Here is a 115,343-nt window from a genome sequence, read left to right on the forward strand (position 1 = left end):
CAGCTCTTCTATCATGAGGGACAATTCCGTCCAGCGATCCATCGCTGTCTCAAGCTCTTCCGCTGTTTTTGCCTGCTCGGCCATCAGCTCTTGAATTTTCCCGAAATCACTGCCCGCCGCGGCGATATCCGCTTCGAGCTGTTCATGCTTTTCTTCAAGCTCGGCAATTTTATCTTCAATGCCGTCCCATTCAAGCTGATCTTTGTAAGAAAGCTTTTTCCGTTTTTTCTTCGGTTCCGCTTCAGCCGGTTTGATTTCTGTTGCGGGTTTTTCAGCCGTTTTTTTCGCTTTGGCCTGCTCCATATAGTCGCTGTAGGAGCCTTGGAACCGTGAAATCACGCCATTTCCTTCAAATACAATCAAACGGTCTACGACGCGGTCAAGGAAGTAGCGGTCATGGGATACGGTGATGACAACGCCAGGGAACTGTTCAATATAATCCTCAAGCACGCTTAACGTTTCTGTATCCAAGTCGTTCGTCGGCTCATCGAGAAACAGCACATTTGGCTCCTGCATCAGAACCTGAAGCAAGTATAAGCGCCGCTTTTCTCCGCCGGACAGCTTGCGGATATAGGTTTGCTGCATGGAGCGCGGGAAGAGAAAGCGCTCAAGCATTTGTTCAGCGGTGACGATATCGCCGTCCTCTGTTTTCACGACTTCCGCTGTTTCTTTCATGTATTCAATCACCTTCAGCTCACCGTTCATTTCACTGTGATCCTGGGTATAGTAGCCGATTCTTACTGTTTGGCCGATCGTAATATGCCCGCCGTCAGGAGTGATTCGTCCGGCAAGGCTGTTTAACAGTGTTGTTTTTCCAATGCCGTTCGGCCCGATGATCCCGATTCGTTCACCTGGTATAACCAGTTCATTGAATCGATCGACAAGCACGTTTCCTCCATAAGCGATCATCACGTTCTCCGCTTCGATTACTTGCTTTCCAAGACGGTGGGAGCCGATCGCAAAGTCGAGCGAGCCGGCTGACTGAGGGCCTTTCTGCTCCTTAAGCGACTCTACCCTGCCGATTCTCGCCTTTTGTTTTGTGGAGCGTGCTTTCGCTCCGCGTCTGAGCCAGGCCAGTTCACGGCGCAGCAGATTTTGCCGCTTTGTTTCTTTTTGCTCGGCCTGCGCTTCCCGTTCCGCGCGCTTTTCCAAAAAGACTTCATAGTTGCCTTTGTAGGTATAGAGACTGCCCCGTTCAAGCTCATAAATGCGGTTTGTCACGCGGTTTAAGAAGTACCTGTCGTGCGTCACCAGCATGACGGCACCTGGATATTGCGCCAAATACCCTTCAAGCCATTCAATCGTTTCATTATCCAAATGGTTCGTCGGCTCGTCTAAGATCAGGAGGTCGGCGGGCTGGATTAAGTTTTTCGCAATCGCCACCCGTTTTTTCTGTCCGCCTGAGAGCTCGTTGACAGGCTTTGTCACGTCAGTTACTCCCAGCTTCGATAACACCGTTTTCGCCAAGGTATTCGCATCCCACGCATTGTTTGCATCCATTTTCGCCTGCGCAGCCAGCAGGTGTTTCTGGCGTTTTTCATCTTCCGGGTCTTCTCCCAGTTCATAGAGCGCCTTTTCATATTCACGGAGCGTTCTCATGACAGCCGATTCACCGGAATAAATATGCTCCAGTACAGTTTGTCCAGCAGGCAGCTGCGGGTCCTGATGAAGAAATTCAACATGCACGCTGCCGGATTTGGCGATGTCGCCTTCTTCAACAGACTCCAAACCGGCAATCACTTTCAGCAGCGTTGATTTTCCGGTGCCGTTCGGCCCGATTAATCCGATTCTCTCATTCTCTTCAATATGAAAGGAGATATGGTCAAATAACGTCTTATCTCCGTATGTTTTGTAAAGGTTCTCCGCTTTTAGTATGCTCATGGTTCCTATCAATCCTCACGTAAGTTCATGTGTACATTTTAAATCAGCCGCTGGAATAAAACTAGTAAAAGAGCAGACAAATTTCATGGAAATACCGGACAGAAAAAAAGACCGGGGACTCTGTCCCCAGTCTCTTACTCTTCTTCAAGCGCTTTTTCTGCCATTTTAGCGAGATGCTGCGCACTGCCTGAGATCTCCTGCATCGTGGCGGAAATCTGTTCAACAGCCGCGGCTTGTCCGTCAGTATGCTGATTAATCGATTCAATCGATTCTTCTAGCCCTTTTAACAGGCTGTGGATTTTTTTCGTGATCTGATCGATCTGGCCGACATTTTCTTTCGAATGCGTCGCAAGCTTTCTGATTTCATCCGCTACGACAGAAAATCCTTTTCCGGACTCCCCTGCCCGTGCGGCTTCAATCGCAGCATTTAAACCGAGCAGATTGCTCTGGTCAGAAATGCCTTTCACGGTTACTGAAATATCAGCGATTTCTCCCGCGCTTTCGCTTACCTTTTTCGCTTGTGAGGAAATGCCCGACATTTGCGATGAGAATCCGTTAATTGATTCAGAAATATCGGAAATGGCCGCAGCCGTTTGTTCAACAACTGCCGATAAGCTTTCCGCTACATCATGAAGCTTAGAGGACTCCTCAAGACTCGTGCCGAGACCCACTCCCCCAATCACTCTTCCGTTCTGGTCATGAAGCGGGATGGCGCGTGCGATCAATGGAAAGCCGAACAATTCCTTCGGCACCATGCTCGTTTTTTTCTGATTGCTGCGGATCGCGTCTGTGATGATATCCCCTTCCTGCAGCGGATCTCCGGCTTTTACGTTAAGGGAAAAGGTTTTTGCCGGAATATTGACCAGCAATTTCTCCGTATCATAAATGCCGATTGTAATATCATCCTGAACCAGGCTGTTTAAATAAGGGGCTACTTTCACAAATGCGTCTAGAAGATCTGCTGTTTCATTTTCCGTTCTTATGCTCAATTCCAATCACTCCTTTTATTAGTAAGGGAAGCTTCGTTTTTCGTGCTGAACCGAAATCCATTTCAGCGTCGTAAATTCTTCAAGGCTCCATTCGCCATTTAATCGGCCGAGGCCAGATTGCTTTTCACCGCCGAAGGCCACATTCGGTTCATCATTAATCGTCGTGTCATTAACATGGATCATGCCTGTTTCAATCCGTTTCGCAAAAGCCACGCCGCGTTCAAGATTTGAGGTATGTACGGCTCCGCTTAAGCCAAATGGGGTATCATTCGCGATATCCACCGCTTCGTCTTCTGAATCAAACTTCATGAAGGAGACGACTGGCCCGAACAGCTCTTCCTTGGCAATGCTCATAAACGGTTTTACGTCTTTTAAGATGGTCGGCTCCACGATCGTCCCGTTAAATCCGCCAAGCTTCACTGGAACAGCCCCTTCTTCAATCGCTTTCTCAACAGATTTCATTAACCCGTCAGTCTGCCTGCTGTTGATTAAAGGCCCGATAATCGTATCAGGGTCCATCGGGTCGCCAACTTTCAGCGATTCCACTTTTGCCTGATACAGCTCAAGGAATTGATCATAAATTGATGAGTGAACCAGTACGCGATTGGCTGACATACAAATCTGGCCTTGATGGGTAAATCTGCTGAACACTGCCGCATTGACTGCATATTCGATATCCGCATCTTCAAGCACGATAAAGGCGCTGTTTCCGCCAAGCTCAAGAAGCGGCTTTTTAAAGTGCTTCATCGCGAGCTGGCCGATGTAGCTCCCCACTTTCGTAGATCCTGTAAATGAGATGATCCGCGGCACCGGATGTTCGACAAAGCTGTCACCGATTTCTGCAATGTCTGTGACAACAACATTCAGCAGTCCTTCCGGAACGCCCGCGCTTTCAAAAATCTTCGCAATCAGCGTACCGCCGCAAATCGGTGTTTCTTCGTGCGGCTTCAAAACGACGCCATTGCCTGCTCCGAGTGCCGGCGCTACTGATTTCATAGATAAAAAGAATGGGAAGTTAAAAGGACTGATGACACCGACAACACCTGCCGGCACGCGATATAATCTGTTTTCCTTGCCGTCTATTGTAGAAGGAAGAATTTTCCCTTCCATGCGGACAGGGAACGTCGCCGCTTCTTTCATGATATTTTTCACGAGTCCGATTTCAAAAGCTGCTTTCAGCCTTGTGCCGCCCAGCTCTTCCATAATCAAATAAATGATGGCTTCTTCATTCTCTTCGATATACGTTACGGCTTTTTCTAAGATTGCTCTTTTCTCGAATGGGTTGACCGCATCCCATTTTTTCTTCGCCAAAGCCGCTGCCCGGTACGCTTCATCTACATCATCAGCAGTCGCTTTTTGAAAGGATGTGATTGTTTTTTGAGTATAAGGATTTTTGTTTTCCAATACATTTGGGCTGCTGCCCTCCTGCCATTTTCCGCCAATAAATTGTTTGTTTAATTCTTCATATTGAAACATGGTCAGCATCTCCTTTTTAACAGCAAATCAAAATATGGCCAATCTATCATTTCTATCGGTTCACCATCAGCAAAATTCAATATCCTGTTTGTAAAAATTACTATATTATGATACGCCAACGCTTTTTAGCTTCTATCGTTTAAAGCAGAAAAATATATGATTGACGCCGTCAAATTTCGACAATATAATACAACGAGAAATGTATATAATGATTAGAATATTTTGAATTTTCCAGGAGGAACTTTTTATGAGTTCATTATTTAGAAAAAAATCGCTTGAAACATTAAATGCGCAGAGCCAGTCAAAAAGCCTCGCCCGTACTTTAAGCGCATTTGATTTAACACTTCTCGGTATCGGGTGTGTCATCGGCACTGGGATTTTCGTTATTACAGGAACTGTGGCCGCGACCGGTGCCGGTCCTGCCCTGATCTTATCGTTCATTTTAGCGGGTCTCGCCTGTGCGCTTGCCGCCTTCTGTTATGCTGAGTTTTCGTCTTCGATTCCGATTTCAGGAAGCGTGTACTCATACTCCTATATCACACTTGGAGAGCTGCTCGCCTTTTTAATCGGATGGGATCTCATGCTTGAATATGTCATTGCGCTGTCGGCGGTTGCCACGGGCTGGTCTTCATACTTTCAATCGCTGCTCGCCGGCTTTAACTTTCATATTCCGGCTGCTCTGACAGGAGCTCCGGGAAGCTCGCCGGGCGCCGTGTTTAACCTTCCGGCTGCGGTCATTATTCTCATCATCACTGCAATTGTCAGCAGAGGTGTCAAAGAAAGTACACGCTTCAACAACGTGATAGTGCTGATGAAAATCGGAATTATTTTATTGTTCATTATTGTCGGCTTCGGTTATGTCAAACCGGATAACTGGACTCCTTTTATGCCGTTTGGAATGAAAGGCGTCATTGTCAGCGCGGCAACGGTTTTCTTCGCGTATCTCGGATTTGACGCAGTTTCCAACGCTTCAGAAGAAGTGAAGCATCCGCAAAAAAATATGCCGATCGGCATCATTTCAGCTCTGGCCGTCTGCACCATTTTGTACATCACGGTATCGCTTGTTTTGACAGGCATGATGCCTTATGCCAAATTAAATGTCGGTGATCCGGTGTCCTTTGCGCTTAAATTCGTCGGCCAGGATGCGGTTGCGGGAATTATTTCTGTCGGCGCTATCATCGGAATCACAACAGTGATGCTCGCATTGCTGTACGCCCAGGTCCGTTTAACCTTTGCCATGAGCAGAGACGGTCTTTTGCCGGGATTGTTCGCAAAGATTCATCCGTCATTCAAAACGCCGTTCCGCAACACATGGCTGACAGGAATCGTCGCGGCGGGAATCGCAGGATTTATTAATCTCGGCACACTTGCGCACCTTGTGAACATGGGAACGCTTGCGGCATTTACAGTCATTTCGATCGCTGTTATTGTGTTAAGAAAGAAACACCCGGAAATCAAAGCTTCCTTCAGGGTGCCGTTCGTTCCGGTTGTGCCAATCATCAGCGCTGGAATATGCCTTTGGTTTATGTACAGCCTTCCAGGCATCACATGGCTTTCATTTGTTATCTGGATCGCCGTCGGTTCGCTCGTTTATTTCCTTTATGCAAAAAAACACAGCTTATTAAACAAATAATTGTAAGCCGTCGGTGCGGACATTTCAAACGTCCAATCCGCCGGCTTTTTTCGTTTTTGCGTGTGCTATACTTTGAGTATACATACAGAAAGGAAGACAAGCCTTGAAACCATACCGCACTTTATTATTTGATGTAGATAATACCATTTTGGATTTTACAGCGGCAGAAATATTAGCGCTGCGCCTGCTGTTTGAAGACCAGAACATTCCGCTTACCGATGAAATGGAATCCCGTTATCAAACAATTAATCAAGGCCTCTGGAGAGCCTTTGAAGGCGGAAACATGACTCGCGATGAAGTGATGACCACCCGCTTTTCCGCTTTGTTCAAGGAGTATGGCTATGAAGCAGACAGAGTGCTGCTAGACCAGAAATATCGCCGTTTTCTTGAAGAAGGGCACCAGCTTATGGACGGAGCTTTTGATCTCATCGCAAAACTGGAACAGCATTTTGATTTGTATATCGTGACAAACGGCGTTTCCAGTACTCAGTATAAGCGTCTCAGAGATTCAGGATTATTTCCGTTCTTCAAGGACATTTTCGTTTCTGAAGACACAGGTTTTCAAAAGCCGATGAAAGAGTACTTCGACTATGTGTTTGAACGGATTCCCCATTTTTCAGCGGAGCACACCTTAATCATCGGCGATTCGCTGACAGCGGACATCAAAGGCGGACAGCTCGCGGGAATTGATACGTGCTGGCTTAGCCCTGACATGAATCTCACTGAAACAGAGGTTGTGCCAACGTATCACATTCGTAAGCTTGAAGAGCTATATCATATTCTGAAAATCGAAAACACAATCATCAACTGTTAATGTTTTTTGGCCGGCGGGCGCTGCGTCTTTCCAGAAGGCGTCTTTTTTCCCTTGATAAATCCTTCACCTTATGAATAATATGGTGGTATGCACTGGTGATATATGTTAGGAGGAGAATCATTTGGCTATTGCCGCCCCGCTGAAGGAAAAACCTGTTCAAAAACCCGGCACCACCGTGTATCCGATTTTGTTTATCATCGGAATCTGCCACATGCTCAACGATTCGCTTCAGGCTGTGATTCCGGCCATGTTCCCGATTTTGGAACGCTCCATGAGTTTGACATTCACACAGCTTGGCATCATCGCTTTTACGTTAAACATGGTGTCATCCGTCATGCAGCCTGTCGTCGGCTGGTATACGGATAAACGGCCGCGGCCGTACGCCCTGCCGATCGGGCTGACTGCCAGCATGCTCGGCATATTGGGCCTTGCATTTGCCCCGTCATTTGTGACGATCTTGTGCTGTGTGTTTTTCATCGGATTAGGCTCCGCTATTTTTCATCCGGAAGGCTCCCGTGTGGCTTATATGGCCGCCGGCACAAAACGCGGGCTTGCCCAGTCCATTTATCAGGTCGGAGGAAACTCAGGCCAAGCGATGGCGCCCCTGATTACCGCGCTGATCCTTGTTCCGCTCGGACAATTCGGTGCTGTCTGGTTTACACTTGTAGCCGCGCTCGCCGTTATGTTTCTGCTTTATATTGCAAAATGGTACGCCGCTCGGCTCGGCAGTCTTGCACAGAAGCAGGGCACCCAAAAGAAAGCCGCTGAACAAAACTCGTCTGTCACCAAGTCCGTTATAACCGCTCTTATTATTATTATCTTTTTGATTTTCGCGCGTTCTTGGTATACGAGTGCGATTGGCAACTTTTACACGTTTTACGCGATGGATACATATCACGTAAGCATTCAGCAGGCTCAGAGCTATATTTTCGTCTTTTTGCTGTTTGGCGCTGTCGGAACCTTTCTCGGCGGCCCGCTCGCAGACCGTTTTGGAAAACGAGTTGTCATTCTCGGCTCGCTGCTGTGCTCAGCGCCGCTGGCGATTCTGCTTCCATTTGCCGGACCGGTTCTGGCCTATGGCGTACTCGCTTTGATCGGCTTGGTTCTCATGTCGAGCTTTTCCGTAACGGTTGTGTATGCACAGGAGCTTGTCCCCGGAAAGATCGGCACGATGTCCGGTTTAACCGTCGGCCTCGCCTTCGGTATGGGAGCAATCGGCGCTGTGGCGCTTGGCGCTCTCATTGATGCTGCGGGACTGACCCCGACCATGATTGCCATTGCGTTTCTCCCGATTCTTGGCATCCTTGCGTTTCTTTTGCCGAGTGATCAGAAACTGAGAGAATGGCATAGCTGAAAAAACCCCTGCCGCCTGGCAGGGGTTTTTTAATCAAGCTGTATAAAATGAGTGTCCGGCACCGCGTGCTTCGGGATAAAGCCGTCCGCAAAGTCCGGAAATGCCGCCTGTATTTCGTCAATCCATCTTTTCAGGTTTAACACATACGGCATATAAATCATTTCAATTGTCGCTTCGTCTTCAATGCGGTAATACCAGCAAAGATTAAATTCGTTCTCCGTCACCAATGTGAATCCGGAGAAATGATAGAAAATCAGCGGCGTTTCATCTAGATAAACGCGGCCGTCCTTTTGAGTCACCTTATAGTTTTCTATATTCCAAAGCGCCGTATTGGCTCCGGTTGATTTGACAACATGCACACCCTGATACTGCGCCGGCCACTTCTCCACATACCTTTGATCGCCGTACGTCTTTCTTTTCGTATTCATTTCCACCGTGCAATATTCAATGCAATCCTGTCTCCACTGCCACACCGCTTTATAGGCTTCTTCCGTATTCCGGGCGCCGACAAAGCCTGTGTTAAAACGCCCGGTCCGCTCATAATAAGACATGAACCGCGGCGAGTTGCGGTGATCGGTCAAATACAGTGAAGCCGCCGGATTTTCGGCAAAAATACGCGCTGGATCAGAAAAGAAAAACAGATCGGTATCCATATGGGCATAATATTCGGCGTCATCCCACTGGCTCATGACATGGAACAAAAATGCGGGCTTCAGTGTCCAGCAATACTCATGGAACGTTCTATTGCTTTTCGCTTCCAATAGCTCCGGATCTTCCATTTCATGAAGCTGCACAAAGGTGACATGCTCCCATGGCACGTGCTGTAGCAATTCATATGCCTTCTGATCAACACACAGCACATATAAATGAAAATCATCGCAATGCTCATGGAGGGAATGAATCATAGGCATCAGTTTAAAGATGTGCGTCCTTGACACTATTGTTGAAAAATGAAATTGACTCACCATACCACATCCATTTATCTAAGATCCACGTGCAGTAAATCATTGACAAGCGCATACAGTGCATTGGCAAAATCGTTCACGCCAAGCTTCTTCTTCGCTTTTGGCAGAAGCTTTTGAACGGCTTGCAAATCAAAGTTTTTCGCAGTCACCCGCGGTGTTTTTTTCTGCCAATCCGGGTCCAGATTGCGATCCTTCACGACATGGAGCAGCTCAAGAAACAGATGCAGCAGCATGTCGTATTTCTTCGAGTCCAGCAGCTTATGAATATCAGCCATAATCCTGTTGGTCATGTCCGGAGGGAATGGGCCGTTAAAGGCAAGATGAACGTCTAATGACTGAATGTTGTTATATTTGTCGCACATATAGGCAATGTTTGCTCTGATATCGTCTACTGACTGACAATTGCTCGGGTGCTCCTGATGAACGCTGACAATATCGCGGTGCAGCCTGAACGTGAGTCCGGCCTGATGGAGCCTGATCCCAAGATCATAATCCTCAAACCCGTACCGCACAATGCCTTCGTCAAACAAACCGAGATCAGCCACATGCTTTCGTTTTACTGATGAATTGTTTGTGATAAAAAAACGCCACGGCATATGGTAGCCCTTTAAGTCATCGCCGTATTCATCCAGTATCCGCTTCAGCACGTCAATAAAATCGGTATCAAGGTCAAAGCTTTGATCCAGAAAGCTTTCGTTTTTGATATCCGCTTCCGCCAGAAGCTTTTGTTTGTCTTTTTTTGGCATTTCATCATATAATTTTGCGAGCTGCTTCTTATGTTCATCTTCAAAGCGCTCATAATAATAGCTGTAGATCCTTTTCCAAAATAAACCGCACACGACAAGATTCTCTTCGTTTTCATGCGCTTTGATATGCTTTGCCACAAGATCCTTGGCAGCAAGCATATCGCTGTCATGGAATATCAGAATATCTCCTCTGGCATTGCGGACCGCCTGATTTCTTCCGTATGCAATGCCCCTGTTTTCTTTAATCCGTACAAAAATCAGCGGAAAGTCCGCTTGAAACGATTTGAGCATCGAGAGCGTCCCGTCCTCAGAGCCATTATCTGCTACGATGACCTCAAACTCTTCATCGCACTCCTGCTGGTTTAAAGACAGAAGGCTGTTATAGAGGCGCTCCTTTGAATTATATGCAGGAATAATAACGCTTGCTTTCACTTCATTTTCACTTCCTGTATTTAATCATTTATTTGTTATCATCTTTTGAAGCAAAACCGTTAAATTCAGGGTCAAGCGCTTTGATATGCTGAATGATATGCGGCAGGGTCTGCTGGTACAGCTCATGCACAAACGGCAGGTCTGTGCGTGTTGTTTCGTGAATCTGTTTGATTTCATTGATGCTGACGATTCGATATCCGCTGAAATGATAGAAGATCAGCGGGTTTCCATCTTCCAGCACAATTCGGCCATCCTTCCAGGAAAACGTATGCTGTCCGTAATTCCAATGGCCGATGTTCACACCTGGTGTCGTAATGTCACACACATTCGGAAACAGCTCAGACATATAATCCAAATAGCCCTGATCCCCGAATTTCCCTTCACCCGGCGCATTTTTACACTCCTCAAGACAGCGCTCCTTCCACCACTCCAGACAGTCCGTTCCTGCTTTATCATGTTTAAAGCTAATAAAGCCCGAGTTATATCTGCCTAACAGACGCTGCAGCATATCAATTTGCTCTCTCTCAAAGGAAGGGATGATAATATCGCCCCGGGAAAGCAGCACCGAGCAGTCCGGCTGGTTCGAAAATATCGGTGACGGGTCGGTGTAGAAAAATAAATCTCCGTCAATATACGTCACCCGTTCCAGTTCAGGATTGCTGTTCAGCACAGCTTGCAGAAAGATCGGCTTCATCGTCCAGCAGTATTCGCTTTGATCCCGTGTATCCTTCAGCTTCAGGAGCGTTTCATTTTCAAGCGCTGCCACCGGTACAAGTGTCAGCTGCTTCAGATTCAATTTCTGCAATACGCGGTGCGTGTCATCATCCATACAAAGCGTAAAAATGGGGCTTTCTTGATCGACTTGCGCTAAAGACTTAAATAAGGCGACTGCCTGATATAATCTTCCTTTTGATAAAACGGTGCAATAGGCGCTCGTCACGGTATGTTCACCTCATTTCGCGTTACTTTTTGAAGAATTCTGTGTACCACGCAATGGTTTTTTCAAGTCCTTCATCAATGGTGTAAGCAGGTGTCCAATTCAGCAGCTTTCTCGCTTTTTCCGCAGATAAATATTGGTGCTTGATTTCATTGCTTCCCTGATTCAGCACCTTCGGCTTTAGATTGCTGTTCATTTTCTTTAATATTTTCTCGACTAACTCAAGCACAGTCAGCTGAATCTCATTGCTGAAGTTAAAGGCTTCCCCGGCGAGGTTGTGTTCCTCCATTTTCTCCGCCAGAAGCAGATAAGCCTGAACGGCATCTTCAATATAGAAATAGTCGCGGACAAAGGTGCCGTCGCTGCGGATTTCGGGAGCTTCCCCGTTCAGCACAAGCTGAATTGTCTGCGGAATGATGCGGTTGAAGTTCAAATCCCCGCCGCCGTACAGATTTCCGCAGCGTGTGATACAGACCGGCAGGCCATAGGTGTGAAAATACGTATGGCTGATCAGATCCGCGCAGCTTTTCGATACGTCGTACGGATGCTTGCCTTGCAGCGGCATATCTTCATCGTACGGAAGGTTTTCTTGATCGCCGTATGCTTTATCGCTTGACGCGACAATGACACGCTTGATTAACGGATGCTTCCGGCAGGCCTCAAGAACATTCCACGTGCCGAGAATATTCGCTTCAAAGGTTGAAACCGGGTTGCGGTTCGCTACGCCGACAATCGCTTGTGCAGCGAGGTGAAACACCGTGTCGATTTCATACTCGCCAAGCGCGCGTTCAATCACAGGCAAGTCTTCAAGAGCGCCCTGCACGATGTTCATTTTCTTCACATGTTCTCCCTGATAAAGATTGGACTGAGGCACATGATCTCTGACAAGCCCCGTCACGTTTGCGCCCTGTTCGATCAGCTCTTTCACCAAATAGCTTCCTAAAAGACCTGTACAACCCGTGACAAATACGTTTTTATTTTTCCAGAAACTCAAATCAGTTCACCATACCTTCCATACATGTTGTCCTTGATCCCACAGCTTGTTGACTTCCAAAAGATTTTTATACGTATCGATTGCCGTCCAAAATCCGTAATGGCGATACACGGCAAGTTCACCGTCTTTCGCAAGGTTCTTCAGCGGTTCATCTTCGAACATGGCGTTTCCGTCCTCCGGCAAATAATCGAAAACCTTTGGATTGAGAACGAAAAATCCGCCATTGATGATGCCGTCACTCGATGTCTTTTCAGAAAATGTTTTCGCTATGCCATCCTCAACCGTTAAGGTGCCGAACTGCGAGACTTTATCAATGCCGGTGACAGTCGCGGCAGCCCCCTTTGTCTGATGATAGCTGATGAGATGAAAAAGATTGATATTGGCCAGCCCGTCCCCATAGGTGAGCATAAACGTTTCATCGCCGATGTAGTCCTTCGCCTGCAAGATTCTTCCGGCTGTCAGCGTGTCTTCCCCTGTCTCCAAAAATGTGATTTTCCACGTTTCAGGCTGTCCCAGCATCTGCACCTCTCCTGTAGAACTGTCGAGCGTGAGGCTGTTGTGCTTCCATTCGTAGTTCAGAAAATATTCTTTGATTTTTTCTCCTTTGTAGCCTAAAAGCAGAATAAACTCGTTCACTCCGTAGTACTGATAGATTTTCATAATATGCCATAGAATCGGTTTTCCGCCTATCATGGCGAGCGGTTTAGGAAGTTCATTCGTGACCTCACTCATTCTCGTTCCTTTTCCGCCGCAGAGAATGACCGCTTTCATCTCTACCCCTCATCTCTATGAATATTGAGTTCGAAACCTTGGTACCTCCTTACAATCTATCAAGGCATTTCCCCGATAATTTGTCCGATTCCAATACCGGTTTCAAAATCTACTGTAATGATATGAGAGAGAGGCGGCCTTGGTGACCAAATGGAATCTATTTTTTCAACTTGGTTATGTAACCACACAAAAAAAGAGCCCTGAGCGCGGCAATGCGCCCGCTCAAGGCTCTTCTTTGTCTTATTCGATATCTTTTTCCTTGCCGTAATGATAATCAGAAGGATCAACGGCTTTAAAGTCACTGAGTTTGTGGAATCTCAGCAAGTCTTTGTAAAGGACACTGTCTGAAAGCTTCAGCTGCTGTGTCACTCTCGTTTTCAGGTTCTTCGTATCTTCATTCGCTTTTACTTCTTTACCTGTCTTCGTATCATAGATAATATTGTCGACAGATGTGTACTTCGGCGTTACAAAGTCGCCGTTTCTAAACGCCACTGTGTCGTCGTGGTCTTTAGAGAATAAATCGGTACCGAAGTTGATATATTTCTCAGAATCAATACCTTGCAAGTGAAGAAGTGTCGGCATGACGTCAATTTCGCCGCCATACGTATGGTTCACTCCGCCTTTTTTGCCAGGAATGCGGATCATCAGAGGCACACGCTGGTTTTGTGCGTTTTGATAATCTGTGATCTCTTTTCCGAGAATTTCTTTCATCGCGCGGTTATGGTTTTCAGAAATCCCATTGTGGTCACCGTAAATCATGATGACTGAGTTGTCATACAGACCTGCTTCCTTCAGTTCCTTGAAGAATTGCTCAAGGGACTCGTCAAGGTAACGGGCAGTCTGGAAGTAGCTGTCGACTGTATTATCGCCAGTCGTCGCTTTCTTAATCGTCGCGTCTTTTTCATCCAAGTTAAACGGATAATGGTTTGTCAAGGTAATCAAATGCGCGTAAAACGGCTTTTTCAGAGATTCAAGTTTTGGAATCGATTCTGTAAAGAACGGCTTATCCTTGAGCCCCATATTAATGATGTTTTCTTCTGACATGTCGTACGTGCTTGCGTCGAAAAATTTGTCATAGCCGATATGTTTGTAAATCTGATCGCGGTTCCAGAACGATTTGTAGTCACCGTGCAGGACGGCGCTTGTATAGCCTTCCTTCTGATCCAAAATCGCAGGAAGCGACTGGTATGTGTTTTCGCCTTTTGTTACAAATGCGGAGCCTTCCGGAAGACCGAAGATCGAGTTATCCATTGTCAGCTCGGCATCAGATGTTTTACCCTGACCTGTCTGATGGAAGAAGTTATCGAAGTACGTGACGTCTTCGCCGCCGTGGGCCAGTTTATTTAAGAATGGCGTAACTTCTTCACCGTTCAGCTTGTAATCAATCAGGAACGACTGGAAGCTTTCCAGGTGAATCTTAATGATGTTTTTGCCTTTGGCAGAACCAAAGTACTCAGCGTTCGGCTTCGCGTAATGTGACGTCGTGTAATTCTCGACACTTGTCAGATCATCGCTGCTTGCATACGCTCTTTGCGTTTCTGTTTGAGCCGTCTGCACACCGTCATAAATGGTGTAATTGTAAAGACCTAAGTATTTTACGATATAATTGCGGTCAAATGTTCTTGTCAGCAGCTGCGGGCGGTCTTTTTCCGCAAAATGCAGGTTGATGAAAAACAGTGCGACCCCGGAAAGGATCACCAAAGACGCAAAACGTTTTTTCATTTTGAATCCTTTGAATTCAGGTCTCCAGATCAGTACCGCAATCAAGATGATAATATCTAAGAAATAGAAAATATCGTGACCGGCCATGATGCTGAAAATACCGTCTCCCATGTTTCCGACGTTGCCGGACTGTTTAATGTTCGGGAACGTTAAGAAATCATCAAAGAAACGATAGAATAAAATATTTGCATATAAAATGAACGTCATCACAAAATCAATAATCAGCATGATAATAGCCGATTTTCGCCCTTTCGCAAGCAAAGCCAGTCCTAAAAAGAAGACGGCGCTTGAGAACGGGTTAAACACCAAAAGGATTTCTTGGGTTGTGCCTTTTACCCCAAGGTTAAACTCTGTTTTGTAGGATAAATACGTTTTTGCCCAAAACAGTATAACAGCCAACACAAAAAAGCTAAGTTTGTAAGAAAAAAGTTTCTTCATGGCAACCTCTACTTTCTTAAACACTTTAAGTCTTTATTTACTTTTACCTTCTCTTTTATCCTGTCTTTCAATTCCTTCTTTCCAAACAAAATCAAGGCATCACACAACAAATAAATATACCGCGCTATACCGGGATATTTACGTTTTGCACCATACCATTTCTATTACACCTATTTCAAACCAAACACTGGACGAAAGAAGCCCTCAATTCGTTTCACTTTTTTTCTCGTAAATAAAAAAGGTTTCTTTTGTCATGCCCGCTTTTGGAAAAAAAGAAATAGATACCGAGTATAAGAATAACATAAACTAGCAAAAACGAGAAATAGGTCTTAAGGACAGCCCGCCCATCAGGCGGACTGTGGTTATTGTATGCACAGACGTTTAGCGAGATCACATTTTTTTAAAAAGGACATAACAAAAGGACTGGATCTTTCCAGTCCTTTGTAAAAACAATCAAATCCCTGACCAGACATCCTTTGCATACATGCCTGTTTCCTGCAGATGTTTGAGCCAGTTTTGCGCTTCTTCTTCACTGGTGCCATGAACAGACTGATATGCGTTTTGCAGCGCGGCCTCCACATCAGGCGCCATCCTGCTGCCGTCACCGCATACATAAAGCCGGCCGCCGCGGTCGAGGATCGAAATTAAGGTTTCCGCATGTTCCGCCATGAGGTGCTGAACGTACGTTTTCGGTATGCCTTCTTTACGGGAATAAGCCGTGTGCACAGTAACAATTCCGTCTTGTTCAAACTGCTTAAGCTCATCCCGGTAAATAAAATCGCGGTCATTTCTGCAGCCAAAATAAAGATGGGCTTCGCCGAGCGTTTTTCCCTCGCGTTTTAAAGCTGACCGGGCTTGCAGGAATCCGCGGAATGGCGCAACCCCTGTTCCCGGCCCCACCATGATGATTGGTGTTTCAGGGTCTTCCGGGAGCTGAAATCGGGATTCCGGTGTGCGGACAAACATCACGACATCATCTCCCGCCTTCCGCTCCGCCAAGTCATTCGATGCCACTCCGCGATATTCGCCGCGGCCGCTCCAAGCCGGCCCGCGCACAACGCCTACAGTTATCGAGGCTTGTTCCGGATTCACCCGCGGAGAGCTTGAAATCGAATAATACCGCGGTTTTAACGGGCGTAAAAGCTCTAAAAACCGTTCAAACGGCATTTCACATGCTTCATATTGTTCGAGCAGATCCAGCATGGAAATCCGTTTTTTCAAAATTTGTTCCTGATAAACGCCCTCTTCCGTCATATCTTCCAATTCACGTTTATGAGGCGGACAGACGGTAAATGCGGCCAGCTCGCGTATTTGCGCCCTTGTTGCCGCTTCCTGCACCTCGACGCTGTAGCTGAGCAGATCATGCAGGCTGACAGGCCGATCCAAAGGCAGATGCCCGGAGCTGCGCCCGCTTGCCGTCAGTGTAACTTGGTCAGTTCCTTTTAAGCCGAATCTGTGAAGAATCCGGCTGACATTTGTCCGGCTGTTCCTTGGCAGAACGCCAAGGTGATCGCCCTCCCGGTATTCGACGCCAGAAGGCAGCGCAATTTCAATATGGCGGGTGCTGCGCCCACTGTCTGCGGACTGGAGTTCACGATTTTCCGCAATGGATGCGTGAACCGCTTCATACGACCGGGCTAATGGGGATTCTCCCAGCCCCCTGACAAACTGAAGGCTCAGCGTGCTTCTCTCCTTATCAGCGTTTTTATTAAGCTCGAGTCCGAAGGCTTTGATGGCGTCCGACCACATGCTTTTTTTCCACTGGTCAAGCTGTCCTTCAAAATCACCGCTCACATCGCCCTCTCCGCGTGCAGAAAAACGGGTCGCCCCTTTTTCCGCTAGCTGCTCGTCAATGGTTCGGGGAACGTACTGATACGTGCTTGCCCAGTTATGATCTCCGCAGCCAAACACCGCATAATGGACACCCTCAAGCTCACCCGGCTGTATTTCTTCAAGCCACTGCACAAACTGCCCCGCATTGCTTGGCGGTTTTCCATTGTAGGAAGAGGTGACGATCACAACGGCTCCCTCTTTCGGCAGCTTTCCAATCTGATCGTTCAAGGGCGCAACCTCAGTCCTTACGCCGTGAAGACTGGCTGTATCTGCAAGCTCCCGGGCGACGCCTTCCGCAGTGCCGGTATCAGAGCCGTACAGTACGAGAAGCGGCCGGTTGTTGAGACCGATAACCGATGCACTTTTCGTTTCCTGTTTGCCCTTTTGTTCATCGTTGTGCTCCGCTTTTTCCTCAGACGGGACGCCGGCATGAATCGCTTCCTGATTTCGCGTTTGAACCCGGATGTGAAAATCACCGGGCTTAAGTGTCAGCGTTTGTTTGATATCAAGCTCATAATTCTCATGATCAATCAAAGTGAAATATTTTAAAATCATGCCCAGCACAAGTGTAGCCTCATGCAGGGCGAACTGCATGCCAATACAGGCTCTCTGTCCATTCCCGAACGGCTTGTAAGCATGATGAGGCACTTGGTCCTGATGTTCGAACCGTTCTGGACGGAATTCCTCAGCATCCTCTCCCCATGCGTCTTGATCGCGGTGAAGCTGCGGAATCAAGACAGAAATTCTGTCCTTGGTTGTGATCGGATATTTTCCGCCAATGACCGTATCTTCCTTCGGATAAAGGCTGAAAGCCGGAGCCGTCGGCCATAGACGCAATGATTCATTTAAAATCATCCGGATGTATTTCAGGTCAAGCACTTGTTTATAGGTCGGCGCTGCATCCGTCAGCACCCGGTCGACCTCTTCATACGCCTTTTTCAATTTGTCGGGATGCTTCAATAAAAAGTAGATCGCAAACGAAAGCAGACCGCTCGTTGTTTCATGGCCGGCAATTAAAAATGTAATGATCTGAAAACGAATGTTTTCATCATCAAGCTTTTCCCCGGTCTCCGGATCTTCCACCTTCAGCATCCGGGCGAGCAAGTCTTTTTCATCCTGGTCCCCATCCGCCTTGCGCTCTGCAATAATGCTGTCGACTAACGAAAACATCGTTTGAATATCGTGGTGGAATTGGCGCTTTGTTCTGACCATGAGTTTATCTTGAACATCAAGCCGCTGCATCTGGTGCATCGCTTCATCCAGCGCGCGCACCATGCTGTTGATAAACGGATGAGGCGTTTCTCTGTAGTAGCTGTTAAAACGATAGTTAAATCCGCATAACCCGATCGTGTCCAGCGTCAGCCGGGTCATATCCGCAGGGACGTCGACTGCTTCATTCGGATTGAGCCTGGCCCACTTTTGAATCAGCTGAACAGCGATATCGACCATTTTTTCATGATAATCCTTCATGGCCCGCTGGCTGAACGTCGGCATCAGAATGTTGTGCGCTTTTCTCCAGTTAGGCTCATGCGTCCAGCTTGTAAACAATCCGTCACCGGAAAACGCGCGAACTTTTTCCAAAGCGCCTTCAATGCTTTTATCGAAACGCTCTTCATCACAAACTTCTTTCACGAGTTCATGGCCGGACACCACAATTGTCGTGCCCGCCGGTGTGTGAATTTGAAAAATGGGGCCTTGCTCTTCTGCCAATTTGATCAGTGACAGGGTCGGTTTATCTTTATCAATTAAAGGAAGATTGCCGAGCGGTCCAAACGTCTTCGGCTGAGGAATCGGGCTTGTTTCCTTCATCGAACCATTCCTTTCCGTATGTAATGCTTTCTATCTGACTACATTTCCCTTTCATGGTGACGATTATTCCATTTCTCTGATTGACGCCTGATCATTGTTTTTTCTATACTTGAGAAGCTGTACAATACGCAAATAAGGTGAGTTCATATATGGATTTTGAAATTCGATTTTTATCCTTTTATGTCATACAGGTGGAGGGCAAGGATGAGCAGGCAAACAAGCAATTCAAGCACTTCCAGACCCTTAATACAGAGGAATTTGAAGAAAGCGAGCTGAAGGACTTTCTTGACGGAGAGCTGAAAAAAATCGTCAAACGGAAAGCGGATCGCCATCCCCAATCCGAGCAGGTGCCGACGAAAATCGGCCATTTTATCGTCGAACCCGGCCACGAGCTGGATTCCAACCCGAACTACAACATGTTCAACCGTGCGCGCCTGGCGGAAACAAAAGAGGACTTTAACGAGCTGAGCGAACAGTTCGTCCGCACGTACCTAGATACAAGCGCGGTCCGCGGCGGTGTGTTCTTAGTCGCTTCGGCTGTGCCGAGAAAGTACTTCGACGAGTCATTTGTCTTCATTATGAAATGTGATTTTGAGCCGAAGGTCGCCCGCATCTCAGACGCGTCTTCCCTCATTAAAAAAGTCGAAATGGCCATCACGACAAAAAACATGAAGAGCATCCAATACCCGTTCATGCCGGAGGAAGGAATGGTCGAGGAAGGCGAGCTGAAAATCCACCAAGCCTCGCACGCCCGCTATTTCGAGGATTTCCTGAAATTCGTTGAGTACGGCGAATCAATGCCGGAAATCATGAAAACCCAGGTCATGAACATGGTGCAGGAGCACGTCTATGAGACATTTGAGGACAACAGTGAAGAGCTCAAGCAGTTTGAACAAGACATCGAAATCTGGGAAGCGAGCGAAAAACGGGAAATCCAAGAACGCCTCGACACGCATCAAGTGATCGAAGCCTCCGCCCAGATCATCGAGCACACGCCGGAAGCCGAGCTGAAAATGAAAGTCGGAGAAACCGAGATTAAGGGATTGCTAGCTGATTTTGGCGAATCGATTCATCTTGCGAAGGTGAACGGGCGCTATGTCGCGCTGATTGAAGCCGAGACGATTTCGTTTGAGAAGGGCAGTTCGCCGGTGGAGTTTTATAAGCCTGAGGGGCTGCATGAGGTGATTGAGCGGATACAACAGAGGAACACAGAACAGCAATAATATAAATCTTTCAAATTATTTAAAGAAAACATAGTCTATTAGATTTATGTAATTTAAAAAAAGGTAGTTAATAATATTTAAAGTTAGAAATACTGAATATTTTAGAGTAACGCTGCCAGCAGTATAAATGCAGGCAGCGTTATAATTTATCGTTTGACTATAAAAGCTGGGGTTTTAATATTAAATTTTGCGCCAGAGGCTCTATTAGTAGCTATAAGTCTTACTCGGGCACTATTTTTCCCCTTTTTTAATGACTTCTGATTTTTCAACTTAAACACCTTTGCTGGTGTTGAGTGGCTAAAGGAACCCTTTTTCACTTCATTTACAACCCAATCATGACCATTCCACACTTCTACTCTCATTGAGTAATCAAATGTTGCAATTGAACCTCCACCATATGTTGCTACACAATCAATCGATGTTGCCCTCTCTGAATAAGAATCAGCATCTGTACAAATTTTCAACACATAATCTGAATAATAAGTATTACATGGCATACAAATTTCCCCTTCCTAAAGTTCAGTTCACAGCACTTAAAATGTTTAAAAAATACTGTGTTCATCTATAAGTGGCAAACGTATGACATTTCTAATAACCTTCTCTCAACACCGCATAGCACTCTCCAATCAGCTCTTCCGCTCCCGGCTCTCCTTTCAGCCCGCGGCGGACGATTTCTGAAGATAAGTCCTGCACTTTGAGCGCTCTTGGCGCTCTTCTTTCGAAGTATGCCTGAAATGCGGTTTTGATGCCGTCGTGGTTTTTGAGTTCTTCGGCGAGGACCATGGCATCCTCGATGGCCATTGCCGCTCCTTGTGCCAAGGTCGGCGCTCCGGCATGGGCGGCGTCTCCCCCGATGACGACGCGGCCTTTGTACCATGGCTCCTGTACTGCGACTTGCTCCAGTTTATTAAAAATGACGGGGTGTTCTTTTGACATATGCTTTGTGACAAAATCAAGCCCCGGGAAGCCTGAGAGGATCTCTTTGACTCTATCAAACCGGGTCTCTTCCTCATCCCAATAATCGCTCGCGCAAGGCTGAAGGACGAAAACATAGCCGGCGTGTTCCGCAAGCGGCACGACGCCGATTTGTGTCTCTCCGCTTCTAAACATCAATGTCGCGTCCTCAAAGGTATAATCGGGAAGTTCGATATAAAAGCGCCACGCCCCCATGCCGAGAAACTCTTTTTCTATTTCTTTTTGCAGCATGGCATCCCGCACAATGGAATGAATGCCGTCAAAGCCCGCCAGAATGTCGGCCTGCACCTTTTCTCCATCATCAAATACAGCGGTAACCGCTTCAGGCGTTTCTTCATAAGCCACAATCTTTTTCCCCCACAAAATCCTTGCGCCCGAAGCTTCGGCATGCTTGATGAGAATATCATTTAACATTTTTCGCAGGATATTATTGCGGCCCGGAAGCTTATCATCTAAGAAAGACTCACTGACTTTGAATAATAGATTCCCCTGCTTATCGAAGGTTTTAAACCATGCTGTTTGAAATCCATGCTCGCAGCACTCTTCAAATACGCCCAGCTCCTTTAACACCGCCAGTGCGTTTTGCGGCTGGAGAATCCCTGCGCCGGTCTTGCGGTTTTCTGCAGCCGCTTCACATAAGGTGACGGAAAAACCTGCTTTACTGAGAGAAATGGCTGCCGACAGCCCGCCGATTCCGCCCCCCGCAATCAGTATATGTTTCATGTTGATAACCACCTTTTCAGTTCTCTGTATGTAGTTAGGCACCTAACTATATTACCTTACTATGTGCGGCAAACAGCTGTCAATCATCTCCAACACGGGTTGCGTTCTGATTTTCCCTCCATTATAATCGTGTAACGACAAACGTACGGGAGCTTATTGTGATGGAATTAAAACATTTACCAAAATACAAGCATATAACAGAACATGCCGAGACATATTCCAATGTGGACGCCGGTTCTCTTGAATTATTTTTATCTTTGTTTGATATCTCGAAAAAAATGAATCATGTGATGGAGCATTATTTCGCCAGACGCGGACTGTCTGAAGGAAAATTTAAAATCCTGATGCTTTTGTTCGACGCAAAGGACCACACGTTAAGCCCGACGGAGCTCGCCAAGCAATCGAACGTCACGAAAGCTACGATTACCGGCCTGCTTGACGGACTGGCGAGGGACGGATTTGTCCGCCGCAGGCATCACACCGAGGATAAACGAAAAATGAGTATCGAGCTGACAAAGGAAGGCAAAGAACGGCTGGAGCAATTTCTGCCCGGCCATTTCAGCAGGATTTCCGAAGTAATGGAAAACTACAGCAATGAGGAAAAAGACATGTTCGTAAATATGCTGAGTGATATGTTTGAAAAGCTAAGCGTGTTTAAAGACTAAAAAACCCCGTCCGATCTGGACAGGCTACAGCACTTTTTCTTAAGGGACGGTGACAAATATGCCGCTGAACACAAACACAATGCCGATCAGAACAGATGTAAAAATGCCGGACACCTTTGTCAATCCACTGTACATAAAAAAACGCCAACCGTTACAAAAAGCGCCTATCTCAATGACAGGCGCTTTCTGATTAATCATCACTGCTTAAAATGCCAAAGAAGCGAAGCAGGTTGATGAACACGTTGATAAAGTCAAGGTACAGCGATAATGCCATAACCGGAATTAAGTCCTCCGTAATATCGCGGTGTTTGATTTGGTTCAAATCATACAAGATGTAAAGGGAAAAGACGATGGTTCCAATAACGGAATACGCCATCATCGCCGCGGAATTCAGCGGGCTGAAGATGCTGAAAATGCCAACCGCAATTAGTGCGATGAGCGCTACGAGCAGAAACGACGACAGGAACGATAAATCCTTCTTCATTTTTGCGCCGATTGTACCGAGCACAGCAAAAATTAAAAATGTAGATCCGAACGCTTCAAGTACCACATAGGCGCCGGCTATTGAAGCGTAGTGGCTGACAATCGGAAATAGGGTAATGCCGGAAACGAAGGCGAATGTATAAACAAACGCATACCCGACCGCTTTTCTTCTGCGCATCCAGAAGGCCAGAATAATCATCCCCACTTCAAGAATGGAAAGCGGCAGCATCAAAGCGACAGGAACAAATTGGCCGATATAAAGGCCGACAGTCGCGATCAGCAGTGTAAAGATAAACACTGTCAAAATGCGCTGCATGATCGAATGCTTACTCTCATGAACTGTAGCTTGCATGTCAAAAATCCTCCTAAGAAATGATCTTAAAGGTCTATTATATAAAAAATGGATGAAATATGTATATGTTTTAAGGAGAATTTAATGTCGAACAAAAACCTTTTAAACACCTCTTTTACTTCGATTCTTTGCTTTTCAGTGAGAAACGGTGCTTTTCGACCTTCTCAATCTGTGTGACCTGGGAATCGTGTACGGTGATTTGAACGGTGCCGAAATCCAGTGTTTCCAATGAGCTGATAATTTTTTCAATCACTTTCGGATCAACGGTTGTTTTTGAAACCAATGACCTTCCCCCCTGTTCGGTTTTAATTCATAGTATTCTTATAAGAATTATAATATTATGTTTTTTCCAATAAATCAATGGTGATTTCTATTCACATCAAAAAGGCATATGATCACCTCATCAAGGGGCGGTCATATGCCTAATCAGATTTCATCTTAGTTTTGTTCCAATTCCTCAACAATACAGCGGACGCCCATGTTTTCAAGCGCCTGCTTCAGCGTGCCGTATGTTTCATATTCACTGAAATCAAGCCCTAATTGAATGGATGTTTGGGCGACATCCGGCCGAATGCCTGAAAATACGGCTTTGACGCCAAGTAAGAAAAGTGTTTTTGACAGGTTGTACAATTGCTGCGCAACCATTGTATCCACAATCGGGACGCCGGAAAGATCGACAACAAGACTTGTGATTTTTCTCTCAATGCATCGGACCGGCACTGTCTCTAAAATCACCTGCGCACGTTTTGTGTCTACAGAGCCAATCAGCGGCAATATGCCGATTCCATCCGCAATGGAAATCACCGGACAGCCTAATTCACTGATCAATTCCTGCTGAGAAGTGAGCCTCATCAGCATAAATTTTTGATACTGCTCGGAAAACTCAATAATCAGCTTATCGAAAGACTGATTCACAATACGGTTCCAGCGGTCAGCATCCTCATTTGTGACGATATCCCGATGCTCTTTTATAAACGTAACGACAGCATCCCAGAATGCGATTCTTGAATTTGATATGGCTTCGACGACCTCATGCACCGGAACATCTTGCTCTACTCTTTTTTTCGCAACATTCAGCGCCCATTTTGCCATATTGTCTTGAAATTCGGTTTGTTCCTCCAGGAATGCACTTGCGATTGTTATATTCGTAAACGTATGCTGCTCTGTCAAAAGCTTTTTGGTTTCTTCACTTAAATGCTCGGCGGAATATAATTCGCCTTGCAGCTGACTTCGTAAACTGAACCATTTCTCAGTAATGTCAGCCGTATGGTCTATGATATATTGATATAGTTTTTGATCGATATTCACGGTCTGTCTCCTTTTTCATAATAGAAGCTCTTATATTATAAAATTATAAATCGGAATTGTGAATGGGACTAGGGAAAAATGGATTGATTCTGCACAATGAGCGCATGCCAATTCTATCCATAGGCAGATTCACTAATATAAGCCCACTCTCATATCCTGTCAAATGTACAGTTTACTATGAGAAAGGACGTTATGATATGTATTATGATCCATATATGTATGATGGGCCGATCTATGATCCATGGACTCCAGTAGAATATGATTACCGCTACCCAGTTGGATATCCAGGGCCTGGTATTGGCGGGGGGGCCGTGCCCAGTATTGGCGGGGGGGCCGTGCCTGGTTTCGGCGGAGGCGCTGGGCCTGGTATTGGCGGAGGCGGGGCGCCGCAAGGTCCTCCCCCGCATAAAAAGCCGGCAAAACCGACAAAGCCTCAGGGCTTGCATGGGGCAGCTTATTTAGTTGAACCCGTTCTCATTCAGCCTTGTCTCTTCCGTTTTACCTATGTTTGGTTAACCAACGGCAGCTCATTTTGGTTCTATCCAGTCATTCTTGGAAGAGAATCCGTCGGCGGCTTTTATTGGGATGCCTCACACCACCGCTGGTTTTATTACGCATTGGACACAAAACATATAGATGTCGTAAGCTGCTCATTTTAATGGTAAATCAGCCGGTTCTCCCGGCTGATTTTTCTGTGTTACTTCAGCTTTATAAAGGTTATGATATACATATCTATTGAATTGGAGGTTTCCCTATGATCAAACAAATCGGCACTGTGGCTGTATATGTTGAGGATCAGCAGAAAGCGAAGCAATTTTGGTCGGAGAAGGTGGGTTTTGACATTGTGGCGGACCATCCGATGGGGCCAAACGCAAGCTGGCTGGAGGTCGCGCCCACGGGGGCACAGACTCGTTTAGTCATTTATCCGAAAGCGATGATGAAAGGCGCCGAACACATGAAGGCTTCTATTGTCTTTGAGTGTGAAGACATCTTTGGTACATATGAAAGAATGAAGGCAAACGGCGTAGAATTTCTCAGTGAGCCGAACCAGATGGAGTGGGGCACCTTTGTTCAATTTCAGGACGAGGACGGCAATGAGTTTTTATTGAAAGCATAAGTGTGACGGCGGAGAAAATGCTCCGCCGTGCTCTTTTTTTTGACATTGAGAATGAATTTCATTTACAATAACGGATATATGAGCGTGATTGGAGAGAGATAAATGTTTGTTCAGTTAAGAAAAATGACGGTAAAAGAAGGCCATGCTGATAAAGTGATCGAACGTTTCAGCGCTGAAGGAATCATTGAAAAACAGGAAGGCTTAATTGATGTGACCGTGCTTGAGAAAAACGTCCGCCGCGGCGATGAGGAAGTCGTTGTCATGATCCGCTGGCAATCCGAGGATCACTGGAAACAGTGGGAAAAAAGCGATGCGCATATCGCCGGGCATAAGGCGAACAAAGGCAAGCCAAAGCCTGACTATATGATCAGCACTGAAGTGAGCATGTATCACGTGAGAGCTGTTAAACAAGGGACTCATCAATAACGAAATAGAGCTTGGGCTATGCCGCAAGCTCTTTTTTTCATGAGGATCTGCTTTCTTCAAATGTGATGGCGTACAGCGGTTTATTAGGATGCCATTCAGCAAATAATACATCCTCAGTCTTTTCAATTCCCTGCTTTTTCAGCGTTTGCTTCAGCCACTGTTCTTCTACCCCTGCTTCTCGCAGGTTGTCATACACAATCTCCCCATCAAGAATTAACGTGGTGGGCAAAGACACATTTTGCTGCGGAAGATTCATATCTTTTCTCGTCGGATTGCCAAAGTCGGATTTCTGAAGAACGCTGACCATCCCGTTTGTTTCTAATATGGCATATTCCACTTCCTGTATGGAAAAGCAGCCGGCCTGCCTTAAAAGGCTCTGCAGCTGATTAATGTCGAGCTTGTTTTTCTTCAGCATTTCATATTTGAGCTTTCCATTATGGATGACGATATTCGGTTCACCTTCCAGGAATTTTCTGGACCCTTTTACTTTTTGGGTAATGAATTCAATCATATAAATCAGCAGTCCCCACAGCAGCGAAGCGAAAATAATCTCTTTGATCTTAATTTCATGATCGTACACTGCATTTCCGACCAGTTCCCCTAAAATCAATGCAGAAATAAAGTCAAACGGCGTGATTTGAGAGAATTGGGTTTTTCCGAGAAACTTCAAAATGACAAATAAAATACCCAAACCGCAAACTAATTCTACCGCTACATTGAGATAATCTCCCATGTTGATAGCACCTACTTCTTAAGAGCTACTATCATTATGGTCAACTGCACGTTTTCTAAACGGTCACTGCTCCTATTATAATATCGGCTGGTGCTTTGAAAGCATGTCGTCAAAAAGCTGCTCCGCATCACGGCGGTCGAGCGTGACAAGCGGGTCATTGAGAAACGCTTGAAAAGCGAGGCCGCGGTCCTTTGTTAGCCCCGCTTCCGCCACTGCCTCCTGATTGGATACGTGTCGTGCCGCCAGCATTTCCACACCCTTCGGCAGCGCTCCGGAAACAATCGGCTGGACACGGTTGCGGGTAATGAATGCGTTTGTTTCCACGATCGCATCTAATGGGAGATGAGCGACCTGGCCTTGATTCGGCAGATTCACATTTGTTACAAGTTCGCCCAGTCCGAGGAGCGCCGCAATGATATTCACGCCCTCTTCTCCTGATGCTTTCCTCTCAACACCCTGTTTTTGCTGTGCCATGTGGTCCGTTTCTTTTTGTTTCCGGTCTCTGTCCTGTTTTCTGAAGGATATGGGTGTCAGGTGAAACTTCCATGTCTCAGGCTGTTTGAGATAACAACCGGGGAAAAACTCAGCCAGATGCCTGTCACCGGCAGCGGGGATGGCACCGTACGTTTCAAATAAATCGAATGCAATACGGTGAGCAGAGCGAAATACACTGTCCTTCCAGCTTTCCCCCTCCAGCTCATAGCCGGATTCGGCATAATGCGCACAGAAATCATGGAAAACTGGCAGCAGATCAATATGCCGGTAAGAAGCTGCTGTGACCCATGTAAAATGGTTAATGCCCAGCACATGAACATGGACGTCTTCACGCCGCTTTACCTCTAGTCCAAGCCTATCTGTAACCATCTCCGCCAGCAGTTTTTGCGTGCCGAATACTTCGTGGCAGCAGCCGAACGCTTTTATGCCCGGAAACACTTTATACAGCGTTCTCGTGCAAACAGACATTGGGTTTGTATAATTGATGACCCATGATTCGGGGGCGTAGTCTCTTATTGCCCGGGCAATTTCTGCAAACATCGGAACGGCCCGCAAACCTCTCATGATTCCCCCCGGTCCGACAGTATCACCAACTGATTGATAGATGCCGTATCGCTCAGGCAGATGAACGTCCGTTTCCATGTCATCCAGAGTGCCCGGCAAAATCGAAATAATCACGATATCCGCACCGGATAATACCTTTTTCAAAGTAGAAACCGCCTCGTACCGCCATCTGCCGTCTCCGCTGTTATTGCCGATGATTTCATTTTTCTGCGCCGCTTCAAAATTCAGATCATAGAGCGCCACCGTGCCTGACATTCGGTCATCAAGGGACAAATCGCTCATCAAGCTTCGGGCCCAGCCTTGGGAACCCCCGCCGATATAGGCGATTTTGATCTGATCTAACGTACTGATATGAAACACTCCCTTTCTCAGCCTTTCACAGAACCGATCAGCATTCCTTTGGCAAAATGTTTTTGTAAAAATGGATAAACCGCCAAAATCGGTATGGTCGCGATGACGATGACAGCAAGCTTAATCCCCTGCTCCGGCGGAATGGTATTTTGCATCGTATCGCCATTGGTCGCCGTTAAGTCCGATAAAATCGTGACCTGGCGGAGCACCATTTGCAGCGGCCATTTTGCACTGTCATTGATATATAAGAGAGCATGGAAGAAATCATTCCAAATTCCGACCGCATAAAACAGCGCAAAGGTGGCAATGACCGGCTTCGACAGCGGCAAAGCGATCCGCCAAAAAACACCGATTTCTGAACAGCCGTCAATTTTTGCTGATTCCTCAAGCTCCTGCGGCAGCTGCTGAAAGAAGTTTTTGATAATAATGAGGTTAAACGGATTGATCGCCATTGGCAGGATCAACGCCCAATAGGAATCCAGCAATCCAAGTGATTTGACAACAAGATACGTCGGAATCATCCCCCCGGAAAACAGCATCGAGAAAATCACAAGGTTTAAAAGCAGATTCCGTCCCTTCACATGCCGCTTCGCCAGCGGATACGCCATCGTAAAGGTGAAAAACAATTGCACGGCTGTCCCGACTACAGTGATGAAGATGGATACGCCCATACTTCTGATAAACGTCGGTGTCGAAAACACGTACCGATAAGCGTCAAGGGTAAAGGTTTTCGGGAAAATAAAGAAGCTGCGCTGAGCAAGCTCAGCTTCTGTCGCAAAGGAACCGGCGAGAATATACAAAAACGGCAAAATGGTAATCGCGCCGACGCCGCCAAGAAACAAAATGTTGCAGACGTCAAATACCCGTCCGGCTTTTGTGTTGTGCATCGTGTGAATGTCAGCCATACCTCTCCCTCCTTTAAAACAATCCTTCTTGATCGAACTTTTTCGCGATGTAATTAGCACCGAAAATTAAGACAATCCCGACAACCGATTTAAACAAACCGACAGCTGTGCTGTAGCTGTACGCGCCTTGGGTAATCCCCATCATGTAAACGTACGTGTCGAAGATGTCAGCCACGCTGCGGTTAAGCGAGTTTGTCATCAAATACACCTGTTCAAAACCGATATTTAAAAAGCTTCCGATCCTTAAAATCAAAAGAACAATGATGGTGCTTCTGATTGCCGGAAGCGTAATATGCCACATCCGCCTAAACCGGCCGGCCCCATCCATAATCGCCGCCTCATATTGCTCCTGATCCACCGTTGCCAAAGCGGCGAGAAATAAAATCGTTCCCCAGCCTGTCTCCTTCCAGATGCTTTGCATGACAATCATCGGTCGGAACCAGTCAGCGTCTGATAAGAAAGAAATCTGATTCCCTGTCAGGCTCATGACCATTTTGTTGATGACCCCTGTATCGACTGTAAAGAAAACAAAGGTGATGCTGACCACGATTGTCCATGAGACAAAATGGGGCACGTAAATAAGGGTCTGAATGCACCTTTTATACACAGCCTTCCTCAGCTCATTCAACAGCAAAGCCAAAATGAGCGGCGCGGGAAAGGCAAACAGCAGATCAAGGCTTGCCAGCATGAGCGTGTTGCGTAGCAACCGGAAAAAATCCGGATTCATAAAAAAATCTTTAAAATAATCAAGACCGACCCATTCGCTTTTCCAGAAGCCGAGATATGGCGAATAATCCTTAAACGCGATAAGCACGCCCCACATCGGCAGGTATTTGAAAATCAGAAAATAAAGCAGACCGGGAATAAGAAGAAGATAAAGCCATTTGTCTCTTTTGAGCGCAGCCATCCAGCTGATGCCTTTTCCAGCAGTGAGAACTGGTGCGTTTCCCTTCTTCGGCACCGTTTCCATATCTGTTCTCCTTTCGTGATACCGGTGCGCCCTGAACGGCAGGCGCATCGGTTTATTTTGACGATTGATACAATTTGTTTAAGTCCTTCATCAGTTCATTGCCGCCGCTGTTTTCCCAAAGCTTCACCGCATCCTTGAAGCCTTTTTCATCGATTTCTCCAATAATAAATTGCGTTCTCGCATCAAGAATGATGTTGTCAAGCTGGGCTCCTTTTTGGGTATATACATCGGATACAAGCGACTCAGCCGGGTTAAAGACGGCTATTTTTTCTCCTTCAGTGATGATGTCCTTGCGATGCTGGAAGAGCTTTGTTTTCTGATCTTCGATGTAGTACTCGCTTTTCGGGATGGACATGCTGAACTGAGCTAAGCCTTCATGCTCATACAGAAGGGATTTGTTGTTTTTTTCAAGAGAAGTGAATACGCCGTCCTTCAGCTCATAATTACGGCCCTCGACTCCGTTGTTGGTCAGAATCTGTGCTTCCTTATCGTTCAGCTTATCAAGGAAGGACAGCACCTCTTTCAGCTCTTTTTCCGTTTTCACACTTGATTTTGGTATCGCGATCATGCCTGAATATCCTGATGTCGGGAAAGTGCGCTTGCCTTTTGGTCCTTCTACTGTGCCGACGATATCAATGATATCCTTGTTCGACTCATCCGCTTCTTCCATGGCGCTTTGAATTTGCGACGCTCTGGAGCCTGTATCAACGATGACACCCGCTTTTCCTTTTACAACCGGGTCATTCCACTTCGCCGAATCCATAACAGCGAAATCCTTGTTGATCAAGCCTTCATCATACAGCTTCTTAAAGAAGGTGAGCGCCTCCATATATTCCTTCGTTGTAAAATCAGGCACCAGCTTCCCGTTTTCAACGCCGTAGCGATTCGGGGCGCCGAACCAGATTTGCAGAACATCCCACGGGCTTCCGTTGCCAAGCCCCATCCATTTCGGCACGACCATGCCGTACGTATCGTCCTTGCCGTTTCCGTCAGGATCTTTTTCCTTAAAGGCCTTCAGCACTTCATAAAAATCATCAAGCGTTTCCGGCATATCGAGCCCGACGTTTTTGAGCCAGTCGGTTCTGATGATCATACAGGCTCTGATCAAGTCTCTCGATCTGTAGACCCCATACACCTCGCCATTTACCGAGCTGTTCTTGAGTATCTTTTCATCAGCCTGGCTTACATTCTTGTAGTCTTTTAAATAAGGAGACAGCTCCCAAAAAGCACCCGCTTTGACAGACTTAATAAAGCCGGCTGACTTATCTTTAATCACAATCGCATGCGGCATCTCTCCAGAGGCCATGACGATGTTAAATTTATCGTTGTAGGAAGAATCAGGCACCCATGTGACCTTAATATCTTTGCCTGTGTATTTCTCTAACGCTTTTAATGACGGGCTTTTATCACTCGGGCTTTCCGGTGACAGCAGCGGCGCCATGATGTTGATCGTGTTTTTTGAATCGCTCGCTGAATTGGATGTTTCTGAATTGCTGCACCCGGCTATCATCATGGCAGCGAGCGGTAAAGCGAGCCATTTTTTTCGTATTCTTTTTTTCATGATGCGTAAGTCCCCCTTTTTCTCCTTTTTCATTTCTCCTTTGCCACCCCTAATATAAAGCGCTTACATAAATTCTTGCAATCTTCATTTTTTGCATCATTTCTCCTATGAATTGACGGCTGTTATCCTTTTTTGCCGGATGTATCTTTTTTTGCGGGGAGGTATTCACCAATTAATTCAAGTGCCGCAATGACATTTAAACACCATTGGGAGACAGTGTTTGTCGTTACCCACGGAAGCTCTTCAAGCTGAGTCCACGTCTCGATTTGCGCGGGGTTGATCGGAAGCGGCGTATGGCTCAGTTTATGGTCGAGCAAAAGATTCCACGCTTTTTCGGCGAGGTTATGGTCTTGTTTTTTTCTCGCAGCATAGGCTGTCATACCAGCCGCAAACATCGGCCAGTGAAAATGCCCGTCATGGAGCGCACCTCCGCTTTTTTTTCGTTTTTCTTCATCACTGAATGTGTAAAACTCGCCGAATTCACTCAGCATTTCCTCCCATTCACGGTCATCGAGAAGCTCTGCCAGCTCCATCCACACTTGCGGCGCGCCAAACGCAATGATCATATGATAGCCGCCCGCGATGCCGTCTCCCATGTGATGAAGCATAGATGTCGCCGGATCATATTCAAACGTCGGACCTGATAATAAGCGAAGGGGCAGGCGTTTCAGGCAGCTGATGCCAGTTTGGATTTTCCTGAGATATTCAGGATTCTCAGTCCGCTCCCATTCCGCCAGCCAGTTCGAGCAAAACGCCGCCCAATCCGGCCCCGTTCTGACGTGAGTCGGGCGCTCTCCTTTCTCGTAGAAAGCACGCATCGGATCGGTGTTCACTAGGGCGGCATCGGCGTCCTTCACTTCTGTCAAAAGATCTCCCGTGCGCTCATCGCCCGTCAGATAATAGTAGAATTTATAAAGACCGGCCATGCTGATTCTCGCTTCCTTGCAGCCGCATCCCCAGTGCACCACGTTATGCCGGGAGCCAAGCCCCGCATATTCTCCGAGATGAAAACAGTCGGTTTCACTTGTATGGCGGGTCATTGCTTCAGCCATTCGGAATAAGTCTTCTCTGCCGGAGCGGAAAAACGCCTGCCACAGCCACAAGGTCGGAACGAGCTCATTATTTTGCCACGCGTACCCGCCGAGATCATACCGCCACATATGCCGGACCGGGTCATACGTATGCATGACGTCCCCATAGTTCCAGAACCCGTACCATCTGCGCTGCTCCACTTCTTTTTGATAAAACAAGAAGGCGGCGTCCAGCTGTTCTTCCAGCTCTTTTTTGACCGGATCGGCCGTATCGATTACACTCCAAACGCCAAGCGCTTTTGACTCGTAATAAACGTCCGGCTCACAAATAAGCAATGGCGGCGCCTGCCATTTGTCCGCTAACGCATTCAGCACGTCATCAGACGGCATCTGAGAAAAGCATGACAGGCTGATGTCGTTTGTGTTGGCAATGCCTGTCGGATCAGAGCGCATCTCATCAAACCCTTCGTACGCGCTGACGACATGGGTGTTCCCTGTATAATGCCTGAAATCCATTGCTTCCGCGTCTGGCGGCCAGAGCCATACGGTCAAGTTCGGTTGATCACCGGCAAGACCTGTTATCTCAAGTGACGACGGATATTTTTCAAAAAAATACCGCAGACCGAGCGCTAAGCCTCCATTTTCGCCGCCCGCATAGCAAAGCCCTTTCGCCCGCGTACCATGCAGCATGTCAACCCACGAATATTCCTTGCCGGTCCGTTTTGCCAGTCGGTAATGATCGCTGGAGTCCTGAACGAGTTTCATATCATTCCAAACTGCGTTCTGTACGCCGTGTGCGAACCAATCCTTGTGCTCTTCACTTGGAGAAATCGGTTCCCCGTTGATGTGCCGCTGATAAAGAGGATGCCGTTCATTCCATTTGCGGGTGCCAAACAGCTGGGCGGGTTCTTTATAAACGCCTTTGTCCCCCGCAAAACGGAAATGGCGGTTGTACGGCTCTCCCTGTAAAGAGAGGTCAAACTGCATGCCAAGCCCTTTGATGAACTCTCGTTTGAAATTCCTGTCGATCAGCTGAGTGTGCATGATATTCATCTCTGAAAGCCCGGCATAAAATGTGAATCTGATGATAAAGGGCAGCCACTCTTCTTTTGTCTTTCGGAGTACATGAACCCCCTCCATCTTGATGACTGCTTTTACAGGACCTCTCTGTTCAATGACCGCACGTTTGATAAGACTGACCGATGTTTCATGAAAAAAAACCTTTTCTGCCGCCATCTCCTTTCTCGTTTCCTTTATTGCGGTCAGCCGTCCGCCTGCGGCGATCGGCTTTCCGTTCATCACCAGCGATTGAATGATGTCGGAGCCCGTTTTATTCACAGTGCAGACAAGCGCCCCGGTATCCACTTGGATTGCATCCTTGAACTCGTGGATCATGAGCTTTTTCGCTGGCAGCTGTTTTTCATCTTTTTGAAGGGTAAAGCTTGTATCGGTTTGTTCACTGAACACAGCCGCGTGCTTCGTCCATTTGATGCTCCCGTCCGGCCAATAGGCCGACGGATCGCTTTGCACATAGCGGCTTTCACCCTTTGCATTTACAAGCGCCAGACAGTCTCCCTTTTTCAATTCTCCTCTTTTCCAAGGCACACCCCACGTTACGCCGCTTGTCAGCTTAGGCTGTTCTGATAGCCATTTGATCTTTTTCATCGGTTCTCTCCTTCCATATAAAAAAGCTGATTCAATGCAAAGAATCAGCTGCGATTACCAAACTGAATCACACGGTATTCGTGTTGGCCGACTGACAGTCTCCCCGCTCCGACTGAACGGTTTGCCAAAAGATCGGTCCCCTCTTCCGGAAGCGTCACACTCCCGCCTTTTCCATTCATATTAACGATAACCCATACAAGGCCGTTTTCTCCTTTTCTCGGGGCAACAATCGTACCGGGGGTGACATCGGACCTGACAGAAACGGCTGCTTCCCCCGCATAGTGCCTGACGAGTGCTTCCAGCATTGCATCCCCTTTTTCGCCTGATGGAAGCGTGCCGAGCATGACCATTTTCCCTTCGCCGTGCTCTCGTTCTGACAGAAATGCATGGCCGGCACCTGGCCCGGATTCAACTGTGCCGAGAGTGTTTCCGCTCTCTATATCAAATACCGCGCTCCACAGCCCGAGCGGCGCCGTCATGCCAAACGCTTTTCCTGTATTGGCATCCTCGTTCATCGGGAACGTGAACAGTGTTTTGATTCCGGCTGTTTTCTCCAGTTCTCCAAGGCCATAATCGGTATGAACCGTATGCTCGCCCGTACGCCCTCCCGTCAGCGGCCCGGCAATCCATATGCCGCCCGCTTCAGCAAATGCGGAAGCTTTTTTGATAAAAGCAGAAGACAGATAAGGCACAAATGGCGTAAACAGCACACGATAGCCCTCCAGCGGAAAGCCTTCTGGAACGAGATCACGATGAATACCCGTGTTGAGGATGCGCTCGTAAAAGTGTGTGATAAGCGTTCGGTGTTGGAGCCCCCGGTGAGGCTCTGTTTTCAGAAACGCTTTCGCCCTGTCGGAATAGGTCATTGCAACCTCAGCCTGAACGGGCACAGTAGAAAGAATGATCGGTTCGATTTCCTTTCTTGCCCGCTCAACCGCCAAAACGTTTTGATAACCAATCGCCGGCTCTCCCCAGGCACTAAGGACGGAACCGTGTGAAATCTCGCTGCCTGAACGCTGCTGGCGCCACAGCCAGTAGCAAAATCCCTCGCTCCCCAAGGCGTAAGAAGACACGGCTTCAGCTTGTAAATACCCATCGGCGTGCGGCATGGCACAGCTTTCGAGCGAGGCTGCATATGACGGACTTGTTTCCAGAATCCAGAACGGGCGGTCTTTTTTGAAATGCCTCCAAATATCACAATTTAATAAAAATGCAGATGCATTTTCTTGGGAAGCGTACGTATCATAGGAAGCAAAATCGAGATTCTGAAACATCCGTTCATTGTCTGTGCTGAACATGACCGAGCCGTTATGAGTGATTGGCGCATCTGAATAACAGCGGATGATTTTCGCTTGTTCATCCGCAAATTGAGCGATCATCTCCATCGAAAACAGCTGATACATCGTGCGCAATGAAGCGTGATGCAAAAACGGGGCCGGACCCGGCTGCGGCACCTGCTCAAAGGTTTGATAGGTTTCACTCCACACATCGGTTCCCCACGCTTCATTTAACCGTTCAATCACACCGTAACGGTTTCTAAGCCAGTCATGCCATAAGCTTAAGCACGTCTCACACATGCATTCAGCCACATGGCATTTAAATTCATTATCGAGCTGCCAGCCGATCAGCCCCGGCAAGTGTCCCAGCTCTTTGGCGATGCTTGTGGTGATGGTGGCGGCTCTTTTTCGGAAATACGGGTTATTTGTACAAGCATGCTGACGGGAGCCATGTCCCATCACCTCTCTTTTTTCGTTGGTGTGCATTCGCTCAGGCCGGCCGTGCGACAGCCAAATAGGCGGTGTCGGTGTCGGTGTGCACATGATTGTTTCGATGCCGTTTTCATACATCCGGCTGATCATTTCCTTAAAAAAGCTCACGTCAATTTTTCCTTCTTCCGGCTCGATCACAGACCAGGCGAACTCACCAATTCGCACGACATTGATGCCGACCTCCCGCATCCTGTCAATGTCCTGCTGAATCGTCTTTTCATCCCATAGTTCCGGATAATAGCAAGCGCCGTGATATAATTTTCTCCCCAAGTCCTTCACCCTTCTTTGACGATAGATTCTGTTAGTGGCAGGCCCAGCTCTTTCATGCCTTTCGCTACGAGTTTTGCCATTTCATTTGCGCCTTTTTTTGTAAAGTGCGTGTAATCGTCAATCCCTTCTGAAACCATAAAATAGGTGTATACTTTTTCTTCGCCCTTCTCAGTAAAGAAAGCGAGGCTTTTTTCCATTAGATCAATGAGCTGGACATTCTCCTCAGCGGCTGTCTGCTTCATGGCAATGCAATAATCAGGAAAGTCGTTCAAAAACACGCCGTTTTCATAATGAAAGCGGGCTACTGGGGTAATGAGAAGCGGATGCGCGCCTTTTTCTCTAGCGCCTGCGATATACTGCTTTAAATATTGTTTATAGGTGGTATAGGGCTCGGTGTAGCGCTCCGGCTTATTTTTTGACGCGTCATTATGGCCCATCTGCACAAACAGCCAATCATCCGGCTCAATCACATCAAGGATCGCCTGAAGCCTGCCTTCCTCCACAAAGGTTTTTGAGCTTCTGCCGCCGATCGCTTTATTGATCACCTGAATATGCTCCGGCAGATGCGAACCGAGAAACTGCCCCCAGCCCCCTTGATTTGTACTTTCTCCATACGTTTGGACAGTCGAATCACCAGCAAGATAAATATGATGTGCCATGTCTCATTCCCCCTCGTTTTTTTCACTTAATATAAACTCAATGGCAGAAAGCTCCTCGTTTGAAAAGTCCGCTGATTGCAAGGCTTGAACGTTTTCCTCTATTTGTTGCGCCCGGCTTGCTCCAATTAAAACGGAGGTCATCCGGGCATCCTTCAAAAGCCATGAGAGCGCCATTTGCGGGAGCGATTGTCCCCGTTCTTTCGCAATATTATTCAGCCTTTGCGCCTTACTGACCGCCCTTTCGGTTATGTGCTCCGTCTGCAGGAATGGACTGTTCGCATCCTTTGCTCTTGAGGTTTCCGGGATGCCTGAAACGTACTTTGTCGTGAGAAGCCCTTGAGCGAGCGGCGCAAACGCGATGCAGCCGGCTCCCTTTTTGTCCAGCACATCAAGCAGCCCTTTTTCCGGATCTCGGTGAAACATCGAATATCGCGTCTGATGGATGGCGAGCCGGACTCCGAGCTGTTGTAAAAGATCGGCGGCGCGCTCTGTCTCTTCAGGGCTGTAGTTTGACAGTCCGACATACAAAGCTTTTCCTTGACGCACAAAGCCCGCCAGCGTCTCCATCGTTTCCTCAAGCGGCGTTTCAGGATCAGGACGGTGCGAATAGAAGAGATCCACATAATCAAGCCCCAGCCGCTTTAAACTTTGATTCAAGCTGGCAGTCAAATGTTTTTTCGAGCCGCCATTGCCATACGGCCCCTTCCACATGTCATAGCCGGCTTTAGTGCTGATGACGAGTTCATCACGGTAAGGCGCAAAATCCGTTTTCAGCATGCGCCCGAACATCTCCTCAGCGGAGCCGGGCGGCGGGCCGTAATTGTTGGCCAGATCAAAATGGACGATGCCTGCATCAAATGCGGCTCTCAGCATGGACCGCGCGTTCTCCGGAGAATAGGCAGCGCCGAACTGATGCCAGAGGCCGAGAGAAATAGCGGGAAGCCTTAATCCGGTTCGCCCGGCTTTGTGATAGGTCATTTTGTCATAGCGTTCAGTCTTTGCTTCGTATCCCATACATTCCTCCTAAAGCGGCGTCTCCGCTTTGTTTCCCGCTATGTACAGAGCGGGCTTCGGCGGTTTTTTCATTCCTGTTCCGAGATAAAAGCTTGTGTGCGGCGGCTGGTTGTACGCGGTGTTCTGCCAAGCGATTCCAAGCCTGTAAACCGGATCGTGCATCAGTGTGTAAAAACGATGGCGGGTAAGGTGTGTCGTTGTATAGATACGGAGCGCACTGCTGTCTTCGGTTCTCCAAATGACCTCTTCCCGCCAGTCTCCGAACAGGTTGGCCTGAAGAACCGGGTTTCCTTTTGTCCCGTTGTTGGACAGCACACCTTCCGGCTGAAAAATCGTATTTAAACAGCGGTTTTCAGCATCCCACTTTTCAATCTTTGGTTTGCCGATCGTTCCATTCCATTCATGATCCAACAGCTCCCTGACCAAGTCCCCGTCCCACCAAATGGAGAAATTGGCGGAAGCAGGCGCTTTGTCGCTGATTTTTTCTCCTTTGCTCGTATAGAGCCCATATGACATTCCTTCATTGCCCGGCGGATCGATTCCCCAAACGAGTGATCCCTTGTACCGAGGGTCAATGTGAGCCGCCATTCCTCTGCCGACATCTGTTCCGGCATGGACGCCCCATAACACCTCGCCTGTTCCGGCATCACGCAGCGACAACCCATACGGCTTGCTTGCGTCCTCATGAACCTGAAACACTTCAAGCCCTTTGCGTGACGGATCTAGATCGCCGACGTGCATGGCGTCTCCGTGTCCGAGTTCCGTCGTGTACAGACCGGTTCCGTCATGATCAACCGCCATGGCGCCGTAAATAATTTCATCCTTTCCATCTCCATCAACATCGGCAACGCTCAAGCTGTGGTTGCCCTGTCCCGCGTATGCTTCATGCCCCGGCTGATTGGAATCAAACGTCCAGCGTTTCTTCAGCCTGCCATTCCGGAAATCATAAGCGACGAGTACTGTTCTCGTATAATAGCCCCGTGCCATCACCAGGCTCGGCCGCTCTCCATCCAAATAAGCGATTCCGGCGAGAAAACGGTCCATGCGGTTTCCGTAGCCATCTCCCCAATCCTCCAGTTTTCCCCGAGGCGGTTCATAATCGACAGTCGTGAGCGCTTCACCGGTTTCCCCTTTAAACACTGTCAAATATTCCGGACCTGACAGAATACGGCCCTGCTCATTCCTGAAATCGGCATGCGCTTCACCGATGATGTTTCCTTTGCCGTCTATTGTGCCGTCGGCTGTTTTCATAGCGATTTCTGCTTTTCCGTCACCGTCTAAGTCATAGACCATAAACTGCGTGTAATGGGCGCCTGCTCTGATATTTCTGCCGAGGTTGATCCGCCACAGAAAAGTGCCATTCAGTTTATAGGCGTCAATGAGGACGTCTCCGGTATATCCGTCGTGGGCGTTATCTTTTGAGTTGGACGGGTCCCATTTCAGGATGATTTCATATTCTCCGTCCCCATCCACATCTCCGACGCTCGCATCATTGGCGCTGTAGGTATACGGTTTTCCGTCCGGCGTCACGCCGCCTTCGGGTTTGTTAAGCGGGAGCTCGAGAACGTTTTCCCGCCAAACGGGAGCTTCTTTCGAAAGCCTTTCTTCCCGGCCTTTATAGACAGCCGCCACTTGATAGAGAGAGTCCTCCGTTCCCTTTTCATCCAGAAAATTGGTGCTATCCGAAATCGGTTTGCCAGTGATCCGATCTCCGTTCCGATAAATGTGAAAAGTAACAGTCTCATGATCGGTTCCGAGAAAACGCCAGCTCACAAATACGCCTTGCTCCGTTTTGACCGCGATTAGGCCTCTGGTCAGGTATTCCATTTGCCTCTTTTTCGGTTTCATTTTAAATGGGAACGGGCCAAGCGTGCGGCCCGTTCCTTCCCCCCTTCTGTTAAGGCGTATACATATTCGGTTTAGACTGTGCCGCCATGCCGTCTCCTAAAAAGAAGCTTGTATGCGGCGGCTGGTTATACGCGACATTTTGCCAGGCAATGCCGAGCCGGTACACAGGATCATGCATCAGCGTATACAGCCTGTGCTCGGTCGGAATTGTGGTGGTGTAGATGCGGAGCGCACTGCTGTCCTCGGTTCTCCACACAGCTTCCTCCCGCCAGTCACCGAGCAGATCAGCCTGAAGAGCCGGTGTTGCTTTTGTAGAGTTATTGGAGGCAGCACCTGATGCAGTCAGCAGGTTTTTAGAAACGCCGTTTTGATAATCCCATTTATCGATCCTGTTGCTGTCCAGCTGTTCCCGCAGCAGGTCACCGTCCCACCAGATGCCGAAATTGGTTGACGATGGCACACTGCTGCCGATTTTGGCGCCTTTCGATGTGTAAAGGGAACCGTTCGCCCAAACCTCCTGTCCCGGATAGCGCGGATCAATATCAGCGGCCATGCCCCGGCCTACATCCTTGCCGGCGTGAACACCCCAAATGATTTTTCCTGTTGCGGCATCCCGGAAAGATAAGCCGTATTGCGCGTTTTTGTCCTCATGAACCTGAAATACTTCAAGCCCCGGACGGCTCGGATCAAGATCTCCGGCATGCAGCGCGTCTCCGTGGCCTAAGCCTGTCGAGTACATGCCTTTGCCGTCATGGTCAACAGCTATTGAGCCGAAGATGATTTCATCCTTACCGTCTCCGTCCACATCTGCAATGCTTAAGTTGTGATTGCCTTGTCCGGCGAAAGCTTGATTACCCGACTTAGAGGAATCCAGCGTCCAGAGCTTTGACAGTTTTCCGTCTCTGAAGTTATACGCAACAAGCATGGTTTTGGCGTAATAGCCTCTAGTCATAATCAGGCTCGGACGCTGTCCGTCGAGATACGCAATGCCCGCAAGAAAACGATCGACCCGGTTGCCGTAGCTGTCACCCCAATCTGATACATTGCCCCGTGCCGGTTCAAAGTTTGAAGTGACAAGCTCTTTTCCCGTTTCACCTTGAAAGACAGTCAGGTACTCAGGACCAGAAAGCACACGCCCCTGCTCATTTCTGTAATCGGCATTCGCATTTCCGATCACTTTTCCCTTGCCGTCTTTTGTTCCGTCAGCGGTCTTCATCGCCACTTCCGCTTTTCCGTCACCATCCAGGTCATACACCATAAACTGAGTGTAGTGTGCGCCCGCTCTGATGTTTTTGCCGAGACCAATTCGCCATAATCTTGTTCCGTCCAGCTTATACGCATCAATAAACACTTCACCCGTATAGCCGTCCTGTGAATTGTCCTTTGAATTGGACGGATCCCATTTGAGGATCAGCTCATACTGCCCATCGCCATCCACATCGCCCGTACTGGCATCATTGGCACTGTAGGTATAGGCTTCGCCCTTTGGTGTCGTGCCGCCAGCCGGTTTATCAAGCGGAACGGAATGATACGGCTGTGCCCATACAGAGGCTTTTTCAGAAGCGGCCTGCTCGGTTCCGTTTACAACAGCCCGAATGGAATACGATGAGCCCGCTGTTCCGTTTTTATCGATATAATTCGTGGATTTGACAGGCGAAGCATTCAGCTTTTGTCCGTCTCTGTACACATTAAACGTCACAGGTGCGTTTTCTGTCCCAAGAAACCGCCAGCTGACAAAAATGCCGCCATCCGTTTTGACTGCCACAAGGCCCCGGTTCAGCGCTTCCATCTGCCGCGCCGCTCCTTCTGCTTTGACAGGAAACACAGAAGCCCCCAGCATCAACAACACCAACAATGTGAGAGTGGTATACATGCTTTTTCTTCGTCTAATCATCAGACAGCTCCTTATCATTGATCTGTAAGCGCTTACTTAAATTGGATTTTATGCGCTTAAGAAGCTGTCTTCAATGTCACTTTTTTGCATAAACGTTTTTGGTTGGCTGCACTTTTTTGCCGGTTTGTCATTTTTTTGTTTACCCGGCCTGATGACGGTGCTGGGCCTCTGTTTTTTGAAACCCTCTGTAAGCAAAAAACATCGACACGAGCCCAAATAAACTTGGGCCGTAAAATGGGATCAGACCCGGAAGCGTATATAGCAAGTAAAGCACAAATCCGCAGCCGATCAGCATGCAGCCGGTGGTCAGCGGCCGCATGGCGCCAAACAGCAGCGCTTGCGGAATATATTGGCGAAGCGGAAGCTCGTAATGCACATAAAGAGGAAACACATACATGAGCGCGACGGTATACAAAAGCCCCGCCAAGAGGGTGCAGCTCGTCACGGTAAAGGACAGCCAATCCGCACTTGCCGAAAAATAATAATAATTAGCCGACAAAATAAGCAAAAGGGCAAAAAACGCAAGTCCAATCGCATTGACCTTCAGAAACTCTTTTTTGTAGGTATCCAGAAATAACGCAAATACCGGGACATCTTTTTGCCCCATCAGCCATTTACGTATGACGGCACACATTGCGGCTGTGCTCGGCGCCCATCCGAAAAGAACGCCGCCCAAAAGTGTAAACAACAGCCACAGCCCGTTCAGCCACGCGATTTTCACAACCGCTTCACAGCCTGCATAAAGCGCATCCGTCACAGTCGTCTTCATCTTCTCACCGCTTGGTGCACAGACAAATCACGATAAGCGGCTTTCATCGGCGCCATTTGCCTCAGCCCGATTTTCCCTTTTGTTAACACAGGTCCGAATGTGCTTCCGTCATCCTGCCACTCCAGAATGGGCAGATCATTGATCGAAAAATGCACATACCCTTTATCCTTAATAAGCTTCATATGATACGGGGAATCAGCGTCGTCCGGAGAAGGCAGCGGATCAGCTCCCATTGCAGCGAGGTGGAAACCGCGGCTTTTTCTTACATTGCAGGTGCGGAACGCTCTTTCCTCCGGGTATTTTCTGCGGAAATACGACAGATGGAGCGCATTGATGTCTCCGGAATGGTATTCGGGGTACTTTCCTGTTCTTTTCTTGAGTCGCGGGTCAAATAAGTCCTCGCCTCCGATGCCGGCAGCTGCGAAAAACAGCATACACAGCCCCGGCTGTTCAATCGGGTAAAAATCCCACTTCACAATGATGCCGTCGGGGAATGTTTCCGGGCACCAATAAACAAAGTGCGCTTCGTCCTGTACATGTGACAGGTGCATACGGTGATCTTCGAATGAAACTTGCCCGCCTCCCTCCATCCGCCAGTCCTTCACATCGCTTGCTGAACGGAGCGGATTGCGGTACAGGCATGCGCCTTCTTTATACATGTTCTTTCCCCTCCCGGCTCACGAGATGGTCCTTCAGCGGAAAGCCGATTTCTTCGATGCCTTCAGCAACGAGCTTCGCAACCTCCATGGCCCCTTCTTCTGAAAAATGCGTATTATCCTCAATGCCATCTGGATAATTCGGATGTTCATTCTGCTGAAGCCACACGAACAAACGCTTTGACTCCTCCGGTCCGTATGCTTCATAAAGCGCCTTCGTTTTCGTTAACAAATCAATGACCGGCACATCAAGCTCCTTCGCTAACGCTTTCATCGCATCCGGATACTCACCGAGCGTGTGCTCAATCCTTCCGTTTTCATCAAAGCGGCGGCGCTGCACCGATGTAACGAACACAGGCTGCGCCCCTTTTTCTCGTGCTGTTTCCGCAAACAAAGTGAGAAATTGCTGATACGTCGAGTACGGCTTCGTACCCCGCGGTTTCTGGTCATTGTGGCCGAATTGGATAAACAAATAATCGCCTTGTGATATACGCTCAGCAATCGCCTGAAGCCTTCCTTCCTCCACAAAAGAGTTGGTGCTCGCTCCCCCTTTGGCGTGATTGCGCACTTTCACCTGTTCAGTGAACAATTGACCGAAAACCTGCCCCCAGCCTGCCATCGGCGCTTCATGCGGCGGGCAGTCGCTTACGGTGGAATCCCCTGCTAAAAACACCTGAATCGGTTTTTCCATCACATGTCCTCTCCTTTCACAGCGTTTCCTGATACATTTGCCTGAAGACTCCCGGCGGCATGCCGACCTGCTTTTTAAAAATCCGGTTGAAATAATTGTGGCGATAGCCGACTTCTTCTGACACATCATGAATTTTTTTATTTGTATTTACCAGCAGTTCTTTTGCTTTTTCAATTCTGATACGGGTCACATAATCAATAAAATTAACGCCCGTCACTTGTTTAAAGGCCTTGCTCAAGGTGTAAGAATTCATGCCCAGCGCATCCGCACAGCTTTCAAGAGAAAGATCCGCCATATACTGCTCATGAATCATCGCAATCACACGTTCTGCCACCTGTTTTTGCTGTCTGTTTTTCCTGCCTTCAAGCTTGGCGAGGTACGGGGTGACAACCGCATCCATCAGCCAGGCAGCCGCCTGGACAGGCTCATGCAGCTCGGATATTTCCCGAAGCATATCCCTGTTGCCAAACAGCTCGTTCGGATGAAGGCCGGAATGCAGAATATCCTCCTGGATGCGGGAGAACAGCTGAATCAGCGCAGAATGCACTTGTCTGTCGCTGACCGCCTTTTCGGCCAGTTCATCCATACATAAGCGAATCAGCTCTTCTGCTTCCTCTTTTCTTTCCAGCCGAATGGCCTGAACGATTTGCTTTTCAAGTTCAAAAGGATAGCAGGGTGCGGATGGCTCAGCCTGAAAAACATCATCCTGCAAATCTATGATCTGATGGCGATTGGCAAAACACCTGCGGGACTTGCCGCTTTTCACATCCTTAAACAGAGATGGGATATCCATAATACGGGCCGATTGCCTGCTCATTGTTCCGGTCAGGCTTAGTCCCGTGACAGCACCAAATATGCGGGCCAGCTCTGAAACATATCCCCTCAGATCCGAGCCGCTCGTTTTCATCACAAGCACGGTGACGGAAAGGCGGCCAATATCAAGAATTGAAGGTTGAAAACGGCGGTTTGCCGCAAGCTCCTCATGTAAATTGGTCAGTGTAAACACAGCAAGCTGTTCATCGTCGGCATAGAACATGCTTTTATCACCACGAAGCCCTGTCACCTGAAGATCAAGCACGTGAAATATGTTTTCCCCGATGTCCCATCCCGCATCCTCCATCCGCGATCTGAGGCTGTCCTCTGTGTCATAGTAAAAGTCACCCTGAAGCAGGTGTTGCAAAAAACTCTTTTTCATATGCGGCGTCTGCCGGAGCAGCTGCTCTTGAAGCTTTCGGCTCTCTAGGGAAAGATCATGCCATCTCTTTTCTATCCACTTAAATTCGTCCTGGCCTGACGCCTGCCATGTTTTCCTCTCCCCTCCCGTAAACAGTCCGAGCAGATGCTGAATCGGGCGATAGATTTTCTTTGAAGCGTACCACGTCATGCACACAGCCAAGCCGATACAAACGACAAGCATCACAATAATCACCTTTGATAAAAACACCATCGGCGCTGTGATAGCTGAAAGAGGCGCCGCAGAAACAAAGGTCCACTTCTGGTGCATTCGCTTCATTTCTCCATAGGAGACGGAATACACCGTGCCATTCCAATCCATCTGAAAATGGCCTTTCTGGCGAGGCTGTTTTTTCACCTCATTCATTAAAGCATTTTCAAAATCCTTATCTCCTCCATGGAAAAGCACCTCTCGCTTTTGATCAAGAAGTAGCGCGCTGCCTTCAGGGTAAGGAGACAAACTTTGCAGGAGCGCCTCCATTTCTTTCGGATCTACCGTCAGCATGATCGCGCCAAACGGTTTCTCAGCCGCACCCGGAATGAGCTGAATCAGCGCGGCGTCTTTTCTCGATCGGCTCCAATAAATACTCCGATCGGAGTCGAGAAGCGAGCGATATTTGTGAAGCATATCCTGTTCTGTCAGTGCGCTGTATTCGGGGCTCAGCACAAGAGGCCGGGGGCTGTTCAGAAAGATAGAAGCCTGCTGAATCAGCGGCTGCTGGTCCCGCAATAGAAACAGCTTTTTCGTTAATTGATAGGAGAATGTAAAGTCTTTCTCCAAATCCTTCTCGGCCAACCCGTTCATCAGCGAGGAATCGTATGCCATTTGGGCAAGTGTCAGCTCAAGGTCTTCCAGCTTCTCATCCATCCGGCTGACTTCACGCGCCACTTGTGTTTCATGCGACTTTTGCAGCTCTTTCTCCACCTTATCGATAGACAAAAAGTAGATGGCCCCGCCTGTCAGCAGTCCGGGAATACAGGCAATCAGCAAAATGAAAACAAAGTTTCTTTTGAAATACGTTCCCTTCCAGTGTGAAACCCGTTCTTTCTGTTGAGGCTGTTTTTTCATCCCTTTCCCCCCGCCTCCGTCTTTACTGATATACGCGTTTTTTCGTTCTCAGCACATCAGCGAGAAATGTGAGTGCAAGCCCCTGGCCCCAGCCTTGTATTCGTTTGTAAGGCACTCGTTTGTATCCTTCCGCATTTTTCATGACGGCTGTGCCCGCGGATACTTTGCTGACCCGTCCGTCCTCTTCCACCGCATCCAAAATGGCGGCAAGTGATTTCTGCACGTATTTTGTATAGAGCTTCCCGCTCGACAGCAAAGCAGAGGCAATGCCCGCCGATGCGGAAACCTCCAAATACGAATCCGGATCATCCAAAATGGTATGCCACAGCCCTGAATCGTCCTGCAGCCGGACAAGCGCGCTCAGCTGGTCTCTGAGCGATCCGTCAATGATCATAAAAGAAGGATGCGTCACCTCAATGAGCGGGAGCGCTTTTGCCATCGTGAGCGAAGCCCAGCCATTCGCCCGCCCCCAATAAATCCCCGACAGGTGGTTTTGCGCTTTGTTGTCCCAGGCATGGTAATACAGATTGGTTACGGGGTCCTGCAGCACGTCCTCATGTCCATGAAACTGGCGCAGGCCGTCCTCGAAGTAATCCTCCCGCTCCATCACACGGCCGATTCTCAGCATAAACAGCCCCGCCATCATCAGCGTATCCGCCCACGCCTGCTCAGGAAACACATAATCCGCCGAGTTCACCGTATGCTGAAGAATACCTTCTCCAAAGCGCGGCGCATGATGAAGCACATATTCCGCCATCTCGCCAGCCGTTTCCAAATAGACGTGATCTCCCGTCACCTGATGCAGAAACAAAAGCGTATGGCCGATTGATACACCGTTGATCGACAGCGGCGGCAGCCCATCCTCAAGCTGTTCATCCACCCACGTTTTTAACAGTTTGATATACTCCTCGTTTTCCGTCGCTTCATACGCCTCCGCCACGCCGTAAAATGCGACGCCGCCTGGCCAATCCCACGAAAAATCCATTTGAAATGTCCGTTTCACGATTCGGTCAATCACGGATGTGACCTTTTCTTCATCAAAGATAAGCTGTGCCATCTGCAACACTCCTTTTTATTTTAATCCGGTCGTACTGATGCCCTGAACGATATATTTTTGAAACAGAAAGAATACGAGAATCACAGGCAGCAAAGAGACGGCCGACATGGCAAACATCGCGCCCCAGTTCGAAGCGGATTCCGTATCGAGGAAAAGCTTCAGCGCAAGTGAAACAGGATAAAGCTCCGGCTTATTCAAATATAAGAGCGGCTGAATCAGCTCCTCCCACTTCCAATAGAAAGAAAAAATCGCAGACGTCGCAAGCGCCGGTGCAATGAGCGGCAGAATGATCCGCCAAAAACAGGCAAAGCGTCCGCACCCGTCGATTCTCGCTGCTTCATCCAGCTCCTCAGGGATCGTCCAGATAAACTGGATCATCAGAAAGATAAAAAACGCATGCCCGAAAAATTGCGGAACAACAATCGGTTTAAATGAATTCAGCCAGTTTAATTTCGCAAACATAATGTACTGCGGAATCATCAGCACTTCATGCGGCAGCATTAACGTCCCCATCATACAGGCGAACCAAAATGCTTTTCCTTTAAACGGGATGCGCGCGAAGCCGTAGGCAATGACAGCCGATGACAGGACGGCTCCGATTGTAGACAGCCCGACAATGATCGCCGAGTTTTTAATAAAGGTCAAAAACGGCTGACCCGCAATGCCCTTCCACCCTTCAGCATAGTTGCTGAGAATAAAAGGATCTGGAATGAGAGAATGAGAGGTTGTGAAAATACTGGAGCTTTCTTTAAAAGAACTGACAAACAGCCAAATGACGGGATACAGCAATAACACCGCCAGTGACGCCGTAAAAACATGGAACAGAATGCGCTTTGGCTTGATGCGCCCGGCTTTTTTCCCTTCAAACACCGGGGCTTGCCTGACAGGCTGGTTGACCGGCTCCATCCGTTATTCCTCCTTTGATTCGTAGTGAACCCAATATGATGATGTTTTAAATAAAATCAGCGTAATCAGCCCGACAATGATCAGCATGATCCACGCCATCGCCGAGGCATAGCCCATTTGAAAATAGTTAAACGCCCGCTGGAACAAATAGAGTGAATACAATAGCGTCCCGTCAAGCGGACCGCCCTCGCCTTTTGAGATGATATAGGCTGGGGTAAAGGTCATAAAAGCAGAAATCGTCTGCATGACCAGGTTAAAGAAAATAATCGGCGTCAGCATCGGAAGCGTGATCCTAAAGAAGCGCTGCACGCGGTTTGCGCCGTCCACGCTGGCCGCCTCCAAGTACGATGCCGGAATGTTTTTCAGCCCGGCCAGAAAAATCAGCATGGATGACCCAAACTGCCAGACGGACAGCAGAATCAGCGTCCATAACGCGCTTGTCGGGTCTTGGTACCAGAGAATTTTTTGATCGATCCCGACAAAAAACAGCAGCGCATTGATGACCCCGTCATTGCCGAAAATATTGCGCCACATAATGGCAACAGCCACACTTCCGCCGATGATAGAAGGCAGATAAAACAGCGTCCTGTAGATAGCCGTCCCCTTTGCCGCATTGTTTAAAATGACGGCAATAAAAAGCGCGAAGCCGAGGCGGAGCGGAACCCCGGCAAGCACATACGTGAAAGTGACCTTCAGCGACTGCCAATACTTTTCGTCACCCGTAAACATTTCCTTATAGTTATCGAGCCCGATCCATTTCGGCGCCGTAAACAGGTCGTAGCTTGTAAAGGACAGAAACAGGGACGCGCCCATCGGAATCACCGTAAAACAGAAGAAGCCGATAATAAACGGAGAAATAAAAGCATATCCCGCCAGATTGTCTTTTCTCATACTCCGGCTTATTTTCATTCTGTCAGCCCCATTTCCCGTCAATTATTCCTCTCTAAAATGTCATTGGCCTGCTTCCGGAATGTTTTGGCGGCTTTTTCCGGCGATACCTTCTGATACAGAATCTGATCAGACGTATCCTTCAGCAGCTTAATAACCTCAGCGCTTCCCACTGGCTCCGGCGGATCGGCTTTGCTGATATTTTTCGACGCGGCTTCCACATATTCCACAATGTTGGCCTCTTCCTCATTCAGCCCCGGTTTAATGGCATCTGCCACCTTGTCGGATACCGGAACGCCCCGCTCGCCTTTAATCAGCTGGTTCGCTTCTTCATTATTCACGAAGAAATCAATAAACTTCGCGGCCTCTTTTTTATGCTCTGAGCTTTTCGGAATAGAAAACAGCATACTCGGCTTCAGCGTCAGCGCTTTTTCCTTCATTTGCTGCGGCGGCAGATAGAGAGAAAGCGGCGAGTCTGTCAGCCGGGCAAAGCCTAAATATTGATTCGAGTAGTTCCATGTAATGGCTGATTTGCCTTTGACAATAAAGTCATCTTCCATCCCCTTAATTTGGGCGCTTTCGTCCGGTGTTGGCGATGTTTTTGCTTTGACCAGTCTCAGCTGCCGCTCAAAATAGTCAACAAACAGCTTGTCATCCTGATACGCAAGGCCCGTGCCGTCCTCTTTATAAAGACGCTCACCCTTTGTGCGCAAATAATACGGGAAGAAAATATCAGGCGGGTGCATTCCGTTAGATCCGTATACGCCGGCTTTTTCCTGCAGCTTATACGCCAGCTTCTCATAATCCTTCCACGTCCAGTTTTCCTGATGAATTGAAACACCGGCTTTCTTCAGCAGATCATCATTGGCAATCACAGAAAGCACGTTGACCCCAAGTGTAAATCCGTAAAGCTTTCCGTCAATCTTTCCGCCGGACAGCATATTCTCATCGATTGAACTGACATCAATTGTTCCGTCCTTCATATATGGCGATAAATCCTCAAGCTGATTTTTCTTTCCGTATTGCGCCAAATATGCCGTATCCATTTGAATGACATCAGGCAGCTGGCCCGCGGCAGACATTGGCGCAAGCTTCTTCCAATAGTCATCCCAGTTCGCAAATTCCGCTTCAATATGGACGTGCGGATTCTTTTTCTCATATAATTCAATGACCTTTGTTGTATAGTCATGCCGCGGCTGTCCGCCCCACCATGCGATTCTGAGCGTAATGTCTTCCTTTTTCCCTGATGCTTCTTCACCCGCAGAACATCCGCTGAAAAACAAGACGCACACAAGTGACAGCAGCATGTAATAAACCTTCTTCACATCAATCCCCCCTTTTAATGTAAGTGCTTACATTATATTTTAAAGGGTTGTGACGGGGCGAAACACTCAAAAAACAGTGGCGAAAGTTAAAAAAACAGAGATGGCTATCCTGCGGAAGCGCCTCCCTGTTTTCTTCTGAATTCTGACGGTGTCAGACCGGTATATTTTTTAAAGACGAGACTGAAATACTTCGGATTATCACCGAATCCGATTTCTTCCGCGATTTCTGATACACTCACATCCCGCCTCAGCTTCATCTGCTTCATCGCATGCTCAAGACGCACCCGCGTAACATATTGGGAAAACTTTTCGCCTGTCTCCTGCTTAAAGATTTTCCCCAAATAATCAGGATTCATAAACAGCATATCTTTTGCTGCCCATTTCAGAGAGAGATTCGGATTGCCAAGCTCGTCGGCGACAAGCCTGGTGATTTTAGAAATCAATTCACTCCGCTTTTGGTCACCGGCCGTTTCAGTTTCTTCCCGGAACAGCTGTCCTGCGTCCTGCAGCTCCCCCGTCCGGCTGATGATTACCCGGCAGCCTGCAAAGCCGTCCGCCGCCTTTTTCTCCAGATCAGGCGTGCTCTCCTCCACGGCAAACACCGCACGTCCTCCGCTGCAGCAAAAAGCTGTCAGAGCGGAACCAAACGCCTCTCTGGCGGCAGAATCTTCAGGCTGAGTGTTCTCCGCGATGATAAGGCGAATCTTCTTTCCTGCAAGCGAAGGCGGCGGAGACAGATGGGTGACACCGGCGATCAAGCCTTCCAGGTATTGATCAGCCGCAAAGGAACGGATATGATTCAGCTCATGTTTCAGGTGGGCGGCTTTCTTCTTCCGCACATCATGCAGCTTCAGCTCGGCGATGATTTCCTCTAATGATCGGATAATCTGCTGCTCATTGCAGGGCTTCAGCAAATAATGCCTTACCCCGTATTTCATCGCTTCCTTCGCGTACTCAAACTCCCCAAAACCAGACAGGACGATAAATTGCACGGACGGGCAGACGGCTGACACCTTTTTGATCAGCTCAAGCCCGTCCATACCGGGCATTTTTACATCAGTGATGACGATATGCGGCTGCTTGTTTACGATCTTCTCATACGCTTCAATTCCGTTCTGCGCTTTGCCGACTAAAGAAGCGCCAAGCGTCTCCCACTCAATGATCCCTGCCATACCGTCAAGAATGATCCTCTCATCATCAGCAAGCAGTATTTTGTACATCACACCACCTCATTTCGGCACGGTATTGTCAGCAAAATCGCGGTTCCCTTTCCTTTCTCACTTTGAATGCGTAAGCCATACGGCTCCCCGAACATCAGTCGGATGCGTTCATGAATATTCCAGAGCCCGATCCCTCTTCCGCCCGTTTTTTCAAGAATACGTTCGTCCATGCCGGGCCCGTTATCTTCGACAGTAATACAGACGCACTCCTCCGTTTTTTTCGCTTGAAGGCGGATGGCGCATGGCCGAGTAAAAGGCTCAAGCGCGTATTGAATTGCATTCTCCGCCAGCGGCTGGAGTGTCAGCTTCGGAATTCGGCAATGCTTCACCTCATCGGCGATGTCCAGTGTGAAGTTCAAGCGCTCCTCAAACCGGAACCGCTGAATCGTCATATAGTGAAGCACAATATCCGCCTCCTCCTGAAGGGTCACTGTATCTTCTTTGATGTGAATGCTGTTTCGCAGGAGAAAACCGAGCGATTCCACCATTTGAGAAATTTGCTTCTGCTGATTCGCTTTCGCCAGCCAATTGATGGACTCAAGCGTGTTATACAAAAAATGCGGGTTGATCTGGGCTTGCAGCGCCTTCAACTCTGTTTCTTTAATAATAAGCTGCTTTTCCACATTTTCTTCCATCAGCTCATTGATCCGCTTCATCATCACGGTAAAATGGCGGTTCAGCGTTCCGGCCTCATCCTGTGTATGTTCCGGCAATGACAGCGACACGCCCGCCTCAATCCCGCCGTGCTGCACCGATTTCATTGCGGATACAAGCTGCTCGATCGGCTCTGTGATGCTGTTGGCAATCTTCCGCCCGAAAAGCAAAACCACACTGAAAAACAAAAGAAAACACGTACCGATCACCGTTTTCATAAAGGAAATTTTCGCGAACATCTGATCAAAGGGGATGACATTGTAGTAGCTCCAGTTTTGATAGGATGATTGAAGGAAAGAAATAAAATAACGTTTGCCATTCTTTTTTACCAAGTCATAACCAGGATGCCGCAGCGTCTGCTTTGTCATCTCAGGCGTAAGCACCGATGCATGTGCCGAATACACCAGATTGCCATCCTTGTCTGCGATCATCATGTCTCCGACCGAATCGCCCCAATCCTTCGGCAGGTCACGAATCATCTGTTTCACATTCACTTGAATCAGCACCATTCCCAAGCCATTTAAACTCAGCTGATGAAACGATCTGATTTGCCGCGCTGAAATCAGGACAGGATCTGAATTGCCTAGGGTCATCCAAAGATTTCTGCCTTTTTGCGCTTTCGCCCGTTCAAATACCTCTTCCTGCTGCTGCTTCATAAGGTCCGATGAACTGCTTCCGGCGGAATACTCTGAGCCGCGGGCATCAATCAAATGAATCGAATCAATGTACTTTTCATCGCCGGCATATTGCGCAAGCTGATCCCACAGCTCCTGCTTCATTTGATACTGGTCATACGTATCATCACGGTTTTGCATGCTGAGAATGCGCTGAATTTGTTCATCCGTAATGATTTCATATGATACATCTTCAATTTTCTTCAGCTCGTCTTCAATCCGTTCAGAAGACATCCGCAGCACTTCCGAGGATTTGCGGTAAATCTGCTCATCATAGACATGAAAAGCGTACTGCACCCCGCTGTATACAAACAGAAAGGACACGACCATGATCAATGACAGAAACACAAACAGCTGATCCTTAATCTTCATTCGCCTGTACCAGCCCGCGACTCTTCCTTTCATGCCGCCTTTTCTTTCTCCTGACGCTGATCTATTGACATAAATGCTGTAAAGGACAGTTTCGTTAACAACAAGCTCAGCGCGCTGCCGCTGAAAAACAGCAAAAACGTCACATGAAACAGCACTAGAAACAACATTCCGACCGCACCCGCTGCCATCATCAGCGTCACCAATGGCCGGCTGAAGGCAATCAAAAAGCTGATGCTCAGCACCTGTCTGAGCTTTACATCAAAATGAGAAAAGACCGGAAACACATATAACAGCACAAACACGAAAATCAATCCGATGCTCATAAACACATTCACCAGCACAGGCTGATTCATCTGAGCGGCAATCCGTATATCCGCAAACAAAAACAAGCCGGCCGTCACAAGAATGAGTCCCAACAGCTGAGCTGCACCCCACTCCTTCTTAAACGTCCGGATAAACACAGAAAACACCGGGACATCCGTGTTCCCCTTCGCCCACTCTCTCGCCACTGAAAACATCGCGGCCGTAGCAGGCATCAACCCAAACACGACGAGCCCGGCAAGAGAAAACAAGATCCACAGCACATTTACATAAGCCAGTCTCATCACCCATGTACAAAAACGATTCAGCCCATTTGTCAGGCTATGTATCATCGACATCACCTTCCCACTACAGAAAACGCTTTCATTGCAAAGTAATATGTATTTCTCCACTCGAAAGAAAATTCCTGCCAGCCCGTAAAAAATTCGACATCTTTTGAGACGGCAAATGTCTGACCTTCTCCTGATTTGCCTTTTCAACAGCCGGAACACTGTCTCGATCAAGTACCCGGCAAACGCTCCGACTGTCACATGAATCCCAAGCATGCCCATCGCCATGCCATCCCAGCCGCCGACAAAAAAGATGCTGCACCAAATTGTGATCACACCGAGAACAAGCAGCCCACCCAGTATCCATTCCGGCCATTGATTTTGCGGCATCCTCAACCGCAGAAAAATGAAGACACAAGCGGAAATACAAGCCGTCGCAATGTCCATCACATAAAAAAAGATCATCCGCCCCGTCCTCCCTTTTCAAAAAGGCAAAAAAGCCCCCTAAAAAGGACGCTTATTCTGACTTGTTCAGTTCTTTCTCAAACAAATGAAACCCCGAGGCATCTGATCCCTTGAATTCATATCCCATTCTCCGGTAGAAGGAATGCAAGGCGTCGTTATCAGCAACACAATCAAGACGGATCCGCTTCTTCCCCGGATACTCAACACCCGTCTCCGTCCATGTGAGAATCTCGGCCCCAAGCCCATTTCCCGCAAACCGGCGGCTGACCGCCAGACGATGCAAATAAATGGACTCTTCGTGCCCCTCGTCTCCCCAAAGCGTTCTGTCCCACTCGCTCGGCTCAGGCAGAAGCATCACTACACCGGCCAGCTCTTGATCTTTCTGGAACACAAACACATGTCCGCTTTCAATTGAGCCAACAATATCATGTGAGTCATGCCCCTCCAGCAGCCCGCTCCATTGGTCAGAGCCCTGATCCCGCAGCCATTCAGCCGTACGGACGAGCAGTCCCGTTATTTGCTCTGCATCCTCACGATCTGCCAGACCGGCGTAAAAATCATTTGCGACAGTTTCTTTCGTAATCTTAAAAGATGTCATAAAGGCCCCCCGATCAAAACTAAACTTACATGCATACCTTCATTATAATGCAAGCAAACGACAAAAAAACAGAATATTTTGTCTGTATGTAAAAGGACGCATGAAGGGAGCCCCCGCTGCCTGTTAAAAGAGTTTCTTCTTATCCCTTTCTTCTTTTAAAATCTCAACCGCTTCCCTGAAGCGCATAGAATGCACAATTTCACGTTCACGCAAAAACCGCAGAGAATCGTTCAAATCAGGATCATCCGAAATATCAATCAGCCACTGATACGTCGCACGCGCTTTTTCTTCTGCTGCGATATCTTCATACAAATCCGCAATCGGATCGCCTTTCGCCTGAATATAGCTTGCCGTAAAAGGCACCCCCGCCGCATTGTGATAAAAAAGCGCGCCGTCATGATTCGCGTAATGATCGCCAAGCCCGGCTTCACGCAGCTGCTCCGGCGTCGCATCTTTCGTCAGCTTATACACCATCGTCGCAATCATTTCCAGATGAGCAAACTCCTCCGTGCCGATATCTGTTAAAAGGCCGATGACCTTATCAGGAATGGTATAACGCTGGTTCAAATACCGGAGAGCCGCGGCCAGCTCGCCGTCCGCTCCGCCATATTGCTCAATCAAATACTTTGCCAGCGTCGGATTGCACGTGCTGACCTTGACGGGATATTGCAGCTTCTTTTCATACACCCACATTCAAGCATTCCTCCTTATACTTGCCACGGCCATGGCCCTCGATTCCAATCCCAATCCTCACCCGCGGGGCTGTTGCCGTACTGCAAAAGCGGTCCGTAAGATGATTCGAACTGTCTTTTTAAGTGCCTCGAATAACCGGAATATTGATTAAATTGCTTTAGCGCGTCTTCATCATCAGGATGTGTATCTAAATACAGACTCAGCTCAACAAGCACAAAATCCGCTGCTTGAATCTGCTCAAGCTGGCGGTAATATTCCGCATCAACCTTTTTTGTCATGTGCGTCTCCCCCTCGATAAGGATTTTCATAAAAATCATAGAGATCCTTCCAAAGGGTGCCTTTCCTTAAAGCCTCCATCGGTGAAAACTGCTCCATATGCTCAGGCTGAAAGGTCATATAGAGGTTAGGCGGCGTTCTGTAATATTTCTTCCCTATGGGCGGACAGGGATCAAAACGGCTGTGAAAGGGCGTGTATGATTTAACAGGTGTAAACGGCTGCATATCCTTCATTCTGGCTCCTCCTTTCTCAAAAACAATGACCTTAATAGGTATGAGGCAGGAGGCGTCATTATGACAAAAATCTTAATAAGGAAGCTTGATTTGTTTTTCTATACCCGCAATCCGGAGAGGTCCCAAAAGCGTTAAACGTGTTAATTGATTTGCCATAAATAAAGGACTGTACTTCATGCCGCTTTCCAGCCAGGAACAAATCACCCCGATATGGGCGGAGGTGATATAGCTGACCAGTATCTCTTTCGGAATCTGAAGCTGTTTCTCAGATTCTTCAATGGATGAAAGCAATTCTTCGTAAATTCGTTTCTGAACGAATTCCGCCATCAGACTTCTGAATTGAGGAAGCCCTCTGTCACTCAGCATCACTTGAAAGTACTCGGCGTGTTCATGGATGTACTCAAAGAGCCTCACAAATGAAACAGGCGGATGATCCTCATCCATACTGACCGGTTCCACCGGCGTCTCAGGCTTAACCTGCCGGATCAAATCATCGAGAACCTCCGTCATGCTTTGAAACAGAAAATCCTGTTTATCCCGATAGTGCAAATAAAAAGTGCCGCGGGTCAGATCCGCTTTTTCAGTAATTTCCTGAATCGTAATCGAATTGGCTTCTTTTTCTTTCAGCAATGCGATCAAAGCGTCTCTTAAATATTTGTTCGTTCTTTTGACTCTCGGATCTACTTTATGCTTTTTAGACATTTTTTACCTCCTTGTCTAACTTTTATTTTCTTCTGGACAAATCATCAGCTGATGTCTTCTTCTAAACGTTTGCACGTTCTCTGTTTATTGACCTTTTCCCAAAATCTACTGTACCATGAACTTACATCTTGTACATGATGTAAAGTAATAAACACGGTGTTCATTACCTATTGAAACGAAGCTTCGTGACGTAAAATGAGTGCACTCCATCTGATCTACACCAGACATGAAAAAGAGAGGAGCCTTTTGACATGAATGGAAAAATCGCATTAGAAGAGCACTGGGAATCTCCTGATTTTCCGGCAACGGGAAGTCACAATTTTACTGACGATGAATATTTCAGCGCTGTCCAAAAACGATTGCAGGAATTCGAGAAACGGATTGAAGACATGGATAAAAACGGCATCCAAACGTCGATTCTCTCATTAACCCAGCCGGGGATTGAAGGAATCACCGATCCTGACAGAGCTGTGAAACTCGCCAAGCAAATGAACGATCACGCTGCGGAATTCTTCGTTTCCAAACATCCAGACCGTTTTAAAGCATTTGCGGCGGTTCCGCTTCAAGATCCTGAAGAAGCAGCGAAGGAGCTGGAGCGGGCAGTAAACGAACTCGGTTTTGTCGGCGCCTTGGTCAACGGCTACAGTAATATCGGAGACGAAAATACCGCTCAATATTTAGACGAGCCACAGGTACGCCCTTTCTGGGAGAAAGCTGCACAGCTTCAGGTTCCCGTCTATCTGCATCCGCGTATTCCGCTGCCAAATCAGCAGCGTATCTATGAAGGCTACGAAGGCCTCCTCGGCTCAGCATGGGGCTTTGGCGTTGAAACAGCAACACACGCCATCCGCCTGATTCTGAACGGCCTGTTTGACGAATACCCTGATTTGACCGTAATTCTCGGACACTTAGGCGAGGGTCTGCCATTTACGCTGCCGCGCGTCGAACACAGACTGCGCCATCAGCGCCCTGAGACCCATGGAAACCATAAAAAAGCGCCGACTGAATACCTCCGCAAAAACTTTTATCTCACAACAAGCGGCGTATTCAGAACACAGGCATTAATTGATACATTGTTAGAGGTCGGCTCTGACCGCATCTTATTCTCGGTGGACTATCCGTATGAAACGATGGAAGAAATCTCTTCCTGGTTTGACCAATGTCCAATCAGTGAAACAGACCGATTCAAAATCGGCATCGAAAACGCGGCCAGTCTTTTTAAACTTAATAGATAAAAAGAAGACCTTCGGCAGAGCCGAAGGTCTTTCTAGACTATTCAGTCCAAAATGAGGTCAGCGCGTCCAGTACGAAACGTGATCAGCCGCAAACTCATCCAGCGAGCGGGGCTCTTTTCCCGTGACACGCTTCACTGTATCCGTCACCCGGTGTTCGGCACCATGGCGAATCGCTTCTTCTAATTCCGCCATAAAGCGGGCGTAATCCGCAGGCAAACCTGCTGTTTCCATCCTGTTTTGCAGTTCGGAAGAAGAAATGCTGACATGCGTCACCGGACGTCCCGCCGCGGCTCCGATGATCTCCGCCGCTTCAGCGTAGCTCAGCGCCTCAGGTCCCGTCAAAATATGATGAGTATTATGAGGCGCAATGTCAATCAAAGCACGCACTCCTGTTTCCGCAATATCATCAGCATCAATAAAACCAAGTTTCCCTTCACCCGCCGCCGTGATGATTTGCCCCTCAGTTTGAATGGACATGCGATGCTGGACATTGATGAAGTTTTGCATGAAGTATGACGGCCGCAGCACCGCCCATTCCGGAAACCCGCGTACTGCACGATGCAATGCACCAAATACAGGACCATCCTCAGGAACAGCGGACGCGCTGAGCATCACCACACGTTCAGCACCGAGCCGCTTTGCTTCCTTTAAAAATGGAAGCACATAAGGAGACGGATCAAACACACCAACCGGCGCAACGAGATAAATCCGTTTCACCCGCTCCAAAGCAGGCGTAAAGCTGTACTCATCCTTCCAATCAAAATATACATACTCCGCATTGCTAATCTCGCCCTTTTTCCTGCTCGCGATGCGAACGCTGTAACCCTGCTCAATTAACCGTTTAGCAATCCGGCTCCCTGTCGTGCCGGTTCCTCCCGTAATCAGAATCTGATCGTGACTCATCATTTTTCATCCTCCTCTGTTTGTATAAATGTTTCAATGGTTTCTCCAAACGTCTTATTGACGACAAGCGGATTCCAATAATCCTTATAATGCAAAATGCTGCCGTCCTTCGTTTCAATCACACTGATATAGGTTTGCCGGTAAGGCAGCCCAGTCGCGATCGCATAGCCTTCACATTGAAACTCCGCAATGATCGTGTTTGTATCAGCCGAGCGATACACTGTCGGAGCAGTAAACGCAGAAATATGGATTTTATCAGGAAAATCCTTAATATAATCGTAAATGGCCGCCTTCCCTTCAATTCTTTCCGGAAATCCCTCTGGCGCATAGGGAAACTCCAATACGGCATGTTCATCCCACAGCTCTGTCCAGCTCTCCATATCCTTTTCAAGCATATATTGCATAAATTGATTCAGTGTGTCACATGCTTTTTCGTATTCCGTCATCATCATGGATCATCACCTCGTATTTTATTCTAGACCATTCAGTCCAAAAAATGCGTCAAAGGGCTAAGCACCCTTTATCAAAAAAGTCAATCAAGGACAGATAAACTCACTTCAACATAATCCTGAAGATGGTCAAAATCAGCAGAAACCTTAGCGATAAACGTCAGAGACAGCCTGCTCTGGTTTAAATAACGGGCAAGCGCCGATATATCAAGATGCTTCTTCAATTCTCCTTCAGTCTGTGCCCTTCTCAGCGCCTGATAAAAGGCCGTCTCAAGCTGTTTCGTCTGTCCTTCAAAGTACCGGGCAAGGGCCGAATCATGCGGGATTTGTTCAATAGCGCTGTTGATGATAAAACATGCCTTTGAACGTTCAGGATCTTTCAGGACATTCACACCCTCCTGAAAAATATCACGAATGGCTTCCTTGACAGAGCCCGGTGCCTCAAGCCTTTCAACAACAGCCGCGTTTTTTCCCTCAAGATACGTTTTCACAGCGGACAAAAACAGATCCCGCTTCGTTCCATACGTATCGTACAAACTCTGGCGCGCAATGCCTAAATGAGAGAGCAGCTCCTGAAGAGACGTGCCTTCGTAGCCATACTCTCCAAAAACCTCTATCGCTCTGCGTAAAACAAGCGCGGTATCGAATTCTTTATTCCTACCCAAACGAATATCACCTCCTGCAAGATGATATTACCTTTTCCAGACTGAACAGTCAAGAAAAAGAAAAAGAAAAAAACACCCTTGATCAGCAAGAGTGTCCGTTCTCCACGCTTTTTATTTATGGCCGTCTTTTCCCCAGTGCCCCATTTGGTGGTGATGGTGCCCGTAGTTACCATCATGATGCCCATAATTTCCGTCCTCATGATGGCCGTAATTTCCATCCTGATGGTGTCCGTAATTTCCATCAGGGTAATGCTGGTGATGTCCATCATTATCATAATGCATTCCGTAGCTCGGATAACTCATTGAGCTCGGATAGCCTCCGCTTGGGTAGCCGCCGAATCCTCCAGACATGCCATAACCCGGGTAGCCTGCGCCTCCATAACCTGGATGGCCCATCCCTGTATACATGCCATGGCCCGGATAGCCCGCGCCTCCGTACATGCCGAATCCCGGACCGCCTGCACCATAGCCTGGGTAAGCGCCAAAACCGGGTCCGCAGCAGAAGTGTCTTGTATCAGTCATATCCAATCTCTCCTTCACATAGGTTACAGTCCAGCGTATGAGAAGAGCTTGCAGATCGTATAGACACCTGCCTATAAACGGATAAAACAATTTCCCGGACAATAAAAAAAGCAGACCATGACAGTCTGCTCCTTTTTTATTCACCAAGATCTACGTTATGATACACCTGCTGAACGTCTTCCAAGTCCTCTAACGCGTCAATCAGCTTTTCGAACTGTTCCTTCGCGTCCTCAGGAAGTGTCACTTCACTTTGCGCAAGCATGGTCAGCTCCGCTACCGTAAATTCCTCAACGCCCGCGTTTTTAAATGCCTCCTGCACCGCATGGAATTGATCCGGCTCCGCATAGACGATCACGCTGTCATCCTCTTCTAAAATATCGCGGACATCTACATCCGCTTCCATGAGAATTTCAAGCGCTTCATCAGCCGTTTTGCCTTCCACACCAATAACAGCCGTTGCGTCAAACATGTAAGCGACAGATCCGCTCACACCCATGTTTCCGCCATTTTTTCCGAACGCCGCACGCACTTCCGGCGCCGTACGGTTCACATTATTCGTCAGCGCATCAACGATAATCATTGATCCGTTCGGCCCGAAGCCCTCATAACGAAGCTCATCATAATTTTCTTCCGCTCCGCCCTTCGCCTTCTCGATCGCACGTTCAATGATATTTTTCGGCACACTGTAAGTCTTCGCGCGCTCAAGCACAACCTTCAGCGCCTGATTGGATTCCGGATCAGGCTCGCCCTGCTTTGCCGCCACATAAATCTCACGGCCAAACTTTGCGTAAACCCGACTCGTATTTGCGTCCTTAGACGCCTTCTTCTCTTTAATATTGTTCCACTTACGGCCCATGATGTTCCACTCTCTTTCATTTATATCAATCTAAATACTGTTATTCACTTTAACCATTATACCTCAAATGCTTTGGTTGTTTCGAGTGTCTTGCGTTAGAAATAGAAGGAATGCGGTAGTTTAAAAGTACGAGACGACACAAACTTCCAATAAAGCAAGAAAAAAAGCCCTAGCTAAGGGCTTTCTTATCCGGATCAGTCATGACATGATGAGGGGAATGATCGATATACGTTGTGTTTCGATCCGTTGATTCCTTAAAATCGCCGGACTGTGTCAAGAAAGGAACCGCAATGCTTCCGCAAATAAGGGGAACAGCAAGACACAGCATCACTTTTTTCTTAATAAGCATATAAACACTCTCCTTTTTGAATATCCTCTTGCGCTTGCAGCACTTTTCGGTAAAGCACAGCAGCATCTTCAAAATGACAGCGGCTTTCAAATACAGATGCCGCACTTTGGGCACATGCTTCCACATAGGCGTGCAGATTCTTTTCTTCAAAGCAGCTCAATACATCATGAATCCTGTCTTCATCCATAACATCTTTGTACAACGCCTGTAAGAACGTATACAATTCTTTATAGTATTTATGGTGAAGCATACTAGGATATTTTTTGATATATTCTAAGCCTTCATCTATAAACTGAAACGCCTGCTGTTTTTGTCCAGCTTTACATAATGTCCAGCTTAACCCAAACAGTACTTTCGGCAGCAAGTCAGGGACCGTTTCTCTGCTTACTTTCTCCGCTTTTTGGAAGTGCTCAATTGCCAAATCATATCTTCCTGACCTGTCATAACTGTTGGCGATGTTCAATAAAGAGATGCCAATGAACCTGTCGTTTTGAATGTCCATTGCCAGCTCCAGCGCCTTTCTTAAATGCGGGAGGGCTTTATCATAACATCTGAAGTCATCATAATTTCCCGCTACGATAAACAAGCTTTGTATTCTTCTCATGCTATATAACGGATGATCTTGATAAATGTCTAAGGCTTGAAGGATATGATGCATCGACACATGAGTTTGTTTCATATTGTAGTATGCTTCTGCCACTTTAAAATGAAATTCCGCTTTCTCGATTTCATCTGTTACAAACGGAAGCTCCTTCTCCGCCTCACGGTAAGATCCAATCGCTTCAACATATTCTTTCTGATCAAATTCATACATGCCGCGGAAAAACAAAGAGTAGTATTTCAAAAGGCCTGTGAGTTTTTTCTGAGGGGCTTCAATCGTTTCTAAAAGCTCTGTCACTGTAGGGCGATTCCCGTATGTTTGTCCCGGCTCCAAATAATCCAGCATCAGCTGGTGCCGAAAACACATGAGAGAATAATAGATCAGCAAATCCTGATCCTCTTCCATCTGCTGAATGTCCTGCTCCACCTCCGCTTTCAGCACCTCAGCATCCGGAACACTGAACTGGCGAATCATCTTGTACCATTCATTAATCTTAACACCAACACGCGAAGACGGTATCGCTTGCTTCACTCGCTTCCCTCCCTCTCTGTAAGATATGTCATATTCTATCAATCCCAAATTTTGAAAACAATACGAAAGGAAGAAATTGTTTTTTCATTCTGTCAATTTGTTTTTCTCCGCAAAAAAGGACCCCATGGAAGGGTCCCGTGTCATTCTTTTTTCATATACGTTTTCACTGATCGTACACCACAACAAAATCCTGAACCTTCACTTGTTCCTCAGGCAAATCAAACTGATAAAGCATCTTCTTAGAATGGATATCAAACACACCCACGTACCCGCCAATGCCCTTTTTATGCTCTTCCTGGGCAACAACATACAGTTGATTCCCCTTAAACTTTGCATCCATATAAGGGAATTTTAAGCCGTATGTGCGAAAAGAAAAGTCCTTCCCATACTCAAGCAGGTTCGCTTCCCCCTCTTTGTCTTCGTACGTCACATAAAAACTGCCGCTTTCTTTGTCATAGTACACGGTATCAGCATCTTCAAGATCATCAGGATAAGAAATATACTTCGTCTTCCATGTCCCTTTTTCAATCACAGTCAGTTCATGCTGCGAGCTCGCGACAATAAATTCCTCCGAGTCTGCGAATTTATCAGCGTATGAGGCTAAGCTCAGGGTCTCTATGATTTCCTCTGTGTTTCTGTCAATCACGTAAATTGCCATGCCTTGAATGACATAAATATAATTCTCGTCACTCGACCCCATCGTGACAAGCGAAGGCAAGGTGAGGTTATATTCCTTTTTCGTTTTTCTGTCGTTTATGCAGATGTCATTCCCCGTCGTATCAACGTTATATGCCTTAACAGAGACATCCTTTCCCTCATACCAAAACGCAAATGGATCTGACAGCGGATGCTTTTTTATGGCATCCTTCTCCAGCGTGTAATAAAAGGACTCATGTTCCGCTAATAATACAATGTCTGTTGATGCGTAAGACTTCGTTTGGATGTACGGCACATCCGCCACCTTGAACGTGCGCCTATTAAATCTTTCGCCTGTTGAGGTTGAGAGCAGCGTGCTTTCGTTCATGAAGGGATTGGAGTAAATAAAAAAGATGCGGTCTTCTTTGGGATGAATGGCGGAAGTTTTGACAGGATACGCATTCTTATTTTGAGAGTAAATATATGCAATCGACAAAAAAACACTTGCGAGCAAGCCTAAAAATACAAAACGCCTCTTCATGCAAACAACTCCTAGAAAATGGTTAAAACCTATATGTAGTTTTCAACCTGCTCTGCACGTTTTCCTTGTAATCTAATAAAAAAAGAACTTCTCAATGGAAGTCCTCACTTATTTTTCTCATAGGATTGCTTGATCAATCCCATGATATATTCAATGTGTTCGTCGTCCTTTATGAAAATCTCATAGTCGCCATTTCCCCAGTGGCCGGTCTCAGAGACATCCCGCATTCTCTCTTCAGGATCCTGCAATTCTCCCTTTTTCATATTCACCCACACCTTAAGTCCGCTTTTTAAAAGAGAAATATCCACGAAGTTCCGCTTATTTGACGTAAACGCAATATAAATCTTCGTCGGTTTGATTGAAATATGATCGTCCAAATTTAAAATGAATTCCTTTAGCTGCTGATAAAGCTCTATGATGTCAAATGGCTTATCTGCAAGGTGATCCTCTTCAGAAAACACTTTAATTTCTTTACTGACCTCTTGAATGGTCTCACTTTGCCTCGAAATGGTCTTAATCGACTCGGATACGCCCTCAGCTTTCATTTGATTCATATGAATCAGACCATTTTCATATCTTTTAATCTCCCACAATTCAATTGGAAGATCTTTAAAATGGATGGATTGCTTTTGATACACTGTAAAAACAGGTGAAATAAAAATGACCTTAGACTGCGACCAGTCCACATCATCCCGCTTTAAAGGACGATCATGAGTCTCATTGTATTCAAGAATAAAATCAGCTTTATGATTAAGCATCGCCGCTAAATAAGCATAGCCTTGGTCAACAACACTAAAGTTCTTCGTATTTTTATACTCAATAATCACGAAAGCATTCGTCTCATCATCAAACGCTAACGTATCAATGCGAAAATTACTGATTCTAAATTCAGATTTTACAAACCTGAGACCTAACATCTTCCGAAGATTGGTTTCACATAAATCCTGAATCTCTTTTTCTTTTTTAAACGGCTTCTCGCAAATATCTTCTATCTGATTTTGGTTGTTTACTTTATAGAGATACATGCTAGGCTCCTTTTACTAGTTCCATTAAGGTTTCTAAAGATAGACTTGAAACCGGATTTTGCGTTTTCGTTTTCAGCGTACTGCCAATCAAATAAGAATAGTCACGGCACTCTGCCAATTGAAACCGGACTCTATTATTCGTTTTAGTGATCTTGGCGGGTTCATCAGATTCCCAAGCGTCAATGATCTTGTAAACATTTAAAATCACACCGCTCCGAACAACAATTGCTTGTTTACATTCCTTTGCCCTGGATAATTTCATATCCCAGTTCCCGCAGGCGCGGTTTGTTAGCGTGTCGCCTTTTTGAATATCCTTGATCTTTATGATTAAGAAATCTTTATCCAAATGAGCTCTTCCCCTTTTTATTGATCTATCGTCATCATATCAAATCTGTGCATATATACACATGCCAAACGACTCATTTTTCCATCGAAACACGTTTCCACAGCCATTCTTATCCTGCTCCGTGGTAAAATTTTGATATTGAGCGAACAAAAGAAGGGAAATGGTCATGAAAGTACTTGAAGCGAAAACACTGCTTTCGGAAGCGACAAATCGTGCAAAAGAGTACAAAGAACTAAGAACCCAAATGGTCAATTTGAGAAAAGCCTTAAAAAGCGTCGCCGATCTTGGCGACAGCGAATTCTCAGGAAAAGGCGCCAGCAATATCAAAGCCTTCTATCACGACCACGTCGGTGTCACCGACCAATGGATCGACTACATCGACATGAAAATCGCATTTTTCAACAGCATCGCCGGAGCCGTTGAGGATAAAGCCCTCTCTGACGCATACATCGAAGAATCCTTTCTGGAACATGAGCTGGCAAACGCCCACAAAAAATCGAAATCCATCATGTCCGAACAGAAAAAAGCGATGAAAGACATCCTGAACGATATCAACGACATCCTCCCGCTCGACCTGTTTTCAACAGAAACCTTCAAAGACGAGCTGGCCGATGCCAACGACAAACGCAAAAAAACACTGGAAAAATTGGACGCCTTAGACGAAGACCTGCAGACAGAATACGCCCTGTCAGAACCAAACGAACAATTCATCAAGTCCGACTTCCAAAAGCTCCAAGAAGCAACGGGCAAAGGCAAAAACGCCACACCCATCCACTACAACGCCAAAGCGTACCGTGAGAGTGACATACATAAGAAAAAAGGCGACATTGAAAAGCGGACTGAGGCTTACTTGAAGATTAAGAAAGAGGAAGCGAAGGAACGAGAGATTGAAAAACTGAAAGAAAGACTGAAAAACTACGATTATGCGGATGCCGATGAATTCTACGAAATGGCAAAAACGATCGGCTATGAAAATCTGACAGCAGAACAACAGAGATACTTCACCCAAATTGAAAACACGCGTGAGTTTGAAGCAGGCTTCAAAGGGGTCGCCGTCGGCCTTTACGATTCAGGAAAAGACGCGGTCACAGGCCTGTGGGATATGGTCACAGATCCGGGCGGAACCGTTGAAGCCATTACAGGAGCGGTGGCTCACCCGATCAAAACGTATGAAGCCATTTCAGCAGCAATCGAAGAATCGTATCAAAAAGACATGGTGAATGGTGACACCTACTCACGAGCAAGATGGGTGTCATATGCGGTTGGCACTGTTGTCACATCAGTTGTCGGCACAAAAGGCGTAGGCGCCGTCTCAAAAACCGGCACAGCCGCCAAAGTGACGACCAAAGTCAAAACAGCAGCAAGCAAATCAGCAAAAGCCCAAAAAGCCATAACGGTCTCAAAACAAACCGTTGATCACATCAAACAAAAAGTAAACACAGGCATTGAAGTATCAAAAAAACACGTCAAAACCAAGTTAAATCAAATCGGAGATCTCACACTTGCGGATATTCTCCCCTATCATCCCCGTCATGACTTAGTGCCGGCAAGCATTCCTTACAACGCAGTCAATGGGGTCACACTTAAAGAGGGACTGCAGAAATTCGCCAAAGTCATCCTGCCGAAACCGTACGGAACGTCATCAAGCGGAAGACGAACTCCAGCGCCACATGTATCGCCGGTAACCGTCAAATACGGCGAGCATTATGCAAAATGGAGCAGAAAGAAAGTGCTGAAGCCAAATGTTGTCTATAAAACAAAAGAAGGCTACACGTACACCACTGACAACTATGGTAGAATTACAAGTGTCAAAGCCGACTTGCAGATGGGAGAAGCAAAACGTAACCAATATGCACAGTCTAAAGCAGGTAAACCAGACCGGCTGACAGATGACGACGGAGGCCATTTAATCGCCACCCAATTCAAAGGCTCAGGCCAGTTCGACAATATTGTGCCGATGAATTCTCAGATTAATAGGAGCGGTGGTAAATGGTACAAGTTAGAACAGGCATGGTCGCAGGCGCTTAAAGAAGAGCCTCCAAAAAAGGTTACTGTCACAATTGAAAATGTGTATGAGAGCGATTCGTTAAGACCCACTTTATTTGATATAACATATAAAATTGGAGAAGAAAGAACAAAGAGCATAACAATTAGAAACCAATTTGGAGGCTGATGAAAATGGAAACTGCTAAAATGGAACAACTATATCAAAAGATTGCTGAAAAAATAAATGATATGATTCCCACTGAATGGATGAGGGTTACTCTATATGCCGAAATTTTGGATGACTCCAGAGAAGTTTATTTTTTCTTTAACACACAAGAAGACGAAGAATATATTTATTCACACGATATTCCAGAACATTTCCAAGTGAGTAATCGAATTTACAAAAATATGCTACTAGACCTTCAAAATTTATTTGATGAATTAAGGGATGAATTTAAAAAGCAATCCTCAGATACTTGGACTAACCTCACACTAAATTTAGAGAGAAATGGGGAGTTCTCAATTGATTATGATTATGAAGATGTACTCGCTTCAAAATATACTGATACTGAGCGACAAGTAATTTGGGAATATAAGCACTTGGGAATTACGCCAATAAGCGAGAGCAGCAGAAAGTTCCTTGAACAATATCTAAATGAACAATCGGATAATTAAATGATCAAAATGTAGTTTTTTACGTACAGATATTAAAGATTATCCAATATTAAATAATGTCATCATCGAATCGAAGTTAGGGGTTAATCTATTGGAAACTCAGAAGAAAGTGGGGGAATTATATCAAAAGATTGCTGAACATCTAAATGAAATGATTCCATCTCAATGGAAAAAGATCATTTTATATGCTGAAATACTTGATGACTCAGCAGATATATACTTTTATTTTACAACACCAAACAACAGCGATTATTTATTTTCTCATTATATACCTGAACACTTTGATGTGAGCAAAGAGATTTACGATCAACTGCTAATTGAACTTCAAGAGCTATTTGAAGAACTAAAAGAAGAATTTAAGCTAGGCAATCAAGATATTTGGACAAATCTCACTTTAAAATTAGAAAACACCGGAAAGTTTTCAATTGATTATAATTATGACGATGTTTTATCGTCTGAACTTGATGACCTTCAAAGACGAGATGTTTGGAAATATCAAAATTTAGGGATATTGCCTAAAGATGAGGACGATAAAGAATTTGTAATAAACTACTTCGGTCTATAAATCAAAAATGGCTCAGCTTTTTACTGCTGGGCTATTTTTTATAACTAGGATTTCTCGACGATTGGAGGTGAAAAAGGTTGGAAACTAAGAAAATGCAAGATTTGTATCAGATTATTTGTGAGAAATTAAATGACATCATACCCTGTGAATGGACAAAAATCTATCTTTATGCAGAAGTTTTAGATGACTCCACCATGATTCATTTCCACTTCAAGACACCAGAAAAACAACAACTTATTTATTCACAAGATACACCTGCCCGATACAACATAAGTAAAAATGTCTTCAAAACTTTATTGAGGGAAATTAGAGAACTTTTTGAGGAATTAAGAGTTGAGCACAAAAATAATAATGATCAGGTTTGGACTAACCTTACATTAACATTGGAAAGAAGCGGAAGGTTCCAACTTGATTATAATAATATTTTGGCATCTGAGTTAGATGGGTATCAAAGAATTGCATTATGGGAGTACAAACTCTTGGTATCTTGCCTGAAGACGAGGAAGATCAAGAATTTTTAATTAGCTACCTAAATCTATAAATTTGATATAGCTCTTGAAAACTGGAGGTTAGCATGGATACAGAAAAAATGGGTGAATTATATCAACAGATAGCAGAAGGCATTAACGAAATCATTCCTTCTGCATGGGAAAAAGTCATTCTTTATGCAGAAATACTCGACGATTCTTCTGAAGTTTTCTTTTATTTCAATCCCCCGCAAAGTGAGGGTTATATATATTCTCATAATATTCCTGAACATTTTCATGTTAGTGAGGACGTTTATGATGAATTATTATTACAATTACATGACTCATTTGAGGAATTACGAGATGAGTTCAAAGAAAATAACCAGGATGTCTGGACGAACTTAACACTTCAGCTAAAGATGAACGGAAAATTCTCAATAAAATACGATTATGAGGATGTTTTACAATCTCAATACACAATATCTCAGCGGAAAGCAATTTGGGTTTATGAACACTTAGGAACCTATCCTAAGAGAGAGTCGGTAAAAACTTTTTTAGAACAGTACATACAGTCTAAAAGCGAACATTAGGAGGATAAACGATGTCACTTCCATCATTTAAATATAATCCAAACCCGATAGCATTAAACGTAATTAGTAAAGAAAGGACCATCTGCCCTGTGGTCCTTTCTAATCTAATAAGTATTAAATTTTAGATTTTTCTTGTGAATTATCCTGGTACAAAGTGTTCTACAAAACAAACCCCACAAGCAAAGCTTTAGAGGATGTGTTCTTATAACTAGTTATTTCAAACCAAATATTTTTTTAAAATAAAAAAAGATGGTTAGCCATAGTTTCTTTTCATTGCTTTTCTTTTCTAAAGGTATGTTAAAGGAGTCGTTGTTTTTCTTATCCTTAATCTTGATATGTTCTTTGGGGTTCTTCTCCAGATTATTGATAGAAACACTCTCCACAACTTCTTTTTTATTATTCTTCAAATTCTTCTTAGATTCCTGAACTGAAGATTTCGAAATTTTTGGTTGGTTAGACCCCTTGAAATGATCTAATATAGATTCGAGATCCATAATCTTTTTTGATAAAAGAAACTCATCTCTCACGATGTTAATTCGTTCATCATCCACGAATAAAAGAAAAGCAATATAGTTGTTTTTGCGTTCTACTTTCTCAATCTTGAAAAAGGTTGAAGGGAAGATCCATTTTAACTCAGAAAAGAGATTTTTACTCTTTGTCTTGCTATTGCCATAACCATAATACAAATTTTTCTCGCTATATATCGAGTCTTTTCCCAATTGGCACAAAAATAACGACTCATTATTGTCTCTTCGTATGATCCTGTTGAATTTAAAATCCATTTTCACAGGAAAAAAGCCATATTCACATACTTTTTTTGCCTTAGGAGTTTTTTTGCCGGAACATCTTTGGATAAATCCTTTGTTATCCATGACAAAAAGAGAATCTAACCGAAGCATTTCCACTAATTCGTAAGGGATCTGTTTTCTCCTTTTCTCAGTATGAAATTGCTCGTAACCAAATCTTTGGATATGGAAGATCCAAAGAACAGGATGACCAAGCTTATTATAATCCTGAGTTCGTTCTTTGACTTCCTGAAATTCTATTTTGGACGCTTGGAACTCTACTACAAGAGTTTTTGATTTTCCACAAATGACCATATCTGCTCTTCTATTTGGAACGAGACACTTTTCCAGATCAACTTTTAGATTAGGATATTTCTTTTTCAAAAAATCATAAAATCGCTTCTTCATTTCGTAGTGCTCTTTACTTTCATTTTCCCCCGAAAAAGGGCAGTCAACTAAAGTTTTGTGAGCAAAATGTGGGTGATTAATTTCGCCCTTCCTATATATCATTTTACTATTGCAATGCGGGCAATAATAAGTATCTCCTTTAGATAACTCTTCCCACGCATAGACAATTTCTTGAGATTCATTTAGCGCTTTTATTTGCAGTGTCTTTCCCCTTCCTTTCTACGAAAAGCGGAAACATAACAATTTGAAACCGCTCATTAATTCCTCAAAGCACATCCCTTTGACCCTTAGTTCCATATCACTTATTGTAACAAAAAAAGCTTAGCTCTTGAGGCAAAACTGTTTAAACTCCCACCTTTAGCAACTCTGATAATTTTTAGATAAAAGAAAACACAATTCCTTATATTTGAGATGAAATTAAGGGGGCGGAATTTTATTTTAAAATGGCTGAAGTGTTTTACCATATGAAACAAACCCATGTCTCAATGCACTATTCTTCTCAGGCGTATAACATCTATAAAACACACGACCTTTACTCAGTCCGCCGCATACAATGCCATTTTGTGATCGCAGGAAACTACGACGATTTAGAAAGTCATGAAAAGGCGCTCCCTCACCTCGAACAGGCACTAAAAGGCGCACGGCTTCTTGAAAGCAAAAACAAGCGGATTTACGGCCAAGCTTTATTCAATATCGGAAATTGTTATCTTAAAATGGGCGAATTGACGAAAGCAGCAAAATACATGGAGAAATCGATTCTCCAATTCAAAAAATCAAATTTCAACAACTTGACACAAGCTTACCACGATTTAGCCTTAATTTATTTTCTTCAACATAAACAAGAACAGGCAATGGATTGTTTCAGAAAAGGCGTACGCTTCGCATGTAAATTCAACGATGACCTATTTAAAATCATGTTTGAAGGATTACAGGCGCTATTTATCCAAAAAGGAGAAGCATCCATTTTATTAAATGTTTTCAACAAATTAGAGACATCCCAAGGATATCCTTATATGGAAGAGTTGGCATTATTAGCCGCAAAGTTTTATACTGAAGTTGGGCAGATGGATGATTCTGTTATTTGTTTCAAAAAGATGGTTCATGCCCGCAAACAAATTCAGAGAGGCGATTGTTTGTATGAAATTTAAACTGACGTTGTGCGCTGTAGTTGCTTTGATGGGTGTAAGCTTTATCAGTTCTTCCTTAGAAAATGAAGTAAATGTGGCATCCAGAAACATGACAAGCAAAGCTGCAAACGATTCAACGAACTCCCTAACAGACAAAGCCATCTTTGACAAGGACATGACGATTGCAGAAAACGGAACGCTTGGGTAAGGACAAGACGCAGCTTTTGGCTGCGTCTTCTTTTCTGAAGAATGTGATTACAAGGTGATAGTATGTTTTATGTTGAAACTCTCATATGCAAACCAAACAAACTCATAACCGATTTATCTGATTTGCCTAACAAGATCGATACTTATTTCATACCTATTGATCATTTCCATGAACTAAGAGAAATAAAAACTAGATCTTGATTTCAACTATATAGACGGAGCCATTCAATTCAAATACGGAGATCAATATTTGCTGGATGTTATACATTGGGACCTAGTTAGTCGATCAATTATGGGCTTACTTACTGAATGTAATGGAAGAGGTTTTAAATAAAGGCGAAGGAGAAACTTATTTTCCAGATCAGCCTTTAAAACTACATATGAAAACAATCTCAACCGATTTAATGCTTTTTCATATTGAAACACAAAAAAAAATTGTATTGCCTAAACAAGCATGTTTCAGTACTTTACTAACAGAGGCTCTGGCATTTTTTAAATCGATGGATAAAGTTTATGATTATCACTGCCACTATGAATTAAACAAAATAAAAGACTTAAAAAAAAGATAGGTGGAAGCGATGTATAGCCAATTAAGAGAAATTGTAAATCTCTTAGAAAAGAAAAATAGCCACGGTCAAACAAATATACTTTCTGTTGAACACTTCAAAGAACAACAAGACAATCTAAATGACTTATCTGCAATAATAAACGATATGGATAACTTTTAACGCATTGATCTTAACAATGTTCAAGATGCTGATCAACTCCTGTTCGAAATCCACCAAATGATGACCTCACTATGAATGGCATATATCCGAAATTAGTTTTAAATATAAAATTATCAAGAAAAACAAAGAAACTTAAGCCTTTTCTAAGTTCCAACACAGTCACACACTCCACTTGTGATGAGTGCTGTCGGTCAATAAATTAAGAGTAGTAGAATGCACCTTTGAAACAGAAATAAATACTCTCATGCACTAAACCAATATTTAAATGTATTATACTTAGAAATACACTAGCATTTAAACTATAAGATGAAGAATCAACGACCCCATATAAGAAGTAAAATTTTGTATTGAAGATTATTTATGATTATAAAAAATTAGTGTATAATCTTATATGCGTGTGGCTAGATTTTTTCGCTTGTGTTTCGCAAGTGTTGACAAAAATGGTAGAGGCATTTGCTTCTCCGACTCTCCGTATTACCATGTCGGTAAATTTGCTGATGTGTACAGTTTTCAACGCCTAATGAGTAGCCACACGTTATTAATTGAGGGAGTATTAGATAATGAAATTTAACGATATAGAAACACGAAACGACCTTGCAGATTTTCTGAAAATTCCGAAAAGTCAACTTAGTTACTTATTGTATTTTAAAGACGTTAATAATTCATACACATCGTTTGATATAAGTAAGAAAAATGGTGGCATACGTAAAATTAAAGCTCCAACAGACGAACTAAAAGAAATTCAAAGAAAACTTGCAGAAGCCCTATACAAACATAGGGAAAAAAAGCAGAATAATAACAACATCTCTCATGCATTTAAAAAAGACAAGAGTATTATAACAAACGCAAAAATACATCGTAATAAAAGATTTGTTTTGAATATTGATTTAGAAAACTACTTTGAAAGTTTTCATTTTGGTCGTGTCAGAGGTTTTTTTGCTAACAATAAAAATTTCCTCCTACCTATGAAAGTAGCCACAGTTATAGCACAAATATCATGTTATGATGGAAAGCTACCTCAAGGTGCTCCAACGTCTCCTATCATCTCAAACTTAATTAGTGAGATACTTGATCGAAGAATAATGAAAATTGCAAAGAAATATAAACTGTATTATACACGTTATGCGGATGACTTAACGTTTTCGACCAATGATAAAAATTTTTTAAATCTACAAACGGAATTCTATGAAGAAATATCTGAAGAGATAACAAACTCTGGATTTAAAATTAATGATAAAAAGAACAGGTTACAGTTTAGGGATTCTAGACAGGTGGTAACTGGACTTGTTGTTAACAAAAAAATAAATGTAAATAGAATTTATTACAAGGAAACCAGAGCAATGGCTCATCAACTCTATACACATGGAAAGTTTGAAATTAATGGTGAACCCGCCACCCCTAATCAGTTAGAAGGAAGATTTTCCTTTATAAATCAACTAACTTGGTACAATAACAAAATAGATGGTGAAAAACATACTTTTTATAATTTAAGTTCGAGAGAATTACAGTATCAAAAGTTTCTATTTTATAAATACTTTTTTGCTAATTCCAAACCATTAATTGTAACGGAAGGTAAAACGGATATAGCTTATTTAAAATCGGCATTAAAGAATCTCTATGCAGAATATCCTAATTTAATCAATAGAAATAGTGATGGAACATTTGAGTTCAAAGTATCTTTTCTAAAAAAAACAAAGAGATTAGCATACTTTCTAAAGATTAACCAGGATGGCGGCAGTGCACTAAATAATATTTATGATTTTTATAATGATAGTAAAAGGAACAAGTCTACTCCTAATTATCTGCGTATTTTCAAGGAATTAAGTAACACTTCACCGGAAAACCCTGTAATTTTAATGTTTGATAATGAAATTAAAAGCGAGGGAAAAAAACCTATAGGTAGTTTTCTTAATCATGCAAAGCTTAATTTTAAAAAGAAGACCAAATTAAGCAATGATTATATGGTTGATATCGTAGATAATCTATACCTCTTAACTGTACCTTTAGTAAAAGGAAAATCAGAATGTGATATAGAGGACTTATTTGATGATGGTGCTCTTTCACAAATAATTGATGGAAAAGAATTCACTAAAGAGAATGACTATGATCACTCAAAATACTATGGCAAAGAGATCTTCTCAAAGTATGTTGAATCTGACTATTCCAATATTAACTTTGATAGATTTAAATCGGTCTTAGATAATATGAACTTTATAATAGACACATACAAGAAAGAACATTTAAATAAAGAACACAGTTTAGACACAATAAACACAGATAACAGTAATAAGGATCAAGTTCCTTTAGAAATATAGTTTTTAAAAAATGGGCTTCACTATAGTGCGGTCCATTTTTTTTGTTAAAAATTTTTCATACCTTGTAATATATTATATTGTTTTATAACTATAATATTTTATCTTCAAAAAATGAAAGGGGATGTGCATATGGACAAAGAAACCTTTTTTACAAATGCAATTATCAGAAAGAGTACAAGAGGTTAATAATCCTTTTACACGACTATGATTAAAAATAATTCAGTAAACAAATCGGTATTCCTTCAGTTATATTCAGTAAATATGAAATAGATGCATGAAGGGGACTATCTGTATTATAAAGCTGACAAAAAATACTCTCCACTCAAGAAAGAATTTTTATATCCTAGGAACATCCACGATGCTCTAAAAAAGCCAATTAAACATGTTGAAGAAAAAGAGTTCCTTTTTCTTAATAAACGAATCTACAACAAGGGTTTAAAGTATGCTAACAAGAGCACCAGGATGAATACCGAAGTGTACGAGGAATTTAGCAGCTTTTGCGAGGAATATTACTCACATCTAAAAATGCAGGATGTAATTGGTTTTTAAAATTCACGTAATTATTACCATTATAGAAAATCCACCTATCTTTCTAACAAATATGCACTATTATTATTTAAATTTCTATTTAAAAAGGTCCTAATTATTAATTCGTCACTTTTAAGATAGAGATAGACAATAAGTGCCCTGAATTACAAAAACTGCTAACTTACTGTAGCAGCTTTTTGTATTAATCTATTGTTTTTCTTTTATTAAACAAAATTGAAATCGGACAATTCCTGTTTATAAATGAGAGTTTTTAGAAATTATTCAAAATGTTTATTTTCAAGCCAATATAAGTCGATGAAAAGAAAAGGCCGTTTACTTCTTTTGCTATAATTTCATAGCCTTCTCTCCTATCAAATCTATTATTTCTCTTCGAGTATTTATGTTTTAACCAGTCTATTAATTGAAAAAAAGCATTGAAAGATAGGATTGCCAAACTTTTGTATCTGTATTACTCTTGTTAATCACTCATTCCTCAATCTTAATTTTTTAATGTGAGTTCCGTTGATTCTGTCTACCTTTTTGCTTTCTCTAATAATATTAACATTTATTTTAACTAACTCTATTTCATAAGAATAATATCAATAAATATGTAAACGTAATATTCTTTTACTGATAGAGGAAAGGTTAAATGTAATCATATAGTTCTGTACAGGAAGCAACAATCATTTAAGTCTCTCACTTCCCTTTAATCAATAAAATAGTGACATTCTCACTATAGTAGCCGAAAATTGTTCTATTAACAGTTATATTAAATCACTCCTCCATTATCCAAATATCGAATGGCGGTCGTGATTAAAGAAAGGCAACGCTTGTAAAAATAATGGTAATGTCTATTATCCTCAATATCAACTTTTGTGGTTTCGTGATGACGGATCCTAAAGTTGTTTCCAATTTTTGTAAGCTCGTGAAATTCATTTTCAAATAATTTTTTAAAGGGTTCCTTGTTACTACTCATATCTTCAGTAATTCTATTTATTGATTTTTTCTTATCTAGCGTTGGTGAATAATATGTCTTTAGTCTTTCCAAAGCATCCCAAAGTTTTTCAACAGCAATATTTAAATTCTCTTTCTCATAATACCTACTAGCTTCCTGAAGTAGTTCTTTCAGTCCTGCCTCGCCAATCGAAGCCCATGAACTATTTGTTATGTGACTAGTTACCAAGCTTTCAATTTTTCCATTATTTAACCTCAGAGAAATACTATTCAAATTAAATATTGTATTAATATCTGCCGCAAAATCACTATTACAGTACTTTTCAAAAAACTCTATTGCATCTATCACATTATAAGGCGAAGTGGACAAGACAAATTCTTTGGGGCTATCAGTTTCGACATATTTATTCTCTTTATTAAAGCATTTGGGAGTATAAAACATCTTTATATCTTGAAGAATTTCTTCACTTACTAAAACATCATATTCCCATCCCGTTTCGCTTACCTTTCTAATTCTGGAATCATATTTCTCAAAGATTTTGTAAATTTGATTTCTTGCTTCCCGTTTAATTTTAAATACTATTTCTTTCTGTTTTATCGCTTTCTTATTTCTTTGAGAAAAAGGAACAAACATGTAATTTTCTGCTTGATATATTCTCCAACTATACACATCACGGTTGGAGATTTTCTCGGCAGGATATAGTTCATAGCCATCATGCTGTAATAATTTATTTATCTCAGTAAGAAAATCCATCCAATACCCTTTTTCAATTCTAACTGCCGGATGAAATATTTCACAAATAAATCTCAAGTATATTTCATCGTTCCCATCTTTTAAATGAAACCGTTCGTCCTCAAACACCCAACAATATGGGTAATCATCATTGTTTATCGTGTGTTGCCATATATCACCTTCAGCATCTGAAAATCTATAATCAGAACTTGGCATACTTTTTAAATCATATAATCTTTTTAGAAATTCAATCTCATCCATTTGTCCGGAATAAGGATAAGTAACTTTTTTCGTTTCAAATATTTCTTCTATATCCATTCCGTTTTGAAACAAATCAAGAATATCACGCTTTGTAATCTCGCTAATCCGGTTCACAATTACGAATCATTCCCCTTTCAATATTATCCAAAAGAAAACTACTTGCATAAAACAATTTCAAACAATAAGTTTTGTCTTCCACTATAAAGTTTATGTATGCTCTAAATCTTTGTTATCAAAGCAAAGGGGCATTCCCAATCTATTTAGCCTTCTCATCAGAAATGGTTTTAATAGGGATTTCCATAACTCTCCTTCTTTATGTTTGTATATTTAACAGACATAAAACTAAACTTGGCAAGTATAGGGTAATTTTTTGAACAATAATAGCTCTAATACCCTTTACAGAAGATAATATAGCGGTCTTTTCAAAAAATAACTTTGATTTTTTAATATAGGCTTCTGTAAAATCATATTACAGTCCAAGCAAGCACTAAAAACATATACCTCATTGGATGAATTAATCATCAGGAGGAACATACGTGGTGAGATTCAAGATGAGGAATACAAAATGCTCATTGATTACAAAAATTTACAGATTAAAGAACTAATGAAGAAAGAGTAACATTAGAAAAAAGGTTGCTTGATTAAAGATAAAACGATGGCCTATCAAAGCTGATTCAGCAAATTAAGGAATCACTAAAAAAACTGTCCTCGATGAAAAAATGGTACACAAACTTATAGAACGAATAGAAAGAAATAAAAGAAGATGGAAGTCCGAGAATTTTTTAAAGGTTCTCGGATCACTATATATCTTCTTTTTTACTCAATAATTCTCATGAATTCTAGGTCTGATTTATAATTTCTTTTTTTAGTGTTGATTATTCGTCGTTTAGTACAAGCAATACACAACACTCCACATGATTCGTATGCGGAAACATATCCACAGGCTGCACTTCGCGCGTCGCATACCCGCCATCCTCAAGCACCCGCAAATCTCTCGCAAGCGTACCCGGATTACAGGACACATACACTACCCGCTTCGGCTTCATCTCCACAATCGTCCGCAGGAGGGCTTCGTCGCAGCCTTTTCTTGGCGGGTCGACGACTAGCGTATCGGCCGTGATACCTTCTTCATACCATTTTGGAATCACGGTTTCCGCTTCTCCAACCGCGAACTCTGCGTTTGTGATGCCGTTTAATTCAGCGTTGCGTTTGGCATCCTCAATTGCTTCCGGCACAATTTCAACGCCGTACACTTTTTTCGCCTGCTTCGCCAGGAAGAGAGAAATCGTTCCGATGCCGCAGTAGGCGTCGATGACGGTTTCTTCACCTTGCAGCTCTGCGTACTCAAGCGCTTTGTCGTAGAGCACTTTTGTCTGCTCCGGGTTGACTTGGTAGAACGATCTGGCAGAGATGGCGAATTTGACGTCTCCGATGAGGTCGTAGATGTATTCTTCGCCCCAGATGACGTTTGTTTCATTGCCGAAGATGACGTTTGTTTTGTTTGGGTTGATGTTTTGCACGATAGATTTGACGTGCGGGAATTGCGCTGTGATGTCTTCGATAATCTTCACTTTGTTTGGGAAGTCGTTTGTTTTTGTGATGAAGACGATCATCATTTCACCCGTAACGACGCCGTATCTGACCATGATGTGGCGGAGCCAGCCTTTGTGGCGTTCTTCGTTGTAGGCTTTGACACCGTAGTTTGCGCAAATGTCTTTGACGGCTTGAACGGCTTCGTCGTTTTTGGATTGCTGGATCAGGCAGGCGCTCATGTCGATGATATCATGGCTTCTTTGCTGATAGAATCCGGCGACGAGTCCGCCTTCTCGTTCTCCCACCGGCACCTGTGCTTTGTTTCTATAGTTCCATGGGTCTTCCATGCCGAGTGTCGGGTGCACGGTGACGTTGGACAGGTCCAGCTTGCCGATCCGTTCTAAGACGTCTTTGACTTGTTTCTGTTTAAACAAGAGCTGGCCTTCGTAGGTCATGTGCTGAAGCTGGCAGCCGCCGCATTGCTTGTAAATCGGGCATGGAGCGTCGGTCCTGTGCGGGCTTTCTTCCTTCAGTTCGATCAGGCGGCCGAAGGCGAAGCCTTTTTTGACGCGTGTGACTTTGATTTGGGCTTTTTCTTCCGGCAGAGCGTTCGGCACGAAGATCGGGAAGCCTTGCACCTTTGCGACGCCCGCTCCTTCGTGCGTCAAATCTTCAAATGTCACGTCGTAGTATTCATTTTTTTCTACTGGGGGTTTCATTTTCATGTATGTTCACCTCTTGTTTTAAGCGAAAGAAAAACTTGGCCTATTAAAGCCAAGTTTCAGCGTGTAGGCAAACCTTCGCATTCGTTGTCAGGCCTGTGCTCCGATGCTCGTTCTTCCTAGACTTCAAAGGTTTTCAATCACGCTGAAAAGATGACAAAATCCTAAAACGAAAACTGTTTTAGGATTTTGTCAACATTCTGAGCTTGGCTTACAAAGCCAAGTTTTAGTCATCCAGCTGTTCCGCTTTCTCTTTCGGCATGGCGACGTGAATGTGTCGATACAGATTCACGAATTCGCCCGGCAGCATGCCGCCGTACTCGCCGTCCAGGTTCAGCTGCATCTTTTCTGATACATTGACTTTCACGCGGTTCGCTTTTGTATAAATAATGTGCTGGTCGTTGATGTGTTCGCCGCGGAGCGCCATCGATGCGACTCTGATAAATTCAGCAAGGTTTGCTTTCTTTAATATCATCAAATCAAACATGCCGTCATTCAGGCTGGAATCCGGCGCGAGTTTTTCGAACCCGCCGACGGAATTTGTCAGCGTGACCAAAAACAGCATGATTTCACCTTGAAACAGCTTGCCGTCATATTCAATCTCGACTTCTGTCGGACGAAGTGAAGGCAGCATTTCCATTCCCTTTAAATAATAAGCAAGCTGGCCGAGCATCGTTTTGAGTTTGCTTGGGACGTCGTACGTCAGCTCCGTCAGGCGGCCTCCGCCGGCGATATTGATAAAATACTGGCCGTTGACCTGTCCGATGTCGATCGGGCGGGCAACACCGTTAATCACTGTATCCGCCGCTTTTAAAATATCCTCTCGCGGAATGCCAAGCGCTCTGGCGAAGTCATTTGTTGTGCCGACAGGAATCACGCCGAGTGTCGGACGATTGTCTAATGGGGCAAGCCCGTTGACGACCTCGTTGATCGTTCCGTCTCCACCTGCCGCAATGATCAGGTCAAACTCACGCAATGCCGCTTCCTTGGCAGCGTGCGTTGCGTCTCCCGCGCATGTTGTGGCATGGGTAGAGGTTTCATAGCCAGCTTGTTCAAATTTTTGCAGGACTTGGGCAAGATGCTTTTTAAAGACCTCCCGTCCCGAAGTCGGATTGTATATTATGCGTGCACGTTTCATTATCTCATCATCCTACTTAAGAGTATCCGATCCATTTTTACACTAACAACCTTTAATTATACTATGAGTTAAAAAAATCGCAACAAAATGTACATAATCTTACAGGTGAAAACGCACAAAAGCTCAAAACTGATTCTTGTTTTGAGCTTTTGTCATCCTTAACATTCTTTCAGCTTGATTGAAAACCCTTGTAGTCTAGGAAGGAGGAGCATTGGAGCGGACTTCCGCAGGATGCGGTGACAGCGGCGTTTGAGCAGGATGCTCTAGTTTTTAGCCGCTGGTCTTTTTTCGTGAGCACCGACGCGCAGACCTGACAACGAATGCGAGGGTTTTTCAACAAGCTGAAAGCCTCAGCAGAGCTGAGGCTTTTTGTCATTTTTACTCTTCTTCTGTTCCCGGTTTTTTCTTGCGGAACTTCGCCAATACTTCGTATACGATTGGCACGATTAAAAGTGTCAGAAGCGTCGAACTGATTAAACCGCCGATAACCGTTACGCCGAGTCCTTTTGAAATGACCTGGCTTCCGCCTTCGAAGCCGAGTGCTAATGGAATCAAGGCGCCGATTGTCGCGATGGCTGTCATCAGGATCGGACGGAGTCGTGTGGAGCCGGCTTCTAAGAGCGCTTCTCTCGTAGACAGTCCTTCCGCTTCCTTATGAATCACGCGGTCAATTAAGACAATGGCGTTTGTAACAACGATACCGATCAGCATCAGCATACCGATCATCGCGTTCAGACTGATTGTCTCACCTGATACGTAAAGTCCGACCAGGGCACCGATGATTGTAAACGGCAGTGAGAACAGAATCGCAAATGGCGCTAATGCTCCGCCGAATGTAATCACAAGCACGAGGTAGACGATCGCAATCGCTGCAAGCATCGCTAATCCAAGCTTCGTAAAGGAATCTGCGATATCTGCGGAAACACCGCCTGTATCGATCGTTACGTTGTCAGGCATGTCAAGCTTATCAATTTTCTTCTGTACATCAACTGATACAGCTGTCACGTTATCTGATGCAACCTCACCAGTGACATCAGCATACACTTTTCCGTCACGTTTAGACACCGTATCAGATGTTGTGCCTTCTTTTACTTTTGCCACATCACCAATTTTGACTTCTTTGCCAGTGGCTGATGTGATCTTTTTGTTCTCTAAATCTTTGACACTCTTATACTCGTCTTTTTCGGTTTTAATGTTCACATCAAGCTCTTTGCCGTCTTTTTTCACGGTTGTGAGCGGGTCCTGTGCTGTCTCTGACATTAAGGCCTTAGAAATTTGAGAAGCTGTTAAACCGAGTTTGCTCAGCTTTTCTTGGTCAGCGACAAATGTATACTCATCATATGTGCTGGAAAGGCCTGAGTTTACGTTCTTCAGATCCTTTTCATCCTTCATGACCTTCTCAATGTCTTTGACTGTGTCTTTAATGTCATTTTCTGAATCGCCATACACATAGTATGTCAATTCATTGTTATTGCCTGAAGAGCTGAAGTCCTGTGACTTCCATTCTCCGCGGTCAGACTGCTTTTTGATTTCTTTCAGCACGTTGTCTTTTTCTTTATCAAAATCCGGCGTGTCGCTGTCATATTTGATATAGAACAATGCGCCGTTTGAATCTCCTCCGGCAAGCGGGCTGCCAGAGCCTAATGAATACTGAACCGTATCGACATGCTTGCGGTCAAGCAGGATTTTTTCTGCTTTTTCAGCTTCATCTTCTGCTTCTTTTTTCGTTTCACCCGGTTCAGGGCTGTATGTGATCTGCATCGTTTTTTCTTCTTCTGACGGAAGATAGCTGGCACCGATTAACGGTACAAGGAACAAACTTCCGAGCAGCATCAGAACGGCGATGATAGACGTGATCCATTTGTGGCTCAGCGCCCAGTTCAATACTTTTTTATAGATGTTTGCGAGTCTGCCAGGTTTGTGTTCTTTCGCTTTTACAGGCGCTCCCGTTAATGATTTTTTGAACAGGCTGTGCGCGAGCATTGGCACGAGCGTGATCGAAATCAACAGGGATGCGGCAAGCGCAAATACAATTGTTAAGGCGAAAGGAATAAACAATTCACCAATTTGTCCGCCTACCAGTGCGAGCGGCAGGAATACCGCGATCGTCACGATAGTGGATGACATGATCGGTTTAAACATTTCCTTCGTTGCTTCACGGACCAGAGCTTTTCCGCGCAGCGGTTCATCTTTCAGCCTCATGCGGCGGTAAATGTTTTCGATAACAACGATGGAGTCATCGACAACCCGTCCGATAGCAACGGTCATTGCACCGAGCGTCATGATATTTAATGTAATATCAAGCTGTTGCAGCACAAGCAGTGCGATCAGCAATGATAACGGAATGGAGATAATCGAAATTAATGTTGATTTAATATCTCTTAAGAATAAGAGAATAATCACAATCGCAAAGATAGCGCCGAAAATGGCTTTGCTTAACATTGTGTCAACTGATTCTGTAATCGGTTCTGCCATGTCAAGGGTAGCGCTGTATTCGAAGCCTTTATGGTCTTCTTTGTATTGCTTCAGCTCATCTTTGACACTGTCGGCAACCTCTACCGTGTTGGCATCGTTTGCTTTGATGATGTTGATGCCGATGCTGTCTTTTCCATTTGTGCGGGAAATTGATTCAGCTTTTTTGACATCTTTAATCGTTGCAATGTCAGATAGCTTGACCGTCGGCACGTCTGTGCTAACACTTTGCTGCGTCTGTGCTCCCGCCTGCGCGCTTTGAGCCGCTTGTGCGCTTTGTGCTGCTGCGGCGCTGCTGCCTGCACTAGAAGCAGATGCCGTTGGAATTCTCATATTCTTCAAATCTTTAATGGTTTCAATATCGCCGCTGACAACGACTGATTTCTCTTCTTTGCCGAATGTGTACAATCCAAGCGGAGTTGTCACATCTGAACCTTGAATCACTTGTTTGACTGTATCTTCATCAAGGTTGTATTCCTTCATTTTGTCTTCTTTGAAAGAGAATTCAACCTCTTCAACCTGCTGGCCTGATACTTGGACAGAAGCTACTCCTTCTGTTCCTTCAAGCTTCGGTACGAGGCTATCTTCCACTTTTTTCGTCAGCTCTTGAAGATTATCTTTATCGCTGGATACGCTGAGCGTCAGAATCGGGAAGGAATTCATGCTGTAGCGGGAAATTTCAGGATCTTTCGCGTCATCAGGCAGGCTGACATTTTCTAATGCTTCAGCCGCTTCTGTTTTCGCTTTGTCCATATCTTTCTCATAATCATATTCAATCATAACCGACGATGCGTTTTCATAGGACGTGGACGTAACTACGCTCACGCCGTCCAGGTTCTGCACCGCTTGTTCAACCGGTTTCGTTACTTCATCAGCGACTTGGCTAGGCGTCGCTCCCGGATATGTCGTGCTGATTGTCAGGTAAGGCATGTTTACATCAGGAATGGATTCTTGCTTCATATTCATACCCGCGTACAAGCCGGCTGCCGTTACAATAATCGTCATCAGCCATACGGCGAATTTGTTTTTCAGAACGAAATTAATAACGTGATTCATCATATCCTCCATTGTGTTTTTATTGACTGACTGGTCATTCTATATAATACTAAACGGTATAACGCAACATCGTCAACTCATATACCAGAAATTTTTTCTAAATTTTTCAAGGATTAAGGGGAAGCACGTCATGAATGAGAAAAAAGAGAGACTCATAAAAACAAGCATTCGTTTATTTGCGAAAAAAGGATACGCTTCGACGACCATCCAGGAAATCGCCAGTGAATGCGGCATCTCAAAAGGCGCTTTTTATCTGCATTTCAAATCAAAAGAAGCGCTGCTATTGTCTGCCTGTGAATATTACATTGGCATGTCTATGAAAAAAATGAAACAAATAGAAGAGGATCTCGCCGGACAGCCGCCTAAAGATGTGCTGAAAAAGCAAATCAGCGCCCAGTTTGAGGATTTTCGCGATCATAAGGATTTTATTGTTCTGTTGCTTACTGAAAATATCATTCCGGAAAACCAAGAAGTGAAGCAATACTTTTACAAAGTCACAGCCGAGACAGATAAACTGTATCGGAACGCTTTGCTTGCGACTTATGGCAAGGAAACTGAGAACTACCTCTCAGACCTCTCCATCATGGCAAGAGGCATTGTGCACTCCTATATGAATGTGATGGTATTTAATGAAGAAATCAAAATTGATGCAGACAACATATCTGAATTTATCATGGAGAGACTGGATGATCTTGTACAGGGGCTAAGCCGTTCCAGCCTGAATCCGCTCATGCCAAAAGACATTTACAGCCTGGTGCCGGCGGATAAAGGCCAGATCCTTCAGGACATTCAAAAAGTGAAAGAAAACAGCGCATTGCCTGAGGACATCATCGTTTCGCTCGATGTGATCGAGGAAGAGCTGTCACAGGAAAAGCCGCGCAAGCCGATTATTAAAGGCCTGCTGTCAAATTTGACCGGAAGTGATTTCGAAGAAGTTGAAAAGCTTCGCGCTTTGATCTCTATCTTTATTTCTATTTGATCATAAAAAAGCAGCTCCCTCTGCAATGAGGAGAGCTGCTTTTTCATTAGCGTTTTTTGATTTCTTCAAGCAGGATTTTGTTAACCATCGGCGGGTTGGCTTGTCCTTTGGACGCTTTCATAATTTGTCCGACAAGGAAGCCGATCGCGCGGTCTTTCCCGTTTTTAAAGTCTTCAATCGACTGAGGATTGTTGTCAAGCGCCTCTGTGACAAGCTTCAGAAGCACGCCTTCATCAGAAATCTGCACAAGGCCTTTTTCTTTCACAATCTTCTCAGCGTCGCCGCCTTTTTCAATTAATTCCTTGAACACTTTCTTCGCGATTTTAGAAGAAATTGTTCCTTTTTCAATCAATTGAATCATGCCGGCAAGGCCTTCCGGTGTCAGCGCAACATCAGAAAGCTCTTTTTGCTCAGCGTTCAGATAAGCTGACACTTCACCCATGAGCCAGTTTGATGCTTGTTTTGCTTCAGCGCCTTTTTGAACTGTTTCTTCGAAGAAGTCTGCCATTTCTTTTGTCAGTGTCAGAACCATCGCATCATATGCAGGCAAGCCAAGCTCATCGATATAACGCTTGCGGCGTTCATCCGGAAGCTCAGGAATGCTTGCTTTTACGCGCTGCTTCCATTCATCGTCAATGTAAAGCTCGACAAGGTCAGGCTCAGGGAAATAACGATAATCGTCAGAACCCTCTTTGACACGCATAAGAATGGTTTTCTTCGTTGCTTCATCGTAACGGCGAGTTTCCTGCTGGATCACACCGCCGGACAGAAGAACCTGCTCCTGGCGTTTTTCTTCATGCTCAAGGCCTTTTTGAACAAACGCAAAGGAGTTCAAGTTTTTCAATTCCGTTTTTGTGCCGAATTCCTCTTGGCCGGTCGGACGAAGAGAGATATTGGCGTCACAGCGAAGTGAACCTTCTTCCATTTTACAGTCTGACACGCCTGTATATTGGATGATGGACTTCAGCTTTTCAAGATACGCATATGCTTCTTCCGGCGTGCGGATATCCGGCTCAGATACGATCTCGACAAGCGGCGTTCCCTGGCGGTTGAAGTCAACAAGAGAATAGCCGTCACCTGTATGCGTCAGTTTTCCGGCATCTTCTTCAAGGTGAAGACGTGTGATGCCGATACGTTTCGTTTTTCCGCCGACTTCAATTTCGATCCAGCCGTTTTCGCCGATCGGCTTATCAAATTGAGAAATCTGATACGCTTTCGGGTTGTCCGGATAGAAATAGTTTTTGCGGTCAAACTTTGTATCCGTCGCGATTTCACAGTTCAGCGCCATAGCCGCTTTCATTGCGAATTCCACGGCTTCTTTGTTTAGTACAGGCAGGACACCCGGATACCCGAGGTCGATGACGCTTGTCTGTGTATTCGCCTCCGCGCCGAATGGCGTCGGAGAGCTTGAGAAAATTTTTGAATTTGTTTTTAATTCAACGTGGACTTCAAGTCCGATTACCGTTTCAAAGTTCAATTCATTTCACCCCTTACAGTTCAGGTTTTGCTTTATGATGGTCTGTCGCTTGTTCGAATGCATGAGCGACGCGGTATACAGTACTCTCGTCAAAGTGTTTTCCGATGATTTGCAGGCCGAGCGGAAGTCCGTCAGCAAATCCGCATGGCACGCTGATACCCGGAACGCCGGCAAGGTTGACCGGAATCGTTAAGATATCGTTTGCGTACATTGTGAGCGGGTCTTTCGTGTTTTCACCGATTTTAAACGCAGGTGTCGGTGTAGTTGGTCCAACAATGACATCATATTTCTCAAATACGTCTTCGAAGTCTTTCTTAATCAAAGTACGCACTTTTTGCGCCTTTTTGTAGTACGCATCATAGTAACCTGAGCTTAAAGCGAATGTTCCAAGCATGATACGGCGTTTCACTTCATTTCCAAAGCCTTCAGCGCGCGTTTGCTTGTAAAGGTCGATCAGGTTTTCCGCATTGTCCGTGCGGTATCCGTAGCGGATGCCGTCAAAACGTGCAAGGTTGGCAGACGCTTCAGAAGATGACAGCAGGTAATACGTCGCAAGCGCGTATTTACTGTGCGGAAGAGATACTTCTTCCCATGTAGCGCCAAGGCCTTCTAGAACTTTGAGCGCTGCAAGAACAGATTCTCTCGCTTCTTTGCCGACGCCTTCGCCAAGATATTCTTTCGGAACCGCGATTTTCAATCCTTTGATATCGCCAGTTAATGAAGAAAGAAAATCCGGAACGTCTACATTTGCGCTTGTAGAGTCCATTTTATCAACACCTGAAATGGCTTGCAGCAAGAATGCGTTGTCCTCAACCGTACGTGTAATCGGCCCGATTTGGTCTAATGAAGACGCAAATGCAACCAATCCGTAACGGGACACGCGTCCGTATGTAGGCTTTAATCCGACAACGCCGCAGAAAGAGGCAGGCTGGCGGATGGAGCCGCCTGTATCAGAGCCAAGAGAAAACGGAACTTCTCCCGCGGCAACTGCAGCCGCAGATCCGCCGCTTGAACCGCCGGGAACCGTATCTAAGTTCCAAGGGTTTTTCGTCAGCTTGTAAGCTGAGTTTTCTGTTGATGACCCCATGGCGAATTCGTCCATGTTCAGTTTTCCGATTGTGACCGCTTCAGCATCTTGAAGGCGCTGAACGACAGTTGCGTCGTAAATCGGGTCAAAGTTTTCGAGAATTTTGCTGGAGCAAGTTGTGCGCAGCCCTTTTGTTACGATATTATCTTTTACGCCGATCGGCATACCAAAGAGAAGACCATGCTCAGAACGGCTGTCAACCGCCTCATCGAGTTCCTTCGCATACGCGCGCGCTTTTTCTTCATCTAATGCCAAAAAGGCTTGTACCTTATCATCTACCGCTTGAATGCGTTTATAAGATTCATCGACCAGGTCAGAAATCTTAATCTCTTTTTTATGTATGAGCTGTTTTAATTCTGTGATTTTGTGATCAAATAATGACATTCTTGTGTCCCTCCTTTAGTCCAGAATTGATGGCACACGAATATAGCCGTCTTTGTGGTCAGGCGCATTTTTCATGACATCCTCAACCGGAAGACCTTTACCCGCTTCATCTTCTCTCATGACATTTTTCATTTTCAGCACGTGAGTTGTAGGCTCAACATGGTCTGTGTTGACTTCATTCAGCTCCTCGGCAAATGAAATGATGCTGTCAAGCTGTTCAGTGAACATTTTTGCTTCTTCTTCAGTAATCGCAAGTCTCGCAAGATGCGCAACGTGCTTTACTTCTTCTATTGAAATTCGTGACATATGATCCACCTCCACATATTTCTCCGTTAAGTCATATAATACTGATCATATCAAAAACAAGCCCTCTAAAGCAACAAAACGCCTTGGGGCGGGCCTGTGTTTTCGAGACAATACCCTATATATTTTATACTAAAAAGAGGCGAAGGAGAAACGAAATATTTTTCTGAAAATTTTTACTTTAATTATTTTTGAAAGCGTTTTAATCTTTATTCCCTTCTAGGTTTGCCTCGGTATTTCCCGCTGACCGTCTATGTTTCATCGCTTGAATGGGTGGGAATACTTTGTTAGGTTAAGTTACCAAGTGCACCTGCAAAAGAATATCTTTTGTGTCGCACTTGCGCCAGGCTGCTTAACTGGCACCATCAATTTGAGAGGTGATGCAACATTATTAGAATTGAAGAGAGGGTAAAACGTGAGTATTGAAATTATTATTTCTTTAGGAATTTACTTTATTGCCATGCTGTTAATCGGCTGGTATGCATTTAAGAAAACAACTGATATCAACGATTACATGCTTGGAGGAAGAGGTCTCGGACCGTTTGTTACTGCTTTGTCTGCCGGAGCGGCGGATATGAGCGGATGGATGCTGATGGGTGTTCCCGGCGCGATGTTCGCGACAGGGCTGTCAACCTTATGGCTTGCTTTAGGTCTTACAATCGGGGCGTACTCAAACTACTTGCTGCTGGCTCCAAGGCTGCGTGCTTATACGGAAGCGGCGGATGACGCGATTACGATTCCTGATTTCTTTGATAAACGATTCCAGCATTCTTCATCACTGCTGAAAATCGTATCTGCTTTGGTTATCATGATCTTTTTCACATTGTATACCTCTTCCGGTATGGTATCTGGCGGACGGCTGTTTGAATCTGCTTTTGGCGCGGATTACAAATTAGGCTTGCTTCTGACTACCGGTGTTGTCGTATTGTACACACTGTTTGGCGGTTTCCTTGCTGTCAGTCTGACTGACTTCGTGCAGGGTGCGATCATGTTTGCAGCACTAGTGCTTGTGCCGATCGTTGCTTTTACCCATGTGGGCGGCGTTGCTCCGACTTTCCATGAAATCGGCGCTGTTAACCCACATTTATTGGATATCTTTAAAGGCGCGAGCGTCATTAGCATTATTTCCTATTTAGCCTGGGGCTTGGGCTACTACGGCCAGCCTCATATTATCGTCCGGTTTATGGCCATTAAAAACATTAAAGATTTAAAGCCTGCGCGCCGAATCGGCATGAGCTGGATGATCATTTCAGTTCTCGGTTCCGTGCTGACGGGTTTAATCGGTGTTGCTTATGCCCATAAATTCGGTGTTGCTGTAAAAGATCCGGAGATGATATTCATTATCTTCTCTAAAATATTGTTCCACCCTTTAATTACAGGATTCTTATTGTCAGCTATTTTGGCTGCGATCATGAGTTCCATCTCCTCACAGCTCTTAGTAACAGCAAGTGCTGTGACAGAGGATTTATACCGGACGTTTTTCAGACGAAAAGCTTCCGATAAAGAATTAGTAATGGTCGGGCGTCTTTCCGTCTTAGTGATCGCCGTTATTGCGGTATTCTTATCATTGAATCCGAGCAGCTCCATTCTTGATTTGGTCGGATACGCGTGGGCCGGCTTCGGTTCAGCTTTCGGGCCTGCGATTCTGCTCAGCCTGTATTGGAAGCGGATGAACGAATGGGGCGCGCTTGCTGCGATGATTGTCGGGGCTGCGACCGTGTTGACCTGGATTACAACCGGCCTGGCAAAATCAACCGGCGTGTACGAAATCATCCCTGGGTTTATCCTCAGTATGATTGCCGGCATTATCGTCAGCATGATCACAAAGCGGCCTGCAAAAGCCTCTTACCGATTATTCGGTGTCATGGAAAAACTGTTAAAACGCAAAAAATAATCAAAAAGCCATCAAGCGCTGCTTGGTGGCTTTTGTGCCCTTGTTTTGCGATAAATACTGTGAGAAAATCATATTTATTTAAAAACACCATAGATAAGGGGGAAGTTGCTGTTGAGCTGGTATATTGATCCTGACATTTTATTAAAATTAGGCATTGCCACTTTGATTGGCATGGTCATCGGGCTGGAGCGCGAGCTGAAGAATAAGCCGCTCGGATTAAAAACCTGTATCGTTATCGCCGTCAGCTCATGCATGCTGACGATCGTCAGTATTAACGCGGCATATCATTTCCCTAAATACTACCGCATCATGATGGACCCGCTGCGTCTGCCGGCGCAAATCATCTCCGGCGTCGGGTTTATCGGCGCAGGTGTCATTTTGCGGAAAAGCAACGACGTCATTTCCGGCTTAACCACATCGGCTATGATTTGGGGTGCGGCAGGACTCGGGCTTGCTACCGGAGCGGGATTTTACAAAGAAGCCTTTGCCAGCCTTCTGTTCATCCTGATCAGCGTTGAATTTCTGCCGTGGGCGGTCAGAAAAATCGGTCCAGACCGTCTGCAGGAAAAAGACATCCGCATCAGAATGTCACTTTCCGATAAGGACAAAATGACAGAGATCTTAAAAGAAATGAAAAGAAGAAACATTAAAACACACTCCGTCCGAATCGATGACCTTCATGAAAAAGAATTCCCGATCATGGAAGTCAAGGTCCGTGTCCATAAAAACAGATACACGACCGATGTCTACTATGATATAAAAGACATTGAAGGTGTAGTCGGCGTGAAGTGCGATACATTATAAAAGCCAATGGGGCATTATATCCCATTGGCTTTTTTCGTTCTAGACGAGCTTAGAAAAATCAAATTCTGTGATCGGCGTGCGGTTTTCTATATCCCTTCTGAAACCGGCCAGCATTTCTTTTTCTTCTGTGCCTATTGAGTTAAGATCAAACATTTGATGCAGCAGTCCGTATATCAGCATGTGACGCAGGCGGAGAAAATCAGGTATTCTTTTCAGCCACGAAGCATCAAGATTATTTTCCTCTCTGTATCCGTTCATAAAGTGCGTCATAAATTCCTCTGTAAACACGGCTTTATTTTCATATGGAACGACCGGATACCACAGCACATTATAAAGGAGAATGCTGATATCATTGACAAACCAATTGTATCCGATGTCATCAAAATCAAATGTTGTGATTTTCCCTTGGTCCCAGTTAAAATTGCCATGGTGGAGGTCTGCATGAACCAAGCCGTAACTGTCCCTGCTTTTTGGTAATTGGCGCAGTTCATTCATTAGCTCATCCGCCTGCTGAAACACCTGAATCTGGTCTTCCGGCACGTATTTTCTAAGCATCAGCTGCTCTTCTTCATCCCACTCCTGTCTTTTAAAAGCAGGATTTTTGAGCTTGTAGCTTTTTGTCAAGCTGTGCATTTTCCCTGTGTATCTGCCAAGCTCAAAAAATAGGGTTTCATTCCAGTCGGATTCGTCCACTTTGTGCCCCGGCGCCTTCTCATAGGCTCGCAATAAAAATGCTCCGCCGTTTCCGTCAGGGACTTCTTCAATCTCTGTGCCATTTAGCGACGAAATCGGTTTTGCGACTGAAAGCCCGCCTTCATCCAGATGACGGAGCCATTCCATTTCACCCATCATATAATCAGCCGACCTGCGAATTGTATGGGTAACCTTTAAAATATAAGGTTCATTATCTTTTATAAACTCATATACATAGTTTTCGGCATCAGCCAGAAAACGCACCTGATTTCTTGAAAAACCGTATCTCCCCGCAGCCTCTGCCAAAACCTTCTCCTCACGAAATACTTTCTTGATTTCTTTATGCACGTTTATCTCCCTTTCTATGCCTTTGATTTCTTCTATTGTTTTTACACGATTTCCAGCATCAACATACCCCCATTTGGTTTTTGTTTCGACAGAAGCGGAAACGGTTGCGGTTTCCTTATACTGTTAATTGTAACACAAAAAAACCCTCAGGCCACAATGGCACAAGGGTTTTGCATGTTTATCAGTCATAAATGTGAACAGTCGGCTCTTTATCGCCAGCATCGCGGAGAATGACCGCTTCCTGTCCGTCTGAGGATGTAATATCCACTTCGAGATCTAGTGAGCTCTTTGAGTAGTAGTCCATGACTTCACCCGTTAAGAACTGGGTAAACGCGACGACTTCACTCTTTCCGTAGAATTGCATCGGAATTTCAATTTTCATTTTCTTCATTTCATCGTTTTCATACAGGGCCGTTCCGACAACACCTGTGTAGTTCGGGAAGTAGTTGTCAATTGAGTTTTTGAACCGTTTAAAAACTTCAGTATCATCAGGATATTTCTCTGCAGTGCTCGTATCGGCCGGATAGAAGACGTATTTTTCATTTACATCGTCCCAGTTTGAGATATCAGAGGAGCCTGCTTTGACTTCTGTTTTGGCGATAAAATTGCCGGGAACGATTGATGTTTTGGACGCCTGTTTGTAAAGCGCAATCGTAATCGGCACATTTTTCAAGTTGTCTTTTTTGCGAAGGCGGTTAATGACCTCCTGCGCGATTTTTTCTCCCTGTTTACGGAGTGTGCTGTTATCAATCTCCACTTCTTTTTGAGGGTCGCCTGTTTTTTCACGGTAGTAATACACTGAATTTAACGCCAAGCCGATCATAACGCCGCCAAGCTGGATGGAATTCTTGTCTTTTCTGACTAAGTAATCATGTTCCAGCATAGAAGCTAAATAAACTGGACTGCTTTCGTTTTTCTCTTCAGTTGAACCAGAGCTAGGGAGTGCTGGGTTCAGACCCTCGTTTTTAAAGTTTTTATCTTCTTTTTGGGCTTTTTTCAGATCAGAGCCTGTTTTTTTCCGAGCCAGCCAGCTTAATACTGTATCTTCATCTAAGTATTGTCCTTCTTGGAACAGATAATCGTCTGTCGAGAAAGAGTCCTGGGCAAGGCGCATCAGCCCCGTTTCAAACTCATCAATATCAAGTCTTGTATTCAGCTGTTCCGTTGTCAGGCCGCGTGCTTTCCCCGCCTTAAACGGAAGCACCATTTTGTAATAGGAGTCAGAGATATTGTATTTCGGGATAATCGCTTTTTCTGACGATTTCGCCGTTTTTTGCGTAATCTCTTCCTCCTTCTTCCCCCCAAAACCTGACGAACAGGCAGACAGCATTAACACTGCCGCCGTTGCCGCCATTACCAACGTCTTTTTCAATAGAAAACACTCCTCTTATTTCTTTAGCTCTCCCATTAACTGTTCTTCATTCCACACTTCAATGTTCAGCTCTTGCGCTTTTGTCAGCTTGCTTCCCGCCGCTTCTCCGGCGATGACCAAGTCTGTGTTTTTGCTGACGCTTCCAGTCATCTTTCCGCCGAGCGCTTCAATTTGCGCTTTCGCTTCGTTTCTTGACAGCTCTTCCAGCTTTCCTGTCAGAACGATGGTTTTGCCTGCAAAATAGGAATCGCTGTCCTCTGCTTTTACTTTTTTCGGACCTTTATAAAGTGTGTTTACGCCCAGCTCCTCAAGCTCTGCCAAAAGCTCGAGCATTTCCTCTTTATGGAAATAGGTGATGACTGCGTCAGCCATTTTTTCACCGATTTCATCTATTGCAAGAAGCTCCTCTATGGTGGCTTTTTTCAGATTATCCAGGCTTTCAAAGTGCATAGCGAGCGTCTTTGCAGCCTTCGAGCCGATAAAGCGGATGCCAAGGCCGAATAACAGGCGCTCTAATGAATTTTCCTTCGATTTCTGAATAGAGCTGATCAGGTTTTCAGTTGATTTTTCGCCCATGCGTTCGAGCTGAATCACCTGTTCCTTCGTCAGCTTATACAGATCTGCCACATTTCGGACGAGATTCTCCTGAAACAGCTGTGTAATGACTCGTTCGCCAAGCCCGTCAATGTTCATGGCATTGCGGGAGACAAAATGAATCAGACCTTCTCTGATTTGTGCAGGGCATTCAGGATTGATGCAGCGAAGTGCCACTTCTCCTTCAATGCGGACGAGTTCACTGCCGCATTCAGGGCATTCTGTCGGCATGCTGAATTCCTTTTCTTCCCCTGTCCGCTGTTCAACGAGAACGTTCACGACTTCAGGAATGATATCGCCCGCTTTTTTGATGACTACCTTATCCAAAATCCGAATATCCTTCTCTCTAATTAAATCTTCGTTATGAAGGGATGCTCTTGAGACCGTTGTCCCGGCTACTTTTACCGGCTCAAGAATCGCGGTCGGCGTAATCACACCCGTTCTTCCGACATTTAATTCGATATCGAGAAGCTTTGTCACGACTTCTTCTGCAGGAAACTTATACGCTATGGCCCAGCGCGGGCTTTTCGCCGTAAAACCAAGCTCCTCCTGCTGATCAAGGGAATCCACTTTGATGACGATGCCGTCAATTTCATACGGGAGATCGGCGCGTTTCGCCTGAAGCTCATCGATCATCGCAATGACTTCTTCTATGCTGCCGCATTTTTTCCGTTCCTGGTTCGTTTTAAAGCCGATGTCGTCGAGAAAATCAAGTCCTTGGCTTTGTGTCTCCACACCCATTTCGTCAAGCTCCGCTATACTGTAGACGAAGATATCGAGATTTCGTTTCGCCGCAATTTTAGGGTCAAGCTGTCTGAGTGATCCCGCAGCGGCATTGCGCGGATTTGCGAACGGTTCTTCCTCGTTTTTGATCCGTTCTTCATTGAGCGCTTCAAACGAACGCTTCGGCATATACGCCTCGCCGCGCACTTCAATCGAAAGGCTGCGTTTCATTTTGAGCGGGATAGTGCGGATCGTCTTCAGATTTTCCGTAATATCCTCTCCCGTCGTCCCGTCGCCTCTTGTCGCGCCTCTGACAAAATAGCCGTCTTCATAACGGAGAGAAACAGCAAGACCGTCTATCTTCAGCTCCACATTATACGCCACATCATCACCCACGGCCTGTCGCACACGGCGGTCAAAGTCGCGGAGATCGTCAGCATTAAACGCGTTGCCCAGACTGAGCATCGGCGTGCCGTGAGTGACTTTTTGAAACGCATCAAGCACAGCGCCGCCGACACGCTGTGTAGGAGAATCAGGCGTTCTGAGGTCTGGATGCTCCTCCTCAATCGCAATCAGCTCCTGCATCAATCTGTCGTATTCGGCATCCGGGACGCTCGGTTCATCTAAGGTGTAATATTCATAGCTATACTTGTTGATGGTGCGGCGCAGTTCTTCTGCCCGCTGCTTCGCTGTTTCTTTGTCCATCTGCTTCTTCCTTTCCTCTTCAATTACTGCTTTTCTATTGGCGCGAATGCCGCTAACAGGCGTTTCACACCGATCGGGCTCGGGAAGGCAATATCGAGTTCGGTCCCTTCTCCTTCGCCTTTCACGCTGACAACGGTTCCTGTGCCCCATTTTTTATGCCCGGCTTTATCTCCGACAGCCCAGCTTAGGGTATCGCCGCCTGTTTTGCTTGCGTAGGACACCGGACGGGAAACAGGGCCGCGTCTCGGCTGCATTTTTCTCGCAGACGGCGCTCTCGTTTCTTTTTTCTCATTTAGGTTTTCCAATAAATCATCCGGAATTTCACCGATAAAGCGTGATTCCGGGTTCATGTTTGTTCTGCCAAACAACGTGCGCATTTTTGCGTTGGTCAGATAAAGCTCCTGCTCCGCTCTTGTAATGCCCACGTAAGCGAGACGGCGTTCTTCTTCCATCTCTGCTTCTTCCATCAGTGAACGGCTGTGCGGGAAGACGCCTTCCTCAAGTCCCATAAGGAAAACAACCGGGAATTCCAGTCCTTTTGCGGCGTGCAGCGTCATCAGCGTGATCGCATCCGTGCCGCCGGATTCTTCCTCTTTCTGGTCGAGCTGGTCGATATCAGCGATCAGTGCCAAATCAGTCAGGAACGCAACGAGTGTTTTGTCTTCGCTTTTCTGTTCAAAGTTTTTCGTTACAGACAGGAACTCGTCGATGTTTTCTAAACGGCTTTGGGCTTCAATTGATTTTTCAGCCTTCAGCATTTCTCTGTATTCGGTTTTATCGAGAATTTCTTCGGTCAGCTCGGTAATTGATAAATAGTCCTGCATGTTTGTCAGGTTCTCAATCATCTGTCTGAAGCTGTCGAGCGCGTTTGCTGCCTTGGCGCTGACGCCAATGAAATCAACCTGCTGAATCGCTTGGAATAGTGACAAGCCGTTCATCGCTGCATATGAAACGATTTTTTCAAGCGATGTGGCGCCTACTCCGCGCTTCGGCACATTGACAATACGCGTGAAACTGATATCGTCATCCGGATTGGATACGAGACGCAGGTACGCGAGGATGTCTTTGATTTCTTTTCTGTCATAGAACTTTGTGCCGCCGACAATGTTATAGTTCAGGCCCGCTTTGAGAAGCGTTTCCTCAATCACACGGGACTGGGCGTTTGTCCGGTACAAGATGGCGATATCCGACAGCTTCCGTTTGCCGGAGTTATGAAGCTCATAAATTTTCCCGGCAACAAATTGTCCTTCACCGAATTCATTGTCTCCGCGGTAATAGGAAATTTTAATTCCTTCATCGTTTTCCGTCCATAGATTTTTCGGCTTGCGGTTTGTGTTGTTTTGGATCACTTCGTTGGCCGCGCGCAAAATCCGTTTTGTTGAACGGTAGTTTTGTTCAAGCAAAATGACGCTGGCATTCGGATAATCCTTTTCAAAGGAAAGAATGTTGGCAATGTCCGCCCCGCGCCATCTGTAGATGGACTGGTCGGAGTCGCCGACAACACAAAGGTTTTGGAAACGCTCAGCCAGCTGCTTCACGAGCATGTATTGCGCTCTGTTCGTATCCTGATACTCATCGACGTGGATGTATTGGAATTTGCGCTGATAAAACTCAAGCACTTCCGGAATACGGTCAAACAGTTTAATGGTTGTCATAATTAAGTCGTCGAAATCAAGCGACTGGTTTTTCAGCAGTTTTTTCTGATAATCAGTGTATACATCGCTGACGACCTGATCATAGTAGCCGCCGGCAACCTTAGAAAATTCCTCAGGTTCGGTTAATTCGTTTTTCGCACTGCTGATCGTGCCGAGGATGCTCCTCGGATCAAATTTTTTCGGATCGAGGTTGCGTTCCTTCAAAATTCCCTTGATGACTGAAAGCTGGTCAGCCGTATCAAGGATTGAGAAATTGCGGTTGATCCCGATGCGGTCGATATCTCGGCGCAAAATCCGCACACACATGCTGTGGAACGTGGAAATCCAGATATCGTCCGCGCCCGGTCCGAGAATGCTTTCCACACGTTCTTTCATTTCCCGTGCCGCTTTATTTGTAAATGTGATCGCCAGAATGTTCCACGGCGCCACATGCTTTTCCGCCATTAAATAAGCGATCCTGTGTGTCAGGACACGCGTCTTTCCGCTTCCCGCTCCCGCCATCAGCAGCAAAGGCCCGTCCGTTGTTTTGACAGCTTCCTGCTGAACGGGGTTTAATCCGCTTAATAGTTGATTGCTAATGTAATTCAAAATTCGTCACCCGCCTATACAAACATATGTTCTATCATAAACCAAATCCGTATATTTCGCTACTCGCCTTTGACAGCTGCTACTGTCTTCAGCGCTTCATCAAAATTCTCATACACAGCGTTGCCCACCACAATGACATCCGCGTGCTCGGCATACTGTTTTGCCGTCTCCGCATCTTTAATGCCGCCTCCGTAAAACAGGGTGGACGTTTCCAATACAGCCTTCGTTTTCTTCACGGCTTCTATGTCCCCAAGAGCGCCGCTGTATTCCAGATAAAAAATCGGAAGCTGCAGCAGTTCAGATACGCGCGCATAGGCGATGATATCGTCATGATTCAAATTGGTGTCCGCCTCCGTTAATACCGCGGCTTTGCAATCAGGATTTACGATACAGTAGCCTTCCGCCACGATTTCTTCCATCGACATCAGTTCTCCATATTCCTTCATGGCTTTCTGATGCATTCCGACAATCCAATCCGGATTTTTGCTGTTTAATACACTCGGAATAAAATATAAGTCAAAGCCAGGGACAATCGCTTCAATCGCTGACACCTCAAGGACACACGGCACTAAAAACCGTCTCACCTGAGACAGCATCCGCAGGACATTATCCTCCGTTACACCGTCGCTTCCTCCGATAATAACCGCATCAGTCCCTGACTCACAAAGAATCTCCAGCTGTTCATCAGGCAAATCTTTATTTGGATCGAGTTTAAAGACATGCTTCCACTCCGTTACATCGTACACGTCATCCGTTCCTCCATTCGTTTCTTACCATTTAAACATTATAACAAATTCACATAGCGCGGAAAAACGGAAAAAGCCGTCATTCTCTTTATTCACTGAAAAAGGTGTTTTGATTCTATTTCCGCAGAAAAAAAGCGGCTGTTCCGCTCTCTTTTTATAGAAAAACACAGTAATATTTTCTATTGTTTGGAAACGCCCCAACAGTGGAAATGGTTACATAAAAAAGGGAGGCTGACAGATGGAATACATCATTATTGCACTTATTGCATTTATCATCGGGATCATCGTTATCCCCATCGCATTGTTTGTCTGGATCTACATAAAGGACGAAAAACAGCAGGAGCATTCAATCCTCCGCAATTATCCTGTCATCGGAAGGTTTCGCTATATTTTTGAAAAAATCGGACCGGAGCTGCGGCAGTATTTATTCAGCAATGACAATGAGGAACAGCCTTTTTCACGAAAAGAATATGAGCAAACAGTCATATCAGGAAAATACAAAAGCAGAATGATGGGGTTCGGATCGGTAAGAGATTTTGATCAACCGGGCTATTATATCCGAAACGCCCTTTTCCCAAAACAAAAAGAAGAATTGCGTATGGACCAGTCTCCGAAAATCGAAACCCACATCTATAAAATCGATTCGGACAATCTGTTCAGACGCAGCGAACATGCCGAACGTATCAAGGCTGATCCGTATTTTCTCCATCCTGATGATGTTCAAGTCATCGGCGGGAGTACATGCGAAAAGCCTTTTTATGTGAAGGGATTAGTCGGTCAATCCGCCATGAGCTACGGTTCACTTGGAGAGCGCGCCATTACGGCGCTGTCAAAAGGGCTGCACCAGGCGGGCGGCACTTGGATGAATACCGGTGAAGGCGGATTGTCTGAGTATCACTTAAAGGGAGGTGCTGATATCATCTGCCAAATCGGCCCCGGTCTATTTGGCGTACGCAATAGAAAAGGGGAATTTTCGTGGGAGGAATTTAAAAAGAAAAGCCGGCTAGATCAAATTAAAGCGTTTGAGCTGAAGCTCGCACAAGGAGCCAAAACCCGCGGCGGACATGTGGATGGCGCTAAAGTATCAGAAGAGGTGGCAGACATCCGGAATGTCGAACCCGGAAAGTCAATCGACAGCCCAAACCGCTTTCATGAATTTTCAAGCGCGCCTGAAATGCTGGATTTTATTGAAAAGCTGCGAGACGTCGGTCAAAAGCCGGTCGGAATTAAAATTGTTGCAGGCCAGCCTGATGACTTGCATGAGCTTTTTTCTTATATGCAGAAAAGCGGAAAACATCCTGATTTTATTACGGTAGACGGTAGTGAAGGCGGTACCGGCGCTTCCTTCTATGAGCTTGCCGACACAGTCGGCCTCCCGATTATGACGGCGCTCCCTATCGTTGATACGCTGCTCAGACAATACGGCTTGCGTGACCGTATGAAACTTTTTGCTTCCGGAAAGCTGCTGACCCCTGACAAAATCGCGGTCGCTTTAGCTCTGGGCGCTGATTTTGTCAACATTGCACGCGGCATGATGTTTTCAGTCGGATGCATCCGCGCCCTCGTATGCCACACCAACACATGCCCGGCAGGCGTTGCGACCACAGATCCGAAGCTGCAAAAAGCGCTGAGCGTTGAGGAAAAACAGCACCGCGTCTGCAACTACGTCATTTCGCTGCGTGAGGGGCTGTTTAATCTGGCCGCAGCAGCCGGGATCGATTCGCCAGTTCATTTTTCCAAGGAGCATGTTGTCTATCGAAAAGAGGATGGCAGCACAGTTGACATCGACAATCTGATTGAGAAAATTGTTTCATAAAAAAACCGCCCCTTGCCAGACGGCAGGGCGGTTTTTTATTTGGAAGAAGACTCTGTTTCATTCTCCTTCACACGGTCAAGCGCCATTTCATATGCGTCATTTCCATAATTTAAGCACCGTTTCACTCGGGAAATGGTCGCTGTAGAAGCGCCTGTTTCTGTTTCAATTTTATGATACGTGTTTCCTTCGCGAAGCATACGCGCCACTTCAAGGCGCTGAGCCAGCGATTGAATTTCGTTAATTGTGCAAAGATCATCGAAGAACCGATAACATTCCTCCAGGTCTTTCAGCGATAAGATCGAGTTAAATAACTGGTCCAGTTCTTTGCCGCGTAATTTATCGATTTGCATCGTTACACACCTTCTCCTTTACTAATGGAAGCCGCATCGAGATCAGGCACGATATTTATCCATGTCTTTCCTGGCACAAACGGCAGCCATTTGCCGTCTTTTACCGGCACAATTCTTCCGTTTACATTTTTCCAGTCTGCTTCAATGACGTTTCCGTGCTGAAACAGCAGACCTTTACCCCCTGATTCTATGTCGATGTCACGCCTTCCATCTTGGTCAATAGTATGATGGCTGGCTTCAACAATGAAAATATTTTGCATTGCAACCGGCTTTCCGGTCTCCCGGTCTGTCGTCATGACACCATCAGAGCTTCTCGTATAAGCTTCAGTTTTTTTATCATAGTTGTATTCGACAAGATTTGTAACGTTTTTTGTTCCATAATCTACCCGAACATTATAAGATTCATTTACAGGTTTTGCATCTGATGTTTGAAACAGCATTGGATCTGTTTCCTGCTTCAGCTCATATCCCTTTTGTTCAGCCGCCTTTTTTATGTACTGATAAGACGTGTAAGAATTGTGGGGCGGTTCGCTGAAATCAGCTCTCCAAAATAAGCTTCCGTCAAAATCCAATCCATTAATATAATCGGCAGCTCCGGATTCCAGCTGCTCCTTGGCGCCGGGACTCCAGCCGTGATGGACAAATATGCTGTCAAAACCGTTGCTGAGAGTGACGAAATATTCCCGCGCACTCCGCACAGGTCCGACAGTTTCAGGCATCTGGCTTTGAAAAATGGCCAGAAACCTTGTGATTTGGCCTTCGGCAAGCGCTTCTATGACAATGTCGGCTTTAGACAGTCCTGATTGCGGCCTCGCCTTCGGGTGATTGTTCACCATGACAGCAACAGGCCTGCGTTCAGTCACCTTCTGCTCAGTCTCCAGTCCCGTCAAAGGAGCTTTCAGCTTCTTTGTGTGATCAGGGACAGCGTCCTTCTGCTGGCAGGATACTAGCAGGAAAAACGCGAAACACAGTACGCAAACTGTCATCCATTTTTTCATATGTCGGCTCCCCGCTCTTTTATATTTTAACGCATTATCGATGGAAAGAGTACAGTTTTTTTCATCACGTCGAAGATTCCTCTTGGCGTAATGCGTATATACGGGAGGTGCGTGCTTTGCAAAAAGAGCAGCGTATAAACCGGATCACAATACTCATAGCCTCTTTCAGTCAATAGATCTCTCAGCTTCTGTTCCTTTTCCAGCACGATGTCATACGATTCCGAAGAAGCGCATCCGCACAGTGAAAGCGGAATTTCGTGAAGGATTTTTCCGTTTTCCGCAAGCACAATTCCCCCACCGATTTCTTTCATGCGGGAGAAAGCAAGCAGCATATCCGCTTTGTTTTTTCCGATCGCGACAATATCACCCGTCGTCGTAAAGGAGCTCACAAATCCCTGCACACTTGAGGCAAATCCTTTTATCATCGTATTCACGCGCCATTTCCCATGTCTGTCAAGCATCGTTAAATAACTTTCATCATGGTCAAATGAAAGCTGTTCGACCGAGTTGTCGATCTCAATCATATACGGCTCCATAATCACCGCATTCCGCATTTTTACGCCCATCGGCATGGAAAACTGCAAATCATCCATCGTCATATCATATGAAAGCTCAAGCGGGACAAGACCGCCTTTGTTCCAGTTCGTATGTGGAAACGCATTCATATCACGGCCGTCTTCACGCAGAATTTTGCCTTTTGACAGAACGGTTACCGGATTCGGCTGCAACGGGTCCTCAAGGATATTCAGTGACGCAAGTCTTCCCGGTCCGACAACGCCTAAATAATCATCCATTTGGTAATACTTTGCGATGTTAAAGGATGCCATATTGTACGCATCGATTGCCGGAACCCCTTCTTCCAGGGCAATCCGGATAAGCTCGTTTGTCATGCCGCCTTTATAGAAATTAGGCGTAGCGCCGTCTGTTGTGTAAAAAAAGTGGTCGTAGTAGCGGAAGCCCTTTTCATGAAGCTCCTGCAATATATTTCTTAAATCAGGGCGAATGGACGAATTGCGAAGTGATACATAATAGCCCAGTTCCAGCCTTCTCATCACTTCATCACCTGTCATGGCTTCATGATCACAATCCGCTCCGAACAGCTTCATTTTTGTAAGCGTTTTATCTGATGCGCCGGGAAAATGCCCTTCTATGCGTTTCCGCTGTTTTTTTGTGGCCTGCATACAGTGAAGCATTAAATCATCGCCATCTACAAGACGCGGCCAGCCAGTCATTTCTCCGCCTTGAATGACATCCGGATGTTCAATCCACTGCTTTCTGACGTCAAACGGAAGAACGTGATCCTCGTTCAAAACCTCGGTCTGCAGGTCATACCGTGACCACCAAAAATACTGAACCGGAAGCTTTTTGAGTTCGTTCAAAATAGTAAGCGCTTTCTTTTTTCCGCTTTGCAAAAGCAAAAATAAGTTATCATTTACGAATGTCGTTGTACCGTACTGAGACACATATTCCGCCAGCGTTTGGGGATTATATATTTGAAAAGGATGTGCGTGCGGTTCGATATAGCCAGGCACAATGTATTTTCCTTCACAATCAATCGTATGAATTTCTTCGGTTCTATCCGGAAGTTCATGACCAACATAAACAATACGGTCCTGATAAATCCAAATGTTTTTTTTCAGCCATTGTTTTACATATGGATTTAAGACGAGAGCATTCCGTAAAAGGAGCGTTGGAAGCAGCTTAGAGTCTACAACATCAACCTGTGCCCTGATGTCTTTGTTTTTCCAGTTAAAGGTGCGTTCGGACATTCACATACTCTCCTTTACATGTATTAGACTCATGTTATCACATCCTTCTCCATCACGCACGATAAAAACGTTACAAATTTTTGAAGGTTCAATTAAAAAACTTTTTTAAGTAAAAGGAGCAGATTTCATGAAACCAAACATCAGTCTCATCAATGCCGTCTTCCGTATCGCCTGCGGACTGACAATTATGTCAGCTGCCAGCGCCAAGTATACGAAAAAACCTTGGTGCAGAATGCATCTGTTCTGCATCTTTATGGGCGCCATGAAGGCAGGTTCAGGCATACTGCGTTTCTGCCCTGTGACCTATATGTTTCAAAACAGCACTGGTGAAAACCATGGACAGGATCATCAAGAATCGTAAGCAAAAAAGCTTGATCATAAAACGTGATCAAGCTTTTTCTCAGTATATCCCTTTGTCTTCATATAGAAAAAACCAACAGCCGCAAACGCAGCCGGATACAAGAGAGCCCAGCCGCTAAATAAGTAGATCACTGTACAAAGAAGAAGCGCCCCCAAAGCCATCCACCAGCCTGAATCCTTCCAGTTCAGCAGTTTCAGCGCTGCCGCCATTGTGCATATGTAAGATGCGATGAATGCTGAGCTTGGTCCTTTCAGGAGCGTTGTCAGATCAATTTGAAATATGCCGTTTGCCATAAGAACGAAACCAAACACGAAAGCCAGCGCTGTTAATACACGGACAGGTGTATGTTTTGTATGACTGAGCTTCCCGAAATACCCGGGAATATGACCTTCTCTCGCCAACGCATAGACCATTCTTGAAAATCCCGCAATGTTGGCATGAATGGTGGCGAATGTAATAAAAAGAGCTAAACAAGTCGTTACATATACCCCAATATCCCCTGTACCTTTTGATATGAGCATCGTCAGAGATGCGATTTCTCCTTTTTCTCCATATGCATGAGTGCCTACAGTGACAAACGATAGCATGATATAAAGCACCGCCACACAAGCTGCCGCCAAGAATAAACTGATTGGAACATCCTTTTCCGGTTGTTTAAACTCTTCAGCTAATGGGGTAATCATTTCCCAGCCTACAAAAGAAAAAAAGATGATGACAGAAACAGAACCCGCGGCAAACCAGCCATGCGGCAGAAAAGGCTTAAATTCAGCTGCTTTTACGTGGGGCAGTGAAACAGCAACAGAAATGACAAGCAGCAGCAGAATGACACAGATGACGAGTATGCTGATGTTTGCTGATAATTGAATGCCCCTGATATGAAGCCAAATGGAGATCGCCAGCATACTTGCTGCAATGCAAGCAATCTGCCAATCCGAAGCCTGTGTGACGTAGCTGACATAATGTGCGCCAGTCAAAGCGATCACTGGCACACCGATCGGAACCGATCCCAGCATGATCCAGCCCAACATGGCTCCGGCTTTTGGCCGAAAAGCAAGCTGTACATAAGCCGTGATCCCTCCCGCGCTTGGCGCCATTCTGACAAGGCGCGCCAGTGTGCCTACGAGCAGAAATGATAAGAAAGACATAAATCCCCAAACCAATACAGAAGCGGGACCGGCAGCATCAGCCGTGACAGACGGAAGGATTAAGATCCCGCAGCCTAATACGGCCCCGATCGTTAATGCCGCTCCTTGAACCCAAGTAATCGAACGCTGTAATTCCGGCAAAATGATTGCCTCCTTTCATGTTAATGGCTTTATTATAGAAAAAAACAAACGGCACCCATATGCTACAATTAAGCTAAATCAACAACATTTCCTCATAATAAAAGGAATTCTCACCAATTCACCTAAACATATAAAGGAGCAATACCAATGGACGATACAGACCTTCAAATTCTTTCGCATTTGCAGCAAAATGCCAGATTAACGATGGTTGAATTAGGAAAGCTTGTCGGACTCAGCTCTCCGAGTGCGGCGGAACGTGTCAGAAAGCTTGAGGACAAAGGGGTCATTACCGGGTACAGCGCTGATATCTGTTATGAAAAGCTAAACAAACATGTCACTGCTTTTATCCTGATGGAGCCGAAAAGCTGCAAACACTACGCCGCCTTTGCCGCAGCTCACCCCGATGTGGCAGAGAACCACCGGATTACAGGTATGTGACAAAAGTGGTGACGGAATCTGTGCATAGTCTAGAAGATTTTATAGACGCTTCAATGGCCCACGGAAAACCGACCACGCTTGTTGTGCTTTCTTCTTCCGCTTTCCGGCATGCTTTTGTATAACAAAAAACCCGCAGCACAATCTGCGGGTTTTTCTTCACTTTATTTTTGAGCAGCCTTCAGAGCTCGTGCTCCGATATCTTTTCTGAAAAACAGGCCGGGTTTGATGATCTCATCAACGGCTTTGTACACTCTGTCTCGTGCCGCTTCAAACGTTTCATCAAAAGCGGTCACATTGGCGACACGGCCGCCGTTTGTGACGAACTCTTCACCTTCTGCTTTCGTTCCGGCATGGAAGACGACAACTTGATCAGCATTTGCTGTCAGGCTGCCAATCGGCGTGCTTTTTGCATAGCTTTCAGGATAGCCTTCTGAAGCAAGCACGACACTGACTGCCGCCGTATCCTTCCATCTCAAGTCAACGTCCTTATCATCTAAAAGATCTAGAAGCACTTGTACCAGATCAGAATCCATACGAGGCAGCACAACCTGCGTTTCCGGGTCGCCGAAGCGGGCATTAAATTCAATGACCTTCGATCCATTCGCAGTGAGCATCAGCCCCGCATACAAAACGCCTGTGAAGGAGCGACCTTCTTGAACCATTGCTTTTGCGGCTGGCTTGACGATCGTTTCTACAGCATGACGCACGGTGTCTTCCGAAATTTGCGGAACAGGAGAGTAAGCGCCCATTCCTCCTGTATTCGGCCCTTTGTCTCCATCAAAAGCACGCTTATGATCCTGGGCAATGACCATCGGATATACCTTTTCTCCTTTGACAAACGCCATGAGGGAAAACTCTTCGCCAGATAGAAATTCTTCAATTACGACAGATGCGCTCGCATCACCGAATTTTTCATCCTCAAGAAAATCATGCAGACACGCGATGGCTTCTTCTTCCGTCATCGCAACAGTTACGCCTTTTCCAGCCGCAAGTCCGTCCGCTTTAATGACAATCGGAGCGCCTTTTTCCTGCACATAAGCCTTCGCTTCTTCAAAGGATGTAAACGTGTCGTATTCTGCGGTCGGTATGTCGTATTTCTTCATTAAATCCTTTGCGAACTGTTTGCTTCCTTCGATGATTGCAGCGGCTTTTGACGGACCGAACACACGAAGACCGGCTTTTTCGAACTCGTCAACAAGGCCTTCAATTAAAGGAACCTCAGGTCCGACAATGGTCAGCCCGACCTGATTTTCTTTTGCAAATGAGACAAGCCCGGCGTGGTCGCTTTCCTCAATGTTTACAAGCTGTGCAGAAGATGCCATGCCGTCATTTCCCGGAGCGGCAAATACCGTATCAACAAGGCTGCTTTGCGCCACCTTCCATGCCAGCGTATGCTCTCTTCCGCCTTTACCGATAATTAATACATTCACGTCGTTTTCATCCCCTTAATGTTTGAAGTGTCTGATGCCGGTGAATACCATGGCAATGCCGTACTCGTCCGCTTTTTTAATGGAATCCTCGTCACGGATAGATCCGCCTGGCTGGATGATAGCTGTAACGCCCGCTTTTGCCGCTTCTTCGACTGTATCAGGCATTGGGAAATATGCATCTGATCCGAGTGCGCTGCCTTTCGCTTTTTCTCCGGCCTGCTCGATTGCGATTTTCGCTGATCCGACGCGGTTCATTTGTCCGGCTCCTACACCTACTGTCATGTTATCTTTTGCGAGAACGATCGCATTGGATTTCACATGTTTCACGACTTTCCAAGCAAGCTTCAAATCTTCCCACTCTTGCTCGTTCGGCTCTCTTTTTGTCGGAATGCTGATCTCAGCATCATTAAAGCCGTGCATATCTAAATCTTGAATCAGCAATCCGCCTTGTACAGATGTCAGCTGTTTTTCTTTTTGGACGGCAGCTGTCACATCAAGTGTCAGCAGACGGAGATTTTTCTTCGCTGTCAGGATATCAAGCGCTTCCTGGCTGAATGAAGGCGCAATGATGATTTCTAAGAAAATATGATGAAGCGCTTCGGCTGTTGGCTTGTCCACTTCACGGTTCAACGCGATAATGCCGCCGAAGATCGATGTTTTATCTGCTTCGAACGCTCTGTCAAACGCTTCTGCGATCGTTTCGCCAGTTCCCACGCCGCACGGATTCATATGCTTCACAGCGACCGCAGCAGGCTCAGTGAATTCACGAACAATTTGAACAGCTGCGTCCGCATCTTTAATGTTGTTGTAAGAAAGCTCTTTGCCGTGCAGCTGTTCTGCTTGCGCAATAGATCCTTTGACAGGAAGCGCGCTTTGGTAGAATGTTGCTTCTTGATGAGGATTTTCCCCATAGCGAAGCGATTGTTTTTTCTCAAACGTAACGGTGAATTGCTCTGGTTCTTTTTCACCGACAACATGTGTCAGATAGTCAGCGATCAGCGCGTCATATGCCGCAGTGTGGCGGAATACTTTTGCCGCCAGCTCGCGTTTTTTCTGAAGCGAAACATCGCCTTCTTCTTTGATTTGATTCAGAACAGGGCTGTAATCCGCTGGGTCAACGATAACCGTCACATCCTGATGGTTTTTCGATGCCGCGCGCAGCATGCCAGGTCCGCCGATATCAATGTTTTCAATAGCCTCTTCGTACGTCACATTCTCTTTAGAAATCGTTTCTTTAAATGGATAGAGGTTGACGACAACCAGGTCAATTGACGCAATGCCGTGTTCATTGATCTGCGCCATATGCTCTTCATTGCCGCGAACTGCGAGAAGACCGCCGTGAATATTCGGATGAAGCGTTTTTAAGCGCCCGTCCATAATTTCCGGAAAACCTGTCACTTCAGAAATTCCGATGACATCAACACCGTTTTCTTGAAGAAGCTTTTTTGTGCCGCCGGTTGAAATCACTTCAACGCCAAGCTCTGTCAGTTCTTTTACGAAAGGAACAAGATTTGTTTTATCTGAAACACTGATTAGTGCGCGTTTAATGGTCATGCCTTTTCACCTCTGTTATTTAATCCTAATAGCTCTTTGATCACACTCGGATACCATTTGTGCTCAAGCTTGTGAATGTGATGTTCAATGGTTTCTAATGTATCTTCTTCGGTAATTTCAATTGCCTTTTGAGCGATGATCGGCCCTGTATCCATTCCTTCATCGACATAATGAACGGTAATCCCGGCAACCTTCACACCCGCCCGGTATGCCTGTCCGACTGCGTCTATTCCAGGGAAAGCGGGAAGAAGGGAAGGATGGATGTTGATGATTTTTCCTCCGTATGCCTGAAGCAGCGTATCACCGATCAGTCTCATATACCCGGCGAGAACGATCAATTCTGCTTCATGAAGATGAAGCTGTTCAATAATGGCCCGTTCAAATGTGGCCTTGTTTTCATAAGACTTCGGCTCAAATGCAAAGGATGGAATCTGGAATCTTTCCGCCCGCTCGATGACTTTCGCCTGCGGCTTATCGCAAACGAGGAGCGAAACGGCTGCATCCCAGTTCTCCTCTTTCAAACGCGTGACGATGGCTTCAAAGTTTGAGCCGTTTCCGGATGCAAATACCGCAAACTTTTTCATGAAAGTGCAGCACCGCCGAATGTAACGCCTTCACCATGTTTTACTCGCCCGATCAAATAGGCTTTTTCGCCGTGACTTTCAAGCGTTCCGATGACTTCGGTGAGATGTTCTTCTTTTACCGCGAGAACAAATCCGATGCCCATATTAAAGACGTTAAACATGTCTCCTTCTTTCAGCTTGCCGTGTTCCTGCAAGAAAGAGAAGATCGGCGGGATCGGCCAAGAGCCGTGATCGATTTCCGCACTTAAGCCTTCAGGAAGCATACGCGGAAGATTTTCAATAAATCCGCCGCCTGTTACATGCGCCATACCATCAATGAGTCCGCTTTTCACAGCCGCAAGCACAGGCTTCACGTAAATTCTTGTCGGCTCAAGCAGTTCTTCGCCGAGCGGGCGTTCAAACGGCTCATACGTCTCGTCGAGATCAAGCTCTGCATCGTCCAGAAGCACCTTTCTCACAAGGGAAAATCCGTTGCTGTGAAGACCGCTGGAGCTTAGTCCGATTAAAAGGTGGCCTTCCTTGATGTTTTCGCCGGTCACGATTTCATCCTTTTCCGCTACACCAACTGAGAAACCTGCAATATCGTATTCATCAGCTGTATATAATCCAGGCATTTCAGCGGTTTCTCCGCCGACCAAGGCTGAACCTGATTGCTCACAGCCATCCGCAACGCCTTGTACGATCTGCTCGATTTTCACAGGGTCCGCTTTGCCGACCGCTAAATAGTCGAGAAAAAAGAGCGGCTCCGCACCTTGCGCAAGCACGTCATTGACACACATTGCAACAGCGTCTACACCGATCGTGTCATGTTTATTCATGGAAAAAGCCAGCTTTAATTTTGTGCCGACACCGTCTGTTCCCGAAATTAAAACAGGTTTCTGATAAGAAAGCTCCGACAGATCAAACATGCCGCCAAAGCCGCCAAGGCTGCCCATAACGCCAAGCCTTTTCGTGCGCTCCACATGTTTTTTCATCCGTTTTACAGCTTCATATCCGGCTTCGATGTCAACTCCTGCGTTTTTATATGCTTCAGACATCCTATTCACTCCTTTAAGGCGCTTTTCAAAATATCTCTCCGAACAAGGGCAGAAAGAGAAAGGCAGCCAAACTGCGCTGCCTTTATGTCATTTTCAAGTTTTATTTGGTTAACACCGCTTCTTTTACATGAGGAAGCACAGTGTCCTGATAAATTTCAGTCGGATATTTCCCTGTAAAGCAAGCAAGACATTGCCCGCAATTCGAGTCTTCGTATTTTCTGCCGATTCCTTTCAGCAGCCCTTCGACACTCAAAAATGAGAGAGTGTCGGCTCCGATTTCCTGACGGATTTCTTCAACCGAGTGGGAAGACGCGATCAGCTCTTCATGTGTGGACGTATCAATGCCGTAAAAGCACGGATGAGCGATCGGCGGCGAACTGATTTTCACATGCACTTCTGTCGCCCCCGCTTCTCTGAGCATTGTTACGATCCGGCGGCTTGTTGTTCCGCGCACGATGGAGTCATCCACCATAACGACGCGTTTCCCTTCTACAACACCGCGCACCGCAGAAAGCTTCATTCTGACGCCCTGCTCACGAAGAGCCTGAGACGGCTGAATAAACGTTCTGCCCACATAACGGTTTTTGATTAATCCAAGCTCGTACGGGATGCCCGTTGCTTCCGCGTAGCCGATAGCCGCTGAAATACTGGAATCCGGAACCCCTGTCACGACATCAGCTTCAACCGCTGATTCCTGAGCGAGCATTTTTCCAAGGCTTTTACGCGCACTGTGCACGTTAATGCCGTCAATATTGCTGTCAGGTCTTGAGAAATAAATGTACTCCATGCTGCAAATAGAACGGTTGATATTCATGGAGAAGCGCTCTGATTTCATGCCATCATCATTGATAATCAGCATTTCTCCCGGCTCCACCTCGCGAAGGTACGTCGCACCGACGACATCAAATGCGCATGTTTCTGAAGCGACGACATAAGCGTCTCCCATCATGCCGATTGACAGCGGTCTAAGCCCGTTCGGGTCAAGCGCTACGATCATTTCTGTTTCAGTCATGATCAGGAACGCGTAGGCGCCTTTCAGCATAGAAAGCGAGTTTTTAATCTGATCCTTCAGCGTGAAGTGGCCGCTTCTTTTGATCAGGTGAGCCAAAACCTCTGTATCCGAAGAAGTCTGAAAGATGCTCCCTTGATTTTCAAGCTGCTGCTTCAGCTGAGTGGCATTCACCAAGTTTCCGTTATGGGCAAGCGCCAGGCTGCCGTTGTTTTGAGAGCGGAAGAGGAGCGGCTGAACATTTTCATATCCGCCGCCGCCAGCCGTTGCGTACCGAACGTGTCCGATTGCGCCTTTCCCCTTTACTTTGCTGAGCTCACCGTTTTGAAATACTTCAGTGATCAGCCCTTGACCTTTATGCGCCGTCAGCTTTTCACCGTCAGTCGCCACAATGCCCGCGCCCTCCTGTCCTCTGTGCTGGAGGCTGTGAAGGCCGTAATACGTGATTTGCGGGGCTTCTTCATGCCCCCAAATCCCAAAAACGCCGCATTCTTCATTTAAGCCTTTGATTTCAGCAAGCATGGGATAGCTCCTTTCCACGCGCGTTCAAGCTCTTTTGTCTGCGCATGAATCAATTGTTGTCCGTCTTGGTTTTGAACGCTCAGAAGTCCGTCAGCTGTTACCTCACCGATATGAACCGCATCTTGTACAGCTGCTTCAAACGCTGCTTGATGTTCTTTTTTCACAGAAACGACGAAGCGGGATTGAGATTCAGAGAATAATAACGCTGCTTCCCCTTCAACAGTCACGTTAGCGCCAAGGTTTTCCGTCGTCATGACACTTTCAGCAATCGCTACGCCTAAGCCGCCTTCAGATACATCGTGCGCTGATTGAACAAAGCCTTGTTTAATCGCGTCAAGCAGTGCCTTTTGGCGTGCCTGTTCTACATCTAGATCGATTTGCGGCGCTTTGCCGTAAATGCGGCCTTCTGTCATTTTTTGCAGCTCGCTTCCGGCAAACTCAGGTTTTGTTTCGCCGATGACGTACACGAGGTCGCCCGCTTGTTTGAAATACTGCGTTGTGATGTGTGCTGTATCTTCAATTAAACCGACCATGCCGATCACAGGTGTCGGGTAGATCGCCGTGCCGTTTGATTCGTTGTAAAGCGATACGTTTCCGCCGATCACAGGTGTGCTGAGAACGTTGCACGCTTCACTGATGCCGTCAGCCGCTTTTTCAATCTGCCAGAAAATTTCCGGTTTTTCCGGATTTCCGAAGTTCAGGTTATCTGTAACCGCAAGCGGTTCTGCACCTGAGCAAACGATGTTGCGCGCCGCTTCAGCGACAGCGATTTTTCCGCCGACCTCTGGATCAAGGTAGAGATAACGGGCGTTACAGTCAGTTGTCATCGCCAGCGCCTTTTTCGTTCCGCGGATTCTGAGAACACCCGCATCAGACCCAGGAGCCACAACTGTATTCGTCCGCACCATGTAGTCATACTGGTCGTAAACCCACTCTTTGCTTGCGATCGTCGGCTGCTGCAGGAGCGCCTTCAGTGTTTCATTCGCATCGTCAATTTGAGGAGCCGGGACATCCGTCTCTAAAAATTCACGGTAGTAAGCAGGCTCTTGAGAAGGCTTGTGATAAACCGGCGCCTCTTCTGCCAAGGCATCAACAGGGAGCTCGCATACAACCTCACCTTTATGTGTCAGGCGCAGCAGTTTATCATCTGTTACACGTCCGACAGAAACCGCTTCAAGATCATACTTGTCAAAAATATCGATGATTTCCTGCTCACGTCCGCGCTCGATAACAAGCAGCATCCGTTCCTGTGATTCAGAAAGCATCATTTCATAAGCAGTCATGCCTGTTTCACGCTGCGGAATCAAGTCAAGGTTCATTTCAATGCCTGAACCCGCTTTACTTGCCATTTCCGCGCTTGAGCTGGTCAGACCGGCAGCTCCCATGTCCTGAATGCCGACTAGGGCGTCACATTGAATGACTTCCAGACATGCTTCAAGCAAAAGCTTCTCCATAAACGGATCGCCGACTTGAACCGCGGAGCGCTTTTCTTCAGAAGCATCAGACATTTCTTCAGATGCAAACGTAGCGCCGTGAATTCCGTCACGCCCTGTTTTAGCGCCGACGTACATGACCGTGTTGCCGACACCCTTTGCCTGGCCTTTTTTGATGTCTTCATGATTGATTAATCCGACGCACATTGCGTTGACAAGCGGATTCCCTTCATAACTGCTGTCAAATTGCACTTCGCCGCCGACTGTCGGGATACCGATGCAGTTCCCGTATCCGGCGATACCTGCTACTACTTCTTCAAACAAGTACTTCACGCGCGGTGAAGTCAGTTCACCAAATCGAAGAGAGTTTAATACAGCGATAGGACGCGCACCCATAGAAAAGACATCACGGATTATGCCGCCTACGCCAGTCGCAGCGCCTTGGTACGGTTCGATGGCTGATGGATGGTTATGCGATTCAATTTTGAACACAACCGCTTGGTTGTCACCGATATCAACGATTCCGGCGCCTTCACCCGGACCTTGCAGCACGCGTTCGCCGCTCGTCGGGAATTTACGCAAAATCGGCTTTGAGTTCTTGTAGCTGCAATGCTCTGACCACATGACAGAAAAAATTCCGATTTCTGTGTAGTTCGGCAATCTGCCAAGAATGGATTCAATCAATGCAAACTCATCATCACTGACACCCATTTGCTGATAGATTTTCTCTTCTTTAATTTGTTCTTTACTTGGTTCAAGCAGTAGTGACATGAGTTTCCCTCCAATTTTTCACGATAGACTGAAACAATTTAAGACCGTCGGCGCTTCCAAGCAGTTCATCGACCGCGCGCTCCGGATGAGGCATCATGCCTAACACATTTCCTTTTTCATTTACAACACCGGCAATGTCGCTGACACTTCCGTTAATATCGGAACCGTATGTGAAAGCAATTTGATTGTTTTCTTTTAATGAAGCTAGCGTTTCGTCATCACAGTAGAAATTCCCTTCACCGTGGGCAACCGGAATCGTAATCGCTTGGCCCTTTTCATAGGAAGAGGTGAATAATGTTTCGTCGTTCTGCACGATTAATTCAACCGGACGGCAAATGAACTTCAAGTCTTTGTTGCGTCTCATTGCACCTGGCAGAAGGCCAAGCTCCTGTAAAATCTGAAATCCGTTGCAGACGCCGAGAACAGGTTTTCCTTCAGCCGCTGCCTGTTTTACAGCTGGCATTATATTCGCAAAACGGGCGATGGCGCCGCATCTCAAGTAATCTCCGTAAGAAAAACCTCCCGGGATTAACACCCCGTCAAAGCCGTCAAGGCTTGTTTCCTCGTGCCAGACGTATTCCACATCATGACCGAGTTCATCCTTTACAGCGTGAAACATATCGATATCACAGTTAGAGCCAGGTAACACAATCACCGCAAATTTCACTGTGCGACTACCTCCTCAACCTCGTATCTGTAATCTTCAATCACTGTATTCGCAAGAAGTTTTTCGCACATTTCTTTGACTAGCACGTCAAGATCACGGTCAGACTTTTCGATTGTTAGCTCCATGTATTTCCCGATGCGCACGTCGGCAACTTCCTTGTAAGACATACTGTGCAAGGCATGCTGGACAG

99 protein-coding genes and 4 pseudogenes (2 of these 103 running past the window's edge) are annotated in these 115,343 nt (G+C 45.6%); 25 read left to right on the forward strand and 78 right to left on the reverse strand.

The annotated features are described in order from the left end of the window. The 3 genes from H7F27_RS16920 to yfmT form a co-directional block, all read right to left on the reverse strand. Positions 1 to 1,881 carry the 5' portion of an ABC-F family ATP-binding cassette domain-containing protein gene (locus H7F27_RS16920; protein ID WP_185848186.1) on the reverse strand. The gene continues 9 nt to the left of window position 1, outside the view, so only the first 1,881 of its 1,890 coding nucleotides appear in the window; it begins with the start codon at positions 1,879 to 1,881; its stop codon lies beyond the left edge, outside the window. Positions 1,882 to 2,015: 134 nt separating this feature from the next. After that, positions 2,016 to 2,636: a methyl-accepting chemotaxis protein gene (locus H7F27_RS16925; RefSeq protein WP_369810965.1), complete on the reverse strand. Its 621-nt coding sequence runs from the start codon at positions 2,634 to 2,636 to the stop codon at positions 2,016 to 2,018. A 252-nt stretch (positions 2,637 to 2,888) separates the two neighbouring features. Beyond that, on the reverse strand, positions 2,889 to 4,346 hold the full coding sequence (gene yfmT, locus H7F27_RS16930; protein WP_024120534.1) for a benzaldehyde dehydrogenase: 1,458 nt from the start codon (positions 4,344 to 4,346) through the stop codon (positions 2,889 to 2,891). A 247-nt stretch (positions 4,347 to 4,593) separates the two neighbouring features. Here yfmT and H7F27_RS16935 point away from each other — a divergent pair, with 247 nt between their 5' ends. The 3 genes from H7F27_RS16935 to H7F27_RS16945 all read left to right on the forward strand — a co-directional run bounded on the left by H7F27_RS16935 (position 4,594) and on the right by H7F27_RS16945 (position 8,147). Next, positions 4,594 to 5,979, forward strand: a complete 1,386-nt coding sequence (locus H7F27_RS16935) for a branched-chain amino acid transporter BcaP (protein WP_103672165.1) — start codon at positions 4,594 to 4,596, stop codon at positions 5,977 to 5,979. Between the two features lie 103 nt (positions 5,980 to 6,082). Next, positions 6,083 to 6,793 carry a YjjG family noncanonical pyrimidine nucleotidase gene (locus tag H7F27_RS16940; RefSeq protein ID WP_024120532.1) on the forward strand — a complete coding sequence of 237 codons (711 nt, stop codon included), beginning with the start codon at positions 6,083 to 6,085 and terminating at the stop codon, positions 6,791 to 6,793. A 121-nt stretch (positions 6,794 to 6,914) separates the two neighbouring features. Next, positions 6,915 to 8,147 (forward strand): MFS transporter, encoded by a 1,233-nt coding sequence (locus H7F27_RS16945; protein ID WP_059293863.1) that lies wholly within the window; start codon positions 6,915 to 6,917, stop codon positions 8,145 to 8,147. Positions 8,148 to 8,176: 29 nt separating this feature from the next. Here H7F27_RS16945 and H7F27_RS16950 read toward each other — a convergent pair whose 3' ends face one another. The 7 genes from H7F27_RS16950 to H7F27_RS16980 all read right to left on the reverse strand — a co-directional run bounded on the left by H7F27_RS16950 (position 8,177) and on the right by H7F27_RS16980 (position 18,794). Then, on the reverse strand, positions 8,177 to 9,112 hold the full coding sequence (locus H7F27_RS16950) for a glycosyltransferase family protein (RefSeq protein ID WP_101860623.1): 936 nt from the start codon (positions 9,110 to 9,112) through the stop codon (positions 8,177 to 8,179). Between the two features lie 14 nt (positions 9,113 to 9,126). Next, complete coding sequence (locus tag H7F27_RS16955; protein WP_101860600.1) at positions 9,127 to 10,290, reverse strand: glycosyltransferase family 2 protein; 1,164 nt, start codon at positions 10,288 to 10,290, stop codon at positions 9,127 to 9,129. Positions 10,291 to 10,318: 28 nt separating this feature from the next. Then, the gene (locus tag H7F27_RS16960) at positions 10,319 to 11,230 is read right to left on the reverse strand and encodes a putative nucleotide-diphospho-sugar transferase (RefSeq protein ID WP_185848187.1); all 912 of its coding nucleotides are present in this window, start codon (positions 11,228 to 11,230) and stop codon (positions 10,319 to 10,321) included. 22 nt (positions 11,231 to 11,252) lie between these two features. After that, the gene (locus H7F27_RS16965) at positions 11,253 to 12,221 is read right to left on the reverse strand and encodes a GDP-mannose 4,6-dehydratase (RefSeq protein ID WP_024120527.1); all 969 of its coding nucleotides are present in this window, start codon (positions 12,219 to 12,221) and stop codon (positions 11,253 to 11,255) included. 6 nt (positions 12,222 to 12,227) lie between these two features. Beyond that, positions 12,228 to 12,992 carry a glucose-1-phosphate cytidylyltransferase gene (locus H7F27_RS16970; protein ID WP_024120526.1) on the reverse strand — a complete coding sequence of 255 codons (765 nt, stop codon included), beginning with the start codon at positions 12,990 to 12,992 and terminating at the stop codon, positions 12,228 to 12,230. Positions 12,993 to 13,232: 240 nt separating this feature from the next. Beyond that, positions 13,233 to 15,152 (reverse strand): lipoteichoic acid synthase LtaS1, encoded by a 1,920-nt coding sequence (ltaS1, locus tag H7F27_RS16975; protein ID WP_024120525.1) that lies wholly within the window; start codon positions 15,150 to 15,152, stop codon positions 13,233 to 13,235. A 453-nt stretch (positions 15,153 to 15,605) separates the two neighbouring features. Then, the gene (locus tag H7F27_RS16980; RefSeq protein WP_103672161.1) at positions 15,606 to 18,794 is read right to left on the reverse strand and encodes a bifunctional cytochrome P450/NADPH--P450 reductase; all 3,189 of its coding nucleotides are present in this window, start codon (positions 18,792 to 18,794) and stop codon (positions 15,606 to 15,608) included. Positions 18,795 to 18,943: 149 nt separating this feature from the next. Here H7F27_RS16980 and H7F27_RS16985 point away from each other — a divergent pair, with 149 nt between their 5' ends. Further along, complete coding sequence (locus H7F27_RS16985) at positions 18,944 to 20,017, forward strand: DUF3900 domain-containing protein (protein ID WP_185848188.1); 1,074 nt, start codon at positions 18,944 to 18,946, stop codon at positions 20,015 to 20,017. 146 nt (positions 20,018 to 20,163) lie between these two features. Here the strand turns inward: H7F27_RS16985 and H7F27_RS16990 are convergent, their stop codons facing one another. Both H7F27_RS16990 and H7F27_RS16995 read right to left on the reverse strand, forming a co-directional pair. Continuing rightward, positions 20,164 to 20,514 (reverse strand): hypothetical protein, encoded by a 351-nt coding sequence (locus H7F27_RS16990; RefSeq protein WP_103672159.1) that lies wholly within the window; start codon positions 20,512 to 20,514, stop codon positions 20,164 to 20,166. A gap of 91 nt (positions 20,515 to 20,605) precedes the next feature. Then, the gene (locus H7F27_RS16995) at positions 20,606 to 21,715 is read right to left on the reverse strand and encodes an FAD-dependent oxidoreductase (protein ID WP_185848189.1); all 1,110 of its coding nucleotides are present in this window, start codon (positions 21,713 to 21,715) and stop codon (positions 20,606 to 20,608) included. A 161-nt stretch (positions 21,716 to 21,876) separates the two neighbouring features. Between H7F27_RS16995 and H7F27_RS17000 the strand changes: the two genes are divergently transcribed. After that, positions 21,877 to 22,380, forward strand: a complete 504-nt coding sequence (locus H7F27_RS17000) for a transcriptional regulator YetL (RefSeq protein WP_185848190.1) — start codon at positions 21,877 to 21,879, stop codon at positions 22,378 to 22,380. Between the two features lie 190 nt (positions 22,381 to 22,570). Here the strand turns inward: H7F27_RS17000 and H7F27_RS17005 are convergent, their stop codons facing one another. From H7F27_RS17005 to H7F27_RS17015, 3 genes are all read right to left on the reverse strand, one after another. Then, positions 22,571 to 23,215 (reverse strand): Bax inhibitor-1/YccA family protein, encoded by a 645-nt coding sequence (locus tag H7F27_RS17005; protein WP_185848191.1) that lies wholly within the window; start codon positions 23,213 to 23,215, stop codon positions 22,571 to 22,573. A gap of 115 nt (positions 23,216 to 23,330) precedes the next feature. Continuing rightward, entirely contained in the window at positions 23,331 to 23,498 is a 168-nt protein-coding gene (locus H7F27_RS17010) for a YezD family protein (protein WP_024120518.1), read from the reverse strand. A 155-nt stretch (positions 23,499 to 23,653) separates the two neighbouring features. Continuing rightward, positions 23,654 to 24,523, reverse strand: coding sequence for an STAS domain-containing protein (locus tag H7F27_RS17015; protein WP_024120517.1), 870 nt, complete (start codon positions 24,521 to 24,523; stop codon positions 23,654 to 23,656). A gap of 197 nt (positions 24,524 to 24,720) precedes the next feature. On the opposite strand from H7F27_RS17015, the gene H7F27_RS17020 reads away from it, so the two are divergent. From H7F27_RS17020 to hmoA, 3 genes are all read left to right on the forward strand, one after another. Continuing rightward, positions 24,721 to 25,182, forward strand: a complete 462-nt coding sequence (locus H7F27_RS17020; protein WP_185848192.1) for a hypothetical protein — start codon at positions 24,721 to 24,723, stop codon at positions 25,180 to 25,182. Between the two features lie 95 nt (positions 25,183 to 25,277). Beyond that, complete coding sequence (locus H7F27_RS17025; protein WP_024120515.1) at positions 25,278 to 25,640, forward strand: VOC family protein; 363 nt, start codon at positions 25,278 to 25,280, stop codon at positions 25,638 to 25,640. Between the two features lie 102 nt (positions 25,641 to 25,742). Continuing rightward, positions 25,743 to 26,066 (forward strand): heme-degrading oxygenase HmoA, encoded by a 324-nt coding sequence (gene hmoA, locus H7F27_RS17030; protein ID WP_024120514.1) that lies wholly within the window; start codon positions 25,743 to 25,745, stop codon positions 26,064 to 26,066. A gap of 37 nt (positions 26,067 to 26,103) precedes the next feature. Here the strand turns inward: hmoA and H7F27_RS17035 are convergent, their stop codons facing one another. The 28 genes and pseudogenes from H7F27_RS17035 to H7F27_RS17170 all read right to left on the reverse strand — a co-directional run bounded on the left by H7F27_RS17035 (position 26,104) and on the right by H7F27_RS17170 (position 56,867). Next, positions 26,104 to 26,799, reverse strand: coding sequence for a DUF421 domain-containing protein (locus H7F27_RS17035; protein WP_185848193.1), 696 nt, complete (start codon positions 26,797 to 26,799; stop codon positions 26,104 to 26,106). A gap of 75 nt (positions 26,800 to 26,874) precedes the next feature. After that, a complete protein-coding gene (gene lplD / locus H7F27_RS17040) occupies positions 26,875 to 28,218 on the reverse strand; it encodes an alpha-galacturonidase LplD (RefSeq protein ID WP_185848194.1) in 1,344 nt (447 codons plus the stop codon). Between the two features lie 8 nt (positions 28,219 to 28,226). Then, positions 28,227 to 29,114 carry a carbohydrate ABC transporter permease gene (locus H7F27_RS17045; protein WP_185848195.1) on the reverse strand — a complete coding sequence of 296 codons (888 nt, stop codon included), beginning with the start codon at positions 29,112 to 29,114 and terminating at the stop codon, positions 28,227 to 28,229. 13 nt (positions 29,115 to 29,127) lie between these two features. Beyond that, entirely contained in the window at positions 29,128 to 30,084 is a 957-nt protein-coding gene (locus H7F27_RS17050) for an ABC transporter permease (protein ID WP_024120510.1), read from the reverse strand. A gap of 52 nt (positions 30,085 to 30,136) precedes the next feature. Beyond that, positions 30,137 to 31,645, reverse strand: coding sequence for an extracellular solute-binding protein (locus H7F27_RS17055; RefSeq protein ID WP_101860624.1), 1,509 nt, complete (start codon positions 31,643 to 31,645; stop codon positions 30,137 to 30,139). Positions 31,646 to 31,767: 122 nt separating this feature from the next. After that, a complete protein-coding gene (locus H7F27_RS17060; protein ID WP_185848196.1) occupies positions 31,768 to 34,341 on the reverse strand; it encodes an exo-rhamnogalacturonan lyase family protein in 2,574 nt (857 codons plus the stop codon). 44 nt (positions 34,342 to 34,385) lie between these two features. Further along, the gene (locus tag H7F27_RS17065) at positions 34,386 to 36,380 is read right to left on the reverse strand and encodes a beta-galactosidase (protein ID WP_185848197.1); all 1,995 of its coding nucleotides are present in this window, start codon (positions 36,378 to 36,380) and stop codon (positions 34,386 to 34,388) included. A 5-nt stretch (positions 36,381 to 36,385) separates the two neighbouring features. Beyond that, on the reverse strand, positions 36,386 to 37,039 hold the full coding sequence (locus H7F27_RS17070; RefSeq protein WP_024120506.1) for a rhamnogalacturonan acetylesterase: 654 nt from the start codon (positions 37,037 to 37,039) through the stop codon (positions 36,386 to 36,388). Between the two features lie 3 nt (positions 37,040 to 37,042). Further along, positions 37,043 to 38,053: an L-glyceraldehyde 3-phosphate reductase gene (gene mgrA, locus H7F27_RS17075; protein WP_024120505.1), complete on the reverse strand. Its 1,011-nt coding sequence runs from the start codon at positions 38,051 to 38,053 to the stop codon at positions 37,043 to 37,045. A 9-nt stretch (positions 38,054 to 38,062) separates the two neighbouring features. Continuing rightward, positions 38,063 to 39,901 (reverse strand): rhamnogalacturonan lyase, encoded by a 1,839-nt coding sequence (locus H7F27_RS17080; protein WP_049809907.1) that lies wholly within the window; start codon positions 39,899 to 39,901, stop codon positions 38,063 to 38,065. A gap of 49 nt (positions 39,902 to 39,950) precedes the next feature. After that, the gene (locus tag H7F27_RS17085; RefSeq protein WP_101860608.1) at positions 39,951 to 41,813 is read right to left on the reverse strand and encodes a rhamnogalacturonan lyase; all 1,863 of its coding nucleotides are present in this window, start codon (positions 41,811 to 41,813) and stop codon (positions 39,951 to 39,953) included. A 121-nt stretch (positions 41,814 to 41,934) separates the two neighbouring features. Next, positions 41,935 to 42,564 (reverse strand): YesL family protein, encoded by a 630-nt coding sequence (locus tag H7F27_RS17090; protein ID WP_101860609.1) that lies wholly within the window; start codon positions 42,562 to 42,564, stop codon positions 41,935 to 41,937. Further along, positions 42,561 to 43,223, reverse strand: coding sequence for a YesU family protein (locus H7F27_RS17095; protein ID WP_024120502.1), 663 nt, complete (start codon positions 43,221 to 43,223; stop codon positions 42,561 to 42,563). The genes H7F27_RS17090 and H7F27_RS17095 overlap by 4 nt, the downstream gene beginning before the upstream one ends. After that, complete coding sequence (locus H7F27_RS17100) at positions 43,216 to 43,914, reverse strand: rhamnogalacturonan acetylesterase (RefSeq protein WP_101860610.1); 699 nt, start codon at positions 43,912 to 43,914, stop codon at positions 43,216 to 43,218. Before H7F27_RS17100 ends, H7F27_RS17095 begins: the two co-directional genes overlap by 8 nt. A 13-nt stretch (positions 43,915 to 43,927) precedes the next feature. Next, the gene (locus H7F27_RS17105; RefSeq protein WP_101860611.1) at positions 43,928 to 46,213 is read right to left on the reverse strand and encodes a transcriptional regulator YesS; all 2,286 of its coding nucleotides are present in this window, start codon (positions 46,211 to 46,213) and stop codon (positions 43,928 to 43,930) included. Positions 46,214 to 46,235: 22 nt separating this feature from the next. Then, the gene (yesR, locus tag H7F27_RS17110; protein ID WP_101860612.1) at positions 46,236 to 47,270 is read right to left on the reverse strand and encodes a rhamnogalacturonyl hydrolase YesR; all 1,035 of its coding nucleotides are present in this window, start codon (positions 47,268 to 47,270) and stop codon (positions 46,236 to 46,238) included. Between the two features lie 15 nt (positions 47,271 to 47,285). After that, a complete protein-coding gene (locus tag H7F27_RS17115; RefSeq protein ID WP_101860613.1) occupies positions 47,286 to 48,176 on the reverse strand; it encodes a carbohydrate ABC transporter permease in 891 nt (296 codons plus the stop codon). A 3-nt stretch (positions 48,177 to 48,179) separates the two neighbouring features. Beyond that, a complete protein-coding gene (locus H7F27_RS17120; protein ID WP_038954162.1) occupies positions 48,180 to 49,109 on the reverse strand; it encodes a carbohydrate ABC transporter permease in 930 nt (309 codons plus the stop codon). Beyond that, a complete protein-coding gene (locus H7F27_RS17125; protein WP_101860614.1) occupies positions 49,106 to 50,389 on the reverse strand; it encodes an ABC transporter substrate-binding protein in 1,284 nt (427 codons plus the stop codon). Before H7F27_RS17125 ends, H7F27_RS17120 begins: the two co-directional genes overlap by 4 nt. A gap of 104 nt (positions 50,390 to 50,493) precedes the next feature. Then, entirely contained in the window at positions 50,494 to 51,609 is a 1,116-nt protein-coding gene (locus H7F27_RS17130) for a response regulator transcription factor (protein ID WP_101860615.1), read from the reverse strand. Beyond that, the gene (locus H7F27_RS17135; protein ID WP_185848198.1) at positions 51,609 to 53,342 is read right to left on the reverse strand and encodes a cache domain-containing sensor histidine kinase; all 1,734 of its coding nucleotides are present in this window, start codon (positions 53,340 to 53,342) and stop codon (positions 51,609 to 51,611) included. The genes H7F27_RS17130 and H7F27_RS17135 overlap by 1 nt, the downstream gene beginning before the upstream one ends. Continuing rightward, positions 53,339 to 53,968 (reverse strand): YesL family protein, encoded by a 630-nt coding sequence (locus tag H7F27_RS17140; RefSeq protein ID WP_081638248.1) that lies wholly within the window; start codon positions 53,966 to 53,968, stop codon positions 53,339 to 53,341. The genes H7F27_RS17135 and H7F27_RS17140 overlap by 4 nt, the downstream gene beginning before the upstream one ends. A 204-nt stretch (positions 53,969 to 54,172) precedes the next feature. Continuing rightward, a pseudogene (locus H7F27_RS20950) lies at positions 54,173 to 54,364 on the reverse strand (YesK family protein); the annotation flags it as partial. A 52-nt stretch (positions 54,365 to 54,416) separates the two neighbouring features. Continuing rightward, a complete protein-coding gene (locus H7F27_RS17150; RefSeq protein WP_105954767.1) occupies positions 54,417 to 54,962 on the reverse strand; it encodes a GNAT family N-acetyltransferase in 546 nt (181 codons plus the stop codon). A gap of 123 nt (positions 54,963 to 55,085) precedes the next feature. Beyond that, positions 55,086 to 55,655, reverse strand: coding sequence for a spore coat protein CotJC (gene cotJC / locus H7F27_RS17155; protein WP_024120490.1), 570 nt, complete (start codon positions 55,653 to 55,655; stop codon positions 55,086 to 55,088). A 14-nt stretch (positions 55,656 to 55,669) separates the two neighbouring features. Beyond that, a complete protein-coding gene (cotJB, locus tag H7F27_RS17160) occupies positions 55,670 to 55,933 on the reverse strand; it encodes a spore coat protein CotJB (RefSeq protein WP_024120489.1) in 264 nt (87 codons plus the stop codon). Further along, entirely contained in the window at positions 55,917 to 56,165 is a 249-nt protein-coding gene (gene cotJA, locus H7F27_RS17165; protein WP_095714369.1) for a spore coat-associated protein CotJA, read from the reverse strand. Before cotJA ends, cotJB begins: the two co-directional genes overlap by 17 nt. 72 nt (positions 56,166 to 56,237) lie before the next feature. Continuing rightward, on the reverse strand, positions 56,238 to 56,867 hold the full coding sequence (locus H7F27_RS17170; RefSeq protein ID WP_024120487.1) for a TetR/AcrR family transcriptional regulator: 630 nt from the start codon (positions 56,865 to 56,867) through the stop codon (positions 56,238 to 56,240). Between the two features lie 251 nt (positions 56,868 to 57,118). On the opposite strand from H7F27_RS17170, the gene H7F27_RS17175 reads away from it, so the two are divergent. Continuing rightward, positions 57,119 to 58,102 (forward strand): amidohydrolase family protein, encoded by a 984-nt coding sequence (locus tag H7F27_RS17175; RefSeq protein WP_095714368.1) that lies wholly within the window; start codon positions 57,119 to 57,121, stop codon positions 58,100 to 58,102. A gap of 57 nt (positions 58,103 to 58,159) precedes the next feature. Here the strand turns inward: H7F27_RS17175 and H7F27_RS17180 are convergent, their stop codons facing one another. The 10 genes from H7F27_RS17180 to H7F27_RS17225 all read right to left on the reverse strand — a co-directional run bounded on the left by H7F27_RS17180 (position 58,160) and on the right by H7F27_RS17225 (position 65,526). Beyond that, complete coding sequence (locus H7F27_RS17180) at positions 58,160 to 59,008, reverse strand: NmrA family NAD(P)-binding protein (RefSeq protein WP_095714367.1); 849 nt, start codon at positions 59,006 to 59,008, stop codon at positions 58,160 to 58,162. Further along, positions 59,005 to 59,457, reverse strand: a complete 453-nt coding sequence (locus tag H7F27_RS17185; RefSeq protein WP_095714366.1) for a nuclear transport factor 2 family protein — start codon at positions 59,455 to 59,457, stop codon at positions 59,005 to 59,007. Before H7F27_RS17185 ends, H7F27_RS17180 begins: the two co-directional genes overlap by 4 nt. 80 nt (positions 59,458 to 59,537) lie before the next feature. Next, positions 59,538 to 60,119, reverse strand: a complete 582-nt coding sequence (locus H7F27_RS17190) for a TetR/AcrR family transcriptional regulator (protein WP_095714365.1) — start codon at positions 60,117 to 60,119, stop codon at positions 59,538 to 59,540. Positions 60,120 to 60,230: 111 nt separating this feature from the next. Continuing rightward, positions 60,231 to 60,641, reverse strand: coding sequence for a spore coat protein (locus tag H7F27_RS17195; protein WP_095714364.1), 411 nt, complete (start codon positions 60,639 to 60,641; stop codon positions 60,231 to 60,233). 136 nt (positions 60,642 to 60,777) lie between these two features. Beyond that, positions 60,778 to 61,497 carry a YebC/PmpR family DNA-binding transcriptional regulator gene (locus tag H7F27_RS17200; protein WP_010333282.1) on the reverse strand — a complete coding sequence of 240 codons (720 nt, stop codon included), beginning with the start codon at positions 61,495 to 61,497 and terminating at the stop codon, positions 60,778 to 60,780. Positions 61,498 to 61,666: 169 nt separating this feature from the next. Continuing rightward, positions 61,667 to 61,846, reverse strand: a complete 180-nt coding sequence (locus H7F27_RS17205; protein ID WP_185848199.1) for a phosphatase RapH inhibitor — start codon at positions 61,844 to 61,846, stop codon at positions 61,667 to 61,669. Then, a complete protein-coding gene (locus tag H7F27_RS17210) occupies positions 61,836 to 62,978 on the reverse strand; it encodes a response regulator aspartate phosphatase RapH (RefSeq protein WP_185848200.1) in 1,143 nt (380 codons plus the stop codon). Before H7F27_RS17210 ends, H7F27_RS17205 begins: the two co-directional genes overlap by 11 nt. Positions 62,979 to 63,141: 163 nt before the next feature. Beyond that, the gene (locus H7F27_RS17215; RefSeq protein ID WP_185848201.1) at positions 63,142 to 64,155 is read right to left on the reverse strand and encodes a hypothetical protein; all 1,014 of its coding nucleotides are present in this window, start codon (positions 64,153 to 64,155) and stop codon (positions 63,142 to 63,144) included. Positions 64,156 to 64,259: 104 nt separating this feature from the next. Beyond that, positions 64,260 to 65,180 carry a DUF5655 domain-containing protein gene (locus H7F27_RS17220; RefSeq protein WP_185848202.1) on the reverse strand — a complete coding sequence of 307 codons (921 nt, stop codon included), beginning with the start codon at positions 65,178 to 65,180 and terminating at the stop codon, positions 64,260 to 64,262. A gap of 1 nt (position 65,181) precedes the next feature. Next, the gene (locus H7F27_RS17225; RefSeq protein WP_185848203.1) at positions 65,182 to 65,526 is read right to left on the reverse strand and encodes a hypothetical protein; all 345 of its coding nucleotides are present in this window, start codon (positions 65,524 to 65,526) and stop codon (positions 65,182 to 65,184) included. 166 nt (positions 65,527 to 65,692) lie between these two features. Here H7F27_RS17225 and H7F27_RS17230 point away from each other — a divergent pair, with 166 nt between their 5' ends. The 5 genes and pseudogenes from H7F27_RS17230 (at position 65,693) to H7F27_RS17250 (ending at position 69,809) form a co-directional block, all read left to right on the forward strand. Next, positions 65,693 to 67,699, forward strand: a complete 2,007-nt coding sequence (locus tag H7F27_RS17230; protein ID WP_185848204.1) for a T7SS effector LXG polymorphic toxin — start codon at positions 65,693 to 65,695, stop codon at positions 67,697 to 67,699. A 5-nt stretch (positions 67,700 to 67,704) separates the two neighbouring features. After that, positions 67,705 to 68,187, forward strand: coding sequence for an antitoxin YezG family protein (locus tag H7F27_RS17235; protein ID WP_185848205.1), 483 nt, complete (start codon positions 67,705 to 67,707; stop codon positions 68,185 to 68,187). 91 nt (positions 68,188 to 68,278) lie between these two features. Further along, positions 68,279 to 68,752, forward strand: coding sequence for a TIGR01741 family protein (locus tag H7F27_RS17240; protein ID WP_185848206.1), 474 nt, complete (start codon positions 68,279 to 68,281; stop codon positions 68,750 to 68,752). 92 nt (positions 68,753 to 68,844) lie between these two features. Next, positions 68,845 to 69,293 (forward strand): annotated as a pseudogene (locus tag H7F27_RS17245) (TIGR01741 family protein). Positions 69,294 to 69,326: 33 nt separating this feature from the next. Beyond that, the gene (locus H7F27_RS17250) at positions 69,327 to 69,809 is read left to right on the forward strand and encodes an antitoxin YezG family protein (protein ID WP_106047654.1); all 483 of its coding nucleotides are present in this window, start codon (positions 69,327 to 69,329) and stop codon (positions 69,807 to 69,809) included. A gap of 212 nt (positions 69,810 to 70,021) precedes the next feature. On the opposite strand, the gene H7F27_RS17255 is transcribed toward H7F27_RS17250, so the two are convergent. Then, entirely contained in the window at positions 70,022 to 71,104 is a 1,083-nt protein-coding gene (locus H7F27_RS17255; protein ID WP_106047653.1) for a competence protein CoiA, read from the reverse strand. A 362-nt stretch (positions 71,105 to 71,466) separates the two neighbouring features. Between H7F27_RS17255 and H7F27_RS17260 the strand changes: the two genes are divergently transcribed. The 5 genes from H7F27_RS17260 (at position 71,467) to H7F27_RS17280 (ending at position 75,379) form a co-directional block, all read left to right on the forward strand. After that, entirely contained in the window at positions 71,467 to 72,150 is a 684-nt protein-coding gene (locus H7F27_RS17260) for a tetratricopeptide repeat protein (RefSeq protein ID WP_313770541.1), read from the forward strand. After that, complete coding sequence (locus H7F27_RS17265) at positions 72,140 to 72,337, forward strand: hypothetical protein (RefSeq protein WP_185848207.1); 198 nt, start codon at positions 72,140 to 72,142, stop codon at positions 72,335 to 72,337. The genes H7F27_RS17260 and H7F27_RS17265 overlap by 11 nt, the downstream gene beginning before the upstream one ends. 313 nt (positions 72,338 to 72,650) lie before the next feature. Continuing rightward, the gene (locus tag H7F27_RS20955; protein WP_260627283.1) at positions 72,651 to 72,905 is read left to right on the forward strand and encodes a hypothetical protein; all 255 of its coding nucleotides are present in this window, start codon (positions 72,651 to 72,653) and stop codon (positions 72,903 to 72,905) included. Between the two features lie 9 nt (positions 72,906 to 72,914). Beyond that, the gene (locus H7F27_RS17275) at positions 72,915 to 73,064 is read left to right on the forward strand and encodes a hypothetical protein (RefSeq protein WP_185848208.1); all 150 of its coding nucleotides are present in this window, start codon (positions 72,915 to 72,917) and stop codon (positions 73,062 to 73,064) included. A 560-nt stretch (positions 73,065 to 73,624) separates the two neighbouring features. Further along, complete coding sequence (locus tag H7F27_RS17280) at positions 73,625 to 75,379, forward strand: retron Ec67 family RNA-directed DNA polymerase/endonuclease (protein ID WP_260627284.1); 1,755 nt, start codon at positions 73,625 to 73,627, stop codon at positions 75,377 to 75,379. A gap of 1,297 nt (positions 75,380 to 76,676) precedes the next feature. Here H7F27_RS17280 and H7F27_RS17285 read toward each other — a convergent pair. The 4 genes from H7F27_RS17285 to srfP all read right to left on the reverse strand — a co-directional run bounded on the left by H7F27_RS17285 (position 76,677) and on the right by srfP (position 84,776). After that, positions 76,677 to 77,969: an AbiJ-related protein gene (locus tag H7F27_RS17285; RefSeq protein WP_185848209.1), complete on the reverse strand. Its 1,293-nt coding sequence runs from the start codon at positions 77,967 to 77,969 to the stop codon at positions 76,677 to 76,679. Positions 77,970 to 78,730: 761 nt separating this feature from the next. Next, the gene (gene rlmD / locus H7F27_RS17290; protein WP_185848210.1) at positions 78,731 to 80,113 is read right to left on the reverse strand and encodes a 23S rRNA (uracil(1939)-C(5))-methyltransferase RlmD; all 1,383 of its coding nucleotides are present in this window, start codon (positions 80,111 to 80,113) and stop codon (positions 78,731 to 78,733) included. Positions 80,114 to 80,336: 223 nt separating this feature from the next. Beyond that, the gene (locus H7F27_RS17295; protein WP_185848211.1) at positions 80,337 to 81,248 is read right to left on the reverse strand and encodes a diacylglycerol kinase; all 912 of its coding nucleotides are present in this window, start codon (positions 81,246 to 81,248) and stop codon (positions 80,337 to 80,339) included. Positions 81,249 to 81,626: 378 nt separating this feature from the next. Beyond that, positions 81,627 to 84,776 carry a surfactin resistance protein SrfP gene (gene srfP / locus H7F27_RS17300; RefSeq protein ID WP_185848212.1) on the reverse strand — a complete coding sequence of 1,050 codons (3,150 nt, stop codon included), beginning with the start codon at positions 84,774 to 84,776 and terminating at the stop codon, positions 81,627 to 81,629. 130 nt (positions 84,777 to 84,906) lie between these two features. On the opposite strand from srfP, the pseudogene H7F27_RS17305 reads away from it, so the two are divergent. Beyond that, positions 84,907 to 85,771, forward strand: a pseudogene (locus H7F27_RS17305) (TetR/AcrR family transcriptional regulator); the annotation flags it as partial. Between the two features lie 30 nt (positions 85,772 to 85,801). On the opposite strand, the gene gatB reads toward H7F27_RS17305, so the two are convergent. The 3 genes from gatB to gatC are packed head-to-tail and all read right to left on the reverse strand — an operon-like array spanning position 85,802 to position 89,009. Continuing rightward, entirely contained in the window at positions 85,802 to 87,232 is a 1,431-nt protein-coding gene (gatB, locus tag H7F27_RS17310; protein WP_095714345.1) for an Asp-tRNA(Asn)/Glu-tRNA(Gln) amidotransferase subunit GatB, read from the reverse strand. Between the two features lie 13 nt (positions 87,233 to 87,245). Next, positions 87,246 to 88,703: an Asp-tRNA(Asn)/Glu-tRNA(Gln) amidotransferase subunit GatA gene (gene gatA / locus H7F27_RS17315; RefSeq protein ID WP_024120464.1), complete on the reverse strand. Its 1,458-nt coding sequence runs from the start codon at positions 88,701 to 88,703 to the stop codon at positions 87,246 to 87,248. Between the two features lie 15 nt (positions 88,704 to 88,718). Next, the gene (gene gatC / locus H7F27_RS17320; protein WP_024120463.1) at positions 88,719 to 89,009 is read right to left on the reverse strand and encodes an Asp-tRNA(Asn)/Glu-tRNA(Gln) amidotransferase subunit GatC; all 291 of its coding nucleotides are present in this window, start codon (positions 89,007 to 89,009) and stop codon (positions 88,719 to 88,721) included. A gap of 412 nt (positions 89,010 to 89,421) precedes the next feature. On the opposite strand from gatC, the gene opuE reads away from it, so the two are divergent. Further along, entirely contained in the window at positions 89,422 to 90,900 is a 1,479-nt protein-coding gene (opuE, locus tag H7F27_RS17325; protein ID WP_185848213.1) for a proline transporter OpuE, read from the forward strand. Positions 90,901 to 91,005: 105 nt separating this feature from the next. Then, entirely contained in the window at positions 91,006 to 91,704 is a 699-nt protein-coding gene (locus H7F27_RS17330) for an MgtC/SapB family protein (protein ID WP_081638247.1), read from the forward strand. A 39-nt stretch (positions 91,705 to 91,743) separates the two neighbouring features. Here the strand turns inward: H7F27_RS17330 and H7F27_RS17335 are convergent, their stop codons facing one another. The 5 genes from H7F27_RS17335 to H7F27_RS17355 form a co-directional block, all read right to left on the reverse strand. Further along, positions 91,744 to 92,751, reverse strand: coding sequence for a phosphotransferase enzyme family protein (locus H7F27_RS17335; protein ID WP_185848952.1), 1,008 nt, complete (start codon positions 92,749 to 92,751; stop codon positions 91,744 to 91,746). Positions 92,752 to 92,926: 175 nt separating this feature from the next. Beyond that, positions 92,927 to 94,117, reverse strand: coding sequence for a CamS family sex pheromone protein (locus H7F27_RS17340; protein ID WP_024120459.1), 1,191 nt, complete (start codon positions 94,115 to 94,117; stop codon positions 92,927 to 92,929). A gap of 15 nt (positions 94,118 to 94,132) precedes the next feature. Continuing rightward, positions 94,133 to 96,139, reverse strand: coding sequence for an NAD-dependent DNA ligase LigA (ligA, locus tag H7F27_RS17345; RefSeq protein WP_105954747.1), 2,007 nt, complete (start codon positions 96,137 to 96,139; stop codon positions 94,133 to 94,135). A gap of 23 nt (positions 96,140 to 96,162) precedes the next feature. Further along, positions 96,163 to 98,382 carry a DNA helicase PcrA gene (gene pcrA / locus H7F27_RS17350; RefSeq protein ID WP_185848214.1) on the reverse strand — a complete coding sequence of 740 codons (2,220 nt, stop codon included), beginning with the start codon at positions 98,380 to 98,382 and terminating at the stop codon, positions 96,163 to 96,165. A 59-nt stretch (positions 98,383 to 98,441) separates the two neighbouring features. Continuing rightward, entirely contained in the window at positions 98,442 to 99,128 is a 687-nt protein-coding gene (locus H7F27_RS17355; protein ID WP_024120456.1) for a heptaprenylglyceryl phosphate synthase, read from the reverse strand. 238 nt (positions 99,129 to 99,366) lie between these two features. Here H7F27_RS17355 and H7F27_RS17360 point away from each other — a divergent pair, with 238 nt between their 5' ends. Further along, on the forward strand, positions 99,367 to 100,944 hold the full coding sequence (locus tag H7F27_RS17360) for an FMN-binding glutamate synthase family protein (protein ID WP_185848215.1): 1,578 nt from the start codon (positions 99,367 to 99,369) through the stop codon (positions 100,942 to 100,944). Between the two features lie 35 nt (positions 100,945 to 100,979). Here H7F27_RS17360 and H7F27_RS17365 read toward each other — a convergent pair whose 3' ends face one another. Genes H7F27_RS17365 through H7F27_RS17375 form a run of 3 tightly spaced genes read right to left on the reverse strand, consistent with a single transcriptional unit; the run spans position 100,980 to position 104,061 of the window. Beyond that, entirely contained in the window at positions 100,980 to 101,294 is a 315-nt protein-coding gene (locus H7F27_RS17365; RefSeq protein ID WP_014479070.1) for a YerC/YecD family TrpR-related protein, read from the reverse strand. A 2-nt stretch (positions 101,295 to 101,296) separates the two neighbouring features. Continuing rightward, positions 101,297 to 102,292 (reverse strand): DUF3048 domain-containing protein, encoded by a 996-nt coding sequence (locus tag H7F27_RS17370; protein WP_024120454.1) that lies wholly within the window; start codon positions 102,290 to 102,292, stop codon positions 101,297 to 101,299. Positions 102,293 to 102,318: 26 nt separating this feature from the next. Then, complete coding sequence (locus H7F27_RS17375) at positions 102,319 to 104,061, reverse strand: adenine deaminase (RefSeq protein WP_024120453.1); 1,743 nt, start codon at positions 104,059 to 104,061, stop codon at positions 102,319 to 102,321. A 127-nt stretch (positions 104,062 to 104,188) separates the two neighbouring features. Between H7F27_RS17375 and H7F27_RS17380 the strand changes: the two genes are divergently transcribed. Further along, positions 104,189 to 104,422, forward strand: a complete 234-nt coding sequence (locus H7F27_RS17380; protein WP_095714336.1) for a YgaP family membrane protein — start codon at positions 104,189 to 104,191, stop codon at positions 104,420 to 104,422. Between the two features lie 14 nt (positions 104,423 to 104,436). Here H7F27_RS17380 and H7F27_RS17385 read toward each other — a convergent pair whose 3' ends face one another. Then, entirely contained in the window at positions 104,437 to 105,711 is a 1,275-nt protein-coding gene (locus H7F27_RS17385; protein ID WP_101861375.1) for an APC family permease, read from the reverse strand. Positions 105,712 to 105,855: 144 nt separating this feature from the next. Here H7F27_RS17385 and H7F27_RS17390 point away from each other — a divergent pair. Then, positions 105,856 to 106,268 (forward strand): annotated as a pseudogene (locus H7F27_RS17390) (Lrp/AsnC family transcriptional regulator). Between the two features lie 39 nt (positions 106,269 to 106,307). Here H7F27_RS17390 and purD read toward each other — a convergent pair. From purD to purS, 8 genes are all read right to left on the reverse strand, one after another. Beyond that, positions 106,308 to 107,576 (reverse strand): phosphoribosylamine--glycine ligase, encoded by a 1,269-nt coding sequence (gene purD / locus H7F27_RS17395; RefSeq protein WP_185848216.1) that lies wholly within the window; start codon positions 107,574 to 107,576, stop codon positions 106,308 to 106,310. Positions 107,577 to 107,591: 15 nt separating this feature from the next. Then, complete coding sequence (purH, locus tag H7F27_RS17400) at positions 107,592 to 109,130, reverse strand: bifunctional phosphoribosylaminoimidazolecarboxamide formyltransferase/IMP cyclohydrolase (RefSeq protein ID WP_185848217.1); 1,539 nt, start codon at positions 109,128 to 109,130, stop codon at positions 107,592 to 107,594. Next, positions 109,127 to 109,714, reverse strand: a complete 588-nt coding sequence (gene purN / locus H7F27_RS17405; RefSeq protein WP_106021514.1) for a phosphoribosylglycinamide formyltransferase — start codon at positions 109,712 to 109,714, stop codon at positions 109,127 to 109,129. The genes purH and purN overlap by 4 nt, the downstream gene beginning before the upstream one ends. Then, entirely contained in the window at positions 109,711 to 110,751 is a 1,041-nt protein-coding gene (purM, locus tag H7F27_RS17410; protein ID WP_101861353.1) for a phosphoribosylformylglycinamidine cyclo-ligase, read from the reverse strand. Before purM ends, purN begins: the two co-directional genes overlap by 4 nt. Before the next feature lie 100 nt (positions 110,752 to 110,851). Beyond that, a complete protein-coding gene (gene purF / locus H7F27_RS17415; RefSeq protein ID WP_024120445.1) occupies positions 110,852 to 112,282 on the reverse strand; it encodes an amidophosphoribosyltransferase in 1,431 nt (476 codons plus the stop codon). Further along, complete coding sequence (gene purL / locus H7F27_RS17420) at positions 112,258 to 114,486, reverse strand: phosphoribosylformylglycinamidine synthase subunit PurL (protein WP_095714333.1); 2,229 nt, start codon at positions 114,484 to 114,486, stop codon at positions 112,258 to 112,260. The genes purF and purL overlap by 25 nt, the downstream gene beginning before the upstream one ends. Next, complete coding sequence (gene purQ, locus H7F27_RS17425) at positions 114,470 to 115,153, reverse strand: phosphoribosylformylglycinamidine synthase subunit PurQ (RefSeq protein ID WP_024120443.1); 684 nt, start codon at positions 115,151 to 115,153, stop codon at positions 114,470 to 114,472. The genes purL and purQ overlap by 17 nt, the downstream gene beginning before the upstream one ends. Continuing rightward, a protein-coding gene (purS, locus tag H7F27_RS17430; RefSeq protein WP_010333246.1) for a phosphoribosylformylglycinamidine synthase subunit PurS crosses the window boundary here: on the reverse strand, positions 115,150 to 115,343 show its 3' portion. The gene runs 61 nt beyond the window's last position; the window shows 194 of its 255 coding nt (coding positions 62-255); its start codon lies off the right edge, out of view; it ends in the stop codon at positions 115,150 to 115,152. The genes purQ and purS overlap by 4 nt, the downstream gene beginning before the upstream one ends.

Source organism: Bacillus sp. PAMC26543 (genome assembly GCF_014250375.1).
GTDB lineage: Bacteria > Bacillota > Bacilli > Bacillales > Bacillaceae > Bacillus > Bacillus halotolerans.

Excerpts from the sequence above, each read along its gene's own strand:
- H7F27_RS17230 (WP_185848204.1), top strand. The coding sequence starts at position 65,693 with ATGAAAGTACTTGAAGCGAAAACACTGCTTTCGGAAGCGACAAATCGT.
- H7F27_RS17280 (WP_260627284.1), top strand. The coding sequence starts at position 73,625 with ATGAAATTTAACGATATAGAAACACGAAACGACCTTGCAGATTTTCTG.
- gatC (WP_024120463.1), bottom strand. The coding sequence starts at position 89,009 with ATGTCACGAATTTCAATAGAAGAAGTAAAGCACGTTGCGCATCTTGCG.
- purF (WP_024120445.1), bottom strand. The coding sequence starts at position 112,282 with ATGCTTGCTGAAATCAAAGGCTTAAATGAAGAATGCGGCGTTTTTGGG.
- H7F27_RS17260 (WP_313770541.1), top strand. The coding sequence starts at position 71,467 with ATGAAACAAACCCATGTCTCAATGCACTATTCTTCTCAGGCGTATAAC.
- H7F27_RS17215 (WP_185848201.1), bottom strand. The coding sequence starts at position 64,155 with ATGAAGAGGCGTTTTGTATTTTTAGGCTTGCTCGCAAGTGTTTTTTTG.
- yfmT (WP_024120534.1), bottom strand. The coding sequence starts at position 4,346 with ATGTTTCAATATGAAGAATTAAACAAACAATTTATTGGCGGAAAATGG.
- cotJB (WP_024120489.1), bottom strand. The coding sequence starts at position 55,933 with ATGACAAAAAAGGTTGATGCGGAATATTACCGCCAGCTTGAGCAGATT.
- H7F27_RS17000 (WP_185848190.1), top strand. The coding sequence starts at position 21,877 with ATGGAATTAAAACATTTACCAAAATACAAGCATATAACAGAACATGCC.
- H7F27_RS17170 (WP_024120487.1), bottom strand. The coding sequence starts at position 56,867 with ATGTCTAAAAAGCATAAAGTAGATCCGAGAGTCAAAAGAACGAACAAA.
- H7F27_RS17055 (WP_101860624.1), bottom strand. The coding sequence starts at position 31,645 with ATGAAAAAAAGAATACGAAAAAAATGGCTCGCTTTACCGCTCGCTGCC.
- rlmD (WP_185848210.1), bottom strand. The coding sequence starts at position 80,113 with ATGAAAATGAAACCCCCAGTAGAAAAAAATGAATACTACGACGTGACA.
- H7F27_RS16925 (WP_369810965.1), bottom strand. The coding sequence starts at position 2,636 with ATGGTGCCGAAGGAATTGTTCGGCTTTCCATTGATCGCACGCGCCATC.
- cotJC (WP_024120490.1), bottom strand. The coding sequence starts at position 55,655 with ATGTGGGTGTATGAAAAGAAGCTGCAATATCCCGTCAAGGTCAGCACG.
- purL (WP_095714333.1), bottom strand. The coding sequence starts at position 114,486 with ATGTCACTACTGCTTGAACCAAGTAAAGAACAAATTAAAGAAGAGAAA.
- H7F27_RS16985 (WP_185848188.1), top strand. The coding sequence starts at position 18,944 with ATGGATTTTGAAATTCGATTTTTATCCTTTTATGTCATACAGGTGGAG.
- gatA (WP_024120464.1), bottom strand. The coding sequence starts at position 88,703 with ATGTCATTATTTGATCACAAAATCACAGAATTAAAACAGCTCATACAT.
- H7F27_RS17200 (WP_010333282.1), bottom strand. The coding sequence starts at position 61,497 with ATGGGCCGTAAGTGGAACAATATTAAAGAGAAGAAGGCGTCTAAGGAC.
- H7F27_RS16990 (WP_103672159.1), bottom strand. The coding sequence starts at position 20,514 with ATGCCATGTAATACTTATTATTCAGATTATGTGTTGAAAATTTGTACA.
- H7F27_RS17180 (WP_095714367.1), bottom strand. The coding sequence starts at position 59,008 with ATGATGAGTCACGATCAGATTCTGATTACGGGAGGAACCGGCACGACA.
- H7F27_RS17035 (WP_185848193.1), bottom strand. The coding sequence starts at position 26,799 with ATGGGAGATTATCTCAATGTAGCGGTAGAATTAGTTTGCGGTTTGGGT.
- H7F27_RS17020 (WP_185848192.1), top strand. The coding sequence starts at position 24,721 with ATGTATTATGATCCATATATGTATGATGGGCCGATCTATGATCCATGG.
- purH (WP_185848217.1), bottom strand. The coding sequence starts at position 109,130 with ATGACCATTAAACGCGCACTAATCAGTGTTTCAGATAAAACAAATCTT.
- H7F27_RS17220 (WP_185848202.1), bottom strand. The coding sequence starts at position 65,180 with ATGTATCTCTATAAAGTAAACAACCAAAATCAGATAGAAGATATTTGC.
- ltaS1 (WP_024120525.1), bottom strand. The coding sequence starts at position 15,152 with ATGAAGAAACTTTTTTCTTACAAACTTAGCTTTTTTGTGTTGGCTGTT.
- H7F27_RS17265 (WP_185848207.1), top strand. The coding sequence starts at position 72,140 with ATGAAATTTAAACTGACGTTGTGCGCTGTAGTTGCTTTGATGGGTGTA.
- H7F27_RS17080 (WP_049809907.1), bottom strand. The coding sequence starts at position 39,901 with ATGAAACCGAAAAAGAGGCAAATGGAATACCTGACCAGAGGCCTAATC.
- H7F27_RS17130 (WP_101860615.1), bottom strand. The coding sequence starts at position 51,609 with ATGTACAAAATACTGCTTGCTGATGATGAGAGGATCATTCTTGACGGT.
- ligA (WP_105954747.1), bottom strand. The coding sequence starts at position 96,139 with ATGGACAAAGAAACAGCGAAGCAGCGGGCAGAAGAACTGCGCCGCACC.
- H7F27_RS17095 (WP_024120502.1), bottom strand. The coding sequence starts at position 43,223 with ATGTATAAAGAAGGCGCATGCCTGTACCGCAATCCGCTCCGTTCAGCA.
- H7F27_RS17185 (WP_095714366.1), bottom strand. The coding sequence starts at position 59,457 with ATGATGATGACGGAATACGAAAAAGCATGTGACACACTGAATCAATTT.
- H7F27_RS17255 (WP_106047653.1), bottom strand. The coding sequence starts at position 71,104 with ATGATATATAGGAAGGGCGAAATTAATCACCCACATTTTGCTCACAAA.
- H7F27_RS17070 (WP_024120506.1), bottom strand. The coding sequence starts at position 37,039 with ATGGCACATCATATTTATCTTGCTGGTGATTCGACTGTCCAAACGTAT.
- H7F27_RS16995 (WP_185848189.1), bottom strand. The coding sequence starts at position 21,715 with ATGAAACATATACTGATTGCGGGGGGCGGAATCGGCGGGCTGTCGGCA.
- purM (WP_101861353.1), bottom strand. The coding sequence starts at position 110,751 with ATGTCTGAAGCATATAAAAACGCAGGAGTTGACATCGAAGCCGGATAT.
- H7F27_RS20955 (WP_260627283.1), top strand. The coding sequence starts at position 72,651 with ATGGAAGAGGTTTTAAATAAAGGCGAAGGAGAAACTTATTTTCCAGAT.
- H7F27_RS16980 (WP_103672161.1), bottom strand. The coding sequence starts at position 18,794 with ATGAAGGAAACAAGCCCGATTCCTCAGCCGAAGACGTTTGGACCGCTC.
- H7F27_RS17005 (WP_185848191.1), bottom strand. The coding sequence starts at position 23,215 with ATGCAAGCTACAGTTCATGAGAGTAAGCATTCGATCATGCAGCGCATT.
- cotJA (WP_095714369.1), bottom strand. The coding sequence starts at position 56,165 with ATGAAGGATATGCAGCCGTTTACACCTGTTAAATCATACACGCCCTTT.
- H7F27_RS17205 (WP_185848199.1), bottom strand. The coding sequence starts at position 61,846 with ATGCTTATTAAGAAAAAAGTGATGCTGTGTCTTGCTGTTCCCCTTATT.
- H7F27_RS17380 (WP_095714336.1), top strand. The coding sequence starts at position 104,189 with ATGAAACCAAACATCAGTCTCATCAATGCCGTCTTCCGTATCGCCTGC.
- H7F27_RS17050 (WP_024120510.1), bottom strand. The coding sequence starts at position 30,084 with ATGGAAACGGTGCCGAAGAAGGGAAACGCACCAGTTCTCACTGCTGGA.
- H7F27_RS17090 (WP_101860609.1), bottom strand. The coding sequence starts at position 42,564 with ATGAAGACGACTGTGACGGATGCGCTTTATGCAGGCTGTGAAGCGGTT.
- H7F27_RS17235 (WP_185848205.1), top strand. The coding sequence starts at position 67,705 with ATGGAAACTGCTAAAATGGAACAACTATATCAAAAGATTGCTGAAAAA.
- purN (WP_106021514.1), bottom strand. The coding sequence starts at position 109,714 with ATGAAAAAGTTTGCGGTATTTGCATCCGGAAACGGCTCAAACTTTGAA.
- H7F27_RS16935 (WP_103672165.1), top strand. The coding sequence starts at position 4,594 with ATGAGTTCATTATTTAGAAAAAAATCGCTTGAAACATTAAATGCGCAG.
- H7F27_RS17045 (WP_185848195.1), bottom strand. The coding sequence starts at position 29,114 with ATGGCTGACATTCACACGATGCACAACACAAAAGCCGGACGGGTATTT.
- H7F27_RS17105 (WP_101860611.1), bottom strand. The coding sequence starts at position 46,213 with ATGAAAAAACAGCCTCAACAGAAAGAACGGGTTTCACACTGGAAGGGA.
- H7F27_RS17370 (WP_024120454.1), bottom strand. The coding sequence starts at position 102,292 with ATGAAAAAATGGATGACAGTTTGCGTACTGTGTTTCGCGTTTTTCCTG.
- H7F27_RS17360 (WP_185848215.1), top strand. The coding sequence starts at position 99,367 with ATGGAATACATCATTATTGCACTTATTGCATTTATCATCGGGATCATC.
- H7F27_RS17025 (WP_024120515.1), top strand. The coding sequence starts at position 25,278 with ATGATCAAACAAATCGGCACTGTGGCTGTATATGTTGAGGATCAGCAG.
- H7F27_RS17250 (WP_106047654.1), top strand. The coding sequence starts at position 69,327 with ATGGATACAGAAAAAATGGGTGAATTATATCAACAGATAGCAGAAGGC.
- H7F27_RS17135 (WP_185848198.1), bottom strand. The coding sequence starts at position 53,342 with ATGAAAGGAAGAGTCGCGGGCTGGTACAGGCGAATGAAGATTAAGGAT.
- H7F27_RS17275 (WP_185848208.1), top strand. The coding sequence starts at position 72,915 with ATGTATAGCCAATTAAGAGAAATTGTAAATCTCTTAGAAAAGAAAAAT.
- H7F27_RS16970 (WP_024120526.1), bottom strand. The coding sequence starts at position 12,992 with ATGAAAGCGGTCATTCTCTGCGGCGGAAAAGGAACGAGAATGAGTGAG.
- H7F27_RS17365 (WP_014479070.1), bottom strand. The coding sequence starts at position 101,294 with ATGCAAATCGATAAATTACGCGGCAAAGAACTGGACCAGTTATTTAAC.
- srfP (WP_185848212.1), bottom strand. The coding sequence starts at position 84,776 with ATGAATCACGTTATTAATTTCGTTCTGAAAAACAAATTCGCCGTATGG.
- H7F27_RS17195 (WP_095714364.1), bottom strand. The coding sequence starts at position 60,641 with ATGACTGATACAAGACACTTCTGCTGCGGACCCGGTTTTGGCGCTTAC.
- H7F27_RS17375 (WP_024120453.1), bottom strand. The coding sequence starts at position 104,061 with ATGTCCGAACGCACCTTTAACTGGAAAAACAAAGACATCAGGGCACAG.
- H7F27_RS17295 (WP_185848211.1), bottom strand. The coding sequence starts at position 81,248 with ATGAAACGTGCACGCATAATATACAATCCGACTTCGGGACGGGAGGTC.
- H7F27_RS17060 (WP_185848196.1), bottom strand. The coding sequence starts at position 34,341 with ATGAAAAAGATCAAATGGCTATCAGAACAGCCTAAGCTGACAAGCGGC.
- mgrA (WP_024120505.1), bottom strand. The coding sequence starts at position 38,053 with ATGGGATACGAAGCAAAGACTGAACGCTATGACAAAATGACCTATCAC.
- yesR (WP_101860612.1), bottom strand. The coding sequence starts at position 47,270 with ATGGCACAGCTTATCTTTGATGAAGAAAAGGTCACATCCGTGATTGAC.
- H7F27_RS17140 (WP_081638248.1), bottom strand. The coding sequence starts at position 53,968 with ATGTCGATGATACATAGCCTGACAAATGGGCTGAATCGTTTTTGTACA.
- H7F27_RS17175 (WP_095714368.1), top strand. The coding sequence starts at position 57,119 with ATGAATGGAAAAATCGCATTAGAAGAGCACTGGGAATCTCCTGATTTT.
- hmoA (WP_024120514.1), top strand. The coding sequence starts at position 25,743 with ATGTTTGTTCAGTTAAGAAAAATGACGGTAAAAGAAGGCCATGCTGAT.
- H7F27_RS17150 (WP_105954767.1), bottom strand. The coding sequence starts at position 54,962 with ATGACATCTTTTAAGATTACGAAAGAAACTGTCGCAAATGATTTTTAC.
- H7F27_RS17085 (WP_101860608.1), bottom strand. The coding sequence starts at position 41,813 with ATGATAAGGAGCTGTCTGATGATTAGACGAAGAAAAAGCATGTATACC.
- H7F27_RS17115 (WP_101860613.1), bottom strand. The coding sequence starts at position 48,176 with ATGGAGCCGGTCAACCAGCCTGTCAGGCAAGCCCCGGTGTTTGAAGGG.